General features: G+C 66.2%; 115 protein-coding genes (1 of these 115 running past the window's edge). 71 read left to right on the top strand and 44 right to left on the bottom strand.

The window, feature by feature from the left end; genetic code table 11:
* Positions 1 to 154, bottom strand: partial view of a Kelch repeat-containing protein gene (locus EV560_RS28555; protein ID WP_131859245.1) — the beginning only. It extends 932 nt beyond the left edge of the window; the window shows 154 of its 1086 coding nt (coding positions 1-154); the start codon lies at positions 152 to 154; its stop codon lies off the left edge, out of view.
* Positions 155 to 321: 167 nt separating this feature from the next.
* Between EV560_RS28555 and EV560_RS28560 the strand changes: the two genes are divergently transcribed.
* The 3 genes from EV560_RS28560 (at position 322) to EV560_RS28570 (ending at position 3996) form a co-directional block, all read left to right on the top strand.
* A complete protein-coding gene (locus EV560_RS28560) occupies positions 322 to 1080 on the top strand; it encodes an SDR family oxidoreductase (protein ID WP_131859246.1) in 759 nt (252 codons plus the stop codon).
* 233 nt (positions 1081 to 1313) lie between these two features.
* On the top strand, positions 1314 to 1982 hold the full coding sequence (locus EV560_RS28565) for a cation efflux transmembrane domain-containing protein (RefSeq protein ID WP_131859247.1): 669 nt from the start codon (positions 1314 to 1316) through the stop codon (positions 1980 to 1982).
* A 28-nt stretch (positions 1983 to 2010) separates the two neighbouring features.
* Positions 2011 to 3996, top strand: coding sequence for an acetyl/propionyl/methylcrotonyl-CoA carboxylase subunit alpha (locus tag EV560_RS28570; protein WP_131859248.1), 1986 nt, complete (start codon positions 2011 to 2013; stop codon positions 3994 to 3996).
* A gap of 106 nt (positions 3997 to 4102) precedes the next feature.
* Here EV560_RS28570 and EV560_RS28575 read toward each other — a convergent pair whose 3' ends face one another.
* Together EV560_RS28575 and EV560_RS28580 are read right to left on the bottom strand one after the other, a co-directional pair.
* Positions 4103 to 4933, bottom strand: coding sequence for an aminoglycoside phosphotransferase family protein (locus EV560_RS28575; protein WP_131859249.1), 831 nt, complete (start codon positions 4931 to 4933; stop codon positions 4103 to 4105).
* A gap of 57 nt (positions 4934 to 4990) precedes the next feature.
* On the bottom strand, positions 4991 to 5773 hold the full coding sequence (locus EV560_RS28580) for an SDR family oxidoreductase (protein WP_131859250.1): 783 nt from the start codon (positions 5771 to 5773) through the stop codon (positions 4991 to 4993).
* A 252-nt stretch (positions 5774 to 6025) separates the two neighbouring features.
* Between EV560_RS28580 and EV560_RS28585 the strand changes: the two genes are divergently transcribed.
* On the top strand, positions 6026 to 6463 hold the full coding sequence (locus EV560_RS28585) for a DUF1489 family protein (RefSeq protein ID WP_131859251.1): 438 nt from the start codon (positions 6026 to 6028) through the stop codon (positions 6461 to 6463).
* Between the two features lie 22 nt (positions 6464 to 6485).
* Here EV560_RS28585 and EV560_RS28590 read toward each other — a convergent pair whose 3' ends face one another.
* Positions 6486 to 7058: a TetR/AcrR family transcriptional regulator gene (locus tag EV560_RS28590; RefSeq protein ID WP_131859252.1), complete on the bottom strand. Its 573-nt coding sequence runs from the start codon at positions 7056 to 7058 to the stop codon at positions 6486 to 6488.
* Between the two features lie 149 nt (positions 7059 to 7207).
* Here EV560_RS28590 and EV560_RS28595 point away from each other — a divergent pair, with 149 nt between their 5' ends.
* Positions 7208 to 7960 (top strand): oxygen-binding di-iron domain-containing protein, encoded by a 753-nt coding sequence (locus tag EV560_RS28595; protein ID WP_131859253.1) that lies wholly within the window; start codon positions 7208 to 7210, stop codon positions 7958 to 7960.
* A gap of 50 nt (positions 7961 to 8010) precedes the next feature.
* Here EV560_RS28595 and EV560_RS28600 read toward each other — a convergent pair whose 3' ends face one another.
* Positions 8011 to 8715 (bottom strand): glutathione S-transferase family protein, encoded by a 705-nt coding sequence (locus tag EV560_RS28600; protein WP_131859254.1) that lies wholly within the window; start codon positions 8713 to 8715, stop codon positions 8011 to 8013.
* A 109-nt stretch (positions 8716 to 8824) separates the two neighbouring features.
* Between EV560_RS28600 and EV560_RS28605 the strand changes: the two genes are divergently transcribed.
* Positions 8825 to 9211, top strand: a complete 387-nt coding sequence (locus tag EV560_RS28605) for a winged helix-turn-helix transcriptional regulator (protein ID WP_248312243.1) — start codon at positions 8825 to 8827, stop codon at positions 9209 to 9211.
* A gap of 106 nt (positions 9212 to 9317) precedes the next feature.
* Here the strand turns inward: EV560_RS28605 and EV560_RS28610 are convergent, their stop codons facing one another.
* Positions 9318 to 9695, bottom strand: coding sequence for a YybH family protein (locus EV560_RS28610; protein ID WP_131859255.1), 378 nt, complete (start codon positions 9693 to 9695; stop codon positions 9318 to 9320).
* A gap of 129 nt (positions 9696 to 9824) precedes the next feature.
* The gene (locus tag EV560_RS28615) at positions 9825 to 10805 is read right to left on the bottom strand and encodes a LysR family transcriptional regulator (RefSeq protein ID WP_131859256.1); all 981 of its coding nucleotides are present in this window, start codon (positions 10803 to 10805) and stop codon (positions 9825 to 9827) included.
* Between the two features lie 110 nt (positions 10806 to 10915).
* Between EV560_RS28615 and EV560_RS28620 the strand changes: the two genes are divergently transcribed.
* Positions 10916 to 11311 (top strand): nuclear transport factor 2 family protein, encoded by a 396-nt coding sequence (locus EV560_RS28620; RefSeq protein ID WP_131859257.1) that lies wholly within the window; start codon positions 10916 to 10918, stop codon positions 11309 to 11311.
* A 73-nt stretch (positions 11312 to 11384) separates the two neighbouring features.
* Here EV560_RS28620 and panC read toward each other — a convergent pair whose 3' ends face one another.
* Positions 11385 to 12233 (bottom strand): pantoate--beta-alanine ligase, encoded by an 849-nt coding sequence (gene panC, locus EV560_RS28625; protein WP_131859258.1) that lies wholly within the window; start codon positions 12231 to 12233, stop codon positions 11385 to 11387.
* 96 nt (positions 12234 to 12329) lie between these two features.
* On the opposite strand from panC, the gene EV560_RS28630 reads away from it, so the two are divergent.
* Together EV560_RS28630 and EV560_RS28635 are read left to right on the top strand one after the other, a co-directional pair.
* A complete protein-coding gene (locus tag EV560_RS28630; protein WP_131859259.1) occupies positions 12330 to 13073 on the top strand; it encodes a VWA domain-containing protein in 744 nt (247 codons plus the stop codon).
* Positions 13070 to 13783 (top strand): DnaJ domain-containing protein, encoded by a 714-nt coding sequence (locus tag EV560_RS28635; RefSeq protein WP_131859260.1) that lies wholly within the window; start codon positions 13070 to 13072, stop codon positions 13781 to 13783. The genes EV560_RS28630 and EV560_RS28635 overlap by 4 nt, the downstream gene beginning before the upstream one ends.
* Before the next feature lie 59 nt (positions 13784 to 13842).
* Here the strand turns inward: EV560_RS28635 and EV560_RS28640 are convergent, their stop codons facing one another.
* Positions 13843 to 15459 (bottom strand): serine hydrolase, encoded by a 1617-nt coding sequence (locus EV560_RS28640; protein ID WP_131859261.1) that lies wholly within the window; start codon positions 15457 to 15459, stop codon positions 13843 to 13845.
* A gap of 348 nt (positions 15460 to 15807) precedes the next feature.
* On the opposite strand from EV560_RS28640, the gene EV560_RS28645 reads away from it, so the two are divergent.
* The 9 genes from EV560_RS28645 to EV560_RS28685 all read left to right on the top strand — a co-directional run bounded on the left by EV560_RS28645 (position 15808) and on the right by EV560_RS28685 (position 23178).
* The gene (locus EV560_RS28645) at positions 15808 to 16152 is read left to right on the top strand and encodes a phasin family protein (RefSeq protein WP_131859262.1); all 345 of its coding nucleotides are present in this window, start codon (positions 15808 to 15810) and stop codon (positions 16150 to 16152) included.
* A 213-nt stretch (positions 16153 to 16365) separates the two neighbouring features.
* Complete coding sequence (locus tag EV560_RS28650) at positions 16366 to 16998, top strand: LysE family translocator (protein ID WP_131859263.1); 633 nt, start codon at positions 16366 to 16368, stop codon at positions 16996 to 16998.
* A 300-nt stretch (positions 16999 to 17298) separates the two neighbouring features.
* A complete protein-coding gene (gene clpS / locus EV560_RS28655) occupies positions 17299 to 17643 on the top strand; it encodes an ATP-dependent Clp protease adapter ClpS (protein WP_131859464.1) in 345 nt (114 codons plus the stop codon).
* A gap of 45 nt (positions 17644 to 17688) precedes the next feature.
* Positions 17689 to 20211, top strand: a complete 2523-nt coding sequence (gene clpA, locus EV560_RS28660; RefSeq protein ID WP_131859264.1) for an ATP-dependent Clp protease ATP-binding subunit ClpA — start codon at positions 17689 to 17691, stop codon at positions 20209 to 20211.
* A gap of 4 nt (positions 20212 to 20215) precedes the next feature.
* On the top strand, positions 20216 to 20494 hold the full coding sequence (locus EV560_RS28665; protein ID WP_131859265.1) for a hypothetical protein: 279 nt from the start codon (positions 20216 to 20218) through the stop codon (positions 20492 to 20494).
* Positions 20495 to 20622: 128 nt separating this feature from the next.
* Positions 20623 to 21201, top strand: a complete 579-nt coding sequence (locus tag EV560_RS28670; RefSeq protein ID WP_131859266.1) for a TetR/AcrR family transcriptional regulator — start codon at positions 20623 to 20625, stop codon at positions 21199 to 21201.
* A 139-nt stretch (positions 21202 to 21340) separates the two neighbouring features.
* Positions 21341 to 21838, top strand: coding sequence for a hypothetical protein (locus EV560_RS28675; protein ID WP_131859267.1), 498 nt, complete (start codon positions 21341 to 21343; stop codon positions 21836 to 21838).
* Positions 21839 to 22096: 258 nt separating this feature from the next.
* Positions 22097 to 22825 carry an AzlC family ABC transporter permease gene (locus EV560_RS28680; protein WP_131859268.1) on the top strand — a complete coding sequence of 243 codons (729 nt, stop codon included), beginning with the start codon at positions 22097 to 22099 and terminating at the stop codon, positions 22823 to 22825.
* Positions 22822 to 23178: an AzlD domain-containing protein gene (locus EV560_RS28685; RefSeq protein WP_131859269.1), complete on the top strand. Its 357-nt coding sequence runs from the start codon at positions 22822 to 22824 to the stop codon at positions 23176 to 23178. Before EV560_RS28680 ends, EV560_RS28685 begins: the two co-directional genes overlap by 4 nt.
* Positions 23179 to 23275: 97 nt before the next feature.
* Here EV560_RS28685 and EV560_RS28690 read toward each other — a convergent pair whose 3' ends face one another.
* From EV560_RS28690 to EV560_RS28720, 7 genes are all read right to left on the bottom strand, one after another.
* Positions 23276 to 24151, bottom strand: coding sequence for a sigma-70 family RNA polymerase sigma factor (locus EV560_RS28690; protein ID WP_131859270.1), 876 nt, complete (start codon positions 24149 to 24151; stop codon positions 23276 to 23278).
* Positions 24152 to 24166: 15 nt separating this feature from the next.
* The gene (locus tag EV560_RS28695) at positions 24167 to 24640 is read right to left on the bottom strand and encodes a carboxymuconolactone decarboxylase family protein (protein WP_131859271.1); all 474 of its coding nucleotides are present in this window, start codon (positions 24638 to 24640) and stop codon (positions 24167 to 24169) included.
* A gap of 85 nt (positions 24641 to 24725) precedes the next feature.
* Entirely contained in the window at positions 24726 to 25154 is a 429-nt protein-coding gene (locus tag EV560_RS28700) for an HIT family protein (protein WP_131859272.1), read from the bottom strand.
* Positions 25155 to 25214: 60 nt separating this feature from the next.
* The gene (locus EV560_RS28705; protein ID WP_131859273.1) at positions 25215 to 26012 is read right to left on the bottom strand and encodes a hypothetical protein; all 798 of its coding nucleotides are present in this window, start codon (positions 26010 to 26012) and stop codon (positions 25215 to 25217) included.
* A complete protein-coding gene (locus tag EV560_RS28710) occupies positions 26005 to 27252 on the bottom strand; it encodes a GNAT family N-acetyltransferase (protein ID WP_248312244.1) in 1248 nt (415 codons plus the stop codon). The genes EV560_RS28705 and EV560_RS28710 overlap by 8 nt, the downstream gene beginning before the upstream one ends.
* Positions 27249 to 28013 carry a glycerophosphodiester phosphodiesterase family protein gene (locus tag EV560_RS28715; protein ID WP_131859274.1) on the bottom strand — a complete coding sequence of 255 codons (765 nt, stop codon included), beginning with the start codon at positions 28011 to 28013 and terminating at the stop codon, positions 27249 to 27251. The genes EV560_RS28710 and EV560_RS28715 overlap by 4 nt, the downstream gene beginning before the upstream one ends.
* Entirely contained in the window at positions 28013 to 28486 is a 474-nt protein-coding gene (locus tag EV560_RS28720; protein WP_131859275.1) for a RidA family protein, read from the bottom strand. Before EV560_RS28720 ends, EV560_RS28715 begins: the two co-directional genes overlap by 1 nt.
* 234 nt (positions 28487 to 28720) lie before the next feature.
* On the opposite strand from EV560_RS28720, the gene EV560_RS28725 reads away from it, so the two are divergent.
* Positions 28721 to 29563: a cell envelope integrity EipB family protein gene (locus EV560_RS28725; protein ID WP_165923698.1), complete on the top strand. Its 843-nt coding sequence runs from the start codon at positions 28721 to 28723 to the stop codon at positions 29561 to 29563.
* Here EV560_RS28725 and EV560_RS28730 read toward each other — a convergent pair.
* Together EV560_RS28730 and EV560_RS28735 are read right to left on the bottom strand one after the other, a co-directional pair.
* Positions 29520 to 30878, bottom strand: a complete 1359-nt coding sequence (locus EV560_RS28730) for a DNA polymerase IV (RefSeq protein WP_248312245.1) — start codon at positions 30876 to 30878, stop codon at positions 29520 to 29522. The genes EV560_RS28725 and EV560_RS28730 overlap by 44 nt on opposite strands.
* Entirely contained in the window at positions 30875 to 31165 is a 291-nt protein-coding gene (locus EV560_RS28735; RefSeq protein WP_131859277.1) for a DUF3572 domain-containing protein, read from the bottom strand. Before EV560_RS28735 ends, EV560_RS28730 begins: the two co-directional genes overlap by 4 nt.
* 248 nt (positions 31166 to 31413) lie before the next feature.
* Between EV560_RS28735 and EV560_RS28740 the strand changes: the two genes are divergently transcribed.
* Together EV560_RS28740 and EV560_RS28745 are read left to right on the top strand one after the other, a co-directional pair.
* A complete protein-coding gene (locus EV560_RS28740; protein ID WP_131859278.1) occupies positions 31414 to 31785 on the top strand; it encodes a response regulator in 372 nt (123 codons plus the stop codon).
* Positions 31786 to 31803: 18 nt separating this feature from the next.
* Positions 31804 to 33180 carry a PleD family two-component system response regulator gene (locus EV560_RS28745; RefSeq protein WP_131859279.1) on the top strand — a complete coding sequence of 459 codons (1377 nt, stop codon included), beginning with the start codon at positions 31804 to 31806 and terminating at the stop codon, positions 33178 to 33180.
* Between the two features lie 771 nt (positions 33181 to 33951).
* On the opposite strand, the gene EV560_RS28750 is transcribed toward EV560_RS28745, so the two are convergent.
* On the bottom strand, positions 33952 to 34149 hold the full coding sequence (locus tag EV560_RS28750; RefSeq protein WP_131859280.1) for a hypothetical protein: 198 nt from the start codon (positions 34147 to 34149) through the stop codon (positions 33952 to 33954).
* 406 nt (positions 34150 to 34555) lie between these two features.
* Between EV560_RS28750 and EV560_RS28755 the strand changes: the two genes are divergently transcribed.
* Positions 34556 to 34882, top strand: a complete 327-nt coding sequence (locus tag EV560_RS28755) for a hypothetical protein (RefSeq protein WP_248312246.1) — start codon at positions 34556 to 34558, stop codon at positions 34880 to 34882.
* Between the two features lie 841 nt (positions 34883 to 35723).
* Here EV560_RS28755 and rpmG read toward each other — a convergent pair.
* From rpmG to rnr, 4 genes are all read right to left on the bottom strand, one after another.
* A complete protein-coding gene (gene rpmG / locus EV560_RS28765; protein WP_066716495.1) occupies positions 35724 to 35891 on the bottom strand; it encodes a 50S ribosomal protein L33 in 168 nt (55 codons plus the stop codon).
* A gap of 293 nt (positions 35892 to 36184) precedes the next feature.
* Positions 36185 to 36925 (bottom strand): NUDIX hydrolase, encoded by a 741-nt coding sequence (locus EV560_RS28770; RefSeq protein WP_465247046.1) that lies wholly within the window; start codon positions 36923 to 36925, stop codon positions 36185 to 36187.
* A 51-nt stretch (positions 36926 to 36976) separates the two neighbouring features.
* Positions 36977 to 37417, bottom strand: coding sequence for a DUF983 domain-containing protein (locus EV560_RS28775; RefSeq protein ID WP_131859282.1), 441 nt, complete (start codon positions 37415 to 37417; stop codon positions 36977 to 36979).
* A complete protein-coding gene (gene rnr / locus EV560_RS28780; protein WP_131859283.1) occupies positions 37417 to 39729 on the bottom strand; it encodes a ribonuclease R in 2313 nt (770 codons plus the stop codon). Before rnr ends, EV560_RS28775 begins: the two co-directional genes overlap by 1 nt.
* Before the next feature lie 677 nt (positions 39730 to 40406).
* Here rnr and urtA point away from each other — a divergent pair.
* From urtA to urtE, 5 genes are all read left to right on the top strand, one after another.
* The gene (gene urtA / locus EV560_RS28785) at positions 40407 to 41690 is read left to right on the top strand and encodes an urea ABC transporter substrate-binding protein (protein WP_465247047.1); all 1284 of its coding nucleotides are present in this window, start codon (positions 40407 to 40409) and stop codon (positions 41688 to 41690) included.
* A 230-nt stretch (positions 41691 to 41920) separates the two neighbouring features.
* Entirely contained in the window at positions 41921 to 43519 is a 1599-nt protein-coding gene (gene urtB / locus EV560_RS28790) for an urea ABC transporter permease subunit UrtB (protein ID WP_131859284.1), read from the top strand.
* The gene (gene urtC / locus EV560_RS28795; RefSeq protein WP_131859285.1) at positions 43516 to 44658 is read left to right on the top strand and encodes an urea ABC transporter permease subunit UrtC; all 1143 of its coding nucleotides are present in this window, start codon (positions 43516 to 43518) and stop codon (positions 44656 to 44658) included. Before urtB ends, urtC begins: the two co-directional genes overlap by 4 nt.
* A gap of 4 nt (positions 44659 to 44662) precedes the next feature.
* Positions 44663 to 45433, top strand: a complete 771-nt coding sequence (gene urtD, locus EV560_RS28800; protein WP_131859286.1) for an urea ABC transporter ATP-binding protein UrtD — start codon at positions 44663 to 44665, stop codon at positions 45431 to 45433.
* 166 nt (positions 45434 to 45599) lie between these two features.
* Positions 45600 to 46295: an urea ABC transporter ATP-binding subunit UrtE gene (gene urtE / locus EV560_RS28805; protein ID WP_131859287.1), complete on the top strand. Its 696-nt coding sequence runs from the start codon at positions 45600 to 45602 to the stop codon at positions 46293 to 46295.
* A gap of 158 nt (positions 46296 to 46453) precedes the next feature.
* Here the strand turns inward: urtE and EV560_RS28810 are convergent, their stop codons facing one another.
* On the bottom strand, positions 46454 to 46918 hold the full coding sequence (locus tag EV560_RS28810; RefSeq protein WP_131859288.1) for an Lrp/AsnC family transcriptional regulator: 465 nt from the start codon (positions 46916 to 46918) through the stop codon (positions 46454 to 46456).
* Between the two features lie 158 nt (positions 46919 to 47076).
* Between EV560_RS28810 and EV560_RS28815 the strand changes: the two genes are divergently transcribed.
* Together EV560_RS28815 and EV560_RS28820 are read left to right on the top strand one after the other, a co-directional pair.
* Positions 47077 to 48087: a 1-aminocyclopropane-1-carboxylate deaminase gene (locus EV560_RS28815; RefSeq protein WP_131859289.1), complete on the top strand. Its 1011-nt coding sequence runs from the start codon at positions 47077 to 47079 to the stop codon at positions 48085 to 48087.
* A 6-nt stretch (positions 48088 to 48093) separates the two neighbouring features.
* Complete coding sequence (locus EV560_RS28820) at positions 48094 to 48399, top strand: hypothetical protein (protein WP_131859290.1); 306 nt, start codon at positions 48094 to 48096, stop codon at positions 48397 to 48399.
* Between the two features lie 8 nt (positions 48400 to 48407).
* On the opposite strand, the gene EV560_RS28825 is transcribed toward EV560_RS28820, so the two are convergent.
* Positions 48408 to 48818, bottom strand: coding sequence for a DUF2000 domain-containing protein (locus EV560_RS28825; protein ID WP_131859291.1), 411 nt, complete (start codon positions 48816 to 48818; stop codon positions 48408 to 48410).
* Positions 48819 to 48888: 70 nt separating this feature from the next.
* On the opposite strand from EV560_RS28825, the gene EV560_RS28830 reads away from it, so the two are divergent.
* The 5 genes from EV560_RS28830 to EV560_RS28850 all read left to right on the top strand — a co-directional run bounded on the left by EV560_RS28830 (position 48889) and on the right by EV560_RS28850 (position 53504).
* Positions 48889 to 49695: a helix-turn-helix domain-containing protein gene (locus tag EV560_RS28830; RefSeq protein WP_248312248.1), complete on the top strand. Its 807-nt coding sequence runs from the start codon at positions 48889 to 48891 to the stop codon at positions 49693 to 49695.
* Between the two features lie 84 nt (positions 49696 to 49779).
* On the top strand, positions 49780 to 50763 hold the full coding sequence (gene gnd / locus EV560_RS28835; RefSeq protein WP_131859293.1) for a phosphogluconate dehydrogenase (NAD(+)-dependent, decarboxylating): 984 nt from the start codon (positions 49780 to 49782) through the stop codon (positions 50761 to 50763).
* 18 nt (positions 50764 to 50781) lie between these two features.
* Positions 50782 to 51309, top strand: a complete 528-nt coding sequence (locus EV560_RS28840) for a gluconokinase (protein WP_248312249.1) — start codon at positions 50782 to 50784, stop codon at positions 51307 to 51309.
* A 160-nt stretch (positions 51310 to 51469) separates the two neighbouring features.
* Positions 51470 to 52999 carry a UxaA family hydrolase gene (locus EV560_RS28845; RefSeq protein ID WP_131859294.1) on the top strand — a complete coding sequence of 510 codons (1530 nt, stop codon included), beginning with the start codon at positions 51470 to 51472 and terminating at the stop codon, positions 52997 to 52999.
* A gap of 112 nt (positions 53000 to 53111) precedes the next feature.
* Positions 53112 to 53504, top strand: a complete 393-nt coding sequence (locus EV560_RS28850) for a hypothetical protein (protein WP_131859295.1) — start codon at positions 53112 to 53114, stop codon at positions 53502 to 53504.
* A gap of 4 nt (positions 53505 to 53508) precedes the next feature.
* Here EV560_RS28850 and EV560_RS28855 read toward each other — a convergent pair whose 3' ends face one another.
* Positions 53509 to 54693: an aminotransferase gene (locus EV560_RS28855; RefSeq protein WP_131859296.1), complete on the bottom strand. Its 1185-nt coding sequence runs from the start codon at positions 54691 to 54693 to the stop codon at positions 53509 to 53511.
* Between the two features lie 100 nt (positions 54694 to 54793).
* Here EV560_RS28855 and EV560_RS28860 point away from each other — a divergent pair, with 100 nt between their 5' ends.
* From EV560_RS28860 to EV560_RS28870, 3 genes are all read left to right on the top strand, one after another.
* Positions 54794 to 55552: an SIR2 family NAD-dependent protein deacylase gene (locus tag EV560_RS28860; protein WP_131859297.1), complete on the top strand. Its 759-nt coding sequence runs from the start codon at positions 54794 to 54796 to the stop codon at positions 55550 to 55552.
* Positions 55553 to 55688: 136 nt separating this feature from the next.
* On the top strand, positions 55689 to 56303 hold the full coding sequence (locus EV560_RS28865; RefSeq protein WP_131859298.1) for a cold-shock protein: 615 nt from the start codon (positions 55689 to 55691) through the stop codon (positions 56301 to 56303).
* A gap of 181 nt (positions 56304 to 56484) precedes the next feature.
* Positions 56485 to 57162: an HPP family protein gene (locus tag EV560_RS28870; protein ID WP_131859299.1), complete on the top strand. Its 678-nt coding sequence runs from the start codon at positions 56485 to 56487 to the stop codon at positions 57160 to 57162.
* A gap of 80 nt (positions 57163 to 57242) precedes the next feature.
* Here the strand turns inward: EV560_RS28870 and EV560_RS28875 are convergent, their stop codons facing one another.
* Complete coding sequence (locus tag EV560_RS28875; RefSeq protein WP_131859300.1) at positions 57243 to 57758, bottom strand: TetR/AcrR family transcriptional regulator; 516 nt, start codon at positions 57756 to 57758, stop codon at positions 57243 to 57245.
* A 118-nt stretch (positions 57759 to 57876) separates the two neighbouring features.
* On the opposite strand from EV560_RS28875, the gene EV560_RS28880 reads away from it, so the two are divergent.
* On the top strand, positions 57877 to 58644 hold the full coding sequence (locus EV560_RS28880) for an SDR family NAD(P)-dependent oxidoreductase (protein WP_131859301.1): 768 nt from the start codon (positions 57877 to 57879) through the stop codon (positions 58642 to 58644).
* A gap of 93 nt (positions 58645 to 58737) precedes the next feature.
* Here the strand turns inward: EV560_RS28880 and EV560_RS28885 are convergent, their stop codons facing one another.
* Positions 58738 to 59088: a HesB/IscA family protein gene (locus tag EV560_RS28885; RefSeq protein ID WP_131859302.1), complete on the bottom strand. Its 351-nt coding sequence runs from the start codon at positions 59086 to 59088 to the stop codon at positions 58738 to 58740.
* A gap of 86 nt (positions 59089 to 59174) precedes the next feature.
* Between EV560_RS28885 and EV560_RS28890 the strand changes: the two genes are divergently transcribed.
* From EV560_RS28890 to EV560_RS28970, 17 genes are all read left to right on the top strand, one after another.
* Positions 59175 to 60416, top strand: a complete 1242-nt coding sequence (locus tag EV560_RS28890; RefSeq protein WP_131859303.1) for a deoxyguanosinetriphosphate triphosphohydrolase — start codon at positions 59175 to 59177, stop codon at positions 60414 to 60416.
* Between the two features lie 62 nt (positions 60417 to 60478).
* A complete protein-coding gene (gene argS, locus EV560_RS28895; RefSeq protein WP_131859304.1) occupies positions 60479 to 62245 on the top strand; it encodes an arginine--tRNA ligase in 1767 nt (588 codons plus the stop codon).
* A 101-nt stretch (positions 62246 to 62346) separates the two neighbouring features.
* Positions 62347 to 64005 carry an SPOR domain-containing protein gene (locus tag EV560_RS28900; protein ID WP_165923699.1) on the top strand — a complete coding sequence of 553 codons (1659 nt, stop codon included), beginning with the start codon at positions 62347 to 62349 and terminating at the stop codon, positions 64003 to 64005.
* Between the two features lie 186 nt (positions 64006 to 64191).
* On the top strand, positions 64192 to 65286 hold the full coding sequence (locus EV560_RS28905) for a TRAP transporter substrate-binding protein (RefSeq protein WP_131859306.1): 1095 nt from the start codon (positions 64192 to 64194) through the stop codon (positions 65284 to 65286).
* Between the two features lie 73 nt (positions 65287 to 65359).
* Positions 65360 to 66373, top strand: coding sequence for a beta-N-acetylhexosaminidase (gene nagZ, locus EV560_RS28910; RefSeq protein ID WP_131859307.1), 1014 nt, complete (start codon positions 65360 to 65362; stop codon positions 66371 to 66373).
* A gap of 43 nt (positions 66374 to 66416) precedes the next feature.
* Positions 66417 to 67238: a segregation and condensation protein A gene (locus tag EV560_RS28915; RefSeq protein ID WP_248312250.1), complete on the top strand. Its 822-nt coding sequence runs from the start codon at positions 66417 to 66419 to the stop codon at positions 67236 to 67238.
* A gap of 12 nt (positions 67239 to 67250) precedes the next feature.
* On the top strand, positions 67251 to 67955 hold the full coding sequence (gene scpB, locus EV560_RS28920; RefSeq protein ID WP_131859308.1) for an SMC-Scp complex subunit ScpB: 705 nt from the start codon (positions 67251 to 67253) through the stop codon (positions 67953 to 67955).
* Positions 67956 to 68044: 89 nt separating this feature from the next.
* Positions 68045 to 69085, top strand: coding sequence for an ABC transporter ATP-binding protein (locus tag EV560_RS28925; RefSeq protein ID WP_131859471.1), 1041 nt, complete (start codon positions 68045 to 68047; stop codon positions 69083 to 69085).
* Positions 69086 to 69151: 66 nt separating this feature from the next.
* The gene (locus EV560_RS28930) at positions 69152 to 69394 is read left to right on the top strand and encodes a twin-arginine translocase TatA/TatE family subunit (protein WP_131859309.1); all 243 of its coding nucleotides are present in this window, start codon (positions 69152 to 69154) and stop codon (positions 69392 to 69394) included.
* A gap of 48 nt (positions 69395 to 69442) precedes the next feature.
* Complete coding sequence (gene tatB / locus EV560_RS36135) at positions 69443 to 69964, top strand: Sec-independent protein translocase protein TatB (protein WP_207908140.1); 522 nt, start codon at positions 69443 to 69445, stop codon at positions 69962 to 69964.
* The gene (tatC, locus tag EV560_RS28940) at positions 69961 to 70779 is read left to right on the top strand and encodes a twin-arginine translocase subunit TatC (RefSeq protein WP_131859310.1); all 819 of its coding nucleotides are present in this window, start codon (positions 69961 to 69963) and stop codon (positions 70777 to 70779) included. The genes tatB and tatC overlap by 4 nt, the downstream gene beginning before the upstream one ends.
* A 119-nt stretch (positions 70780 to 70898) precedes the next feature.
* Positions 70899 to 71183, top strand: coding sequence for a GIY-YIG nuclease family protein (locus tag EV560_RS28945; RefSeq protein WP_131859311.1), 285 nt, complete (start codon positions 70899 to 70901; stop codon positions 71181 to 71183).
* A gap of 230 nt (positions 71184 to 71413) precedes the next feature.
* A complete protein-coding gene (serS, locus tag EV560_RS28950; RefSeq protein ID WP_131859312.1) occupies positions 71414 to 72976 on the top strand; it encodes a serine--tRNA ligase in 1563 nt (520 codons plus the stop codon).
* 2 nt (positions 72977 to 72978) lie between these two features.
* A complete protein-coding gene (gene surE, locus EV560_RS28955; protein ID WP_131859313.1) occupies positions 72979 to 73740 on the top strand; it encodes a 5'/3'-nucleotidase SurE in 762 nt (253 codons plus the stop codon).
* Between the two features lie 199 nt (positions 73741 to 73939).
* On the top strand, positions 73940 to 74605 hold the full coding sequence (locus tag EV560_RS28960; protein ID WP_131859314.1) for a protein-L-isoaspartate O-methyltransferase family protein: 666 nt from the start codon (positions 73940 to 73942) through the stop codon (positions 74603 to 74605).
* A 123-nt stretch (positions 74606 to 74728) separates the two neighbouring features.
* Positions 74729 to 76147, top strand: coding sequence for a LysM peptidoglycan-binding domain-containing M23 family metallopeptidase (locus EV560_RS28965; RefSeq protein WP_248312252.1), 1419 nt, complete (start codon positions 74729 to 74731; stop codon positions 76145 to 76147).
* 142 nt (positions 76148 to 76289) lie between these two features.
* Positions 76290 to 76823 (top strand): GNAT family N-acetyltransferase, encoded by a 534-nt coding sequence (locus EV560_RS28970; RefSeq protein ID WP_131859315.1) that lies wholly within the window; start codon positions 76290 to 76292, stop codon positions 76821 to 76823.
* Positions 76824 to 76954: 131 nt separating this feature from the next.
* Here the strand turns inward: EV560_RS28970 and EV560_RS28975 are convergent, their stop codons facing one another.
* Positions 76955 to 77830, bottom strand: coding sequence for an ATP-binding protein (locus tag EV560_RS28975; protein WP_131859316.1), 876 nt, complete (start codon positions 77828 to 77830; stop codon positions 76955 to 76957).
* A 343-nt stretch (positions 77831 to 78173) separates the two neighbouring features.
* Here EV560_RS28975 and yajC point away from each other — a divergent pair, with 343 nt between their 5' ends.
* The 5 genes from yajC to EV560_RS29000 all read left to right on the top strand — a co-directional run bounded on the left by yajC (position 78174) and on the right by EV560_RS29000 (position 82495).
* The gene (yajC, locus tag EV560_RS28980; RefSeq protein WP_131859473.1) at positions 78174 to 78449 is read left to right on the top strand and encodes a preprotein translocase subunit YajC; all 276 of its coding nucleotides are present in this window, start codon (positions 78174 to 78176) and stop codon (positions 78447 to 78449) included.
* A gap of 55 nt (positions 78450 to 78504) precedes the next feature.
* Positions 78505 to 80115: a protein translocase subunit SecD gene (secD, locus tag EV560_RS28985; RefSeq protein WP_131859317.1), complete on the top strand. Its 1611-nt coding sequence runs from the start codon at positions 78505 to 78507 to the stop codon at positions 80113 to 80115.
* Positions 80116 to 80140: 25 nt separating this feature from the next.
* Entirely contained in the window at positions 80141 to 81094 is a 954-nt protein-coding gene (gene secF, locus EV560_RS28990) for a protein translocase subunit SecF (RefSeq protein ID WP_131859318.1), read from the top strand.
* Between the two features lie 19 nt (positions 81095 to 81113).
* Complete coding sequence (locus tag EV560_RS28995; protein ID WP_131859319.1) at positions 81114 to 81491, top strand: Mth938-like domain-containing protein; 378 nt, start codon at positions 81114 to 81116, stop codon at positions 81489 to 81491.
* Between the two features lie 101 nt (positions 81492 to 81592).
* Positions 81593 to 82495, top strand: coding sequence for a phytoene/squalene synthase family protein (locus EV560_RS29000; protein WP_131859320.1), 903 nt, complete (start codon positions 81593 to 81595; stop codon positions 82493 to 82495).
* Between the two features lie 109 nt (positions 82496 to 82604).
* Here the strand turns inward: EV560_RS29000 and trmFO are convergent, their stop codons facing one another.
* Complete coding sequence (gene trmFO, locus EV560_RS29005; RefSeq protein WP_131859321.1) at positions 82605 to 84017, bottom strand: methylenetetrahydrofolate--tRNA-(uracil(54)-C(5))-methyltransferase (FADH(2)-oxidizing) TrmFO; 1413 nt, start codon at positions 84015 to 84017, stop codon at positions 82605 to 82607.
* 226 nt (positions 84018 to 84243) lie between these two features.
* Positions 84244 to 84399 (bottom strand): DUF1127 domain-containing protein, encoded by a 156-nt coding sequence (locus EV560_RS29010; protein WP_131859322.1) that lies wholly within the window; start codon positions 84397 to 84399, stop codon positions 84244 to 84246.
* 468 nt (positions 84400 to 84867) lie between these two features.
* On the opposite strand from EV560_RS29010, the gene EV560_RS29015 reads away from it, so the two are divergent.
* From EV560_RS29015 to EV560_RS29030, 4 genes are all read left to right on the top strand, one after another.
* The gene (locus EV560_RS29015) at positions 84868 to 85515 is read left to right on the top strand and encodes a ceramidase domain-containing protein (protein WP_131859323.1); all 648 of its coding nucleotides are present in this window, start codon (positions 84868 to 84870) and stop codon (positions 85513 to 85515) included.
* Between the two features lie 112 nt (positions 85516 to 85627).
* The gene (locus EV560_RS29020; RefSeq protein ID WP_131859324.1) at positions 85628 to 86524 is read left to right on the top strand and encodes a dienelactone hydrolase family protein; all 897 of its coding nucleotides are present in this window, start codon (positions 85628 to 85630) and stop codon (positions 86522 to 86524) included.
* A gap of 175 nt (positions 86525 to 86699) precedes the next feature.
* Positions 86700 to 87914: an amidohydrolase gene (locus EV560_RS29025; protein ID WP_131859325.1), complete on the top strand. Its 1215-nt coding sequence runs from the start codon at positions 86700 to 86702 to the stop codon at positions 87912 to 87914.
* Between the two features lie 155 nt (positions 87915 to 88069).
* A complete protein-coding gene (locus tag EV560_RS29030; protein ID WP_131859326.1) occupies positions 88070 to 89656 on the top strand; it encodes an EAL domain-containing protein in 1587 nt (528 codons plus the stop codon).
* Position 89657: 1 nt separating this feature from the next.
* On the opposite strand, the gene EV560_RS29035 is transcribed toward EV560_RS29030, so the two are convergent.
* Both EV560_RS29035 and EV560_RS29040 read right to left on the bottom strand, forming a co-directional pair.
* A complete protein-coding gene (locus EV560_RS29035) occupies positions 89658 to 90623 on the bottom strand; it encodes a glycine reductase (protein ID WP_131859327.1) in 966 nt (321 codons plus the stop codon).
* A 39-nt stretch (positions 90624 to 90662) separates the two neighbouring features.
* Entirely contained in the window at positions 90663 to 91295 is a 633-nt protein-coding gene (locus EV560_RS29040; RefSeq protein ID WP_131859328.1) for a pyridoxamine 5'-phosphate oxidase family protein, read from the bottom strand.
* 228 nt (positions 91296 to 91523) lie between these two features.
* Between EV560_RS29040 and EV560_RS29045 the strand changes: the two genes are divergently transcribed.
* A complete protein-coding gene (locus EV560_RS29045) occupies positions 91524 to 92189 on the top strand; it encodes an RraA family protein (protein ID WP_465247048.1) in 666 nt (221 codons plus the stop codon).
* 12 nt (positions 92190 to 92201) lie between these two features.
* Here EV560_RS29045 and EV560_RS29050 read toward each other — a convergent pair whose 3' ends face one another.
* The 8 genes from EV560_RS29050 to EV560_RS29085 form a co-directional block, all read right to left on the bottom strand.
* Entirely contained in the window at positions 92202 to 92423 is a 222-nt protein-coding gene (locus EV560_RS29050) for a hypothetical protein (RefSeq protein ID WP_131859330.1), read from the bottom strand.
* Positions 92424 to 92601: 178 nt separating this feature from the next.
* Positions 92602 to 92826, bottom strand: a complete 225-nt coding sequence (locus EV560_RS29055; RefSeq protein ID WP_131859331.1) for a hypothetical protein — start codon at positions 92824 to 92826, stop codon at positions 92602 to 92604.
* Positions 92827 to 92956: 130 nt separating this feature from the next.
* Positions 92957 to 93673, bottom strand: coding sequence for an MgtC/SapB family protein (locus EV560_RS29060; protein WP_131859332.1), 717 nt, complete (start codon positions 93671 to 93673; stop codon positions 92957 to 92959).
* 97 nt (positions 93674 to 93770) lie between these two features.
* Positions 93771 to 93986 carry a hypothetical protein gene (locus tag EV560_RS29065; RefSeq protein ID WP_131859333.1) on the bottom strand — a complete coding sequence of 72 codons (216 nt, stop codon included), beginning with the start codon at positions 93984 to 93986 and terminating at the stop codon, positions 93771 to 93773.
* Between the two features lie 79 nt (positions 93987 to 94065).
* The gene (locus EV560_RS29070; protein WP_131859334.1) at positions 94066 to 94569 is read right to left on the bottom strand and encodes an invasion associated locus B family protein; all 504 of its coding nucleotides are present in this window, start codon (positions 94567 to 94569) and stop codon (positions 94066 to 94068) included.
* Between the two features lie 105 nt (positions 94570 to 94674).
* Positions 94675 to 95493, bottom strand: coding sequence for an arylamine N-acetyltransferase family protein (locus EV560_RS29075; RefSeq protein ID WP_131859335.1), 819 nt, complete (start codon positions 95491 to 95493; stop codon positions 94675 to 94677).
* A 222-nt stretch (positions 95494 to 95715) separates the two neighbouring features.
* On the bottom strand, positions 95716 to 95844 hold the full coding sequence (locus tag EV560_RS29080) for an SEC-C metal-binding domain-containing protein (protein ID WP_248312254.1): 129 nt from the start codon (positions 95842 to 95844) through the stop codon (positions 95716 to 95718).
* Positions 95845 to 96104: 260 nt separating this feature from the next.
* Complete coding sequence (locus tag EV560_RS29085; protein WP_131859336.1) at positions 96105 to 96407, bottom strand: c-type cytochrome; 303 nt, start codon at positions 96405 to 96407, stop codon at positions 96105 to 96107.
* A gap of 335 nt (positions 96408 to 96742) precedes the next feature.
* Between EV560_RS29085 and EV560_RS29090 the strand changes: the two genes are divergently transcribed.
* Positions 96743 to 98017 carry an RsmB/NOP family class I SAM-dependent RNA methyltransferase gene (locus EV560_RS29090; protein WP_248312255.1) on the top strand — a complete coding sequence of 425 codons (1275 nt, stop codon included), beginning with the start codon at positions 96743 to 96745 and terminating at the stop codon, positions 98015 to 98017.
* 58 nt (positions 98018 to 98075) lie between these two features.
* Here EV560_RS29090 and EV560_RS29095 read toward each other — a convergent pair whose 3' ends face one another.
* Positions 98076 to 100109 carry a YgiQ family radical SAM protein gene (locus EV560_RS29095; protein ID WP_131859338.1) on the bottom strand — a complete coding sequence of 678 codons (2034 nt, stop codon included), beginning with the start codon at positions 100107 to 100109 and terminating at the stop codon, positions 98076 to 98078.
* A gap of 203 nt (positions 100110 to 100312) precedes the next feature.
* On the opposite strand from EV560_RS29095, the gene EV560_RS29100 reads away from it, so the two are divergent.
* Positions 100313 to 100663, top strand: coding sequence for an AraC family ligand binding domain-containing protein (locus EV560_RS29100; RefSeq protein WP_131859339.1), 351 nt, complete (start codon positions 100313 to 100315; stop codon positions 100661 to 100663).
* 49 nt (positions 100664 to 100712) lie between these two features.
* On the opposite strand, the gene uvrA is transcribed toward EV560_RS29100, so the two are convergent.
* Positions 100713 to 103628: an excinuclease ABC subunit UvrA gene (gene uvrA / locus EV560_RS29105; protein WP_131859474.1), complete on the bottom strand. Its 2916-nt coding sequence runs from the start codon at positions 103626 to 103628 to the stop codon at positions 100713 to 100715.
* A gap of 477 nt (positions 103629 to 104105) precedes the next feature.
* Here uvrA and EV560_RS29110 point away from each other — a divergent pair, with 477 nt between their 5' ends.
* The 4 genes from EV560_RS29110 (at position 104106) to EV560_RS29125 (ending at position 108080) form a co-directional block, all read left to right on the top strand.
* Positions 104106 to 104897, top strand: a complete 792-nt coding sequence (locus EV560_RS29110; RefSeq protein WP_131859340.1) for a phytanoyl-CoA dioxygenase family protein — start codon at positions 104106 to 104108, stop codon at positions 104895 to 104897.
* A 209-nt stretch (positions 104898 to 105106) separates the two neighbouring features.
* Positions 105107 to 106378, top strand: a complete 1272-nt coding sequence (locus tag EV560_RS29115; RefSeq protein ID WP_131859341.1) for a 3-phosphoshikimate 1-carboxyvinyltransferase — start codon at positions 105107 to 105109, stop codon at positions 106376 to 106378.
* 161 nt (positions 106379 to 106539) lie between these two features.
* The gene (gene ssb / locus EV560_RS29120) at positions 106540 to 107073 is read left to right on the top strand and encodes a single-stranded DNA-binding protein (RefSeq protein ID WP_131859342.1); all 534 of its coding nucleotides are present in this window, start codon (positions 106540 to 106542) and stop codon (positions 107071 to 107073) included.
* Positions 107074 to 107354: 281 nt separating this feature from the next.
* Positions 107355 to 108080 (top strand): SapC family protein, encoded by a 726-nt coding sequence (locus EV560_RS29125; protein WP_165923700.1) that lies wholly within the window; start codon positions 107355 to 107357, stop codon positions 108078 to 108080.
* 48 nt (positions 108081 to 108128) lie between these two features.
* On the opposite strand, the gene poxB is transcribed toward EV560_RS29125, so the two are convergent.
* Positions 108129 to 109862 carry a ubiquinone-dependent pyruvate dehydrogenase gene (gene poxB, locus EV560_RS29130; RefSeq protein WP_131859344.1) on the bottom strand — a complete coding sequence of 578 codons (1734 nt, stop codon included), beginning with the start codon at positions 109860 to 109862 and terminating at the stop codon, positions 108129 to 108131.
* Positions 109863 to 110000: the final 138 nt, after the last annotated feature.

Below are 110000 nucleotides of genomic sequence, written 5' to 3' on the forward strand. Positions count from 1 at the left end.
TCGTGGCGAGCGCAGGCTTCGGGATGCGTCCCGGCTCGTTGAGACGCTCATAGGCGCCGCCATGGTGCTCATGGCCGGGCTGCTGGGCGAATGCGGGCAGGGCGGCGAGGCCAGCGGCACCGGCGATGAAGCGGCGGCGGTCGAGTGCGGTCATGGCGTTCTCCCCTTGGTTTGCTTCAGCTTATTGTGGCTGCGGATCGTGACAAGCGCTCCGCTTGGCGCGTGCCTTCTGCGCGCTGACTGCTCTTCCGTATGCTGTATACGCTGCTAAGGTCGCGGCCCCTTTCAACATTGGCTTTTCAAGAAATCACGAGGACACGCATGGCTGGGCACAACAAGGTCGCCATCATCACCGGAGCGGGCTCGGGCGTCGGCCGAGCCGTCGCGATCGCCTTCCTGAAGGACGGCTACAAGACCGTCCTCGCTGGCCGCCGGGCCGATGCGCTCGACGAGACGATCAAGCTCTCCGGCGCCCCGGTCGAGCAGGCGCTGGCGGTGCCGACGGATGTGACCAAACCCGACTCGGTCAAGGCGCTGTTCGCCGCCTGCAAGGACAAGTTCGGCCGGCTCGACGTCCTCTTCAACAATGCCGGCGTCAATGCGCCGGGCGTGATGCTGGAGGACCTCTCGCTCGAGCAATGGCAGGCGGTGGTCGACACCAACCTGACCGGCCCGTTCCTGTGCACGCAGGAAGCCTTCAAGCTGATGAAGGACCAGAGCCCGCGCGGTGGCCGCATCATCAATAACGGCTCGATCTCGGCCCATGCGCCGCGGCCGAACTCCGTCGCCTATACCGCGACCAAGCACGCCATCACCGGCCTGACCAAGACCGCCTCGCTCGACGGGCGCAAATACGACATCGCCGTCGGCCAGGTCGATATCGGCAACGCGCTGACCGAGATGGCGCAGCGGATGACGCAAGGGGTGCCGCAGGCGAACGGCAAGATCGAGGTCGAGCAGGTCATGGACGTGAACCATGTCGCGACCTCGGTGCTGCACATGGCGAGCCTGCCAATCGAGGCGAATGTGCTGTTCCTGACGGTGATGGCGAGCAAGATGCCGTTCGTCGGCCGCGGCTAGAGACCGCCTGTGAAATCTACTGGCGTGGCCGTCTGACGCGGCTGACGTCATTGCGAGCGCAGCGAAGCAATCCAGGGCAGCGCGCTACGACCCCTGGATTGCTTCGTCGGCTGCACCTCCTCGCAATGATTGTGGGTGGCTTGCGCCTTGCGCGCTTTGCGTGACAGTGGACGCTTCCTGCCGGGGAGCGTCCTTTTTTGTCGGTGCTTGATTCGTCTCAGTCAGGTGAGGACGTGGATGGTCGCCGCGAGGGCGGCCGTGCCGGCGAGCCTGGCCATGCCGGCTTCGTCGCGGCTTCCGTCGCCCGCGCCTACCGGCTGACGATCTGGGGCATCGCGCTCGGCATCCTGATCTTCGCCGGCAATGTCGTGCTCTGGGCGCTGGCCGTCGGCAATAACCAGCTCTTCAAGGACGGTGTCGACTGGGTCTACGACGTTGCGCTCTATGGCATCGCGGCGGTGGTGTTCGGCCGCGACGAGCGGGCCGAGCGGCTCGCGGCCTTCGCCATCGGCGGCGTCATGACGGTCGCGGGATTTCACACGCTCTACGATCTCTGGGACAAGTTCCAGCGGCCGCGGCCGATCGAGATCTGGGCGCTGGAATTCTCGGCGGCGAGCGCGATCGTCATCGCCATCCTGATCATCGGCGTGCTCTGGCGCTTCCGGCGCGAGGAAAACCCGGTGATCAAGGCGACCTGGCTGTCGAGCCGCAACGATCTGGTCTCGACCACCGGCTTTGCGATCGTCGGACTGGTGGCGCGGGTCTTGCCGGTGCGCTGGCCGGAATACCTGTTCGACCTCGTCGTCGCCGCCATCTGCTTCCAGGCGACCTGGGCGATTTGGAAAGCCGCGCGGCCGGATGCGCGCAACAACACAGCGACAGGCGCCACTGGCCCGCTATAAAGGCGACAACAAGCCGAGGATGCGCCCCATGTCGATCGTCGAAAAGCTGCCCTCCATCCTGATCGCCAATCGCGGCGAGATTGCCTGCCGTGTCATCCGCACCGCCAAGCGGCTTGGCCTGCGCACCATTGCCGTCCATTCCGAGGCCGATGCCGAGGCGCTCTTCGTGCAAATGGCCGATGAGGCCTATCTGATCGGCCCCGCTCCGGCGCGTGAAAGCTATCTTGACGCCGATAAGATCCTGGCCGTCGCGAAACAGGCCGGCGCCGCCTGCATCCATCCGGGCTATGGCTTCCTCTCCGAGAATGCCGAATTCGCCGATGCCTGCGCTGCTGCAGGCATCGTCTTCGTCGGCCCGCCGGCTTCCGCCATCCGCGCCATGGGCCTGAAGGATGCGGCCAAGGCGCTGGTCGAGAAGGCGAATGTCCCGGTCGTGCCTGGCTATCACGGCGCCGAGCAGGATGCGGCCTTCCTGGCGGGAGAGGCCGAGCGCATCGGCTATCCCGTGCTGATCAAGGCGGTCGCCGGCGGTGGCGGCAAGGGCATGAAGCGGGTCGAGAAGCCCGAGGAATTCGCCGACGCGCTCGCCAGCGCCCAGCGCGAGGGCAAGAGCGCCTTCGGCGATGACCGCGTGCTGGTCGAGAAATACGTGCTCTCGCCGCGCCATGTCGAGATCCAGGTCTTTGGCGATAGCCACGGCAATGTCGTGCATCTCTATGAGCGCGACTGTTCCTTGCAGCGCCGGCACCAAAAGGTGATCGAGGAGGCACCGGCTCCGGGCATGACGGCGGAGGTGCGCGCCGCCATGGGCAAGGCCGCGACGGAAGCCGCCAAGGCGGTGGGTTATGTCGGGGCCGGCACGGTCGAGTTCATCGCCGACGGGCGCGAGGGGCTGAAGGCCGACCGCTTCTACTTCATGGAGATGAACACCCGGCTCCAGGTCGAGCACCCCGTCACGGAGGCGATCACCGGGCTCGATCTGGTCGAGCTCCAGCTCAAGGTCGCCGCCGGCGAGCCGCTCGGCTTTACCCAGGGAGATGTCTCGGCGACCGGACATGCGGTCGAGGCGCGGCTCTATGCCGAAGATCCCGAAAAAGGCTTTCTGCCCTCGACCGGCAAGCTCTGGGCGCTGCAGTTTCCGGAAGGCGAGGGCATCCGCATCGATACCGGCGTCGAGGCTGGGGATACGGTGACGCCCTACTACGATCCGATGATCGCCAAGGTCATCGCCCATGGAGCGACGCGCGACGAGGCGCTCGACCGGCTGGCCGGGGCACTGGGCGAGACCACCGTCGCCGGGCCGCGCAGCAATCTCGCCTTCCTGAAGAAGCTCGCCGAGGCGGAGGGTTTCCGGAAGGGGCCGTTCGATACCGGCTTCATCGACCGTAATATCGAGGCGCTCGGTGCGGTGCCGCAGCCGCTCGATGCTGCTGCTGTGGCTGCGGCGGCGCTGCAGCTCGAAGAGGAGCGGCAGGATGCCGGGCTCGTGGCGGCAGCCGAGCGCGATGCGTCCGAGGGTTTTTCGCCCTGGCTCGATGCAGACGCCTTCTCGCTGTTGCCGCGCCCGGTGCTCGGCCTGCCGCTGCTGGTCGATGGCGAAAGGGTGGAGGCGCGGATCGAGTGGCACGCGGAGGGAGCGCGCGTCAGCCTGCCCGGCCATGAGATCGCCGAGGGAGAGCACGAGATTTCATTGGCGCAGGCGGAGCACGGCACCTGGCTCGCGCTGCATCGCGGCCGGCAGACAGCGGTCTCGCTCTATGATCCCTTCGCGGTCGATCTCGACGCGGCCGGAGGCTCGGGCGGCGTGGTGAAGGCGCCGATGCATGGCAAGCTCGTCGCTCTCTTCGTCCAAGCGGGCGAGCAGGTCACCAAGGGGCAGCGCCTCGCCATCGTCGAGGCGATGAAGATGGAGCATGTGCTGACCGCACCGCGCGACGGCACGGTGAGCGAGGTTGCCGGCGTGCCGGGTGCGCAGGTGGCCGAAGGCGCGAAAGTGGTGGTGCTGGGGGAGTGAGCCAGCCGTCATGCTCGGGCTTGACCCGAGCATCTCAGGAAGGAAGGGCGCCCCGCATGAGATTCTCGGGTCCGAGCTTCGCTCCGCCCGAGAATGACGCCGGTCGCTAGGCCGCCTCCAACGCCGCTATTGCCCGCTCCGCGACGGCGAAATTGACGCTGGCCAGCGGGTCGTCGTCGCCGAGGAACCAGGCCGCCGAGAGCCCGCACCAGGCCAGGATCCACGTCAGCAGCCGACGTCGCTCCAGCCCCGATTTCGCCAGCACGATCTCCAGCCGGCGCTCGAAAGTGCCGGGGACGATCGCGACCGGCGGCTCCGGGTCGGCGAGGTCGGGATCGCAGAACAGGATCGTGTACTCGAAGGCGCGGTCGCCGATGACACATTGCGGGTCGATCGCGAGCCAGCCGCGCTCCTCGAAATCGAGAACGTTGTCGTGATGCAGGTCGGCGTGCAGCGGCACGATCTCGCGCTGGCAGGCGAGCATCTCCGTGGCGGCAGCGGCAGAACGCGCGAGGATGCCGCCGCGCTCCGCCGCCATCGGGAAGAGCTCCCGGAACCAGGTTTCGAGCGGGATCAGCCCGAGAGGCGCCGGGCCACGCGGCGTCTGCAGGGCGGCGATCGCATCGCAGAGGATCGCGGTCGCCTCGTCGTCGGCGCCGTCGCGGGCCATGGCCGAAAGCGAGCGCGTTCCCCTCGCGCGCTCGATCAGCATGGCGTCGCCGCTCTCGGAGCGGGCGAGCAGGCGGGCGGCGCCGTCGCCGTTCCAGTATTCGAGCGGCAGGTAACCGAGGCGCTCGTGCTCGCCCGCAGGCAGCTTGAGCATCGCCGGTTCCGCGCCACGCAAGACAGGCAGGAGCTGGCTGCCTCGGGTCAGGATCGGCTCGCCGGCGGGCACGAGGCCCCAGCGGGAGAGATGCGGCTCGAAAACACTGGTCATCTTAACATCGTTAAATATGCATCTTATCGACGTTAAGATCGCTCGATCTCGACGATGTCAAGATATCTGCGCGCGGCTGCGGCCGATGACCGGGAATTGCTCGGCCTCGTAGATCTGGCCGCTAACCGGCGCGCTGTCGTCGGAGAGCCAGAAGGCGGTATGGGCCGCGATCTCCTCAGGCTGCATGATCCGGCCGGTCGGAGCGAAAACCGCAGGCAATTCGTTCTGCCAGCCCGGCTTGCGGCCCTCGCGCTGCTGCGTCGCGTCCTCGTTGGCGGTGAAGGTCCAGCCGACATTGAGCTGGTTGGCGCGGATGCGCTCGGGCCCGAGCGCATCCGCGAGATTGCGCGTCATCGTCATCAGCGCGCCCTTCGACATCGAGTAGACGGTGAGGTCGGCTTGGCCGCACCAGGCGTTGATCGAGCCGACCGTGACGATGGAGCCGCCCGATTTCTGCAGGCGGAAGGCAGCGATTGCGGCCTCCGCGCAGAGCAGCGGGGCGCGGGTGTTGATCGCGAACACATGGTCGAAGAAGGCGGCGGTGGTGGTGCCGATCGAGCCGCGCGGGTAGATGCCGGCATTGTTGACGAGCCCGTCGATGCGGCCAAAGGCCTTCACCGTGGCATCGACGATGGCATGCGCGGTCGCAGGCTCGGCAAGGTCGCCGATGGTGCCGATGGTGGCTGCGCCGAGCTTGGCGACGGCGGCGTCGACCTCGGCCTGGTCGCGGCCATGGATCTGGACCTTGCAGCCCTCGGCGACCAGCCGCTCGGCCATCGCAAATCCAATACCGGTCGAGCTGCCGGTGACGAGAATGGCCTTGCCTGCAAGTCCGCGCATGTTCGCTCCTTCCTGTCGCTGATCCTGACTAGCGTGGGATGCCGCGCGCGTCATCCCGTGGGCGCGGCGGCACGCCGTGCCGCTGGGCACAGATGAGACCGTGTGTAGAAAGGGGCTCCCGCATCTGCGCGGCAGCATTCACATGCTGCGGCGCGTGCGGGATGGCAGCCATGCATGTCTGTAGGGCCCCGCATCTGTGGAGAATCGCCGCGCCATCTGGTTCTGTTCGCGACGCGGCATTAGATTGCCGCCATGCCGCTGCACCTCCTCAAACTCTGCGTCGGGGCCGAGTCGATCCGCGATCTGGAAGAGTGGATCGAGGAGAACATGCTGCTCAAGCGCCGGCTGGGCCGGCCGGAGGAGCAGACGCATACGACCCGCATGGTGCCCAAGCGTATCGAGGAGCTGGTCGATGGCGGCTCGCTCTACTGGGTGATCAAGGGCCAGGTCTCCGCCCGCCAGCGCCTGACCGAGGTGCGGCCCTTCACCGATGCCGACGGGATCGGCCGCTGCCATCTCGTGCTGGAGCCGGTCGTCGTGCCGGTCGAGCCGCGGCCGAGCCGGCCGTTCCAGGGCTGGCGCTATCTGACGGCGAAGGACGCCCCGCGCGATATCGGGCGGGATACGGGCGATCTCGGCGAGATGCCGGAGGAGATGCGGCGCGAGCTTGCCGGGTTGGGCCTGCTGTAGCCGCAGGCTGGCCTGCGAGCCTTCAATTCTTGTTGGTGATTGCCTGAGCCATCGCCGCGACGGCACCTTCCGTCTCCAAGCCACCCTCGCGCACCAGTGAGCGCCAGGTGAAGAAGCTCAGCGCCAGGCCCAGCATGGCTCGCCGCTTCTGGTCCAGCCCGGCACCGAGCACCTCGCCATAGGCGGCCATGCTCGGCCCCTGCTGCAGCGCGACGATTTCGCGGGTCAGCGCATGGTGCTCGGCGTCGCGCAGCACGCAGGCTGAGAGCGCGGCGTTGCGCTCGTACCAGCCATAGAGCGCGTGCAGGCCGGTGCGCAGGCGCTCGTTGGCATCGGCGATTTCGCGCCAGGGCGCGGCATCGGGCATGGGGTCGCGCTCCAGCGCCAGGCCGGAGCAGGCCATGAACAGGCTGCGCTCGTCGGGGAAATGCGCATAGAAGGTGTGGCGCTGAACGCCGGCCAGGGCCGCGATCATGCTGACCGTCGTGAGCGCTGGGCCGATGCTGCTATGCAGGCCAAGCGCCGCCTCGGCGATGCGCTGCCTTGTCTGTGCCTGCTGCTCGGCGCGGCGCTTGAGCGTGTAGCTTCGTGTCATTGGATTTTCATTGCACGTAATTGTGCAATCATTATTGACGTCTGCGGCAAATTTCAATACACAAGATTGTGCCATGAAATATGGCCAGTGCCTACCCGCCGGCGCTGGCCGGCGTGACGAAGCGGATTCTCGATCACGTGGAGGCATTCATGGACACCAAGATCAGCGAGATCGCCGACGGCATCTATCGGCTCTCGACCTATGTGCCTGACATCGCTCCGCCGGCCGGCTTCACCTTCAACCAGTTCCTCGTCCTCGGCGACGAGCCGCTGATGTTCCATACCGGGCTGCGGAAGATGTTCTCCAGCAATCTCGATGCGTTGAAGCGGGTCATTCCGCCCGAGCGCCTGCGCTGGATCGCCTTCGGTCATTTCGAGGCCGATGAATGCGGGGCGATGAACGAATGGCTCGCCGTCGCGCCGCAGGCGACGCCAGCCCACGGCCATACCGGTTGCATGGTCTCGCTCAGCGATTTCGCCGACCGGGCGCCGCGCCAGCTGGGCGATGGGGATGTGATCGATATCGGCGGCAAGCGCGTGCGCTTCATCGACACGCCGCACACGCCGCATGGCTGGGATGCCGGCGTGCTCTTCGAGGAGACGACGGGCACGCTGATGTGCGGCGATCTCTTCACCCAGCTCGGCGACGACCACGCACTGACCGGGGGCGATGTCGTCGGGCCGGCGATCGCGGCCGAAGACATCTTCAAGTACTCCTCGCTGAACCCCGCCATGGGCGCGACGATCCGGCGCCTTTCCGCGCTCGCCCCACGCACCCTCGCACTTATGCATGGTCCGTCCTTTGCGGGCGACGGTGCCTCGGCTCTACGGGCTCTGGCCGACGACTATGACCGGCGCGTCTCGGAGCAGATGCGAGCCGTCTTGTTGGGCGAGGCGGCCTAACTCGTTCCCGGCGGCAAGCTTCGCGCCAATCACGGCGCGAGGCCCAGTCATCAGGCGCCGAAGCGCTCGATCACCTCCGCAAGCGGGACGTGGCCGAGACAGGCGCCCGTTCCCGGACGCATCTCGCCATCCTCCAGTGCGATCGCATGGATGACGGCGGGGTCGGCCTCGAGCCGTTTGCGCAAGGCTGCGAGCTTCGGCCAGCGGCCGATATCGTCGACCTCATGGAATTCGAGCCAGCGCGCCACGCCGACGAGCAGGGCGTCGGCCAGCGACGGCTGGGCGCCGACGAGGTAGCGGCCATCACCGATCATGGCTTCGAGCTTGTCATGGCGCTCGCTCACCCGCTCGCGCCCGAAGGCGCGCAGTAGCGAATGCGTGACGGGGTCGGGGTTTTCCATCTCCAACGCGACCCAGAGCGGAGTGAAGGCGCCGGTGAAGCCGGTATTCACGAAACCCATGAGCTGGTGCATCCGGTCCGCCTCTGCCGAGAGCGGCGCGAAACTGATGCGCCTTTCGCTATCCCTGGCTTCGAGCCAGGCGGCGATCGCCATGGTCTCCGTCAGCACGCGGCCCTGGTCGGTGATCAGGGCAGGGGTCTCGTGCCGCGCGTTGATCCGGCCATAGGCGGGCTCGCGCATCTCACCGAGCATGTCGACGCGGCAGAGGCGATGGGGCTGGCCGAGCCATTCGAGGGCGGCGACGAGGCCCATCGAGCTTCCCGCGGGGAAGCCATAGAGTAATATCGGTTCCAAGCGATCGTTCTCCGTGATTTCTGTCGATCACGCTGCGCAGCGGTGCCGCACCCTCAGCGATCGGCGCGGCCGCGTAAATCACGCACGTTTTGGTAACCATGAGCCGCCGATGAAAGATCTCGTCTCGCGCTGTCCGATCGAGGAAGTCATGCAGGTCCTGAGCGGCCGCTGGCCGACCCTGCTGATCTACTATCTGAAGGACGGCATCAAGCGCTTCAGCGACCTGCGCCGTGACAACCCGACGATCTCGCACAAGATGCTCGCCTTCGAGCTGCGCAAGCTGGAGGAGGCCGGCATCGTCTCGCGGACCGAGTTCGACGGTTATCCACTGCGCGTCGAATACGATCTGACGCCGGCCGGCCATGCGCTGGTGCCGCTGATCGATGCGCTCGGCGATTGGTGGGAGACGGGCGATACCACGCGTCCCGGGGAGGCGGGCGCGGCCAAAAGGGATTCGGAGGCGAGGGGGCTTTCTCAGGCTGGACGAGAGGGCTGATCGGGTAGATTACCGGACCGGATATCGTATCCGGCCCAATAGTCTAACTCTTTGTTTTCGCATCGGCTTTTTCCCAGAGCCGTAGCCCGCTTTTCGGTCCGATGCTTTAGCTCTTAGCTGCCAACAGGTTCGCGTCGCGTGCCAGGCGCCAGCGGCCGTCGGCTTCCCTGCGATACAGCGTCAAGGTGTAGCCGTTGCGCTGCATGGCTTCGCCATTGGGCAGGGTGATGGTCAGGTCGAGCCGGTTGCGGCTGAAGGCCCAGTCGCCGAGCACCTGAAGCTCGACGATCTCGTTGGTCCCATCGATCGTCGGGTCGTTCGACGCACCGGGTTCGAAGGCCTCGCGGCCGAATGGTTCGCGGCCGGGAATCATGAACACCGCGTCATCGGCCATCAGCGAGAGCACGGTTGCGGTGTCGCCCGTCCGGCTGGCCGCCATCCAGGTTGCGACGACCTGCCGGATCGCCCGTTCGTCTTCTGTCATCCCATCCTCCTGCGGCCAGCCGCTACGCTGGCACCGCTGGACCTTAGCCTGATGCCCGGCAAGCGGCGATCGGGATCCGCTTCGACCCATGGCAGACGTCGCAGTTCTCCGATGCCGAAGCGCTCCGTATTACCGGCGTGGGCGGAGTCCTTGAGCGACAGCCGCGCCCTTCGTCGCCGCCGTCTCGCCGCCGTTACGCAGGCGCGGGCCGCTGCGGATGGCGTCGATCACGGCGCGAAGCGGCGGTGCCATCTGCCGCTGGGCCGGATAGCAGAGGTAGTAGCCGGGGAAGGGAGCGGACCAGCTCTCGAGCAGTGCGACAAGGCGGCCCTCAGCGAGGTGGGGGGCGATCAGCTGCTGGCTGGCGAAGGCGATGCCGACCCCGTCGACCGCAGCCCGCACACCGAAATCCTTCATGTTGGAGATCAGTGGGCCGTCGATGGCGACCTCAAACCACTTGCCGTTTTCCATGAACTCCCACTTGTACGGCGTCTTCTGCCCCGGCCAGCGCCAGCCGATGCAGCGATGGGCGAGAAGGTCGCGCGGATGGGCCGGCGTCCCGTACCGGGCGAGATAGTCGGGCGAGGCGACCGCGATCTGACGCAGGTCCGGGCCGAGTTTCACCGCGATGAGGTCCTTGTCGATCACCTCCCCGAGGCGAATGGCGACGTCGTAGCCCTCGGCCACGATGTCCACGACGGTGTCGTCGAGGGTGACATCGAGCACGATCTGCTGATAGGCGTCGTTAAAGCCACGCAGGATCGGCGTCAGGTAGAGGTCCGCCGCCGCCCGGAAGCAGTGCATCCGCACGGTCCCTGCGGGATGGGCGCGGCGCTCGCTGGTCTCGCCCAGCGCCCCCGCCAATTCCTCGACGGCGGGCCGTACCCGTTCGAAGAGCCTGGTCCCCGCCTCGGTCAGGGAGACGCTGCGGGTGGTGCGGTTGAACAGGCTGACCCCGACCCGCTCCTCCAGCGCGCGGACCATCTGGCTCAGCGCCGAGGATGACACACCGAGGTTCTCGGCGGCCCGGCTGAAGTTCAGAGAACCGGCGACCGCCACGAACGCGCGGAGCTGGTTGAAGTCTCCGGCAGACGGAAGGGGAGATTTCATGAGCGCCTTCGATTGCTAAGCCCAGCTTATAAGGCTGATTAGTGCGTGCCGATTAAACATTGCCGTCCGCCCTTATATTCTGCTGAACGCTTGATTTGAAGGGAAACACCATGACAACACAGGACACGTCTTCGGCAGGCAACATAGATGGATTGGTCGCCTTGGCGAAAATCTACTTCGATGCCGCCTACGCGATGGATGCCGACATGTTCGAGACCATCTTCGACCCCACCGCCTCGGTCACCAGGCGCGGCGATGGCTACAGCGTGGTGGTTACCCCTGTCGCCGCCTGGCTCGATGTGGTCCGGAGCCTGACCTCGCCGCGCGATGCCGGCAGCCTGCGCGCCGACCAGATCCTCTCCATCGCCATCACCCGTGACATGGCGCTGCTCAAGCTCCGCCTGCGGATCCCGCCCCGCGAGGTGACCGACCTGCTGTCGTGCTTTTACCTCAACGGGCGCTGGCAGATCGTCCAGAAGGTGTTTGCCGCCGAGACTCTCGCCTGAGAACCTCGCCATCGAGTGCTGTCGGCGAGCAGGCTCGTCAGTTGTCGCCTCTCCACTTCGCGCAGACCACCTCTCACACCGCGATATTGTCGATCAGCCGGGTCGCGCCCAGCCGCGCCGCCAGCAGCAGCCTGATCGGCCCGTCGGCCAGCGAGGTCACCGGTGCCAGAGTCTCGGCATGGCGCGCCTCGAGATAGTCGAGTTCGAAGCCGGCGCTGACGATGTCGGCCTGCGCCTCGGTGACAGCCCGGAAGAGCGGGTCCTCGTTGCGGATGCGCGCGGCCAGGGCCTGCATCGCCTGGTGCAGCACCGGCGCGATCGCGCGCTCCTCCGCCGAGAGGTAGCGGTTGCGCGAGGACATGGCGAGGCCATCGGCTTCGCGGATCGTCGCCAGCGGCACGATCCTGATGCCGAGATCGAGATCGGCCGCCATGCGCGTCACGACCTTGAGCTGCTGATAGTCCTTCTCGCCGAAAACCCCGAAATCGGCGCGCGACTGCGTGAAGAGCTTGCAGCAAACCGTTGCCACGCCTTCGAAATGCGTCGGCCGGAAACGGTCTTCCAACCCGGCCGCGGCGGGGCCGAGCAAGAGCACGCGGGTGGCGTAGCCGGGCGGGTACATCTCCTCGACCTGCGGGAAGAAGATCGCGTCCGCGCCGGCCTCGACCAGCATGGCGCGGTCATTGTCGAAGGTGCGCGGGTATTTCTTGAAATCCTCGTGCGGGGCGAACTGGGTCGGGTTGACGAAGATCGAGATAACCGTCCGGCGCGCGTGTCTCTGGCCTTCCTTGACCAGCGCGATATGGCCCTCGTGCAAGGCACCCATGGTCGGGATCAGCGCGACCTGCTCGCCGGCCGCATGCCAGCCCGCGACAGCGGCACGCAAGGCACCGACCGTCTCCACCACCGCGATATCCGTCATTTATGGCTTCTCCCTGGGGACGCGACGGGTAGCAAATGCCCGGGCGATCGCCAATATCTTCTGGATTCGGATCGCGGTCCGAGATGCGGGAGCCCGATGACGCGAGAGACAGACAAGGCGGTTGGCAAGGCTGTCGAGAGCCTGCCGCAGGCGGGCCGCTCGGCGCCGGGCGAGATCGAGCGTTTTCTCGGTGCGGCGAAGCAACTCGCGCCGCTGGCGACGGGGCAGGCCGGGCGGCTGGTCTTCGCGCTCGACGCCACGATGAGCCGGCAGCCGAGCTGGGATCTCGCCTGTTCGCTGCAAGGGCGGATGTTCGAGGTCGCGGCGCAGAGCGGCGGGCTTGCCGTGCAGCTCGTCTATTATCGCGGCTTTGCCGAGTGCCGCGCTTCCGGTTGGGTCGGCGAGCCGCAGCGGCTGAACGGGTTGATGACGCGCATCGCCTGCGAGGGCGGCCAGACCCAGATCGCGCGCGTGCTGAAACATATCCGCGACGAGTCGAAGCAGGTCCCGATCCGTGCCTTCGTCTTCGTCGGCGATGCGATGGAGGAGGATGTCGATGCGCTCGCGGCGCTGGCGGGAGAGCTCGGTCTGCGCGGCATTCGTGGCTTCCTGTTCCAGGAGGGGCATGAGCCGACGGCAAGCACGGCTTTCGCCACGATGGCTCGGCTGACGGGCGGAGCGCATGCGCGCTTCGACGTCAACGCGCCGAACTCGCTGCTCGAGCTGCTGCGCGGCGCGGCCGCCTATGCTTCCGGCGGGCGCGAGGCGATGCTGAGACTCGCAGGCGCGAGCCCGGCGGTGAAGGGCCTGCTGACGGCCATGGAGGGAGGGCGCCGGTGACGCTGCTCTACGGCCTCGCCACGCTCATTCTGCTCTGGTGGGTCTCGAAACTCTTCACCGGGGCCAACCCGCAGATGCTGGCGCGCGTGATCAAGACGATCGGCGGGGTCGGCTCGCTCGGCATCGCCGCGCTGCTGATGCTGCGCGGGCGGCTCGACATGGCGATCTTCATGGGCGGGATCGGCGCCTGGCTGCTCGGCTGGAGCGCTTATGGACCGGGCGGGATCCGGTTTCCCTGGGGCGCGAGCGAGGAGACGCCGGGGCAGCGCTCGAAAGTCTCCTCGGCACTGCTCGAGATGGAACTCGACCATGATAGCGGCGGCATGAACGGCCGGGTCCGGGCCGGCAGCTTCACGGGGCGCGGGCTCGACGATCTCAGCCTGCCGGAGATCGGCAGGCTGATGGGCGAATGCCTGGCACAGGACCCGGAAGGGGCGCGGCTGCTAGAGGCTTATCTCGACCGCCGGTCGCCCGGCTGGCGTGAACACGCTGATCGTGACCGCGACCCGAGGCAGGGCCGCGCGCCGGGCACGGGCGCGATGACGCAGCAAGAGGCCTACGAGATCCTGGGGCTTCAGCCGGGGGCGGGCGAGGAGGCGATCCGCGAGGCTCATCGAGCCCTGATGAAGCGGATCCATCCCGACGCCGGCGGCACCAGCGGGCTTGCCGCCCGCGTCAATCAGGCCAAGGATACCCTGCTGAAGCAGTGATTTCGGCTGGAAGAGGGAAGGCTGCTGGAACGACATGGCCGAGATCCTTTCCCTCCCGATCAGCCGCGGGTGGCGAAGCAGGCGAAGCCGTCACGCTTGAGCCTGGCGCAGGCGTTCTGGGCGTCCTTCGGATCCTCGAACCCGGTGAAGCGCGCACGGAACAGGGTGGCGCCGCCCTTCTCGACCTTCTCGGTGAAGGCGGAGGCATCGGCGAGCTGGCCGGCCGCCTTGGCCTTGGCGCGGGCCAGGATGTCCTTGGCCTTGGCCTCGTCATCGGTGGCGCCGAGCTGAATGATCCATTTGCCGGCGGTGGCGACTGCCGGGGTCTCCGGCTTGGCATGGGTGATGGCGGGGGCGACCTCGGGATGGCGCAGCTCGATCTTGCGCTCTTCCCTGGGCTGCTCGACCTTGGCCTCGAGCTTCGCCTGCTGGATCACGGCGGGCCTGACCTCTTCAGGCTCGGCGACCTTGGCGATCGAGGAGGTGACGTCGACATTCACCGGCGGCCGCAGGACCTTGGCATCGGCCGGCTGGGCGCCGACCGACCAGCGCATGGCCGAAGGCGTCGTGGTCGCGGTGACCGGGCGAATGCCGGAGAGCTGGATCGGCTGGGCGTTGACGCTGAGCGGACGCGGCGGCGCGACAGGCGTGGTGGTCGCGGCCGTGGCGACATAGGCGCGGGCGGAGGGCGGCAGGGCCGGCTGCTCACGCTCGATCTGCGGACGGGGCACCGGGACTGGCATGGGCTCGCTCGCGGCGGCGACCTGCTGACGCGGACGCTCCTGCGGCTGCGCCTCCGGGGCCTCGGCGACCATCGGGGCCGTCCGGCCGCCGGAGCTGGCGCGCGGCAGGTTGGCCAGCACGAGATCGGTCATGATCGCGTCGCGGGAACCACCGGAGCGGCCGCCGAGCACGATGGAGACGATCTGCTTGCCCTCCGACTTGGCCGAGGTCATCAGGTTGAAGCCCGAGGCGCGGGTATAGCCGGTCTTGATGCCGTCGACGCCCTCGACGCGTCCGAGCAGGCGGTTATGCCCGCGGATGGTGCGCGCGCCGTACTGGAACGAGCGAGTCTGGAAGAGCGGGAAATATTTTGGGAAGCGCTCCTGGATCGCGCGGGCGAGCATGGTGAGATCGCGCGCCGTGGTGAGGTTCGGCGGCGAGTGCGGCAGACCGTGCGGATTGAAGAAGCGCGTGGAGCTCATGCCGAGGGCGCGGGCCTTGCGCGTCATCATCTCGGCGAAGGCATCCTCCGAGCCGGCGATATTCTCGGCGACCACGACGGAGGCGTCGTTGGCGGAGAGCGTGATCATGCTCTTGATCGCGTCCTCGACCTCGATGGTCGAGCCGGGGCGCAGGCCGAGCTTGGTCGGCGGCTGCGAGGCGGCATAGGCCGAGACCTTGAGCTCGGAATCCATGCTGAAGCGGCCGCGCTCGAGCTGCTCGAACAGCAGGTAGAGCGTCATCACCTTGGTGAGGGAGGCCGGGATGCGCGGGGCATCCTCATTGACCGCGTGCAGGGTGCGCCCGCTCTTCACGTCGACGACCATGGCCGCGTAGGGCGGGGTATAGCCGCCGCCGACATGGCGCCGCTTCTTACGGGCGGCCTCGGCAGGCGAGGCCGCGACGCTCAGCGCGAGCGTGACAACACCGATCAGTCCGACAAGCGCACGCATCCGCACGCGTCGGGAACCAACGCTACCAAAACTCATGCAAAAACCCGCCTCAACCCAACATTGTCCGCGGTCGCTTGCCCAGGGCTTGCGCCATTGGACGGCGTGGCGCGAACGACACAGTAGGGGAGGTTAGGAGGACGGGGTTACGGAGCCGTTAAAAGGCTAATAGTTACGGTTGGAACGATCTGCGCGTGACGCATTGCAGCACTCTCTTGACATTCATGTTGCGCTGCACAATATGGCGGAAGTGCCCTGGTGATGAGTGCTTCATCTGACCTCGGGCCGTGAACCCGGGCCCGAACGGCCCTTCCACTGGAGGCAACGCTCAGGCGTTGAAAGGGGTACCTTATGATCCAGCAGTTCGAGACCATCCAGAAGGCTTCCAAAGAGAACGTCGATGCCGCTCTGAAGGCTTTCGGCGCCACCTCGAAGGGCGTGCAGACCATCGCCGTCGAGACCACCGACTATGCCAAGAAGGCCTTCGAGTCCGGCACTGCGACGCTCGAGAAGCTCGCCGGCGTCAAGACTCTCGACAAGGCCATCGAGATCCAGGCCGACTACGTCAAGACCTCGTTCGAGGCCGCTGTCGCCCAGATGACCAAGCTCGGCGAGCTCTACACCGCTCTCGCCAAGGACGCCTACAAGCCGTTCGAAGGCGTTGTCGCCAAGGCTGGCGTTCCGGTCGCCAAGTGAGGCCCGGCGCTGATCTCGGGTCGCTCTCGCGGCGGCCGGCGATCAACTTGATGTGATTTGGGAAAGCCCGGCCTCTGGCCGGGCTTTTTCGTTTGCGACCGGCAAGCCAAGCAGCATCGCTGCCGCGACCTGAAGCGATCGCCTCAAACTGATTGCCATCCACGGACGACTTGCTAAAGGGGAATTCCGGCTCAGGTTCAAAAGGAACTCACTATGCCGGATTTCTCCAGTTTGATTTTGTTTGCTGGCGCGGCGCTGGTGCTGACTGCGACGCCAGGCCCAGACATGCTGCTGATAGCCTCCCGCAGCATCAGCCAGGGGCGCGCGGCCGGATTTCTCACATTCGCCGGAATCGCTGCCGGTACCTATTGTCACGCCCTGGCCGCGGGCCTTGGGCTATCGCAGCTCTTCCTGGCGGTGCCTCTCGCCTATGAAATCCTGCGCTGGGCGGGATGCGCCTATCTTCTGTACCTGGCTTACAGGGCGTTTCGTGCCGAAGGCTCCAGCTTCGCGCCTTCTGCTGCCTATGGGCGGCTTTCCAGCGAGAGGATCCTCACGGAAGGCTTGCTCACGAACCTGCTCAATCCGAAGATGGCGTTGTTCGTCCTGGCGCTTTTTCCGCAGTTCGTAGAGCCGGCGAATGGCTCGCTGCTCCTGCAAATGGTGGTGCTGGCCACGGTGCTGAACGGAATTGGCTTCGTCGTGAACGGCGCCGTGATCGTCCTTGGCGGCAGGATTCAACGCTCGTTCTCGGGATTTCGGAGGTTTCCGCGGCTCCCGCACTATCTCTTGGCGACAGTTTTTGCAGGGCTGGCGGCTCGTCTGGCGCTAGGTGCAAGGAACTGAGCGGCCTCCTGCAATTGGCGTGAGCCGACGCTCCTGCCTGGTCATCGCCTCGGCCTCAGGTGCGAACGCAATCGCCGGGCGCCTTCTTGTCGATGGCATTCTCCTTGCGTGCCATGCTCGTGCCCAATCTGCATGGAACGGACTGGCGAAGCGGGGGCGAGGCCTGTAAATTCATCAGCGACGCACTATCTGCGAGGAAGCGTCAGGACAGATACCGTGAAGACATCAGCAGCGACGAGGAGCGGGGCAGGGGCCGGGCAGTGCGAAGGCGCAGCCGAACCTCGACGCGTGCTCACCGCGATGGCCGACAAGCCGAAGCGCTCCGGGCCGCCGGCCGATGGTGGCGGGCGCGATGGCACAGGCACCGCGGTCCTGACCCGGACGCGGACGCGCAAGCCCAATCTCTACCGTGTCCTGCTGCTGAATGACGACTACACGCCGATGGAATTCGTCGTGCATGTGCTCGAGCGCTTCTTCAACAAGGACCGGGCCGAAGCCACCAGGATCATGATGCACGTGCATCAGAACGGTGTCGGCGAGTGCGGCATTTTTACCTATGAAGTCGCCGAGACGAAGGTGACGTTGGTGATGGACCTCGCACGGAAGCACATGCATCCTCTGCAATGCGTGATGGAGAAGAAGTAATCTTGAATTCGCTGACCCCCTTGGACACGGAATAGGAGCGCATCAGTGCCGAGTTTCTCGCGCAGTCTCGAACAGGCGCTTCACCGGGCCTTGGCGCTCGCCAATGAACGCCACCATGAATACGCTACGCTGGAGCACCTGCTGCTCGCCCTGGTCGATGATCAGGACGCGGCTGCGGTCATGCGTGCCTGCAGCGTCGATCTCGATACGCTTCGGCGCAACCTCGTCGACTATATCGACTCGGAGCTGACCAATCTCGTCACCGACGGTCGCGACGATTCCAAGCCGACCGCCGGCTTCCAGCGCGTGATCCAGCGCGCGGTCATCCACGTGCAGTCCTCGGGCCGCGAGGAGGTGACCGGTGCCAACGTGCTCGTCGCGATGTTCGCGGAGCGCGAGAGCCACGCCGCGTATTTCCTGCAGGAGCAGGACATGACGCGCTACGACGCGGTCAACTACATCAGCCATGGCATCGCCAAGCGCCCCGGCGCCAACGAGAGCCGGCCGGTGCGCGGCTCCGAGGAGGAGCCCGAGCAGCAGCGCGAGGCGCGGGCCGACCAGGGCAATGACGACAAGGACAAGAAGAAGAAGGAAAGCGCGCTCGACGCCTATTGCGTCAACCTCAACCGCAAGGCGCGCGACGGGCGCATCGACCCGCTGATCGGCCGCGAGGCCGAAGTGCAGCGCACGATCCAGATCCTCTGCCGCCGGCAGAAGAACAACCCGCTGCTGGTCGGCGATCCTGGCGTCGGCAAGACCGCCATCGCCGAGGGCCTGGCGCTGAAGATCACCCGCGGCGAGGTGCCGGAGGTGCTCGAGGACGCGACCGTGTTCTCGCTGGACATGGGCACGCTGCTCGCCGGCACGCGCTATCGCGGCGATTTCGAAGAGCGCCTGAAGCAGGTGATGAAGGAGATCGAGGCCCATCCGAAGGCGATCATGTTCATCGACGAGATCCATACGGTGATCGGCGCCGGCGCGACTTCGGGCGGCGCGATGGACGCTTCCAACCTGCTGAAGCCGGCACTCGCGTCCGGCACGCTGCGCTGCATCGGCTCGACCACCTACAAGGAATACCGCCAGTATTTCGAGAAGGATCGGGCGCTGGTTCGCCGCTTCCAGAAGATCGACGTCAACGAGCCGTCGGTTCCCGATACGATCGAGATCCTCAAGGGGCTGAAGCCCTATTTCGAGGAGTTCCACAAGCTGCGCTACACCAACGACGCCATCAAGGCGGCGGTGGAGCTCTCGGCCCGCTACATCCATGACCGCAAGCTGCCGGACAAGGCGATCGACGTAATCGACGAGACCGGCGCCTCGCAAATGCTGGTGCCCGAGAACAAGCGCAAGAAGACGATCGGCGTGAAGGAGATCGAGGCCGCGATCGCGACGATGGCGCGCATCCCGGCCAAGACCGTGTCCAAGGACGATGCCGAGGTGCTGCGCAATCTCGAGCAGACGCTGAAGCGCACCGTCTATGGCCAGGAGAAGGCGATCGAGGCGCTGTCCTCGTCGATCAAGCTGGCCCGTGCCGGCCTGCGCGACGGCGAGAAGCCGATCGGCTGCTACCTCTTCGCCGGCCCGACCGGCGTCGGCAAGACCGAGGTGGCACGCCAGCTCGCCTCCTCGCTCGGCGTCGAGCTGATCCGCTTCGACATGTCCGAGTACATGGAACGCCACACGGTCTCGCGGCTGATCGGCGCGCCCCCCGGCTATGTCGGCTTCGACCAGGGCGGTCTGCTGACCGACCAGATCGACCAGCATCCGCATTCGGTGCTGCTGCTCGACGAGATCGAGAAGGCCCATCCGGACCTGTTCAACATCCTGTTGCAGGTGATGGATCACGGCAAGCTGACCGACAATAACGGCAAGCAGGTCGATTTCAGGAACGTCATCCTGATCATGACGACCAATGCCGGCGCGGCCGACATGGCGCGGGCCGCCTATGGCTTCACCCGCAGCAAGCGCGAGGGCGACGACACGGAGGCGGTCAACCGGCTATTCGCGCCGGAATTCCGCAACCGGCTCGATGCCGTCATCTCCTTCGGCCATCTGCCGAAGACGGTGGTCGCGCGCGTCGTCGACAAGTTCGTGCTCCAGCTCGAGGCCCAGCTCGCCGACCGCAACGTCACGATCGAGCTCTCGGACGAGGCACGCGAGTGGCTGGTCGAGAACGGCTATGACGAGGCGATGGGCGCTCGTCCGATGGCCAGGCTGATCCAGCAGACGATCAAGACGCCGCTCGCCGACGAGGTGCTGTTCGGCCGGCTCAAGGGCGGCGGCGCGGTCAAGGTCGTGGTTGTCCAGTCCGAGACCGGCATCAAGGTGCTCGGCCTCGAATTCCCGGAAGGGCCGATCAAGCCCAAGCCGGAGAAGGACGTCGCGGCCGCCGCCGCCAAGCGGCCATCCAAGCCGCGCGCCAAGGCCGCGGGAAGCACGGTCAAGCCCTCTGGCCTGCGCCGCTTGCCCAAGGGCGGCGGCGATGGCAAGGCTGGTGGCCCGACCGATCCGCCCAAGGCGCAGCGCAGCGTCCGGACGGTGCCCAAGGTTCCGCTGACGAAGGCCTGATCCCGTGTTCTTTCGACGCAAGACCTCCTCCGCCGCCGCTCTCGAGAGCGGCGGCGAAAGCGTTTCAAGACCGCCCAAGGAGAAGCTCTCCTGGCTCGAGAAGCGCGACCGCCGGCGCCGGCGGCGCAAGCTCTTCGAGGAGATCCTCGGCTGGATCCTGGTGCCGGGCTTCGCCTACCTGATCTATCTCGGGGTGAAGTCGATCGGCGGCATCCCGAAGGAGCTGATCGATTTCGGCAACGAGCTGATCGGCATCATCATGAAGGGCGGCGCCTCGCGCTGAGGCCCTTCGTGACGTCTCCTGACGCGGCTGACTGACGCAGCGCCTTTTCCCAACGCTCTCGATGACCTCCTCCGAATGCCGAGTTAGCGTGGATTGACTAACTACCTACTAGTTGGTAGTTTTGGCTCATGGGCAACTTATCCGCCAAGGCTGACGACATCCTTCGCTGCGCGCGCTCGCTGATCATCGCGGGCGGCTATAACGGCTTCAGCTATGCCGACATTTCCAAAGTCGTCGGCATTCGCAATGCGAGCATCCACCACCACTTCCCGAGCAAATCAGACCTCGTCCGCACGCTTGTCGAACTCTATCGGAAGGAGGCCGAGGCAGGGATCGCGGAGCTGGAGCGGAATATCTCCGATCCGCAGGAGCAGCTCCGCGCCTATATCGGCTTCTGGGAGGCCTGCATCGCGGACGCAACCGCCCCGTTCTGCGTGTGCGCCTTGCTCGCAGGTGAGATCCCGGTTCTTCCCGAAGCCGTCGCGCTTGAAGTGCGCGCGCATTTCCGAATGCTCTCGGGCTGGCTCACCTCCGTCCTCGAGCGCGGCGCAACACAGGGCCGCTTCCGCTTGACCGGGACAGCCAAGGCCGAAGCCGAGATGTTCATGGCCACCATCCATGGCGCAATGCTGTCTGCGCGCGCCTACGGCGACGCCGCGACATTCGGCGCAATCGCCCGTCCCCTGCTGCAGCGCATCACCGTTTGAAGCTGGAGTTTCCCCAAACACGCAAAGGCGCGATCTTCTTGCCTACATACTAGTAGGTAGAAATAGTCGTTTCCCGCTGCCTTGTCGGCACCGGCCTGATTGCTCAGCTCCCGACCCTCTCGATGAGAAAGACACGCTCATGTTCGGAATTTCCACGCTTGGCTGGGTCCATACACTCGGCAGCCTGCCGGCCATCCCGGTGGCCTTTTACATGTTTGCCAGGCACGGCCGGATCGTGCCGCGATCCGGGCTGGGCGCGATCTACTTCGCCTCCATGCTGATCGGCGCCGTGACGGTCTTTCTCGTGACGCATCAGCCAGCCGGCTATGTGGTCGGCGCCGTGACGATCCTGCTCGTGCTTGCAGGCTATGGGGTCGAGCGCATTCTGGGCGCCGGGCGCGCAGCCCGCTATATCGAAACCGTCTGCCTGAGCCTCAGCGCGTTTCTCTTGATGCTGCCGACCGTGACCGAGATCCTGCGCCGTGTCCCGGACGGCCACCCCTTCGTCACCGACTTGAGCTCGCCGCTGCTCCGCGCCGCTCAGGGGAGCCTGCTGGTTGCCCTCGTTCTCGGCCTGGCAGCCCAGGTCATCTACCTGATCAGGCAGGACCGGTCTGCCGCGCGGGCTCACTCTTGACGGCCTCTAGAGCCGGATCCGATCGGGTTGCAGCACCTGATCGGTGAATCCGCCTCTCAACTATTGATGCGGACGCGTGTTCCGATCTGATCGCTGCGCGTTCAGATCGGCGCGTGCTCTAAGCTCCATTGCAACTGCTGCAGCCCTGACCGGGCAGTGCTGGCTATCGGTTTCCGGCTCGCCAGCGTCTAGAACGGGCTGCCCGCGCCTCGCCGGGCCATCACCCCGAGTCGAGACTTCAGGCGTGCAGTTTTCTTCATGAAGGTATCGCCCGATTGGGGCTGGCAGCGGGTCCTGCTGGCCGGGATGCGTGATGCGCTGTCGCTGCCGGCCTGGATCGTCTGCCTGTCGCTCGTCGGCGTCGGCTCGTTGGCGCGCGATGTCGGCTATCCGGTCGGAGCGGCCGTGCTCTCGACCGTTCTGGTCTGGGCCGGGCCGTCGCAGGTGATCTTCTTCGCCTCGATCGCCGCCGGCGCCGCCTGGAGCGCCATTGCCTTTGCGATCGCCTTCGCCTCGTTGCGCTTCCTGCCGATGACGGTGGCGCTGCTGCCGCTGGTGCGACGGCCGGGGCAGGGCGTCCTGATGCAGATCGTCATCGCGCATTTCATCGCCGTGACGACCTGGACGGAGGGGCTGCGGCGGCTGCCGGCTCTGGCCCCGCAGCAGCGTGCCAGCTACTTTCTCGGATTCGGCGGCGCCTGTGTGCTGACGAGCTGCTTCGGCACCTTCGCGGGCTATTATCTCGTCGGCGCGCTCCCGGTTCCGCTCGCGGCCGGGCTGCTCTGCCTGACGCCGATCTTCTTCCTGTCCTCGCTGAGCGCAGGCGTGCGCCATGTCAGCGACGCGGTTGCGATCATCCTCGGCTTCTGCCTCGCACCGATCTTCGAGCGCGCGATCGGCGGCGGCTTCGACTTGATCATTTCGGGCGTGCTCGGTGGCAGCCTGGCCTTCGCCTGGCGGCAGCTCTCCCGGAGGCGCAAGGCATGACGCAGCCGATCGCCTGGCTGGACGGCGCCCATTGGCCCTACCTCGCCGTCTTCGCCTTCGCCTTCCTGCCGACAGAGATCTGGCGTTGGCTGGCGGTGCTGTTCGCCCGCCGGATCGATCCCGACTCGCCCGTGCTGGAATGGGTGCGGGCGGTCGCGACCGCGTTGCTCGCCGGCGTCGTTGCCAAGCTGGTCTTCACGCCGCCCGGCGCGCTGGCCGCCCTGCCGCTCTGGCTCAGGCTCGCGGCGCTGGCGACCGGGCTTGCCATCGTCATCTCCGATCGGCGCAGGGTGATGTACGCGGTGCTCGGCGGCGAGATCGTGCTGATCGGCGGTGGCTGGCTGCTGGTTTAGCGCATCGGCCCGAAAAGTGGGTTGCGGCTTTCGGAAAAGCCGATGCGGAAACAAGAAGCTAGATCATCGAGCCGGATGCGATATCCGGTCCGATGACCTAGATGGGCCCTGCCACATGCCGCAGCTTGTCGGGGTTGCGGATCACGTAGACCGCCTGGATCAGCCCGTCGCGAATATCGAGGGCGACGCTCTGCAAGACGCCGTCGGACTCGCGGCTGACATAGCCCGGCAGACCGTTGATGAAGAGCGGTTGGTAGCTGGCGCCTGGCGCGTTCGGCCCGACCTTCATGGCGATCCCGGCATAGAAGAGCGCCACGTTTTCGGCGCCGAAGATCGGGTTGAGGACCGCATTCACCTTGCCGCCGCCATCGGCATGCAGCGCGACATCCTGGGCCAGCAGCTTCTGCAGGGCAGTCGGGTCGGATCGGTGGGCGGCCTCGAAAAAGGCCTTGGCGAAGCGAGCGGCCTCATCGGCCGAGACCTTGTTGCGCGGTGGCGTGTCGAGGCGGACATGCTCGCGCGCCCGCTTGGCCAGTTGCCGGCAGGCGCTTTCGCTGCGGTCGATCGTCCGGGCTATCTCGGCGAAATCCAGCTCGAAGACATCGTGCAGCAGGAAGGCGGCACGCTCCAGCGGCGAAAGCCGCTCCAGCGCCAGCATCAGCGCGATCGGCGCGTCAAGCTCCTCGTCGATCGGCTCGTTGCCGCCCAGGCTCTCGACGAGCGGCTCCGGCAGCCAGCCGCCGACATAGAACTCGCGCCGGCTGCGGGCCGATTTCATCTGGTCGAGGCAGAGGCGGGTGACGATGCGGGCGAGATAGGCCCGCGGATTGTCGATCCCGCCATGCTCCGCCTCGCGCCAGCGCAACCAGGCGTCCTGGACGATATCCTCGGCATCGCTGACCGAGCCGAGCATGCGGTAGGCAAGCCCGGTCAGGAAGCGGCGATGGGTTTCGAAGTGATCGTCGGGGGCCATGCCGCCGCCTCCGTCTCAGCCGGCCGCCTGTTCGGCGGGGCGCCGACGGTCCTGCGGGTGGAGGGTGCGGAAGCCGACATTGAGGCGGTTCCAGACATTGATCGCGCCTATCGCGATCGAGAGGTCGACGCATTCGCGCTCGCTGAAATGCTCACGCAGCTCGGCGAAGGCCTCGTCATCCGGCGCTCCCTCCGACAGCCTGGTCAGGGCCTCGGTCCAGCGCAGCGCGGCGCGCTCGCGCGGGGTGTAGAGCTCCGATTCCTCCCATGCGTCGAGCAGGAAGAGCCGCGCCGGGCTCTCGCCGGCCTTGATGGCGTCGGCCGAATGCATGTGAAGGCAATAGGCGCAGGAATTGATCTGCGAGGCTCGCATCTTCACGAGCTCGATCAGGCTGTGCTCGAGGCCGGACTTGTCGATGTAGTCCTGCAGGCCGAGCAGGGGCTTATAGGCGTCCGGGGCGACCTGGTAGGCATTGAGGCGTTGGGTCATTGTCGTCTCCATCAGGTTTCGATGCAGACAAGACGAGACAGCCTCGCGCCGCGTGACATGGCGTCAGGAAATTTTTTCCAAGCCCTCAGGCGTGCTTCAGCGCCTCGCGGATCTTCTCGGCATTGGTCGCCAGCACCTCGGGCTTCTCCATCGCGCCGGTATGGGGCCTGAGCGCCACGCCCTCGAAGCGCGGCAGGACATGGACATGCAGATGGAAGACGACCTGGCCGCCGGCGGATTCGTTGAACTGCTGGACGGTGACGCCGTCGGCGGCGAAGGCCTTCCTCACCGCATGCGCGAGCTTTTGTGTGGTCTGCGCGACCGCATTCAGCACGTCGGGCGAGGCATCGAAGATGTTGCGGCACGCGGCCTTCGGGATGACCAGCGCATGACCATCGGCACGCGGCATGATGTCCATGATCGCGATGGTCGCTTCATCCTCATAGAGCTTCTGCGAGGGCAGCTCGCCGCGCAGGATCTTGGCGAAGACGTTCGAGGGATCATAGGCGGTCATGGCGGCGTCCGTCGGGTCGCGGAAAGGGTGGCGCAGCCTGTCGTCAGCTCGTGACCGGCGTCAAGGCCGCGATGGTGAGGAGCGCCCGTGCAGATTCTCGCCGAGCGGCAGCCGCTCCGCGATCTCGGCGTCGAGCACGAGGTCGTCGCGCGCGCCGAGCAGCCAGAGTTCGCGCGCCTCGAATCGGAGGAGTGGGGTCTCCCACCAGCGCGCCAGGATGTCGGCGAGCGCCGAGGCCTCGTCAGGATCGAGCTCATCGGTGAGGTTGTAGAGGCCGAGGACATAAAGGTCGGTCGTCGGCCGGCCCATGGCCGCCTGCAGCGTATGGATCGCGTTGGCGCCGGCGCGCCGCTCGGGATAGGCGCGCAGGTAGAGCCGGCCGCAATTGATATTGCCGGAGAAGAGCCCGCGCAGCTCGATGGTGAGCGGGCCGAATTCGGCGAGCGTCCGCCTTTGCTCGGCCGAGATGGCCGGCAATTCGCCGAGGCCGAGCGAGCCGCAGATCGTGGCGTGCAGCTTGCCGGCGCGCTCGGGCAGGATGTCCCAGGCGATCTTGCCAGCGAAGGGGGCGGCCTTGAGCTCGCTTTCCAAGGCGAGGAAGGCGCCTGAGCGGCGCAGCGCCGCGTCTTCGACAGGCAGGACCAGCGAGTAGACCGTGGGATGGCGGCCCATCTCGTAGAATTTTCCGTCCTGGCGCGGAATCACGCCGGGATGGCCGGGAGACACCAGAGGCAGATGCGCCAGCCGATAGGGCTCATCGAGCAGGAACGGGCTGCCTTGAACGAATGCTGTGCGGCTGCGCTGGTAGCCGAGCTCGGCATCGGTGCAGAGATCGAGCCTCGCGCCGCCATCATGCATCGTCGTTGCCCTTGCGGAACGGGCTCTCGGCCGCGAGCGCCTCCTGCGCGCTGGCGATATGGGCGTGCTCGTTGACGAGATAGTTGGCGACGGCGCGCCTCAGGCCACGATCGGCGAGGTAATGGGCCGAGTACGTGATGACGGGGCGATAGCCGCGCGCCAGCTTGTGCTCGCCCTGGGCCCCGGCTTCGACGCGGGCGAGCTTATGTGCGATCGCATAGTCGATGGCCTGGTGATAGCAGAGCTCGAAATGCAGGAAGGGATGATCCTCGATGCAGCCCCAGTTGCGGCCGTAGAGCGTGTTGGCACCGCGGAAATTGATGGCGCCCGCGATATAGCGTCCGGCGCGCCTGGCCATGACCAGCACGATGCGCTCGCCCATCGCCTCGCCGACCGCCGAGAAGAAGCGGCGATTGAGATAGGGCCGTCCCCATTTGCGCGAGCCGGTATCCTGGTAGAAGGCGAAGAAATCGTCCCAGACCTTCTCCGTCAGGTCGGAGCCGGAGAGGACATCGACGGTGATGCCGGCTGACAGCGCCTCGCGTCGCTCGCGCTTCAGCGCCTTGCGCTTGCGCGAGGCGAGAACGCTGAGAAAATCGTCGTAGCTGCCGAAACCCTCGTTCTGCCAGTGGAATTGCAGGTCGCGGCGTTCGAGATAGCCGGCCTCGGTCAGGGCGGCGACATCGGGTCCCTGCGCGAAGGTGACATGGATCGAGGAGGCGTCGGTCTGGTCGCGCAAAGCCTCGAGCCCGGCGATCAGGCCGGCGCGCGCTTCGTCGGCGCGCGGGCCGTCCGCGACGAGCAGGCGCGGGCCGGTCGCGGGGGTGAACGGGGCCGAGACCTGGATCTTCGGGTAATAGCGCCCGCCGGCGCGCTCATAGGCGTCGGCCCAGCTATGGTCGAAGACATATTCGCCCTGGCTGTGGCTTTTCAGGAAGCTCGGCGTCGCCCCGAGCAGCCGGTCATCCGCCGCATCCTCGACCAGGAGATAGGCCGGCGACCAGCCGGATCGGCCACCGATGCAGCCGCTTTCCTCCAGCGCGCGCAGAAAAGCGTGAGATACGAAAGGGTTGTCAGTGTCGAGCTGAGACAGCGAATCAACTGGCTCACAGCTTGATTCAAGCGAGCCGGACGTTCCGGCCCGCGGGTTGGCGCAAGCGTCCCAGGCGCTGGCCGGGATGGCTTTCAGCGAGGTCGCGACCCGGACCCTGAGGTCGCTGCGATCGCGGATCTCGCTCAAGGCCGGAAGCCCTCGAAGACCATCTGGTCGGCATTGAGTTTCGAGCGCTCGCGATCTTCCGGCGTGCGCACGGTCCAGCCTGTCACCGGCAGGCCAAGCCCCTTCTGGCAGAGGAAGGGGGCGGCGCTCGGCAGGTCCGACACTTTCCAGGACAGGAAGTCCGGCCGGCTCTCGTTGAAATGCAGCAGGTTGGCGAGCGCGTGCTTCTGCGTGGCATCGAGGCCGACATAGTCCTGGTAGGAATAGTCGTTCATCGCGACGATGCCGCGCGGCAGCGTCGGCGCCAGCGCCCGCAGCGAGGCGATGATGGCGGGATCGAAGGATTCGAGCACGATCGGCTGGCCGGCCCGCTGCTTGACCAGCTCGACAGTACGACGGGTCAGCGCGAGATCGCCGTTGAAGCTGCTCTTGATCTCGATCACCAGCGGCACGCGGCCGGCGACGCGGTCGAGCAGTTCGGTCAGCGTCGGGATGCGGTCCTTGCCGCCCTTGAGCGTGATGGCGCCAAGCTCGGCCGCCGTCCTTGCATTGAGATTGCCGGTCTCTTCCGTCAGCCGGTCGAGCACGAAATCATGGAAGACCATGGCTTCGCCATCGGCACTGAGCTGCACGTCGCATTCGATGCCGAAGCGGCCGGCAATGGCAGCGTCGGCGGCCGAGAGCGAATTCTCGACCACGCCATTGGCGAGGTCATGCAAGCCGCGATGGGCGATCGGCCGCGCGACGAGCCAGTCGAGCGAGGGCCGGGTGGAGCTCTGCATCAGGCGATCTCGAACATGGCTTCGACCTCGACCGCGGCATCGGCCGGCAATTCGGCGACGCCGACGGTCGAGCGGGCATGGCGGCCGCGCTCGCCGAGGACCTGCACCATCAGGTCGGAGGCGCCATTCATGATCGCGGGCAGGGCGGAGAAATGCGGCGCGGCATTGATGAAGCCGCCGAGGCGGACGCAGCGCTTGATCCGTTCGAGATCGCCGCCGAGCGCCGCCTTGGCCTGCGCGAGCACGTTGATGGCGCAGAGTCGCGCGGCTTCCAGCCCGGCCTCGTTGAAGATTTCGGCGCCGAGCTTGCCCTTGTGGCTGTCGGCGAGCTTGCCGTCGAGCCCGAAGCAGATCTGGCCGGAGATCACCAGGAGATTGCCGGTGATGACATAGGGGACATAATTCGCCACGGCCGCCGGCGGGGTCGGCAAGGTGATGCCCAGGGCGGCGAGATTGGCTTCGATCTGGCTCATCGGGTCGGGCTCCGGGGGCGGGTCGGGATGCTGAAGCCGGTTCGGCTATCGGCGCGGCGATTGCATCTCTTACATGGCCGATGGACCGGTCTGCCGCAAGCGCGGGCAAGGTCTTGGCCGGGTTGCGTGCAATGTGCTTTCGCTCACGTTTCGCTGATGCTGCTTCATGCCATGTTTGCGCCATTGCCGCATTGCACTAGGGTCGTCGAGTGACGCATCAGGACGATGAATCTCATGATCAGAAGCGGTTCCCGCCTTGCCGGTTCGACGAGTGTTGCAATCCTGCTCCTGGCCTCGGGGTTCGGCGCCCGGGCCGAGGACAAGCCGGCCGACCGGGTCGTGCTGGTACCGCACCGGGCGGTCTATGATCTCGTGCTCGACAACAGCAAGGCGGCGAAGAATGTCGAGGCGGCGCGCGGGCGCATCGCCTTCGACTTCACGGGCGATGCCTGCGAGGGCTACGCGCTGTCCTTCCGCCAGGTGACGCAGCTCACCAGCGAGGGCGGGCCGCGCACGATCGATGCGCGCACCACCAGCTTCGAGGCCGGCGACGGCCAGAGCTACCGCTTCAAGACCGAGAGTTCCGCGACCGGTTCGCCGGCCGAGATCGTCGACGGTACTGCGAGCAAGGAAGGCGCGGGCTACGAGATCACGCTCAAGGCGCCGAAGGCCGAGACGCATCGCGAGGCCAAGGACGCGCTCTTCCCGAACGCGCAGATGAAGGGCGTCATCCAGGCGGCGCGCGCCGGGCAGCACACCTACAATGTCCGGCTCTATGACGGCGCCAATAGCGGCAAGGAGGTCTATGACACGCTCTCGGTGATCGGGAAGCGGATCGAGACCCCGCCGACCGAGGAGCCCCTGAAGCGCCCCGAATTCGAGAAGCTGGCGCGCTGGCCGGTCACCATCTCCTATTTCAAGGTCGGCTCCGACCAGGACACGCCGAATTACACGATCTCGTTCGAGCTCTACGAGAACGGCGTCACCGGCGCGGTGAAGATGGACTATGGCAGCTTCGCGCTGCGCGGCACGCTCACGCGTCTGGATCTTCTGCCTCAACAGGCTTGCGCGAAATAGCCGAGGAGGGGCGCTGCGGCGCCCTGAGGCTCAGGCCCCGGCCGATCGCGGCGTCGCCGAACTTGGCGCGCAGCGCATCGAGTGCGCCCTCCATCGCCTTCAGCTTCGGCGTCGCGATATCGGCGAGGTCGCCACGGTCGGCCTCTTCCGGGGCGCTGAAATCGCTGGCGCCGATGCCGATCAGCCGGTAGCGCGGGCCGGTGCATTCGCGCCTCAACAGGTCGCGACCGGCGCCGAACAGCCGTGCGGCGAGTTGCGTCGGCTCCGGCAGGCGGCTGGCTCGCGTGATGATGTGGAAATCGGCGGTCTTGAGCTTCAGGGTGATGGTCCGGCCCGCAAGCTGCTGCGCCTTCAGCCGTTTCGAGGTCTTCTCGCAGAGCCGCCAGAGGATCGGCTCGAGCTCTTCGAAGCTCGAGAGATCGACATCGAGCGTCGTCTCGCTGGAGATGCTCTTGGTCTCGTGGTCCGGCGTCACCTTGCGCTGGTCGATGCCGTTGGCAAGGTCCCTGAGCCGCGGCCCGTCCTTGCCGGCGAGGCGGAACAGCTTCTCGACCGGCGCCTCGCGCAGATCGCCGATCAGCCTGAAGCCCGCCTCGGACAGTTTTGCGGCGCTGACGGCTCCGATGCCGGGGATGAGCGAGATCGGCTTGTCCGCCAGGAAGGCGACGGCCTCGGCCTGGCCGATGATCGAGAAGCCGCGCGGCTTGTCGAGATCGGAGGCGACCTTGGCGAGGAATTTGGCATAGGACAGCCCGACCGAGATGGTGATGCCGATCTCGTCCTCGATCTTCCTGGCAAAGCGCGCCAGCGTCACGGCCGGGCTGGCATGGTGCAGCAGCTGCGTGCCGGTGAGATCGAGGAAAGCCTCGTCGATCGAGAGCGGCTCGACCAGCGGCGTCAGCTCCTGCATCAGCCGGCGGACCTGGCGGCCGACCGCGACATATTTCTGCATGTCGGGCTTGATCACGATCGCATCGGGACAGGCCTTCAGCGCCTTGAACATCGGCATGGCCGAGCGCACGCCATAGGTGCGGGCGATATAGCAGCAGGTCGAGACCACGCCGCGCTTGCCGCCGCCGATGATGACCGGCTTGTCGAGCAAGGACGGGTCGTCGCGCTTCTCGATCGTGGCGTAGAAGGCGTCGCAATCGATATGGGCCAGGCTGAGCGTGTCTCGCTCGGGATGGCTGACCAGCCGTGGCGAGCCGCAGGCGCGGCAGCGCTGTGCCGGCCCGCTTTCGCCGTCATCGTCGGTGAGGCAGTCGCGGCAGAGCGCGCGCCGGCCGAACAGGCGCTGCTGCCGTGATACGCTCACAGGTCATCGCCGGCGGGAGGGCCGGCAAGAGATTCGCGCGCCCGCATCACGATTTCAGGATTCAGGCTTAAATTTCCGGCAAATTCCAGCAGCAGTGATTCGTTGCCGCAAAGATGGTCGAGCACGGCGGCGAGGAAGCCCGGTTCGCTCGCCGCTGCGCGCAACGTGTCGGGCCCGAGCCCGGTTGCGGCCAAAAACGGCTCCAATCGCTCGGGTTCGGCGGCAAGAAAGCCGAGCGCGCGCAGCGCGAGGGTGTCGGGATCGGGGTATGCAGTCGAGCGTGACATGGGCGGCCCAGGCGATAATTCGGTTTGCGTTTCGTCAACAGCTGGCGTGCTAGAGCAGTATACGAAACCGTGGAGCCGGTTCTTCGCAAGAATGCTGCTCCAACATTTGAACGGGAGGCGGCTTCCGATTTCCGACGGCATCGCACGGGATGCCATTCGAAATCATCCGGCGCCCGACATCATCGAACGAGGCTGCCAGCTTGGGAAGCCCGAACCGGCAGCAAGCGTCAGATCGCGGAGGAGGCGGCATGGCGAAGACAGTACTGATCGTCGAGGACAACGAGCTCAACATGAAGCTCTTCAACGATCTGCTCGAAGCGCATGGCTATGCGACGCTGAAGACCGCCGACGGTATCGAGGCGATCGAGCTCGCGCGCACGCATCATCCCGACCTGATCCTGATGGATATCCAGCTGCCCGAAGTTTCGGGCCTGGAGGTCACCAAATGGATCAAGGAGGATGATGCGCTGAAATCGATCCCCGTGATCGCGGTCACCGCCTTCGCGATGAAGGGCGACGAGGAACGGATCCGGGAGGGCGGCTGCGAGGCCTATCTCTCGAAGCCGATCTCGGTAGCCAAATTCCTGGAGACCGTCCGCGCCTATGCCGGCGCAGCCTGAACAGCCGAAAGCCTACCCATGTCCGCGCGCGTCCTGGTCGTCGACGACATCCTGATCAACGTCAAACTGCTCGAAGCGAAGCTGTCGGCCGAGTATTTCGATGTCGTCTCGGCGCTGAACGGGCCCGATGCCCTGGCGATCTGCGAGCGCGGCGAGGCCGATATCGTGCTGCTCGACGTGATGATGCCGGGCATGAACGGGTTCGAGGTCTGCCGCCGTCTGAAGAGCGGCCCAACCACGGCGCATATCCCGGTGGTGATGGTGACGGCGCTCGACCAGCCGAGCGACCGGCTCAAGGGGCTCGATGCCGGCGCCGACGATTTCCTGACCAAGCCACTCGACGACACCGCGCTTTTCGCCCGGGTGCGCAGCCTTGTGCGGCTGAAATCGGTGACCGACGAATTGCGTAATCGCGCGCTCGCCTCACGCCGGCTCGGCATTGCCGATCCGCTGGCGGCGGCGGCGTCCGAGACCGGGTTGAACGGCAAGATCCTGCTGATCGAGGATCGGCCATCAGCCTGCGAGCGGCTGTCGAGCGCGCTGTCGGCCTTCCATTCGGTCGAGGCCGAGGCCGATCCGCATCAGGCTTTGGTCAAGGCGGCCGAGGGCGACTATGAGGCCGTGCTCGTCAGCCTCGACCTGCAGGACCATGACGGGCTCAGGCTGTGCAGCCAGCTGCGCTCGCTGGAGCGCACGCGCGACGTGCCTGTGCTGATGCTGGGCGAAGCCGAAGACCGGGCCCGCATCCTGCGCGGCCTCGAGATCGGTGCGCATGATTTCCTCGTCAGGCCGGTCGACCGCAACGAGTTGCTCGCCCGCGTGCGCACGCAGGTGCGCCGCAAGCGCTTCACCGAGAAGCTGCGCGACAGCGTGCAGTCCTCGATGGAAATGGCCGTGATGGACCAACTCACCGGCCTGCATAACCGGCGCTACCTCGACACGCGCATGGCGGCTCTATTCGAGGAATCCGTGCTGCGGGCGCGCTCGCTGGCACTGCTCGTGCTCGATGTCGATCGCTTCAAGCGGGTCAATGACAGCTGGGGCCATGATGCCGGAGACGAGGTGCTGCGAGAATTCGCCGACCGCGTCCGGGCCTGCACGCGCGGGATCGATCTCGTGGCGCGCATGGGCGGGGAGGAGGTCGTGGTCGTGCTGCCCGACACCACGCTCGAAGCCGCCCACGCGGTTGCCGAGCGCATCCGCGAACGGGTCGAGGCCGAGCCGTTCGGCATCCACCGCAACACGCGCTCGATCTCGGTGACGGTCTCGATCGGTGTCGCCAGCCGCCGTGCCGGCGATGCCTATCCGGCGGAGATGGCCAAGCGCGCGGATGACGCGCTCTACCGGGCCAAGGAGAGCGGACGCAATCGCGTCATCGTCGCCAGCGCGGCTTAAAGCCAGCCACCGACACCCATGGCGGGTGGCTGAAGGCTCACGATGCGGGCGAAGTCACCTTCGCCAAGATCGATGTCGAAGGCTTCGGGCGCGAGGTGATGGAAGGGCTGACAGCTTTATCTCGAATCGGCGTCCGGTCATCGTCATCGAATGGCTGAGCGATGCGGATTTCCCTATTTCAGCGCCTTGCTTTGGCGGCATCATTACCTGAATTAGCTCATCAGTTCTTGCGATGATGGGCGGTGGTAGCAAGTGGGGCCAGCATTCGCTGGCCGCGGCTGGAATCATATTCTTGTGCCGATCGAAAAGAACGCTCAGATCGTGCTCTCATGCCGCAGCTTTTTGTGATCCCTAGCCATCTAACCGCGCCTTACCCTTGGTTACGCGGTAAGGTTAAATTTGGATGAATAATGGTGAATCAGTCCGATTCGATTGATTTCGCCGGGCGGGCTTGTAGGGTCGTTTCCAACGCAGCCCGCAAAAAGTGGGGCTGCCCTAAACGCCCCTCGGGTGCTCAGGTCCGCCGCATCTCCTGGGAAACCGAAGGGCTCGGCCGGTCGGCTTTGGGAATTCTGGCCTCATCAGACCCGGAGTCGGCCGGCCACCCTTTTTCCTTCTCTCGCATTGTCGCGCTGCCGGCCGCTCCCCGGGATGCGGGCTGGAGCGTTTTCGAGCCAAGCGGGCACCGGTTCGCGTGAAGGCAATGCGATAAAACACAAGCCTGGAGAATTTTCGCGATTCGAAGAAACGCGGAATGCTCTTCGGACGCGCTCAGAAGTAGCGCGAGAGCCAGGCCGGCACGGCATAGCCGAGCACGGCGAAGCCGGCGAGCAGGCCTAGCAGCAGCAAGCCCGACTTGATGCGATGCAAGGGGAAGCGCGACGAGTCGAGTTCGACCAGCAGCTTCAGGAAGCCGCGCAACGGACCTTGCGGCGGGGTGCGAGCCCCGGATTCTCTGTCGCCGTTCACACGGCACTCCTTATGTCACAGCCCATGAAGATGGGATCGGCAATCCGGATCCGCCAGTAGGGCAGGCGGTCATGTCCTGCTGCTTTTTTTGGCGCCAGTCCCCATTCGAATCACCAGGTCGGAGCGGACGAAAGGCGTCCACTTGGAACCATGTGCTAAATCCTTGGTTTAGAATCAGTTTGGAGTACCGGGCCGAGGCGGCCTCGTTCTCCGGCTGTCACACGCGCCGCGCGACTTCGGCCCCACGGCGAATGCCCTCCTGATCCGAATTTCGGCAGGCTCATGCTGCAATGCAACATAATCGCGCACCCGTAATCGCGGATCATGATATCCTGATGACGATTCGCATTCGTGCGACAGCGAATGCGAAGAAGCTGGCCTGGCATCCTCAACCGTGGAGCGACTCATGCGTATCATCGCATTTGCGCTCTGCCTGGCGACCATCCCGCTCGGCGGAGGGCCTGTCTACGCGCATAGTTGGTACCCGTATGATTGCTGCAGCGACCGCGACTGTTGGCCGATGGGGCTCGACAGCGACGCGCGCGAACCGGATCCGAGCATCGTTCCGGGCGGCTATCTGACTTACGATGGCGTTTTCGTGCCGGAGAGCTCGACACGCGCCTCGCTGGACGGGCGCTATCACATCTGCCGACGAGGCGGCACCTTGACCGGCACAGTGATCGCGCCGGCGCAGAAGCCGTTCTGCCTGTTCGTGCCGAAGCCGGCCTATTAGCGCATCGGCCCGAAAAGTGGATTGCGGTTTTCGGAAAAGCCGATGCGAAGACAAGTAGCTGGATCATCGGCCTGGAGACGATATCCGCTCCGATGATCCAGCCGCTGGCTGCGGGAACAGAAACGCCGCCCGGCAAGGGGCGGCGTAGCGACCTTGACCTGAGGCAGGACAGGGTCGGATGAGGTTCGGGATGGTCCCGGCGTCAATACCACATGGTCCGGCATACGCGCACGCGACGGCCCCAGCGGTTTCGCCGCCAGCCGCAGACAGTGCGCCTGCGTCGACGACGATACTGGCTGTATTCGAGCGGCATGCCGTCCGGCAATGTCAGGGCTTCGCTCCTCGCGAGCGGGCCCTCTGCCTTCGCGGGCGTGCCTTCTACCGGGGCAAGAGCCGCCGCTTCGGCCCTGCCGGCGATTGCTGCGGCTGTGGAGCCTGCTGAAAGGGCAAACAGGCCCAGCAGGAATGACCGACGTTCCATAGAGTGTTCCTCCTGTGCGTTTCGGTCGACACAGGGTAGGGGGCCGGATTCCCAAGGCCAAGCAGGCTAGGCGCGGGCGACGGTTGCTTTCGTAGAGTTGCCGTAGAAGCAAAAGTATCGTCGCGCAGCATCGGCGCCGTGACTTCCGAACGCGCGTGGGAGCCATAGAGAATAAAGGTCCAGCACTGCTTTCGTCCGGGTGCCGGTGAATTGGCAATGTCCTGGGCGAGCGCCGGCGCGCGAGCGCGCCGATCGTTCTGGCACGGGCTATCCTGCTGTCCCGCACCATTCATTCAAACAAAAAAGCCGCCCGGTCGGAGCGGCTTTCGCAGCAGCAAGGAGCAAGCTAAGCCCGGAGGCTCACTTGATCTTGGTTTCCTTGAACTCGACGTGCTTGCGCGCAATCGGGTCGTACTTCTTCTTCGACATCTTTTCCGTCATCGTGCGGGAGTTCTTCTTCGTCACGTAGAAGAAGCCGGTATCCGCTGTCGACAGCAGCTTGATCTTGATGGTCACGGCCTTGGCCATGGGTTGATCCTCGAGCCTTGGGGCCGCGCTTGAGGCCCTAAAAACAAAACGGCCGGGCAGACCCGGCAAACCGATCCGCGGGAAATGCCGCAAGAGGGCGGCGAAGTCAAGGATTAATGGTCCCCGAAACCGGACTATTCGGTTGGTTCAATGCCAGCGGGCCGCGGCGGCGATCGAGTGGGGGCGCCGGAGCCGGGTCGCTGACGGAAAGCCCGCGAGGGCCGCAGTCATCATCCCAAGGAGCCATTTTGTCGGAAATAGCGTCTTGAGGGGTGCAGGCGGGCGTTGGCGGCTCAGAGCTCTTCGCGAACGAAGCTGCCATTCTTCTCCCAGAAATACGGCACGGGCAGGTGCCGGCCGAAGCCGGCCTCCAGGCGGGCGTCGACCTCCTTGAGGATCGCCTTGGTGATGGTCGGCAGGTCGAGCTGCATGGCCTCGTCGAAATCGACCCAGACCAGTTCGATCAACTCCGAATCGGGGCCGATGACGCCTTCGACCTTGGCCGCGACCGCGTCGTGCTCGATCGCGAAGAAGCGGGTGTCGAAGCGCTTGGGCCGGCGTGGCGGCGTCACCGCGCGGGCGACAAAGGTCAGGGCGCCGAGATCGGGGAAGACGCCCTGGCCGGCGAATTCGCTCCAGCTTCCCGGCGGCGGGCTTTCCGGCGCGCCGAACTCGGTCGAGCCGAAGGCGAGGCCGGTTTCCTCAAAGGTCTCACGGATGGCGGCGAGCGCCAGCGCGCGCGCCTTGCCGGGGCTGGAACGCGGGCTGCGGGCGATCAGCCGATCCTCGCAGATCTGGCTGAGCACGCCGGTCGCGGCCATGCGCCGGTCGGTCGGGTCGATGCGGCCGCCCGGGAAGACGAACTTGCCCGGCATGAATTTGTGGCCGAGATGGCGCTTGCCCATCAGCACGCGCGGCTTCGAGCCGCTGCGGTCGAGAATCAGCATGGTCGCAGCATCGAGCGGGCGCAGGTTGACCGCGACGCGGCTGCGCTCGGCCTGGGTGAGCATGACGGCATTGTCGTTCACGGACATGATCCTGCTGTGAGCCAGTCAGAAAGCCGCGCCGGCGCGACCGGCGAGATCTCAGACAGGTTCAGAATTGCCCGGCTGGCGCTCGGGCTGGTCAGGCGTGCCGCTAAATCCGTGCATGCGCAAGGCCCATTGCAGGCCGATCACCCCGCCCTTGACCGGCTGCATCAGCGCGAGCGCAAGGATGATGGTGAGCGGCACCCAAATGACCATGTGCAGCCAGAGCGGCCAATTGGCGTATTTTTCCGCGAGGACGAGGCCGCCGACGACGATATGGCCGACGATGGTGATGACGATATAGGGCGGCAGATCATCGGCGCGTTGATGGTAGAGCGCCTCGCCGCAGGATTCGCAGATATCGACCGGCTTCAGGAAGGCGCGGAACAACCGGCCCCGGCCGCAGGCCGGGCAGCGGCAGCGCAGGCCGCGGCCGATGGCCGAACGCCATTCGCGCTCGGCCGGCCGGCCGACAGTGTGATGAAATTGAACCGACATTACCGCCTCTTGCCGGGCTTCGCCTTGCCGAAGGGGGCTGCCGCCCGGGCGCGGCCAGACAATGGCGCCCGCGGCGCGCGTTTGCCAAAGCGGCTCGATGTCACACGCCTTCCTTCCGAGAGCAGCTCGAAGCGCAGGGCGCCGGCGACGGGAGCGGCCTCGACCAGCTTGACATGGACGCGGTCGCCAAGGCGCCAGCTCTCGCCGCTGCGCTCGCCGATCAGCGCATGGGCCGCCTCGTCGAAACGATAATAATCGGCACCGAGAGTCGAGGCCGGGATGAAGCCGTCGGCGCCGGTATCGTCGAGCTTCACGAACAAGCCGGCGCGGTTCACGCCACCGATGCGGCCGTCGAAGCTCGCGCCGATCTGGTCGGCAAGGAAATGCGCGATCAGCCGGTCAGTGGTCTCGCGCTCGGCCGCCATGGCGCGGCGCTCGGCCGCGGAGATGCGGGTCGAGACCTCGCGGAGCTCCGCGAGCGTGGTCGATTTCGGCAGGCCGCCATCGCCGAGCTTCAGCGCGGCGATCAGCCCGCGATGCACGACGAGATCGGCATAACGGCGGATCGGCGAGGTGAAATGGGCGTAGCGGCGCAGGTTCAGGCCGAAATGCCCGTAATTCTCAGCGACATACTCGGCCTGGGCCTGGGTGCGCAGGATGACCTCGTTGAGGAAGAGCTCGTTCTCCGAGCCCTTGATCATCGCCAGGATGCGGTTGAACAGCACTGGCCGGAGCGCGCCCTCCTTGGGCAGCTTGATGCCGACCGAGGCCAGCACCTCGCCGAGCGCGCGCATCTTCTCGAGCGAAGGCTCGTCATGGCAGCGATAGATCAGCACGCTGCCGGCCTTCTCCAGCGTCTCGGCGGCGGCGACATTGGCGAGGATCATGAATTCCTCGATCAGCCGGTGCGCGGCGAGGCGCTGCGGCGTGATCACGCGCTCGACCTTGCCCTCGGGGCTGAGCACGAGCTTGCGCTCGGGCAGGTCGAGGTCAAGTGGCTGGCGGGCGTCTCGGGCGCGCGCCGCGATGCCATAGGCCGCCCAGAGCGGCATCAGAATGCTTTCGCGGATCGGGCCGGTGACGTCATCCGGCTTGCCGTCGATGGCGGCCTGCGCCTGCTGGTAGGAGAGCTTGGCGGCCGAGCGCATCAGGATGCGGTGGAAGGAATGGCTCTTCTTCGAACCGTCGGCCTTGAGGACGAGGCGAACCGCGAGAGCCGGCCTGTCCTCGCCGCCGCGCAGCGAGCAAAGGTCGTTCGAGATGCGCTCCGGCAGCATCGGCACGACGCGGTCGGGGAAATAGACCGAGTTGCCGCGCTCCAGCGCCTCGCGATCAAGCGCCGAGCCGGGGAGGACATAGGAGGCGACATCGGCAATGGCGACGGTGACGACGAAGCCGCCCTCATTGCCGGGGTCGTCATCCGGCGCGGCATGGACCGCATCGTCATGGTCCTTGGCGTCGGCCGGATCGATCGTGATCAGCGGCAGCTCGCGCCAGTCCTCGCGGCCGGCGGCCGTTGCTGGGCGCGCCGCCTCCGCCTCGGCGATGGTCGCCGGGCTGAACTCGTTGGGGATGCCATGGGCGTGGATGGCGATCAGCGAGACAGCGCGCTCGGACTTCAACGAGCCCAACCGCTCGCGCACCCGCGCCTCGGGCGGGCCGAAGCGGCTTTCGCGCCGGAGCGAGACCGAGACCAGGTCGCCGTCCTGGGCCTCGCCGGTCAGGCCTTTCGGAATCAGCGCCTCGCGGCCTTGCGCCTTCTTGTCGATCGGCACGAGCCGGCCGGAGCCGTCGGGCAGGGCGCGGAAGATGCCGAGCACCTGCGCCTTGCCCTTGCCCATGATCTTGAGCACACGGCCGGAATAGGCGTAACCGTCGACGCCCTTGAGGCGCGTCAGCTTGAGCAGGGCCTGGTCGCCGACGCCCGGGGCCGGCGCAGCCGCCTTGAAGGTGCGGCGGCCCTCGCGCGGCCGCTCGATCAGGATTTTCGGCGCCGCGCCCTGGTCGGCCTCGTCCCATTCAAGCGGTTGGGCCAGGAGGTCGCCGTCGCGGTCACGCGCCTTGATCTCGCAAAGCATGACCGGGGGCAGAGCGCCGCGCGGATGGACCGGGCGCTCCTTGCCGTCGCCGCTGATCGCCCCTTCCTCGTCGAGCTCCTTGAGCAGGCGCTTCAGCCAGATCTTGCCGCCGGCCGAGAGGCCGAAGGCCTTGGCGATCTCGCGCCGGCCGGTCTCGCGGCCTGCGGCTCGTTCGGATTCGATGAAGTCGAGGATGGCCTCGCGGCTCGGTTCAGGCGCGGCGTGAGGCGGCACGGCCGAGGCTCCGACAGCGAGAGAGAATGAGGTTCAACACTGCGCTTATGTGGCATGCCCGGCGGGCCGGCGCCAGCCGGCAGGCCGCATTGCGGTTGCCCAAAAGGAGAAGGGCCGTCCTTGCGGACAGCCCTTCCATTGTCGACCGCAGCCCAGCGAACCGGGCTTTAAGGTGCGAAAACTCACGCGGAACAAGACCCCCACAGGGAATGAGTCCAGGTCCGCCCGCCTTGCACCAGCGGTTGATGACAATGAGACACTGGATCACCTCCTTTCAGTTGTTACCGACAAGATGAAGGCTAGGGCGATTCTTCCGGGTTCGTAAATGGCTAATTTTCATGATCCTCCGGGAATGCTGAGCACTGAGTAAATCTTTGGCGCGGGTAGTATCGAGCCAACCTGCGATTATGCCTGCTGAAAGGGTGTCTGCGCAAATTATAGGCAAAGATTCTGCCTGCCAAATAATCAGGCGCCGATCTGGCGCAGCATGATTGCGCACAATCGCGCCTGAACCGCACGAAATGTCGACCAAAGCCGCCAAACGAGGCAGTTTTGCAGGTGCGAAAAGCCGCATCGCGATGTTGGCACGTGGCTTGCGAACCTTGCGCCATGGGTCGCAGGGCCCGTCGGTGTTCGAGGGGAGCGCCGTCAAACAGATCCTTCCGGGGGAAAAATCCGTGAACAGCACTCGTCGCGTTATTCTCGGCGCCGCCTTGGCCGGCGCCACTTTCCTGGGGTCCTTCCTGCCAGCGGCGGCGCAGGAGACGATCAAGGTCGGCATCCTCCATTCGCTCTCGGGCACGATGGCCATTTCCGAGACGACGTTGAAGGACGTCATGCTCATGCTTATCGAGGAGCAGAACAAGAAAGGCGGTCTGCTCGGCAAGAAGCTCGAGGCCGTCGTCGTCGATCCCGCTTCGAACTGGCCGCTCTTCGCCGAGAAGGCCCGCGAGCTCATCGCCAAGGACAAGGTCTCGGCCGTGTTCGGCTGCTGGACCTCGGTGTCGCGCAAGTCGGTCCTGCCGGTCTTCAAGGAGCTGAACTCGATCCTGTTCTACCCCGTTCAGTACGAGGGCGAGGAGAGCGAGCGTAACGTGTTCTATACCGGCGCCGCCCCGAACCAGCAGGCGATTCCGGCCGTCGACTATCTCGCCAAGGAAGAGAAGGTCGAGCGCTGGGTGCTCGCCGGCACCGACTACGTCTATCCGCGCACGACCAACAAGATCCTCGAGGCCTATCTCAAGTCCAAGGGCGTGAAGTCCGAGGACATCATGATCAACTATACGCCCTTCGGCCATTCCGACTGGCAGACCATCGTCTCCGACATCAAGAAATTCGGCTCGGCCGGCAAGAAGACCGCCGTGGTCTCGACCATCAACGGCGACGCCAACGTGCCGTTCTACAAGGAGCTCGGCAACCAGGGCATCAAGGCGACTGACATCCCGGTCGTGGCTTTCTCCGTGGGTGAGGAAGAGCTCGCCGGCATCGACACCAAGCCGCTGCTCGGCCATCTCGCCGCCTGGAACTATTTCCAGTCGATCAAGACCCCCGAGAACGACGCCTTCATCAAGCAGTGGCAGGCCTTCACCAAGAATCCCAAGCGCGTCACCAATGACCCGATGGAAGCCCATGTCATTGGCTTCAACATGTGGGTGAAGGCTGTCGAGAAGGCCAAGACCACCGATCCGGACGCCGTCATCGCTGCTTTGCCGGGCACCGAGGCTCCGAACCTGACCGGCGGCGTCTCGAAGATGCTGCCGAACCACCACATCACCAAGCCGGTCTTCATCGGCGAGATCAAGCCGGACGGGCAGTTCGACGTGGTCTGGAAGACCGACGGCCTCGTCCCCGGCGACGCCTGGTCGAAGGAGCTCGACGGCTCCAAGGACCTGGTCGGCGACTGGGTCGAGAAGAAGTGCGGCAACTTCAACGTCAAGACCGGCAAGTGCGGCGGCGCATGAGGTCATGAGGGGGAAGGGCGGCACGGGCTGATAAAACACCCGGCCGCCCTTCATTTTCTGCCGCTACCCAGAATTCCCATAAGTGAGCCCTCATCCCGAGGAGCGATCGCGGATCGCATCCCGAAGGATGGTCCAGAGCGCGCTGGAGGCGTCCTTCGAGAGGCCGTTGCGCGGCTCCTGAGGTCGAGGCTGAGGGGCTGCCCCAAGATCGCCAGATGAGAAGCGAGCCGATGCCCATCCTTTCCCGCCTCTTGCGCGCGTTGACGGTTGCGGTCGCCCTGCTGCTGGCGCCCTCCGCCTTCGCGCAGGGCGCCGACGAGGCCTTCACGCGCCTCGGTGCCGACAGTTTCTCCGACACCTCCCGGGCCATCGACATGCTGGCGACAAGCGGCCATCCGCAGGCGGTCGCGATCATCGAAGCGCTTGGCGATGGCAGGCTGCTCGCCGGCGGCGGAGCGGTGGTGATCAAGACCACGGACGGCAAGCTGATCGACGGCAAGACGGGGCAGCCGCTCGCGGCCGAGCCGGCCGGCGTCAAGCCGGTCCGCCTCAACAACAGCGTCAGGCGTACCGTGCAGGCGGCGCTCGGCGGGCTCGGCCTGCTCAACCCCGACACGGCCAAGCGCATCGCTGCCGCGGAGGCCGTGTTCAAGTCTCGCGATGTCGCGGCCCTGCCGGTGCTTGAGACCGCGATCGGCAAGGAGACCGACGCCAAGGCCAAGGCGGCTTTGCGCCAGGCGCAGGCCGCGATCCTGATCGTCAAGACCGACGCGCCGCCCTTCGACCGGCTCGCCGCCGTCGACGTGCTGCGCGAGCGCGGCGACCAGGAGGCGCTGGCGACCCTGCGCTCGCTGCCGGGCGACGCTTCGCCGTCGCTCAAGGATGCGCAGGCGCGCGCCGTCACCGCGATCGAGAACAATCTCGCCCTTTGGCGCGCCGGGCAGAACCTCTGGTACGGGCTCTCGCTCGGCTCGGTTCTTCTGCTCGCCGCGATCGGCCTCGCCATCACCTTCGGCGTGATGGGCGTTATCAACATGGCCCATGGCGAGATGGTCATGCTCGGCGCATACACCACCTTCGTGGTGCAGGAGCTGATCCGCACCAATGCGCCCGGGCTGTTCGACTATTCGCTGGCGATCGCGGTGCCCGCCGCCTTCATCGTCGCGGGCGCAGTCGGCGTCGCGATCGAGCGCGGCGTGATCCGCTTCCTCTATGGGCGCCCGCTGGAGACGCTGCTCGCGACCTGGGGCATCAGCCTGATCCTGCAGCAGGCGGTGCGCACCGCGTTCGGGCCCACCAACCGCGAGGTCGGCGCGCCGGCCTTCATGTCCGGCGCCTTCGAGCTGGGCGGACTCGCCATCACCTGGAACCGGCTCTGGATCATCGTCTTCACAGCGATGGTCTTCGCCGCCCTGCTGGCGATCCTGAAGCTCACCCCGATGGGCCTGCAGATGCGGGCCGTCACCCAGAACCGGCGCATGGCCTCGGCCATGGGCATCCGCACCGGCCGCATCGACGCGCTGACCTTCGGGCTCGGCTCGGGCGTGGCCGGGCTTGCCGGCGTCGCGCTCTCGCAGATCGACAATGTCAGCCCCAATCTCGGCCAGAGCTACATCATCGACAGTTTCATGGTCGTGGTCTTCGGCGGGGTCGGCAATCTCTGGGGCACGCTGATCAGCGCCATGACGCTCGGTGTCGCCAACAAGTTCCTCGAACCCTATGCGGGCGCCGTGCTCGGCAAGATCGCGCTGCTCGTCTTCATCATCCTGTTCATCCAGAAGCGCCCGCGCGGCCTGTTCGCGCTCAAGGGCAGGGCGGTGGAAGCATGATCACCCGCTTCCTGATCTCCGGTCTCGACAAGCGCGGCCTGATCTTCCTCGCGATCCTGGCCGGGCTCGCCGTGCTGGTGCCGCTGGCGAACCTGCTGATTCCACCGGGCTCGCCGTTCCATATCCCGACCTCGACGATGTCGCTCTGGGGCAAGTATCTCTGCTACGCCCTGCTCGCGCTCTCGCTCGATCTGGTCTGGGGCTATTGCGGCATCCTCTCGCTTGGCCATGGCGCGTTCTTCGCGCTCGGCGGCTACGCGATGGGCATGTATCTGATGCGCCAGATCGGCTCGCGCGGCGTCTACGGTAATCCGATCCTGCCCGATTTCATGGTCTTCCTGAACTGGAGCGAGCTGCCCTGGTACTGGTATGGCTTCTCGTCCTTCCCCTTCGCCATGCTGATGGTGCTGCTGGTTCCCGGCCTGCTCGCCTTCGTCTTCGGCTGGTTCGCCTTCCGCTCGCGCGTCACCGGCGTCTATCTCTCGATCATCACCCAGGCGCTGACCTATGCGCTGCTGCTCGCCTTCTTCCGCAACGACATGGGCTTCGGCGGCAATAACGGCCTGACCGATTTCAAGGACATCCTGGGCTTCAACGTGCAGGCGCAGACGACGCGCGCGGCGCTCTTCGCCATGACCTGCGTGATGCTGATCGCCGGCTTCCTGATCGCGCGCGGCATCGTCGATTCCAAGCTCGGCAAGGTGGTGATCGCGATCCGCGACGCGGAATCGCGGACGCGCTTCCTCGGCTACCGGGTCGATCGCTTCAAGCTCTTCGTCTTCACCGTCTCGGCCTGCATGGCCGGTGTCGCCGGCGCGCTCTACGTGCCGCAGGTCGGCATCATCAACCCCAGCGAATTCGCCCCTGCGAACTCGATCGAGACCGTGATCTGGGTCGCGGTCGGCGGCCGCGGCACGCTCGTCGGCGCGGCTTTGGGTGCGGTCGTCGTCAACTATGCCAAGACGATCTTCACCTCCGGCTTCATGGCGCCCTACTGGCTCTTCGCGCTGGGGGCGCTCTTCGTCCTCGTCACGCTGTTCCTGCCCAAGGGCATCCTGGGAACGGCGCAGGACCTTTGGGCCAAGCGCAGGAAGCCCGAGCCAGCGGCGCCTGTCGCCGAGCCGGCCGCGGCGGAGTGAGACCATGAGCCAGCCAGCCAACCAGAGCCCCGTGTTGACCTCCTCGCTGCTCTATCTCGACGGCGTCAGCGTCTCATTCGACGGGTTCAAGGCCATTCGCGGCCTGTCGCTGACCATCGAGCCCGGCGAGATGCGCGCGATCATCGGCCCCAACGGCGCCGGCAAGACGACGATGATGGATATCATCACCGGCAAGACCAAGCCGGACGAGGGCGTGGTCATGTTCGGCGGCTCGGTCGACCTGACCCGGCTCGACGAGGCGGCGATCGCCAATCTCGGCATTGGCCGCAAGTTCCAGAAGCCGACCGTGTTCGATTTCCACACGATCGAGGACAACATCCTGCTGGCGCTGAAATCGCAGCGCACGGTGGCGAAGACGCTGTTCTGGAAGACCGAGACGCCGCAGCAGAAGCGCATCGACGAGATCCTCGGCATCATCAAGCTCGGAGATGCCCGCAACCGGCTCGCCGGTTCGCTCTCGCATGGCCAGAAGCAGTGGCTCGAGATCGGCATGCTGCTGGCGCAGGATCCGAAGCTTCTTCTCGTCGACGAGCCCGCCGCGGGCATGACCGATGGCGAGACGGCCGAGACCGCGGTGCTGCTCAAGGAGATCGCCAGGGATCATTCGGTCATCGTGGTCGAGCACGACATGGGCTTCATCCGCGAGCTCGGCGTGAAGGTCACGGTGCTGCACGAGGGCTCGGTGCTGGCCGAGGGCCCGCTCGACCAGGTCAGCGCCAATGAGCGCGTGGTCGAAGTGTATCTGGGGCGGTGATGGCGATGATGTTTGTCGGTCACGTCCCCGTCATTGCGAGCGCGGCGAAGCAATCCAGGGGGATTGTCTCGACCGCCTTCGCCCTGCGGCCCCTTGATTGCTTCGTCGCCGGCGCTCCTCGCCATGACGGGAAGGGCAGCGCCCCGATGGCGGGAAGGTTCCTCGCATGCTGAATGTCGAAGCCATCGACCTGCATTACGGCGCCGCCCAGGCGCTCCGGCGCGTCTCGATCACCGCCGAGATCGGCAAGGTGACCTGCGTCATGGGCCGCAACGGCGTCGGCAAGACCACGCTGATGCGCGCCATCGTCGGCCAGCAGCCGATCAGCGGTGGCCGGATCCGTTTCGAGGGGGAGGACATCTCCTCGCTGCGCACCGAGGACCGCGCGCGCGCCGGCATCGGCTTCGTGCCGCAGGGCCGCGAGGTCTTTCCGCTCCTGACCGTCAAGGAGAACCTGGAGACCGGCTTTGCGCCACTGCCGCGCAAGGAGCGCTACATCCAGGACGAACTCTTCAACCTGTTCCCCGTGCTGAAATCCATGCTGGGCCGGCGCGGCGGAGACCTCTCGGGTGGCCAGCAACAGCAACTCGCTATTGCGCGAGCGCTGGTCACCCGACCCAAATTGCTGGTTCTCGACGAGCCGACCGAGGGCATCCAGCCCTCGATCATCAAGGATATCGGCCGCGCCATCGACTATCTGCGCCAGCGCGGCGACATGGCGATCGTACTGGTCGAGCAATATTTCGACTTCGCCCGCGAGCTCGCCGACACGATGTTCGTGATGGATCGCGGCGAGGTCGTGCTGTCCGGGCCGATGGCCGAGCTGGACGGGGCCCAGGTTCAGAGATTGATTCAGGTCTGATCCGTAGGGCGTTGCGCTCGAATCGCTTTTCGTCCTGCGCGTTCGGGCGTCGCGCTCGAGCCTGACCCGCGCATCTCGTGACGGAGAGGCCGGGGAGGCTCATCCAGTGCGAGATTCCGGGTCTGCGCTACGCTGCGCCCGAGCACGACGGCCGCCCGTCAAAAATCCAGCGGCGCGTTGTCGATGACCTCCTTCATCACGAAGAAGGTACGGGTCTGGCGTACGCCGGGCAGTCTCAGCAGCTTCTCGGCATGGAGCTTGTTGAAGTCGGCGAGATCGCGCACGCGGATCTTGAGGAAATAGTCGAAGTCGCCGGCGACGACATGGCAATCGAGCACGACCGGCAGCGCCTTAACCGCGTCCTCGAAGGCCCCGAAGCTCTCCGGTGTCGAGCGATCGAGCACGACGCCGACGATGGCGAGCGTGCCCTTCTCGACCCGCTGCGGCGCGACCAGTGCCCGCACGCCGGTGAGGTAACCCTCGGCGAACAGGCGCTGAGTCCGGCGATGGCAGGTCGCCGCGCTTGTATTCACGCGCTTGGCGATCTCCGCGTTGCCGAGACGGCCATCGGCCTGCAGCAAGCGCAGGATCTTGAGGTCGGTGCGGTCGAGATTCTCCTGCATGAAAGATTCTTCCATTTTTGCGGCCATGGATTGCTCCAGGAATAACTGTTGGTGCGCCGTACTGGAAGATAGGGAGAAATTGGCCCCTCATTTCGAAAGCACCTCTCACTGCCGATTTGCTAGCGTTTCCCTGTCATTTCACAGGGGAAACGGGCACCATGCTCAGCAAGTTCAAGCGCTATCCATTGACCTTCGGTCCGACGCCGATCGAGAAATTGTCGCGGCTTTCGGCCCATCTCGGCGGGATGGTCGAGCTCTTCGCCAAGCGCGAGGATTGCAATTCCGGCCTCGCCTTCGGCGGCAACAAGCTGCGCAAGCTCGAATATATCGTCCCCGATGCGATTGAGAGCGGGGCGGACACGCTCGTCTCGATCGGCGGCGTGCAGTCGAACCATACCCGCATGGTCGCAGCGACGGCGGCCAAGATCGGCATGAAGTGCCGGCTCGTGCAGGAGAGCTGGGTGCCGCACGAGGATGCGGTCTATGACCGGGTCGGCAACATCCTGCTGTCGCGGGTGATGGGCGCAGACGTGCAACTCGTCGACGAGGGCTTCGACATCGGCATTCGGGCGAGCTGGGAAAACGCGCTCGCCGATGTGAAGGCGAAGGGCGGCAAGCCCTATGCGATCCCGGCCGGCGCCTCCGTGCACAAATATGGCGGGCTCGGCTATGTCGGCTTCGCCGAGGAGGTGAGGGCGCAGGAGGCCGAGCTCGGCTTCAGGTTCGATTATATCGTCGTCTGCACGGTGACGGGCTCGACCCATGCCGGCATGGTCGTCGGCTTCGCCCAGGACGGTCGCCAGCGCAAGGTCATCGGCATCGACGCCTCGGCGACGCCGGCCCAGACCAAGGCACAGGTGCTCGACATCGCGCAGAAGACGTCGGCGCTCGTCGGCGGCAAGGACATTACGGGTGAGGATATCGTCCTCAACGAGGACTATGCCTACCCGGTCTATGGCGTGCCCTCGCAGGAGACACTTCAAGCGATCAGGCTCTCGGCCCGGCTCGAAGGCATGATGACCGACCCTGTCTACGAGGGGAAATCCATGCAGGGCATGATCGACCTCGTGAAGAAGGGCTTCTTCCCGGCCGGCTCGAAAGTGCTCTACGCCCATCTCGGCGGCGTGCCGGCGATCAACGGCTACAGCTACACCTTCCGCAATGGCTGACGCGTCATGGAGGCGGTCATCCTGTGCGAGTTCGACAGCCGGGAGGCGGGGCTCCGCGCCGATCTCCTCGGCCGGTTCTCGGTCCATGCGCTCAGGGGCGAGGGCAGGCTCGGCTTCGTCGCGGTCGAGCCCACTGGGCACGGCGATGCCGCGTCCGAGGTCGTGACCTTCGCGTTCACGCGGATGGATAGGGCGCGGGCGGCATTGCGGGGCTGGCGCAGCGATCCCGGCTTTCCGATGGCGGTGCGGACGCGGCTGATGCGGATCGAGCCGATCTGGTCGCTCGAGCCGTTGCCGCTGATGTTCCCGTGAGGCGACGCTCAGCCGTGCAGGGCCAAGCCCTTGACGATCTTGTCGATCTCCTTGCGCTCGGCATGGAGACCCAGGCCAACCAGATCGAGCGCCTCGGTCGGCACGGCGGCGACGGCGGCGCGGTTGTCGACGTCGTTGCCGGTGGCGAATAGCTCGCTGGTATAGAGATGGGCACGCACGCCGCGCCCCTGGGCGCGGCCGAGCACCTGCATGAGTTGCTCACCGCTGGCGGCGAAGACGAGGACCGGCTGACGGATCAGCGGGCCGTAGTAACGCCCCGATCCGTCGCGATAGGTTTCGCCGGCGATGTCCGGTGCGGCGCCGACGAGGCCTCCCGCCAGGAAGCTCGCGACATTGAGTTTCTGCCAGGTCGCGAGATTCTCGCGCACCACGATGGCGATCTTGGTATCGTAACGCATGGATTCAGTGCTAGCCGAAGCCGGAAAGGCGCGTCTTGAACGATCGTGCGGACCGTCGCAGGGCGACTGGATGCGCATGGGCTCGGGCTGCGACGGCATCGAGCGGATGGAAGCCTTCTTCCAGGGCTATGCCTATGATCCGCACCGGCACGACACCTATGCCTTCGGCCTGACGCTGTCGGGCGTGCAGAGCTTCGACTATCGCGGGCAGAGGCGCGACAGCCTCAGCGGCCACGCGATCGTGCTGCATCCGGACGAGGTTCATAACGGCCGCTCCGGCATTCCCGAAGGCTTCGGCTATCGCATGCTCTATGTGGAGCCACGGCTGGTCCGCGCCGCGATGGGTGGGCGCGGCCGGGCGCTGCCCTTTATCTCCACCGCGGTCTCGCAGGATCCGCGGCTCGTCGGGGCGGTGGCGCATGCGATTCGTGATCTCGATGCGCCGCTTGATGCATTCGCGGCCGAGGACCTGCTGCTGCCCCTGGCCGATGCGTTGCTCGCGCTCGACCCTTCGGCAGCGGGGCAGGCCGGGAGGCTGATCGACCTCGCGGCGGTGGACCGTGCCCGCCGGCATCTCGATGCGCATGTCGAGACGATCGTCGATTCCGGCGAGCTGGAAGCCGTCACCGGCCTTGACCGCTTCGCTCTCGCGCGGCAGTTCCGCGCCGCCTACGGCACCAGCCCCTATAACTATCTCGTGATGCGGCGGCTGCAGCGGGCGCGGCAATTGCTGCTGCAGGACGTGCCGCTGGCAGAGGCAGCCATCGATTGCGGCTTTGCCGACCAGAGCCATTTCACGCGGCAATTCCGCCGTGCCTACGGTGTCACGCCCGGGCGCTGGCGTGCCTTGCAGGCCGCAAGCCGCGCCCGGCCATGACGCAAGCCGGCTTGCTCCATCCTGCGCCGCCATGCATGAAGCATCTCCGAAGCCGGATCAGGTTCGTCGGCAGGAGTATGCGCCATGCAGCTGGGAATCATCGGCCTCGGCCGGATGGGAGCCAATATCGCTCGTCGCCTGATGAAGGCCGGGCACGAATGCGTCGTCTATGACCGCGATCCGAAACCCGGCGCCGCATTGGCGGGCGAGGGCGCCATCACCGCGGCCGATCTCCCCGATCTCGTCGCGAAGCTGAAGGCGCCGCGCGCGATCTGGGTGATGCTGCCGGCCGGCGAGATCACCGAGACCACGCTGAAGGACCTCGCCGGACTGGTGCTGCCGGGCGACACGCTGATCGATGGCGGCAACGCCTTCTGGAAGGACGATGTCCGGCGCGGCAAGGAGCTCGCGGAGAAGGGCCTGCACTATCTCGATGTCGGCACCTCCGGCGGCGTGCACGGGCTCGAGCGCGGCTATTGCCTGATGATCGGCGGCGCCAAGGAGGCTTTCGACCGGTTGGAGCCGATCTTCAAGGCGCTGGCACCGGGCCGGGGCGACATTCCCGCGACGAAGCATCGCGAGGGCCGCAATCCGCGCTCGGAGGAGGGCTATCTGCATTGCGGGCCGGTCGGCTCCGGCCATTTCGTCAAGATGGTCCATAACGGCATCGAATACGGCATGATGCAGGCTTTCGCGGAGGGGTTCGACCTGCTGCGCAACGCCTCGGCGAAAGAAGGTCTGCCGGCGGATTACCAGTTCGATTTCGACGTTGCCGAGATCTCCGAGGTCTGGCGGCGCGGCTCGGTGGTCACGTCCTGGCTGCTCGACCTCACCGCCGAGGCGCTCGCCGCCGACGAGGACCTTGCCGCCTATGCCGGCAATGTCTCGGATTCGGGCGAGGGGCGCTGGACCGTCGAGGCCGCGGTCGAGACCGCGACGCCGGCCGAGGTGCTGACCTCCTCGCTCTACACCCGCTTCCGCTCGCGCAAGGACCATACCTTCGCCGAGAAGATCCTGTCCGCCATGCGCGCCGGCTTCGGCGGCCATGTCGAGCCCAAGAAGTCCTGATCAGAAAACCGGTTCAGAATGAAAGATTTTTCGAAGACCGGCGGCCCGTCCGTCATCGTCGTCATGGGGGTGGCGAGCTCGGGCAAGACATCGCTCGGCGAGCGGCTCAGCGAAAGGCTCGGCTGGCCGTTCCGCGACGCGGATTCCTTCCATCCGCCGGAGAATGTCGCGAAGATGTCGAGCGGCATTCCGCTGACCGACGAGGATCGCAAGCCCTGGCTCGCGGCGATCGCGGCCTGGATCGACGAGTTGCGCGCCGCCGGCAAGCATGGCGTCGTGACCTGCTCGGCGCTGAAAAAGGCCTATCGCCGCGTCATCGTCGGCGACCGGCCGGATGTCGCACTGGTCTATCTCAAGGGCTCGCGCGAGCTGATCGGCCAGCGCATGGCGCAGCGGCAGCACCATTTCATGCCGCCCTCGCTGCTCGACAGCCAGTTCGCGACGCTGGAGGAGCCGGGGCCGGACGAGGAGCCGCTGGTCGTCTCCGTCACGGCCTCGAAGGAGGCGGTGGTCGAAGAGGTGCTGCAAGGGCTGCATCTGGGCTGAGCCCTGGCGCGAAGAGCACGGGATCCAGTGGCGCTGTCGCGCCATCCGCCCCCTGCAAAGCGGCTCTACTTTTCAACCAATTGAAAAAGCGAGGCGCAAGGCGCATTGGTAAGGTAATGGCGGTATGGTGGCCGCCACCCTTTCAACCGATGGTCCCTCGATGCTCGACAAGGTTCTGCCGCCGCGTACCCTGAAGCTCAACGCCGCCGACAATGTCGCGGTCGCGGTCGATCCGATCGACCCGGGCGTCACTGCCGCCGGCGTCGAAGCCCTGAAGCGCATCCCGCGCGGCCACAAGATCGCCTTGGCGCCGATCGCCAAGGACGAGCCGATCCGCAAGTTCGGCCAGATCATCGGCTTTGCCACGGTTGACATCCCGCCGGGCGAATGGGTGCACGAGCACAATACCGGCTTCCACGCTTTCGACCGCGATTACGCCTTCTGCGCCGAGGCCAAGCCGGAATTCGTGCTGCCGGTCGAGCAGCAGGCGACCTTCGAGGGCTTTCGTCGCGAGAGCGGCAATGCCGGCACGCGCAACTATGTGGGCGTGCTGACCTCGGTGAACTGCTCGGCTTCGGCCGCGCGCTTCATCGTCGAGGAGATCAAGCGCTCCGGCATCCTCGCCGATTATCCCAATGTCGACGGCGTCATCGCGCTGACCCACGGCACCGGCTGCGGCATCGACTATAATGGCGAGAGCTTCGAGGTGCTGAAGCGTACGACCTGGGGCTATGCCTGCAACCCGAACATGGCGGCGGTGCTGGTCGTCGGCCTCGGCTGCGAAGGCTTCCAGATCAAGCGCATGAAGGAAGCCTATGGCGTCGAGGAGAGCGATATCTTCCGCACGCTGACGATCCAGGAAACCGGCGGCACCAAGAAGAGTGTCGCGGCCGGCGTCGAGGCGCTGAAGACCATGCTGCCGATCGCCAACAAGGCGACGCGCGAGACGGTGCCGGCCTCTGAGCTGTCGCTGGCGCTGCAATGCGGCGGCTCGGACGGCTATTCCGGCATCACCGCCAACCCGGCGCTGGGCGCGGCCGTCGACCTCCTGGTCGAGCATGGCGGCACGGCGATCCTCTCCGAGACGCCCGAGATCTACGGCGCCGAGCACCTGCTGACCCGTCGCGCCGCCACCCGCGAAGTCGGCGAGAAGCTCGTCGGCGTGATCAAGTGGTGGGAGGATTATACCGAGCGCGCCCGGATGAGCATGAACAACAACCCCTCGCCGGGCAACAAGGCGGGCGGTCTCACCACCATCCTGGAGAAGTCGCTCGGCGCCGCCGCCAAGGGCGGCACCAAGACGCTGGCCGCCGTCTATCACTATGCCGAGCCGGTGCGCGAGAAGGGTTTCGTCTACATGGACACGCCCGGTTACGATCCGGTCGCGGCGACCGGCCAGGTCGCCGGCGGCGCCAACATCCTCGCCTTCACCACCGGCCGCGGCTCGGCCTATGGCTGCAAGCCGACGCCCTCGGTCAAGCTCGCCACCAACACGCCGATCTATGAGCGCATGATCGACGACATGGACATCAATTGCGGCGACATCCTCGACGGCGTGACGCTGGAGGAGAAGGGCAAGGAGATCTTCGAGACCTTGCTGCGCGTCGCCTCGGGCGAGCGTTCCAAGTCCGAGCAGCTCGGCTATGGCGATGCCGAGTTCGTGCCCTGGCAGATCGGCGCGACGATGTGATGGCGGTCACAGAGACCGCGGGAAACGGCGGCTAAACGGCCCTATCGATTGACGGACCCCGGAAGCGCGGCGATACAGCCGCGCTTTTATGGTCGGACGCTAGGGACTTGCCTTGACCAATATTCTCTTCGTGACGATTCCGCGCGTGCTGCTCGGCCTGATCTTCCTCGTATCTGCGATTGACGGCTTCTATTTCATCGCGACCGGCAACCGGCTGATCCATCCGCCGACTTCGGCGAGGGGCGAGGCATTCGAGCAGGCGCTGATGAATGCCGGCTTCTTCTGGCCGCTGCTCAAGACCATCAATCTCGTCGGCGGGATCAGCCTGCTCTTCAACGTGATGCCGGCACTGGGCCTTGCCCTGATTGCGCCGGTGATGACGGTGATCGTGCTGTTCCACCTCACCATCAATCCGCCCGGCCTGCCGGTGGCGGGAATCCTGATCGTGACCGGCGCGCTGCTGGTCTACGCTTATCGCGAGCGCTACGCCGCGTTGCTGCGCTGAGCCGTCACGGCCCGAAGCCGCGCAGCCTTTCGCCCAATTCGCCGATCCGGTCTGCGCCGACATTGGCGATGGCGACGCGCAAATGCCGCTCCTGGCCAGGGCCGAAATAGGGGCCGGGCAGGGCGAGCACGCCGCGCTCCTGCACCAGCCGCCGCACGACCTCGGCCGCCGGCAGGTCGGCGAAAGGATGCGCGACATAAGCGAAATACGCCCCCGCCGCGAGCACCTGCCAGCCATTGAGCGGCGCCATCGCCTCGCGGAATGCCTGGGCGCGGGCATTGATCTCAGCCCGATTGGCCTCACGCCAGTCGCGGATGCCGTCAATGCCCCAGGCCACCGCGGCCTGGCCGGCGCGGACGGGGCTGATCTGGACGCAGTCGAGCACCTTGCCGATCTGCGCGATGGTGGCTTCGCCTGCTGTGATCGCGCCCAGACGCCAACCGGGCACGGCATAGGCCTTCGAGAAGCTGTAAAGGCCGATCACCGAATCACGCCAGCTGCTTGTCGCGAAGACCTCATGCGGTCTCGCAGCGCCGGCCGGCAGGAAATCGCGATAGGTCTCGTCCAGCACCAGCCAGAGGCCGCGCCGCGCGCAAAGCTCGGCGAAAGCGGCGATGGTTGCCGGCGGATAGACCGCGCCTGTCGGATTATTCGGCGTCACCAGCACGATGGCGCGGGTCTTCGCATCGATGAGGCTCTCGGCCTGCGCGGCGTCCGGGACGAAGCCGGCAGCCGGATCGCAAGGCAGCGGCCGGGGCTCGATGCCGAGCATGGTCAGCGTCATCTCGTGATTGAAGTACCAGGGCGTCGGCAGGAGCACGTTCTCGCCGGCGCGGGCGAGCGCCATCATCGTGACGACATAGGCCTGGTTGCAGCCGGAGGTGATGGCGATCTCGCCCGGCGTGAAGCGGTCGCCGTAGGTCGCGCTGATCTCGGCGGCATAGGCCTCGCGCAGCGTGAGATCGCCGACGATCGAGCCATAGCGGGTGAATTCCGGTTTGGCGGAAGCCTCGGCGAGCTTCTGCAGCATGACCGCGGGAGGCGGTGAGCCGGGCACAGCCTGCGAGAGGTCGATCAGCGGACCGTTGCCTCCGTCATAGGCGCGCGCCCAGCCCTGCGCTTCGGGGATCGGCGGGGTGCCGGTGTCGACGAGGTCGGGATTCAGCGCGGGGCGGTTGGTCTGGAGCATTGGCCAGCTTTGCGGCGCGGCTCACCTCGCGTCAATCGGCTTGGACGAACGCTCCATTCTCCCTCATATTCGCCCCGGGGGAAGGAGAGCGGACCGGCCGATGCAGCACGACAGCGATGACGACGCGGTCGCCGAACTTCATGCCATGCTCGACTGTGCCAGCGCGATCGTCGGCTTCACCGGGGCCGGCATCTCGACCGAATCCGGCGTGCCGGATTTTCGCTCGCCGGGATCGCCCTGGATGGTCAACAAACCGATCCCCTACGAGGCCTTCATCGCCAGCCACGCGGCGCGGGTCGAGGCCTGGCGGCGCAAGTTCACGATGGACGACCACTTCGCCGGCGCCGGCCCCAATCGCGGCCATCGCGCGCTGGCGCGGCTCGTAAGCGACGGACGCTCGCCCGGCGTCATCACCCAGAATATCGACAACCTGCACCAGGCTTCCGGGATTCCACCGGAAAAGATCGTCGAGCTCCATGGCAACGGCACCTATGCGACCTGCCTGACCTGTGGCTGGCGGCACGAGCTCACGGCGATCCGTCCGGCTTTCGAGGCGAGCGGTGAGCCGCCGAGCTGCATCATGTGCGGCGGGTTGGTGAAATCGGCGACGATCTCCTTCGGCCAGGCAATGCCGCAGGTCGCGATGCAGCGGGCTCATGCGCTGACCATCCAGGCCGATCTCTTCCTGGCGGTCGGGTCGTCGCTCGTGGTCTTTCCCGCCGCGACCTTTCCCGTGATCGCCAAGCGCAACGGCGCCAGGCTCGTCATCATCAACCGCGAGCCGACGGAATTGGACGAGATCGCCGATCTCGTGGTGCGTGCCGAAATCGGCCCCGCGTTGGCGCCTCTCGCCCAATAGGACAGAGTTGCTGCCAGATCAGCTGTGCATTTTTCCCGTCTTGATGTGGATGATGCTGAGGCGGCTGTATCCCGACTTCACAGCAATGGTATTCTCTCAGCACGAATCAAGTAGTTCGCGCGGAGATGAGCGGCACATGTCCGACGATTTCGGTGAGAGTGGGCGACCACCGGTCGGTCCGATCCAATCCCTCAACCGCATTGTGCGCCTCGACGGCCCCGAGGGGCTCGCGCCCGAGACGGGCGTCGAGCTTGTCGGCTATGTCAAATGGTTCGATGTCAGCAAGGGCTATGGCTTCGTGGTGCCGGAGAATGGCGGCGCCGATGTCCTGGTCCATGTCACGATCCTGAAGCGCGATGGTTTCAACGCCATTGCCGAGGGCGCGCGCATCGTGCTCGAGGCGGTCGAGAAACCGCGTGGCCGCCAGGCGATCCGGGTCATGTCGATCGACACCTCGGCGGCGCGCCATCCGGCCGAGCTGCCGCTGGCCCGCACCAATGTCTCGGTGACGCCGACGAGCGGACTCGAGCGCATGGTGGTGAAATGGTTCAACCGCCTGCGCGGCTTCGGCTTCGTCTCGAAGGGCGAGGGCGCGCCGGACATCTTCGTCCATATGGAGACATTGCGGCGCTACGGCATCGTCGAGCTGATTCCTGGCCAGACGGTGCTGGTGCGCTACGGGCCTGGGCCAAAGGGGCTGATGGCGGCCGAGGTGAGGCTGGAACAGGGCGGACCGCCGAGCTCGCATTGAGCTGGGACGATCTGAGAGAGAAAAAGGGCGCCGTCGGGCGCCCTTTTTTGTTCTGCTTCCCAGCTGGCAGGGAGTCAGCGGAGAAAATACTTCTTCTGTCTGTGGATTTTCAAATTTGCCGTTGTCTTGTGCAGAATGCCTACTATAGAAGCAGCCATCCTGACGAAGCGCTGGCTGGCGTGTGAAACTCTTCAATCCCATTCTCGCCGGTGCGACGATCTCGGAGCGCTCGATTGCCTGCCTCGGCGCATTTGCCGGCGTGGCGCTGACCGCTGCGATGGGCTTCCTCTTCCCGATCCACTCGCCATTGGTTGTCGCGCCCATCGGGGCCTCGGCGGTCCTGATCTTCGCGGTTCCGGCGAGCCCGCTGGCGCAGCCCTGGCCAGTCATTGGCGGGAACACCATTTCGGCTTTTGTCGGCCTTTGCGTCGCCTGGGCGATACCCGATGTAACGATCGCGGCGGCCTGTTCGGTCGCTCTCGCGATCGCGGTGATGTCGCTGACACGCTCGCTCCATCCGCCCGGTGGCGCGGTCGCGCTGACGGCCGCAGTCGGCGGCCCGGCCGTGGCAAAATGGGGTGCCTTTTTCCCGATCGTGCCGATCGGCGTGAGTTCGCTGTCGCTGGTCGCGCTCGGCGTGGCGTTCCACGCCCTGTCGCGCCGATCCTATCCGCACAGGGCGCAGCCGGCCCAGGCCAGCAGCGTTCCCCAATATAGTGCCGGGTCGTTCAGTTCGCGGGATATCGATGACGCGCTCGAGCAGATGGGCGAGACCTTCGATATCGCGCGTGAAGATCTCGACCGTCTGCTGCAATTTGCCGAAGCGAGCGCGGCTCGTCGGCAGGCGAGCAATTCCTGAGCTCAAGCCGAGCCGTCGCTCGTGCTCATGTTGAACGGCCTCCGGCGCCTGCCTGATTCCACCCTGATTCCGCTTGCCGTCTATGCCAACGCCTCGGTCGCCTGGTCGAATGTCGCGGGATCACCGAGCGTTCGGGCGAGCAGCATCGCTCCTTCGAGGGTCGCCATCGTTCGCTTCGCGGCTGCTGGCGAAAGGCCTTTGCCAGCGGGAGACTGCGTCAAGTTCTCCAGACCGCGCTCAAAGAAGCGGCGCGCCTCGGCTGCGACTTCGGCGGGCAGGGCGACGACTCCTGCGCCGAGCGCGCCGCACAGGCACATGCGGCCATCTTCCAGCAGGGCTCGCCGAAAGACACGCCGCCAGGCGTCGACCCGGCCGGCGCCGCCGGCTTCCTCGCGCTCAACCGCCTGCTCGAAGCGATCGACATAGCGGCGGGCTACGGCCGTAGCCAAGGCTTCCTTGGTTGGGAAGTGATGGTGGACGCTGGAACTCTTCACCCCGACATCGGCCGCGATCTCACGGAAGCTGAAGCCGTGATAGCCGCCATCGCGGATCCGCACTTCTGCCGCGTCCATGATGGCTTCGGCCCTGTCCGACATCTCGCTCTCCAGTTGTCTATCTTCCGATAGATAGAGCTTGCGCCGACCCTCGGCAACGTCTACTGCATCGCAAATGTCTATCTATCGATAGATAGATAAATTTGAACTGGAGGCTCATATGCGTTTCGCAAGCAAGGTGGTTGCCATCACGGGCGGCGGGTCCGGCATCGGCAAGGAAACCGCAAGACGATTTCTGGCGGAAGGCGCCCTTGTCGCCATCAACGGCCGAAACGAGGCCAAGCTGACGGCGGCGGCGCGCGAGATCGACCCGTCCGGAGAAAAGACGGTCGTCGTGGCCGGCGACATTTCCAGGCCGGCGACGGGCGAAGCGCTCGTCAGCGCCGCGCTCGAGCGCTTCGGCGGCCTCGACGTGCTCGTCAACAATGCCGGCGTCTTCAATCCCAAGCCGTTTCTCGAGCTCGATGAGCACGACTACGACTGGTATCTCGACACGATCCTGAAGGGTAAGTTCTTCACGGCGCAGGCTGCCGCCAGGGCGATGAAGGGCAGCGGCGGGGCGATCGTCCAGACCGGCTCCATGTGGGCGCTCCAGGCCATCGGCGCGACGCCGTCCGCAGCCTATTCCGCCGCCAATGCCGGCGTGCATGCGATGGTGCGCAACCTCGCCATCGAGCTGGCACCGTACAAGATCCGCATCAACGCGGTTGCGCCGGCTGTCGTCGAGACACCTGTCTACAACACGTTCCTGACCGAAGAGCAGGTCCGCGCGACATTGCCCGGCTTCAACGCCTTCCATCCGCTCGGACGGAATGGCCAGCCTGCGGATGTGGCAGAAGCGATCCTGTTCCTCGCTTCGGAACAGGCCTCCTGGATCACCGGAACGGTGCTTCCAGTCGATGGCGGGGTGATGGCCGGGCGCCAGTGAGACGATGTAACCGCGGACCCGTTTGACTGGGGGCCGCATGAAAATGGCCGCAGCAGCGAGTTATCGCCGCGGCGGCCATTCTGGTTTCCGGCGTCAGAGCGCGAAGGATGTCCCGCAGCCGCAGGAGCTGGTCGCGTTCGGATTGGTGATCCGGAAGGACTGGCCGATCAGATCGTCGACGAAATCGATGGTCGAGCCTTCGAGCAGGTCGAGGGAGGTCTCATCGATCAGGACGGTGGCGCCGTCACGCTCGATCACGAGGTCGCCAGGCGCCTTCTCGCGGTCGATATCGAAAATATACTGGAAACCCGAGCAGCCGCCGCCGGCGACGCTGACGCGCAGCATCGAGCCGGGCGGCTCCTGCGCCATCACGGCGACGATTCGATTTGCCGCCTTGTCGGTGACGGCGATACCGTGCGGATTGACCTGAAGACCGGTCGACATAGGCAGATGCTCCTTGCACCTTTGTTGCCCGTGAAGGTAATTGCGGCGCAGCGCCGATACAAGCTTGGGGCGCCGACAGGTCCGCCATGCCGCAGCGACACAGCCTCGTACTCGACCCCAATCGCGAGCCGGGCGAGCGCTGGCGCGCGGTCTATGCCTGCCGCTCATCCCTGAGCCGCGGGCGGCTGATCGAGGAGCCGGGCTCGGCGACTCGCAACCATTTCCAGCGCGATCGCGACCGGATCATCCATTCCACCGCCTTCCGCCGGCTGAAGCACAAGACGCAGGTTTTCGTCTCGCATGAGGGCGACCATTACCGCACCCGCCTGACCCATACGATCGAGGTGGCGCAGATCGCGCGTGCGCTCGCCCGTGCGCTCGGTCTCGACGAGGATCTCGCCGAGGCGCTGGCCTTGGCGCATGATCTTGGCCACACGCCCTTCGGCCATACCGGCGAGGATGCGCTCGATGAATGCATGCGCGCCTATGGCGGCTTCGACCATAACGCCCAAACCTTGCGGATCGTGACCCGGCTGGAGCGGCGCTATGCCGATTTCGACGGGCTCAACCTGAGCTGGGAAGCGCTGGAGGGGCTGGTCAAGCATAACGGCCCGCTGGTCGATGCCGCGGGCAGGCCGACCGAGCGCTATGCGAAGACCGGCATTCCGATGGCGATCGTCGAATATCAGGAGCGCCAGGACCTATGGCTCGACAGCCATGCCTCGGCCGAAGCGCAGGCCGCGGCGCTCGCCGACGATATCGCCTACAATGCCCATGACATCGATGACGGCCTGCGCGCCGGATTGTTCGAACTATCCGATCTGCGCGCCGTGCCTTTCCTCGCCGAGCTGCTCGACGAAATCGAGCGGCTGCATCCGGGGCTGGAGAAGGCGCGGGCGACCAACGAGCTGGTGCGCCGGGTTATCACCCGTTTCGTCGAGGACGTGATCGGCCGTTCGCAGGCGCTGATCGCCGCGCTGGCGCCGGCCGATGCCGATGCCATCCGACGCGCTGGCGCTCCGGTCATCGCCTTCTCGGAGACGAACGCGGAGGCCGACCGCGCGATCAAGGCCTTCCTCTACCCCAACATGTACCGCCACCCGCGCGTCGGGGTGATCCGGCAGCAGGCAGCGGATGTGGTGCGCGACCTGTTCACCCGGTTCAGCGCGGCGCCGCAGGCGATGCCGGAGGATTGGGGCAGCGGCGCCGACGAGCTCGACGAAGCGCGGAAAGCGCGCCGGATCGCCGACTACATCGCCGGCATGACCGACTGGTACGCGCTCGACGAGCACCGGCGCCTGTTTGACGCGACCCCGGCGCTGCGATAGGGCCGGGCGCTCATTTTCTCCCGGCGCATGTCCTCTTGGCGCATGTCCTCTTGGCGATTGCGATGAACCTGTTCGAGATCTTTTCCGCGCGCGTCCTTGGCGCCCTGACGCAACTGACCGATGCGGGCGAGCTTCCCGCGGGCCTGTCCTTCGCCCGCGTCGTGGTCGAGCCGACGCGCGATCCCGCCCATGGCGATCTTGCGACCAATGCGGCGATGGTGCTCGCCAAGGAGGCCGGCACCAATCCGCGCGTTCTTGCCGAGAAGCTCTGTGCCGAGCTGCTGCGCGATCCCGACATCGTCAAGGCCGAGGCGGCGGGGCCGGGCTTCATCAACCTCACGCTGCAACCTGCTGTTTTCACTGATGTTCTCAAGGCCGCGATCGAGGCGGGACTAGACTATGGCCGCGGCGCCGAGAAGCCGCTGCCCAGAATCAATGTCGAATATGTCTCAGCCAACCCGACGGGGCCGATGCATGTCGGCCATGGCCGTGGCGCCGTCTTCGGCGATGCACTCTGCAACCTGCTCGCCTTTGCCGGCCATGCGGTGACGCGCGAATATTACATCAACGATGCCGGCGCGCAGGTCGACGTGCTCGCCCGCTCCGCCTTCCTGCGCTATCGCGAGGCGCTCGGCGAAGAGATCGGCGCGATTCCCGAAGGGCTCTATCCCGGCGATTATCTCAAATCGGTCGGCGAGAGCCTGGCCAAGGCGCATGGCAACGCCTTACGCGATATGCCGGAGGCCGAGTGGCTGCCGCTGGTGCGCAATGCCGCCATCGACGGCATGATGGCGATGATCCGCGACGACCTCGCTGCGCTCGGCGTCGAGCACGACGTGTTCTTCTCGGAGCGCTCGCTGCAGAAGGTCGACGGCAATCTCGACGCGGTGCGGGCGACGATCGAGGAACTGCGCTCGCGCGATCTCGTCTATGAGGGCCGGCTGCCGCCGCCCAAGGGTCAGAAGGACGAGGATTGGGAGGATCGCGAGCAGACACTCTTCCGCGCTACCCAGTTCGGTGACGATGTCGACCGGCCGCTGCTCAAATCGGATGGCAGCTACACCTATTTTGCCAACGACATCGCCTATCATCGCTCGAAATTCACGCGCGGCTTCAGCGAAATGATCGACGTCTGGGGCGCCGATCATGGCGGTTATGTCAAGCGCATGGCGGCGGCAGTGAAGGCCGTGACGGGCGGGGAGGGCACGCTCGACGTCAAGCTCTGCCAGCTGGTGCGGCTGCTGCGCAATGGCGAGCAGGTGCGTATGTCCAAACGCTCCGGCGATTTCGTCACGCTGCGCGAAGTCATCGACGAGGTCGGCCGCGATGCGGTGCGCTTCATGATGATTTTCCGCAAGAACGATGCGACGCTCGACTTCGATCTCGCCAAGGTCGTCGAGCAGTCGAAGGACAATCCGGTCTTCTATGTTCAGTATGCGCATGCACGCTGTTCGTCGATCTTCCGTCAGGCGCGCGAGGCTTTCCCGGATATCGATTTGTCGCCTGCGGCATTGGCGCGAGTTGACCTTGCGCGGCTGACCGACGAATCTGAAATTGGCATCATCAAGATGATCGCCGCCTATCCCAGGATGATCGATGGGGCGGCGGGCGCACATGAGCCGCATCGCGTGGCCTTTTTCGTGCATGAGCTGGCCAGCGCGTTCCACTCTCTATGGAACAAGGGCAAAGACTCGCCGCAATTACGGTTCGTTAATCAAACTGATCGAGAGTCGACCTTGGCAAGATTGGCTTTCGTGCATGCGGTACGGAGCGTCCTTGCTTCCGGTCTGGCGGTCGTCGGTGTTGCGGCGCCGGAAGAAATGCGTTGACGGCGATCCTTTTGCCGGCAGCGCGCACAAGGTCAGATTGACCGCGCGTTAGGTTCGGCGTTCCATTCGGGTGCCGACTGCGCGCTGGAATGGATCATACCATGAGCGAACCAGCTAGAAACCGATTCGCCCTCGACCTGGACGATCTCGAGCGTCAGCTTCGCGGCGCGGCGCAGGCGCCGAAGCCCGGAAGTTCGGTCGACCCCCTGGTCGAGCTGACCAGGATCGTCGAACAGGACGACCCGCTGAAAGAACTTTTCGCAACCCGCCCGGCCCAGGGGCAACCGGCGGCGGCGCCTTCATGGCAGCAGCCGCGGCAGGATCCCTCCTTCGCGCCGGCGGCGGTCCAGCGCGCAGCCGCCGAGGTCTCGGCCCCGCCGGCCGATATCCGCGGCGCGCTCGACGAGTTCGAGGCGCTGCTGAGGCGCACCGAGCCGACACGTCCGGCCCCCGCGCACAGCGAGCCCGAGTCGGAAGCACGGCCGGCGCCTGTTTCGCACGACTATACCGCTCCGGAGCCCTATCGCTATTCGCGGCCGGAGCCCGCTCCGGCGCAGGCCGCGGCCCCCCGTGATCTCGACCAGGATCAGCACAACTTTCAGCCGGATTACGGCTACGATCCGCAGCCTGCCTATGCCGACCAGGCACAGGGCGAGGAGGAATTGCAAGATCTCGAGCGGCCGCGTTCGCGCAAGGGCTTGTGGGCGGCGGCCGCGCTGATCGCTGTCGCGGTGATCGGCGTCGCCGGTGCGATGACGGTCTTCCGCAGCTCGGGCCCGGTGAGCAAGGACGGGCTGCCGCCGGTGATCAGCGCCGATGGCGGGCCGACCAAGGTCGAGCCGGTCAATCCGGGCGGGACCGAGATCCCGAATCAGAACAAGCAGATCTATGAGCGAGCAGGCGATGCCCCGGTCGGCCAGACCAAGGTGGTCAGCCGCGAGGAACAGCCGGTCGATGTACAGCAGGCGGCGCGCTCGATGGCGCCGCGCATCGTGATGCCCGGCCCAGGCACCGGTCCGACCGCCCTGATCCAGGGCAATGGCGCAGCCAATGCCAACCCGCTGGCGCAGGCTCCGGCGGCGGCGCCCGCCAGCACGACACCGGCCGAACCGGCCCTGACGCCGGTTCCGGCGGTTCCCGGCCTTGGCGAACCGCGCAAGGTTCGCACCGTCTCGATCCGGCCTGATGGCGCGCCCGCTCCCTCGCCAAATGGCAGCGCGAGCTATGCCAATGGTGGCATCGCCGGCGCGAATGGCGGTGGCATGCCGCTGGTGACCGGCTCGGCGCCGACCCGCTCGCTGGCCAGCGCTCAGCCGCCGGCTTCGATCAACAATGTGCCGCGTCCACGCCCGGCGACGCCGGCGGCTGCGGCCGAGCCCCCAAAGGCCCAGGAACGGGTCGCGACGCCTGCGCCTGCGACGACCCCGCCTGCCGCTCCGGTCCGTACGGCCAACGCCGCGCCCGCACCGCAGAACACGCCGACGCCCGCCGCCCAGGCGGTCCGGGCCGGCTCCGGCGATTTCGCGGTCCAGCTGGCGGCACCCGGGAGCGAGGCGGAAGCACGCGCCACTTTCGCGGCATTGCAGCGCAAATACCCGGAACAGCTCGGCGGCAAGGCGCCGATCGTCCGCAAGACCGAGCTCGCCGGCGGCAAGACCGTCTACCGCCTCCGCGTCGGCCCCTATTCGCGTGACGATGCCACCACGGTTTGCACGGCGCTCCAGGCGGCCGGCGGTCAGTGCTTCATCGCCAAGAACTGACGATCCAACGCCCGATCATCCGATCGATCATGCCGCCGGCTGCGACCTCGCAGCCGGCGGTTTGCGTTTGGCCGGGGCGTCGATCGCCACGGCCAGCTTGAGCTTCCCACTAGCGCCCGGGGCATGCTGCGGCTATCTCCGCCGGCAAGAGCGTCAAGCTCCAAGATCGCACCAAAGAGGAAACCCATGGACCGTCGCAAGTTCGTCAAGACCGCCGGCGCGGGCGTTGCCGCCAGTGCCGCAATCGCCGCCCCCGCGATCGCCCAGTCCCAGCCGAAGATCAGCTGGCGCCTGACCTCGAGCTATCCGAAGAGCCTGGACACACTGTTCGGCATCTCGACCCAGCTCGCCAAGCGCGTCGCCGAGGCGACCGACGGCAATTTCCAGATCCAGGTCTTCTCCGCCGGCGAGATCGTTCCGGCGCTGAATGCGCTCGATTCGGTGCAGAACGGCACGGTCGAATGCAGCCACACGCTGTCAAGCTTCTATATCGGCAAGGACCCGGCCTTTGCCTTCGAGACGACGCTGCCGTTCGGCATGAACATGCGGCAGCAGAACGCCTGGCTCTATGCCGGCGGCGGCCTCGAGCTCTGCCGCAACTTCATGAAGACCTATAACTGCTACACGATCCCCTCGGGCAATACCGGCGCGCAGATGGGCGGCTGGTATCGCAAGGAGATCAAGTCGCTCGAAGACCTCAAGGGTCTGAAGATGCGCATCGCCGGGCTCGGCGGCACGATCATGGCGCGGCTCGGCGTCATCCCGCAGCAGCTCGCGGGTGGCGATATCTATCCGGCCCTGGAGCGCGGCACGCTCGACGCCGTCGAGTTCTCCGGTCCGTTCGACGACGAGAAGCTCGGCTTCCAGCGCGTCGCCAAGTATTATTACTACCCGGGGTTCTGGGAAGGCTGCGCCAATGTCAGCTTCATCGTGAACCTGGACAAGTGGAACGGCTTGCCCGCCTCCTATCGCGCCATTCTCGAGGCGGCCTGCGCCGAGGCCAACACGCTGTGCATGGCGAAATACGACAACGGCAATCCCGACGCGCTCGTCCGCCTGATCCAGTCCGGCGCCGAGTTGCGCGGCTTCCCGCAGGATGTGATGCGGGCGGCGTTCAAGGAAGCGCAGGAGGTCTATGCCGACTTCGCTGCCAAGAACCCGAACTTCAAGACCTTCTACGATTCCTGGCTGCCCTATTGGAAGAAGGAGCAGCTCTGGTTCCGCATTGCCGAGCTGCCCTTCGACGCGTTCAACGCCCAGATGGTCGGCCAGATGCGCTGAACCCAACCGGGATTCGCACGACATTCGGGCGCCGCGTCTTGACCGACTCGGCGCCCGTTTTTACGCCTGAGACATGAAATCACGCGCCTTCATCGCCGGTTGCCTCGGCACCAGCCTCACGGCCGAGGAGCGCGCGTTCTTCCGCGACGCCCGCCCCTGGGGCTTCATCCTGTTCAAGCGCAACACGCAGGACCCGGCGCAGGTCGCGGCGCTGACAGCGAGCCTGCGCGAGACTGTCGGCTGGCAGGCGCCGATCCTGATCGACCAGGAGGGCGGCCGGGTCCAGCGCATGGGGCAGCCGCATTGGGCGCCTTATCCGCCGGCGCTCGCCTTCCTCGCGATCAACGATCCCGTCCAGCAGCGCGAGATCGTCAGGCTTTCGGCGAGGCTGATGGCGCATGACCTGAAATCGGTCGGCGTCGATGTCGATTGCCTGCCGGTGCTCGACGTGCCGGTCGCCGGCAGCCATGACGTGATCGGCAACCGTGCCTATGCGCATGATCCCGATATCGTCGCGAAGCTCGGCCGCGCTGCTGCCGAGGGCTTGCTGGCCGGCGGCGTTCTGCCGGTGATCAAGCACATGCCCGGCCATGGCCGCGCGCGGGCCGACAGCCATCACGACCTGCCGGTGGTCGAGGCCTCGCTCGACGAGTTGCGCGCCCATGATTTCCGGCCCTTCCGGCATCTCGCCGACATGCCGATGGCGATGACGGCCCATGTCGTCTTCACCGCGCTCGACAAGAAGCATCCCGCCACGGTCTCGCGCCGGATCGTGCGCGACATCATGCGCGGCGAGCTCGGCTATGACGGGCTGGTCATGACCGACGACATCTCGATGAAGGCGCTCTCGGGCTCCTTCGACGAGAAGGCGAGGGCGGCGATCCGTGCCGGCGTCGATGTCGTGCTGCATTGCCACGGCATCATGGCGGAGATGATCGCGATCGCCGGCGCCGTTCCCGAGATGAGCGGCGCGCGTGCGCGCCGCGCCGCCATGGCCTTGTCGCGAATCCGGCACGAGCCGGAGCCGCTTGATGTGGATAGCGCCAGGGCCCAGCTTGCAAGCACCCTTGCCATGAGCAGCCGATAGGCTGATTCTGTCCCCGGGGCTGTCGTAAACCGGGGGCGGGCCATTGGCGGCCGCTGAACTGCCGTTCGAGGATGAGGCGCGGCCGGAGCGCGGCGAGGGCGAACCTGCGCTCGTCGTCGATGTCGACGGCTATGAGGGCCCGCTCGACCTGCTGCTCGATCTCGCCCGGCGGCAGAAGGTCGACCTGCACCGAATCTCGATCCTGGCCCTGGCCGAGCAATATCTCGTCTTCGTCGAGCAGGCGCGGGCGCTCAGGCTGGAGCTTGCCGCCGACTACCTCGTGATGGCGGCCTGGCTCGCCTATCTGAAATCGCGCCTGCTGCTGCCGGAGCCGCCCAAGGGCGAGGAGCCGAGCGCGGCCGATCTCGCGACCGCCCTGGCGCTCAGGTTGCGGCGGCTGGAGCAGATCCGCGAGGCGGCGCGCCGGCTCGCCTCGCGCGAACGGCTGGGACAGGACGTCTTCGCCCGTGGCGAGCCGGAGGCGATCGTCGCCGGCGCAAGGCCGGTCTGGGAGGCGGAGCTCTACGATCTCCTCTCGGCCTATGCACAGCAGCGCCAGCGGCGCGTGCAGAGCCATATCTCCGTCGGCCATCGCGTCGTCTGGTCGCTGGCCGAGGCGCGCGAGGCGCTGCAGCGGCTGGTCGGCGCGGCAAGCGACTGGATGGAGATCGAGCCCTATCTCGCCCGTTATGTGATCGGCCGGGGGGCGCCGGTACAGGCGATGCGCGCCACGGTTCGGGCCTCGGCGCTCTCGGCCATGCTGGAAATGGTCAGGGAAGGGGTGCTTGATCTGCGCCAGGACGGCGCCTTCGCTCCGCTCTATATCCGCCGCCGTTCGGCGCGCCCGCCGACCCTGCCTCTGTGATATGGAACCGGGATGAAAGCGGCGGCGAAAGAGCGGATCGAGGAAGAGGATCACGGCGAGGCGGAAGCCTTCGCCCAGGCGACCCGCATCGTCGAGGCGCTGCTCTTCGCCTCTGCCGCGCCGCTTTCCGAAGAGGAGCTATCGCGCTCGGTGCCGGCAGGCATCTCGACCTTGCAGGTGCTGACGCTGCTGACCGAGATCTACGCGTCGCGCGGGGTCAATCTGCGGCAGGTCGCGGGCAAATGGGCCTTTCGCACCGCGCCCGATCTCGCCTATCTGCTCGCGGCCGAAGCCGAGCAGCCGCGAAAGCTGTCGCGGGCCGCGCTCGAAGTGCTCGCCATCATCGCCTACCACCAGCCGGTGACGCGGGCCGAGATCGAGGAGATTCGCGGCGTCGCCACGGCCAAGGGCACGCTCGACATCCTGCTGGAGGCCGGTTGGGTCAGGCTGCGCGGGCGGCGGCGCTCGCCGGGCCGGCCGGTGACCTATGGCACGACGCCCGGCTTCCTCGACCATTTCGGCCTCGACCGCATCGACGACTTGCCGGGGCTGGACGAGCTGAAGGGCTCCGGCTTCATCGAGGGGCGGCTGTCGAAGGACCTCACCGTGCCCGTTCCCGACGATGGGCCCGACCTGCGTGAGGACGAGGATCCGCTCGGCGATCTCTTCACGCCGCTTGACGACGGCGAGGGCGGGCCCCACACGGCGGAAGAATGACGGTTCCGGAGTGAGTTTTGGCTCGTAGCGAGAGCGTGGCGCGGTGGTTGAGCTGGGGCAGGCGGGGGACGGCGGGCGCCGCGATCCCGATGGCGCTCGGCTTCGAGGGCGTGACGCAGCGCTTCGGCGATGTGACGGCGCTGGAGGATGTCTCGCTCGCGATCGAGCCGGGCGAGATCGTCGCGCTAGTCGGACAGTCCGGCTGCGGCAAGACGACGCTGCTGCGGCTCGCTGCAGGGGTCGAGCGGCCGAGCGCCGGCAAGGTGCTGCTCGAGGGCAGGGAGGTTTCCGCCTCCGACGCTTTCGTCGAGCCGGAGCAGCGCGGGGTCGGGCTGGTCTTCCAGGACTACGCGCTCTTCCCGCATCTGACCGTGCGCGAGAATGTCCGCTTCGGGCTGCGGGGCTATGACGCAGCGTCCGCCGATGCGACCGCGCTGCGCGCCATAGCCCGCGTCGGCCTCGCCGATCTGGCCGAGGCTTATCCCCATATGCTTTCGGGCGGCGAGCAGCAGCGCGTCGCCCTGGCGCGCGCCATCGCGCCGCGGCCCGGCGTGCTGCTGATGGACGAGCCATTCTCCAATCTCGACCGGCGCCTGCGCGATGTCGTGCGCGATGAGACCGCCGCGCTGCTAGAGGAAACCGGCGCGACCTCGATCATCGTGACGCATGATCCCGAGGACGCAATGCGCATCGCCGACCGGATCGTGCTGATGCGCGCCGGCCGAATCGTCCAGATCGGCACGGGCGAGGAGCTCTACCGCAAGCCGATCAGCCTCTTTGCCGCCCGATTCTTCTGCGACTTTAGCGAGATAGCCGGCACGGTCAGGCGCGGGGCGGTCGACACGCCGGTTGGCATGTTCCCGGCTCCTGGATTAAACGACGGCTCGGAGGCCGTCGTTTGCGTCAGGCCGCATGTGATCAGGCTGGTGCCGAAAGGCTACTGCCTGCCGGCGCGGGTCGTGACGCGGCGCTTCCTCGGCGAAGTCGACCATGTGCTGCTCGCGGTCGCGGGGCTGGACAAGCCGCTCGCCGCGCGGGTCTCGCTTCCCGGCTCGATCCGGGAAGGCGAGGAGGTTGGTATCGACATTACGACTGATGAAGTTCTTGTGTTCCCCGCAGGGGACACATAGGTTCCGCCACAAGCACTAGACCTGCCCGAAAGGCAGGTCACAGGGGATTTTCGGAGGAGTTTCGCCATGGGTGGCGTAAGCATCTGGCACTGGATCGTCGTCGGCGTCATCGTGATGCTGCTGTTCGGGCGCGGCAAAGTGTCCGAGCTGATGGGCGACGTGGCCAAGGGCATCAAGTCGTTCAAGAAGGGCATGGCCGAGGATGAGCCGGCTCCGGCACCGCCGGCCGCGACTCCGGCCGACCCGAAGATCATCGACCATGCCCAGACCGCGAATGCGGGCGCGGCCAAGGCCGAAACCAAGGCCTGAGGGCAGGCCGCCCATCGGGCGGCCCACGGATAGTAGGACCGGCCGTCGATGTTCGACATCGCTTGGAGCGAACTGATCCTGATCGGCGCGGTCGCGCTTGTCGCAATTCCGCCCAAGGACCTGCCTGGGGCGATGCGGACGTTTGGCCAGACGGTGGGCAAGATCCGCCGCATGGCCGGAGAGTTCCAGAGCCAGTTCAACGACGCCATGCGCGAGGCCGAGCTCCACGATCTGAAGAAGCAGGTCGAGGAGGTCGGCGGTTCCGTGCAGAGCGCGATGAACCCGGATTTCAAGCCGATCGACCAGATCAATGATTTCGGCGCGCCGAAACCGGCGCAAGACGATCCGGCTGAGAATGACGAGGCCGCACGCAGGGAGGCCGAGGCCAAGCTCGCGGCGCTGCCCGGGCCCGAGCCGCTGCCTGAGATCGTGATCGATCCGGCGCCGGTGGCCGAGCCCGCCCCGGAACCTGAGCCAGAGCCCGAGGTCAAGCCGAAGGCGCCGCGCAAACGGACCGCGAAAGCCAAGGCAGCGGAAGTCACCGAGCCCGGCGAAGGGAGCCCGGCGTGAGCGTCAGCACCAATCTCCGCGACGGCGAAGACGAGATCGAGGCCTCGCGTGCGCCGCTGATCGAGCATCTGATCGAGCTCAGGGGCAGGCTGATCAAGTCGCTGATCGCCTTCCTGATCATGTTCTTCATCTGCTTCGCGTTCTCGACGCAGATCTACAATCTCCTAGTGCTGCCCTATGTCTGGGCGGCGGGCACTGGCGCCAATGCGCAGCTGATCTATACCGGCCCGCTCGAGCTGCTCTTCACCCATATCAAGGTGGCGGCCTTCGGCGCCGGCTTCTTCGCCTTTCCGGTGATCGCGACGCAGGTCTACAAGTTCGTCGCGCCCGGCCTCTACAAGAACGAGAAGCAGGCTTTTGCACCCTATCTGGTGGCGACGCCGGTCTTCTTCCTGCTCGGCGCGCTCCTGGTCTTCTTCTTCGCCATGCCGGTGCTGATGAAGTTCTCGCTCGGCATGCAGCAGGCGGCGAGCGAGGGGCAAGCGGGCATCGCGCTCCTGCCCAAGGTCAGCGAATACCTGTCGCTGATCATGACGCTGATCTTCGCCTTCGGCGTCGCCTTCCAGCTTCCAGTCGTGCTCACGCTGCTCGGCCAGGCCGGCATCATCGATGCGACCTTCCTGAAGGAGAAGCGGCGCTATGCGATCGTCTTCGTCTTTGTGGTCGCCGCGGTATTGACGCCGCCGGACGTGATCTCCCAGCTGATGCTCGCCGTGCCGATGTTGCTGCTCTACGAGCTCTCGATCTTCTCGGTGCGCCGGGTCGAGACCAAGCGCGCGGCTGCGAAAGCGGCCGAGGACGCAGCGGAGTCCTGACTCCGGTAAAGCGTCATCCCGGACAAGCCGCGGAGCGGCGCAGCTCCCGGATCCATCCTAGGGTGCTGCGCTCGTTGATGGATTCCAGCGCCCCGCTTGGCCGAAGGCGTGGAGGCGCGATGTGGGTCTACATCATGGCGAGCGGTTGGAATGGAACGCTCTATACGGGTGTAACCAACAGTCTCTCGCGGCGGGTTGGAGAGCATCGAGATGGCTGCGGCTCCGAGTTCGTCAGGAAATACGGCGTCATTCATCTCGTTTATGCCGAGCACTTCGACCGGGCAGATGAGGCAATTAATCACGAGAAGCGCGTGAAGCGTTGGCGGCGGGAGCGAAAGATCGCCCTCATTGAACAGGCCAACCCCACCTGGCGCGATCTCTATGACACAATCCATCTCGATTGACCTCCGTCGTCATCCTGGCCGGAGCGAAGCGTAGTGCCGGGATCCATCGTAGAGCGCGGCTCTCTACGATGGATCCCGGAGCTGCGCCGCTTCGCGGCTTGTCCGGGATGACGGCGGAGGGCGATGGAGAGGGAAGAAGCATATATTCGTGCCGTTCCCCCGGATGACGGGGGAGTTTTGCTGCGCTACAGGATCAGCCGTCTTTTCCGCAGCGACGACATGGCCTGACGATGTACGACATCAAATGGATTCGCGAGAACGCCGAGGCGTTCGATACCGGCTTGAAGCGGCGTGGGCTGGAGCCGCTCTCGGCCTCGCTGCTCGCGCTCGACGACGTCAGACGCTCCGCCATCGCCAAGGCCCAGGCCTCACAGGAGCGCCGCAATGCGCTCTCCAAGGAAATCGGCAAGGCGATGGGCCAGAAGGATCTCGCCAAGGCCGAGGAGCTGAAGGCCGAGGTCGCTGCACTGAAGGATTCGCAGCCGGGCCTCGAAGCCGAGGAGAAGGCGGCTGTCGCCAAGCTCGAAGGGCAGCTCGCGGCGATCCCGAACATTCCCAATCTCGATGTGCCTGATGGTGCGGATGAGAATGGCAATGTCGAGTATCGCCGGCATGGCGAGCAACCCGAGAAGCAGGGCGGGCGGCTGTTCGGCTTCAACCGGCTCCATGAGCATTTCGAGCTCGGCGAGGCGCTGGGCCAGATGGATTTCGAGACGGCGGCCAAGCTCTCCGGTTCGCGCTTCGTCGTGCTCGACGGCCAGCTGGCGCGGCTCAACCGCGCGATCGGCCAGTTCATGCTCGACGTTCATGTCGAGGAGCACGGCTATACCGAGGTCAATCCGCCGCTGATGGTGCGCGACGAGGTGATGTTCGGCACGGCTCAGCTGCCCAAATTCGAAGGCGACCAGTTCCGCACCGTCGCCTTCGAGATGCCCGAACATCTGAAGCCGCACGGTCCTGCGGCCGAGCTCTGGGAGTCGCTCGCCGAGAGCTGGGCCTCCGAGCAGGGCAAGATGGAGCAGGCAACGTTCAACACGGTCATCCAGGCGCTCTATGATGACAATGTCCGCCGCGACGAGATCGACCAGATCGTCGCCTTCTTCGAGCGGCTGCGGCGTGACCTCGCGGTCGCCCGGCACGGGGCGGCGCGTGGCGAGGAATTCGGCAAGGCCTTCGGCGAGGGCCGCTGGCTGGTGCCGACCGCCGAGGTGCCGCTGACCAATCTCGTGCGCGAATCGATCCTCTCCGAAGAGGAACTGCCGCGCCGCTTCACCGCGCTCACGCCCTGCTTCCGGGCCGAGGCCGGCTCGGCCGGGCGCGACACGCGCGGCATGCTGCGCCAGCACCAGTTCGAGAAGGTCGAGCTGGTCTCGATCACCTTGCCGGAGAAGTCGAAGGAGGAGCATGAACGCATGCTCGCCTCGGCCGAGGCCGTGCTGAAGAAGCTCGACCTGCATTATCGCGTCATGACTCTGTGCACCGGCGACATGGGCTTCGCCAGCCAGAAGACCTGGGACATCGAGGTCTGGCTGCCCGGCCAGAAGACCTATCGTGAGATCTCGTCCTGCTCTGTTTGCGGGGATTTCCAGGCGCGGCGCATGAGCGCGCGCTATCGCCCGGCCGAAGGCGGCGCGCCGCGCTTCGTCCACACCCTCAACGGCTCGGGCACGGCGGTCGGCCGCGCGCTGATCGCGGTGATGGAGAACTACCAGAATGCCGACGGCTCGGTCTCCGTGCCCGACGTGCTGGTGCCCTACATGCGCGGGATCACCCGCATCGAGAAAGCGGCCTGATCATGCGCATCCTTGTGACGAACGATGACGGCATCCATGCCGAGGGCCTTGCCGTACTGGAGCGCATCGCGGCGCAGCTTTCCGACGATGTCTGGGTCGTCGCGCCGGAGACCGACCAGTCGGGCGTGGCGCATTCGCTGTCGCTGAGCAATCCGCTGCGCCTGCGCAAGATCAGCGAGAAGCGCTTCGCCGTTGCCGGCACGCCGACCGATTGCGTGATCATGGCGGCGCGCTCGATCATGATCGAGCACCGCCCTGATCTCGTGCTCTCCGGCGTCAATCGCGGCCAGAACGTCGCCGAGGACGTGACCTATTCGGGCACGATCGCCGCCGCGATGGAAGGCACCTTGCTCGGCATTCCCTCGATCGCGATCAGCCAGGCCTACGGCCCGACCGGGCGCGACCAGATCCACTGGGATTGCGCCGAACATCACGCGCCTGGAGTCATCCGCCGCCTGCTCGACGAAGGCATTCCGGAGGGCGTGCTGTTCAACCTCAATTTCCCGCATGCCGCACCGGGCGACGTCAAAGGCGTCGCGGTCACGGCGCAGGGCAGGCGGGACCAGGAGCTGATGCGGCTGGAGCCACGCCAGGACGGGCGGGGCAATCCCTATTTCTGGATCGCCTTCCAGCGCAGCCGGAAAGAGCCGGCTAACGGAACCGATCTGCGTGCGCTCTCGGAGCAGAAGATCTCGGTGACGCCGCTCGAGCTCGACCTCACGCACGAACCGACCATGACCCGCTTCGCCCAGGTGTTCGCTTGAGATCACAGGTTCGCCTGAGATCAACTGCGAATTCTCCGGCATGGCCGCCTGACTTGGTCGCCTGACTTGGTCGTCGGCGCTTCCGGTGCTCATGTACTGACATGCGCTCCTTTCGGATTCCTGACGGCCCTGCCAGTCGACTCATGCCAGCGAATTCCCGGATGATCCCAAACAGCGATTTGATTCGTCGGGGAGCGCAATGAGCGACGAGGGGCTGAGCAGCGAAGGCGAGCGGACCGTCGCTTTCCTGCTCTCGCTCCGGGCGCGCGGCATCGGCGATCTCTCCGTGCTGCGTGCCATGGAGAGGGTGCCGCGCGAGCGCTTCGCCCCGGCGCGATTTGCCGATCTGGCACGTCAGGACGTCTCCGTGCCCTTGCCCTGCGGCCAGACGATGACGGCGCCGCATACTGTCGCCAATCTCGTCAGCGCGCTCGATATGCAGCCTTCGGCGCGCGTGCTCGAGGTCGGTACCGGTTCCGGCTATGTCGCAGCGCTGCTTGCGGCCATGGGCGGGGAGGTGGTCTCGCTCGAGCGCTACCGCACGCTGGCACTGGCGGCGCATGAGCGAATCAGCGGCAGCGGCTATGCCGAATCAGTTGATTTGCGCCATGCCGACGGCTTCCAGCCTGACCGTTCGCTCGGCCGTTTCGACCGCATCCTCGTCAATGGCGTCGCCAATTCCATGCCTGAGGCGTTGCTGCTGCGGCTTTCGCCCGGCGGCAGGCTGGTCGGGGCGCTCAGGATCGAAGGACTGGCACGGCGCGTCGTGGTGACACGCGCTGCCGACGGCGCCGCCTTCGACCATGCGCTCGGCCCGCTCGTGCGCCTGCCGCCGCTGGCGCCGGGCCTTGCCCAGGCGCTCTGAGCGCGAATCCGATAGATCGCCCGGCTAAAAATTCAAGGAGGGGGCCGGCTCGAAACGCTTTCGTAACCTGAACGAGGTTTTAATCGCCTTCATCGAGTTGCGTCGTTCGCGAGTATTCTGTTCATGCGTAGCCAGCACGGATCGGCCAAGCCCGGCATCGCCCTTCGTCTGTCGTCTGCCTGCGTGCTGGCCCTCAGCGTCAGTGCATGCTCGTCGGACGCGATGCGTTTCACCAGCGACCCCTTCGACAGCCCGTTCAAGACCGCACAGGCCCCGGCCCAGCGCGATCCGGTGACGACGGGCTCGATCAACGCTGCACCGATGCCGAGCGGTTCGGTCGCTTCGGTGCGCTCGCAGCCCTTGCCGCCACCGCAGATGCAGGCAGCGCCGCAGATGCAGGCGCGGCCGCTGCCGCCCCCGCAGTCGGCCGTCGCCTTGCGGAGCGCGCCGCCGGCGCCGGTCGTCGGCAGCGCCAATGGCTGGTCCGCCCAGGGCGGAACCCCGATCGTCGTCGCCCAGGGCGAGACGCTCGATATGATCTCCTCGCGCTATGGCGTGCCACGCTCGGCCCTGATCTCGGCCAACGGCCTTTCCGGCGGCAATCTGGCGCCGGGTTCGCGGCTGGTCATCCCGGTCTACAACGCCGGCGGCGACAGCGCCCCGAGGCAGCAGGCGATGCGCAGCGAGGCTCCGGCCCCCGAGCCGCAGCGCCTCGCCGTCCCGACACCGCGTCCGGCGCCGCCGCCGGTCGCCGAGGCCAAGAGCAAGGCCCAGATCGCCGCGGAAACGAAGGCGAGGGCTGCCGAAGCGCAGGCTCAGGCGAAAGCCCGTGCCGCCGAGGAGCAGGCGCAGGCCAAGTCCAAGGCTGCGGCCGATGCCCAGGCGATGCGCGAATCCCGCGCCAAATTCGCTGCCGAAGCCAAGGCGAAGGCCGAGGCCAAGAAGCTTGCCGCGGCCAAGCCGGTGGTCGAGACCAAGCCGGTGGCCGAAGCCAAGCCCGTCGTCGCCGAGGCGAAGAAGCCGGCTCCGGCCTCTGTGCCCGAGAAGGCCAAGCCCACCGTCGTCGCCAGCGCCCCGCCGGAGCAGAAGCTCACCGCCGTGCCGAAGGCCGCGGCCGAGCCGGCTCCCGAACCCGTGACAACGGCGAGCCTGCCGAAGCAGGAGGAGGCTGCCAGTGCCGACTTCCGCTGGCCGGCCCGCGGTCGGGTTATCGCCGGCTATAGCGGCAAGGGCGCCAATGAGGGCATCAACATCGCCGTGCCGGAAGGCACGCCGGTCAAGGCGGCGGAGGGCGGCGTCGTCGCCTATGCCGGCAGCGAGCTCAAGGGCTACGGCAATCTCGTGCTGATCCGCCATCCGAACGGCTATGTCTCGGCCTATGCCCATAATGGCGAGCTGAGCGTCAAGCGTGGCGAGACGGTGAAGCGCGGCCAGGTCGTCGCCAAGTCGGGTCAGACCGGCAATGTCGCCTCGCCGCAGCTGCATTTCGAGCTGCGCAAGGGTTCGACCCCGGTCGACCCGATGCCCTACCTCAACAACTGATCCCGAATCACCGACGCATTTTCGCCGCGAACCGGGATCAAGCTAACGCTACGAGCTAGGTTTACCTTCGATCAGCCCCCGCGAGACCCCGCTGATCGGAACAAGGCGGGACGGCCCCAGGACTGGCCGTCCCGCCGTTTTTATGTCCGGCATTCCGCCTGAACGAACCGGCTCCCCCGCGATGATCCGCCTGCGAAGCGCCGAAGCCGACGATATCGGGCTTCTCTGGGACTGTCTGGCGATCGCGGCCTACGAGCCGAGCGTCGCGAGCGCCATGAGCGTTCCGCTCGTCGCCGCGCATCTGGATGGCTGGAAGCGCCCCGGCGATTTCGGTGTGATCGCAGAGATCGAGGGCGGCGCTGTCGGCGCGGCCTGGGCGCGCCAGTTCAGGCCCGAGGAGCAGCCATCCTACTATGTCGACGAACTGACGCCCGAGATGTCGATTGGGGTGCGGGAAACGGCCCGCGGCCTCGGCGCCGGGAAAGCCTTGATCGACGCACTCATCACTGAGGCGCGCTCCGCCGGACTGGGCCTTTGCCTCAATGTGCGAGATAGCAATCCGGCCGTTCGCCTTTACGAGCGCGCCGGCTTCCGCCGGGCGCCCGGCTCCGAGGTGAGGAACCGGGCTGGCGGGATTTCATTCGGGATGGTGCTGCCGCGTCATCCGGCGAGCTGAGATTCGAGCTGCGGGGGGCGTGCCTGCCACTAGAGCATTTCCGCGTTTCTTCGAACCGCGAAAATGCTCTATCTATTTGTTTTGACGCATTTTCTTCACGCGAACCGGCATCCACTTCGCTCGAAAATGCTCTAGCTCTCCAGCCGCTTGCCGAGCCGGCCGGCGAGATCCTGGATATATTGCCAGGCGGTGCGGCCGGAGCGCGAGCCGCGCGTCGTCGCCCATTCCAGGGCCTCGCGGCGCAGGTCTTCCGGCGCGATGTCCAGCTTGAAATGGCTGGTGTAACCCTCGATCATCGCGAGATATTCGTCCTGGCTGCACTTGTGGAAGCCGAGCCAGAGGCCGAAGCGATCGGAGAGCGAGACCTTCTCCTCGACCGCCTCGCCGGGATTGATCGCGGTCGAGCGCTCGTTCTCCATCATGTCGCGCGGCAGGAGATGCCGGCGGTTCGAGGTGGCGTAGAACACGACATTGTCGGGCCTGCCCTCGACGCCGCCATCGAGCGCGGCCTTCAGCGACTTGTAGGAGGTGTCCTGGCCGTCGAAGGAGAGATCGTCGCAGAAGACGATGACGCGGTGCCTGTCCTGGCGCAGCAGGCCCATGAGCACCGGCAGGCTCTCGATATCCTCGCGGTGGATCTCGATCAGCTTGAGCGGCAGCGCTTGCCCGGCGAGGCGCTTGTTGGTGTCGGCATGGACCGATTTCACCAGCGAGGACTTGCCCATGCCGCGCGCGCCCCAGAGCAGGACATTGTTGGCCGGCAGGTCGCGGGCGAAGCGCTCGGTATTCTCGGCCAGGATATCGCGTACGCGGTCGACGCCGCGCAGCAGCGACAGCTCGACGCGGTTCACCTTGGCCACGGGAGCGAGCTCGGAGCCGGCCGGGTGCCAGACGAAGGCATCGGCCGCGGTCAGGTCGGCCGCCTTGCGGGCAGGCGGCGCGATGCGCTCCAGCGCGGAGGCGATACGCAGCAGGGTTTCGAGCGTCAGGGCGGCGTTGTCGGTCATCGGGAGCGCGTCCGCATGGAAAAAATAGTACCGAACGGTACGGTACCGGAATAGATCACCCGGGGGCGCGAGACAAGAGCGCAGGCGACAAGAGCCGCGCTCCGCAAGACACAAGACCATTGCGCGAATGCCGGCGAATCCATAGGTGAGGGGCGCGGGCGGACCATTGCCCGTGCCCGCAATTGATTTAACGCTGCCTGTGGCTATAGTCCGCGCGCTTTTTGAGCCTGACTAGCCTGTTGCCGCATTGACGGCCGGCGTGTTCGCGCCGCCGATGTGAAGGAGCCCGTTCGTGATCACCCCCGCTTTCGCCCAGGCCGCTGCTGGCGGCGGTACCAACGACATGCTGATGTCGCTCGTGCCGTTCGTCCTGATCTTCGTGATCATGTGGTTCCTGATCATCCGGCCGCAGCAGAAGCGGGTGAAGAGCCACCAGGAAATGATCAAGAACGTGCGCCGCGGCGATACGGTCGTGACCTCCGGTGGTATCATCGCCAAGGTCTCGAAGGTGATCGACGACGCAGAGATCGAGGCCGAGATCGCCGATGGCGTGCGCGTCCGGCTGGTCAAGAGCATGATCCAGGACGTCCGCTCGAAGAGCGAGCCAGTCAAGAACTGAAGGGCGTTACGGCCCTTTCCCGGGCCGAGACGCGACAACAAGGCTGTTCACGCAGATGCTTCGTCTCCAGGCCCGCAAGGTCATTCTCGTCCTGCTCGTGCTGATCTTCGGTTGCGGGCTCGCCGTGCCGAACCTGTTCTCGCCGGAGACGCGCAAGGCGATCGAGCAGGGCGCTCCGTCCTGGATCCCGCGCTTCCTGCTGCCGATCCACGCCATGACGCTGGGCCTCGACCTGCAGGGCGGCTCGCACGTCCTGCTCGAGATCGATCGCGCCGAGCTGATCCGCACCCAGGTGACGCAGCTGCGTGACGACCTGCGTCGCATCCTGCGCGAGGAGCGCATCGCGATCCAGGGCGGCATCACCACGACGGGACGTGGCGTGCAGGTGCGCGTGCCGGATGCGGGTGACCGGGCCAAGCTGTTGCCTAAGCTGCGCGAGCTCGCCCAGCCGGTCGGCACGCTCGGCGCATTCGGCCCTTCCGGCAACCAGTCTCTGGAGATTTCGGAGCAGCCCGACGGGCTGGTGCAGGCCCAGGTGACCGAGGCGGGAGCCAATGAGCGCATCCGCCGCGCCGTCGAGCAGGCCATGGAAGTGCTGCGCCGGCGCGTCGACGCGCTCGGCACGACCGAGCCGAACATCCAGCGCCAGGGCCTGGACCGCATCCTGGTGCAGGTGCCGGGTCTGCAGAATCCGCAGCGGCTGAAGGAAATCCTCGGCGAGACCGCCAAGCTGGAATTCCGGATGGTCGCCGACCAGAACAGCGGCGATGTCGACATGCTGCCCTCGCAGGATGCCGGCGGCCAGCTCATCCCGGTCAGCCGCCAGGTGATCGTCGAAGGCGCCGATCTGATCGATGCGCAGCCGTCCTTCGACCAGCGCACCGGCCAGCCGATCGTCAATTTCCGCTTCAATATCCGCGGCGCCCAGCGCTTTGGCCAGGCGACGACCGAGAATCTCGGCCGCGCGCTCGCGATCGTGCTCGACAACAAGGTGATCTCGGCGCCGGTCATCCAGTCGCCGATCACCGGCGGCTCAGGCCAGATCTCGGGCAATTTCACGGTCGAGTCGGTCAACAACCTCGCCATCCTGCTGCGCGCCGGCGCCCTGCCGGCCAAGATGACGATCGTCGAGGAGCGCACCGTCGGCCCCGGCCTCGGCCAGGATTCGATCCAGGCCGGCAAGACCGCGACGCTGATCGCGACCGTGCTGGTCATCCTCTACATGATCGGCAATTACGGCCTCTTCGGCATCATCGCGAGCGTGGCGCTGCTGGTCCATGTCTGCCTGATCCTGGGCCTGATGTCGCTGCTAGGCGCGACCATGACCTTGCCCGGCATTGCCGGCATCGTGCTGACCATCGGCACGGCGGTCGATTCGAACGTGCTGATCTACGAGCGCATGCGCGAGGAATCGCATCTCGGTCGATCTCTGGTCTCCGCGCTCGAAGCGGGCTTCCAGCGCGCCTTCGCCACGATCATCGATTCGAACGTGACCATGCTGATCGCCGCCGTGGCGCTGTTCACGCTTGGCTCCGGCCCGGTGCGCGGCTTCGCCGTGGTCTTCATCCTGGGCATCCTGACAACGGTCATCACCGCGGTGACGCTGACCCGGATGCTGATCGCCGTCTGGTATCGCTGGGCCCGGCCCAAGGCGCTGCCGTTCTGACGCTGCCAGATTAGGAGATTTGAGCATGCGTCTGCTTCGCATCGTTCCCGACAATACCCGCTTCAAGATCGTCCGCTTCCGGCGCTTCAGCTACCCGTTCTCGGCTGCCTATTCCGTGCTGGTGGTGGCGCTGTTCCTGACGGTCGGCCTGAATTTCGGCATCGACTTCCGCGGCGGCACGCTGATCGAGATGCAGGCCAAGAGCGGCAAGACCGAGATCGCCACGATCCGCCATTCGGCCACGGCGCTCGGCTTCGGCGAGGTCGAGGTCCAGGAATTCGGCACCGCCGGCGACGTCTCGATGCGTTTTGCGCTCCAGCCCGGCGGCGAGGCCGCGCAGCAGGCGGTCGTCGCCCGTGCCCGCGACGTCTTCACGACGGATTACGAGTTCCGCCGGGTCGAGACTGTCGGCCCGCGCGTCTCGGGCGAGCTGGTCCAGGCCGGCACGCTCGGCGTCGTTCTCGCGATCGTCGGCGTGCTGATCTATCTCTGGTTCCGCTTCGAGATGCCGCTCGCGCTCGGCGCAATCGTCGGCACCTTGCACGACATCGTGCTGACCGTCGGCTTCTTCCTGATCACCCAGCTCGAGTTCAACCTGACCTCGATCGCGGCGATCCTGACCATCGTCGGCTATTCGCTGAACGAGACCGTCGTGGTGTTCGACCGCACGCGCGAATTGCTGCGGCGCTACAAGACCATGCCGATCGAGGAACTGCTCGACCTCTCGGTGAACTCGACCCTGTCGCGCACCGCGATCACCTCGACCACGACGATCCTTTCCTTGCTGGCGCTGGTCCTGTTCGGCGGCACGGCGATCGAGGGCTTCGCGCTGGTCATGCTGGTCGGCGTCGTGGTCTGCACCTATTCGGCGATGTTCATCTCGACGCCGGTGCTGCTCTATCTCGACGTCCGCTCGGGTCGGCACGACCAGGCGGCCGAGGAGAAGCTGCCGGCCGGCGCCAAGCCCAAGGCGAGCTGAGCCGGGGCAGGGTGACAAGATGCCCCGCTTCGACGGTTTCGTTCCGGGCCGCTACCAGATCGACGCCTTCGGTGCGGGGGGCTTCCGCTTCGCCGAGATGAGCCATCGCGGCTCGATCCTGGCGCTGCCCTCCGGCATCAGGATCTGGCCGGTCACCTCCTTCGGCGAGATCACGATCGAGAGCCTGCAGCCCGTGCTCGACGAGGCCGAAGAGATCGATTTCCTGCTGATCGGCACGGGCCAGGACATCAGCTTCGTTCCCGGCGAATGGCGCGAGCGCTTCCGCGAAGCCGGGATCACGATCGAGGGCATGGCGACGGGCGCGGCGGCCAGGACCTATAATGTCCTTGTCGGCGAGGACCGGCGCGTGGCGGCGGCGCTGATCGCCGTCGAGTAAAATGCGCGGTGCTCATGTGCATGAGGCGTAGCCACCATAAGGCCTCTGGCCTAGAGTAGCGGCTTGATCCATGGCCGTCTCCTGTTCGCGGCCGGCGCGGGATGATCCGCATGACGACCGACACTGATGATCGACGGGATATCGTGCCGCAGGCGCTGCCGGCGGCCTATGCCCATTGCGCCGCGCTGGTGCGCGAGGGCGATCATGACCGCTATATCGCGAGCCTCTATGCGCCCGAGCCGCAGCGCCAGGGCCTGTTCGCGCTCTACGCTTTCAGCCACGAGATCGCCCGCGTGCGCGAGCAGGTCAGCGAGCCCCTTCCGGGCGAGGTCAGGCTGCAATGGTGGCGCGACCTGCTGGAGGGCGATGCGCGTGGCGAGGCGCAGGCCCATCCGGTCGCAGCCGCGCTGCTCGATACGGTCCTGCGCTACCGGCTGCCGATCGCGCCGCTGACCGGGCTGATCGAGGCGCGTGTCTTCGATCTCTACGACGATCCGATGCCATCGCTCAGCGATCTCGAAGGCTATGTCGGCGAGACCTCGAGTGCGCTGATCCGGCTCGCCTCGATCATCCTGGCGGAGGGACGCGATCCCGGCGGCGCCGCGGCTTGCGGCCATGCCGGTGTGGCCTATGCGCTGACCGGGCTGATGCGCGCCTTCCCCTGGCACTCGGCGGCGGGACAGGTCTACCTGCCGGGCGATATCCTCAGCCGGAACGGGGTGATCCGCGACGATATCGTGCGCGGGCGCGGCGGGCCGGGCGTGCTCTATACGCTGAAGGAGCTGCGCGGCATCGCGCGCAAGCACCTGAAGAAGCTCGGCGAACTGCGCGAGACGATGCCGCGGGCCATCGCACCGGCTTTTCTGCCGATGGCGCTGGTCGAGCCCTATCTAAGGCGCATGGAGCGCGGTGGCTACGATCCGTTCCGCACGATCATCACGCTGCCGGCCTGGCAGCGGCAATGGATCATCTGGCGGGCGGCGCGGAAGGCGATGCGGGGATAGCGCATCGGTCCGAAAACTGGATCGCGGGTTTTCGGAAAAGCCGATGCGGAAACAAGAAGCTGGATCATCGAACCCGATACGATATCCGGTCCAATGATCTATCTCTTACTCACTCCGCAGCCTGCGCCGCGGCTCCGCCTGCCCAGGCCTCCAGCTCGATCTTCGCCCGCGCCGTCAGCGCCTGCTTGCGGGCGAGGCTCTTGGCCGGGCCTTTCAGTCGCTTGCCGTCCGGGCCGGTCTTGGCCACGCCCTCGATATGCGGGAACAGGCCGAAATTGATATTCATCGGCTGGAACGAGCGCGGCCCCTCGTCGATCGTGACGATATGGCCGCCGGTGATGTGGTTCACCAGGGCGCCGAGCGCCGTCGTCGCCGGCGGAATCTCGAGCGCGGCGCCGAGCCGTTCGGCCGCGGCGAGGCGGCCGGTGAGCAGGCCGATCGCGGCGCTCTCGACATAGCCCTCGCAGCCGGTGATCTGTCCGGCGAAGCGCAGGCGCGGATCGGCCCTCAGCCGCAGCGACGGATCGAGCAGCTTTGGCGAGTTGAGATAGGTGTTGCGGTGGATACCACCGAGCCTGGCGAATTCGGCATTCTGCAGGCCCGGGATCATCCGGAAGATCGCAGCCTGCTCGCCATATTTCAGCTTGGTCTGGAAGCCGGTCATGTTGAACAGCGTGCCGAGCGCATTGTCCTGGCGCAGCTGCACCACGGCATAGGCCTTGACCGTCGGGTTGTGCTTGTTGGTCAGGCCGACCGGTTTCATCGGGCCCCAGCGCAGCGTCTCGCGGCCACGCTCGGCCATGATCTCGATCGGCAGGCAGCCGTCGAAATAGGGCGTGCCCTCCCACTCCTTGAACTCGGTCTTCTCCGCGGCGAGCAGCGCGTCGATGAAGGCCTCGTACTGGTCACGGTCGAGCGGACAGTTGATGTAGTCGGCGCCGGTGCCGCCGGGACCCGCCTTGTCGTAGCGCGACTGGAACCAGGCCTGGTCCATGTCGATCGAATCGAAATGGACGATCGGCGCGATCGCGTCGAAGAAGGCGAGCTCGCTCTCGCCGGTCAGCGACTGGATGCCCTGTGCCAGGGCCGGCGAGGTGAGGGGCCCAGTTGCGATGATGACGCTGTCCCAGTCCGCCGGAGGCAGGCCGGTGATCTCGCCGCGGTCGATGGTGATGTTGGGATGGGCCTCGAGCGCGGCGGTGACGGCCTGCGAGAAGCCATCGCGATCGACCGCGAGCGCGCCGCCGGCCGGGACCTGGTGCGCGTCGCCCTTCGCCATGATCAGCGAGCCGAGCCGGCGCATCTCCCAATGGAGCTGGCCGACCGCGTTGCTGGAGGCATCGTCGGAGCGGAAGGAGTTGGAGCAGACCAGTTCGGCGAGGCCGTCGGTCTTGTGCGCGTCGGTGCCGCGGACCGGCCGCATCTCGTGAAGGATGACCGGAACGCCGGCCTCGGCGATCTGCCAGGCGGCTTCCGAGCCGGCGAGACCGCCGCCAATGACATGGATGGGTTTCAAGCTCATGCCTGCGATGTGTCCGCAGGCGGGGCTCAGGTCAAGGGAAACAGCGTCCAAAACGGCAAAATGCCCGCCTGGGAGGAGGCGGGCATTCGCTCTTCGACCGGATCGAGGGGAGGGCACGATCCAGGAGAAATCGAGACATTTTCAGGCGGGCTCTCGCTCGCGAGGCAAAAATGAAACGATGGTTCGATCAGAGCGCCGTCGCGGCGCTCCGTCGCAAATCAGTCGATCAGGCCGCAGCGTGGCTGCGAGCGACATAGGCGATCTCCGAGCGGGAGAGGCCGAGATCGTCGAGCTCGCGGTCGGTCAGACGGGAGAGCTCGCGAACGGTCTCGCGGTAACGGAGGTAGGCGCGGATCTTGGCAGCGATCATGGTAAGGAACATCGGTTTGTCTCCTGAGTGCCGGGGTCATTTCTGGCCCGACAACGATGAATTCGTTGTGCGCTGCATATAAGGGAGGCGGACTGCCTGTTGCAGGGGCGAAGTCTCAGTTCCGATATGCGTTCTTTGCATGTCGATTTCATATTTCGTCAAGGTTTGCTGATTCTCCGGAGCTGAGCGCTTAACCAATTCGGCGCGATCGCGGCAGCCATGCCCAAATTATGGACCGCTTTCGGCGCGTTCGGCGGGTGTGAGGCTGAATTGCCTGCTCTCTGCCCCGAAATGGCACAAGATCAGTTTCATATGCATCCAATGCAACTCCAGTGGCATGCCAGATGGCTTAATCGAAGCTTAAGGGTGGGCCGTGGCTGCCACTGATGCTGCGATGCAACATGAGCCGGTTTGCGATGCCGATCTTGCGCCGGACAGGCGGCATCTGCTGAACATGGCAGCGGCTGCAAAGGGGGCTCGATGCTGCGATTCGGCTATTGCGAGCGGGTCAGCGCAGATTTCTGGGCCGAACCGCTCAACGCCCTGACCAATGGCGCCTTCATCCTGGCGGCGCTCGCCGGGCTGGCGCTGCTGCTGCGGAGCGGCCGGCGCGACTGGCCGGCGGCCCTGCTGGTCGCGCTGGTCTTCATCATCGGCATCGGCTCCTTCCTGTTCCACACCATGCCGCAGCGCTGGACGCTGCTCGCCGATGTCATTCCGATCCAGCTCTTCGCCTTCTCCTATTTCGGGCTGGCGCTCTGGCGGTTCCTCGGCTTGGGCCCGGCGATCTCCGTCCTCGGCACGCTCGCCTTCCTGGCTGCCTCCTTCGCCCTCTCGGCCGGGCTCGCGCCGCTGCTGCCGGCTGCCGCACGCGGCTCGGCCGGCTATGCCTCCTTCGTCCTGGCCCTGTTCGGCGTTGCCATCGCGCTGTGGCGGAAGGATGAGTCGAGCGCTCGCCTGATCGGGCTCGCCGGGCTCGTCTTCGCGGTGTCGCTGACGTTGCGCGCGCTCGATGGCGCGCTGTGCCAGGCGCTGCCCTTCGGCACGCATTTCCTCTGGCATCTGCTCAACGCCTCCGTGCTCTATCTGCTGCTGCGGGCTGTGGTCACACGTTCGTCGCCGGCTTGACGCAGAGGGCAGCCGCAATCACGCAGCTGTGACCGACCTGCGGCGCTGGCCGCTTGGCAGGCCGGAATGGCTGTCCCACTCTCCCGCCTCCCGACCCCTGTGAGTGCCAGCCATGACCGCATCTGCCTCCGCCAAAGCTGCCAAGCCCGTTCTCGAAGGCCTCGATGGTCTTGTCCGCGAGCCGTTCTCGCGCCGCGGTTTCGTCATGACCGGTCTGATCTCGGGCTTCACCTTGGCGACGACCGTCGTCCATGGCCAGGCGATCACGACCGACAGCACCGGGCTGGTGGCCGGCGACGTGCAGATCCCGACCGCGGACGGTCAGATGCCCGCCTATCGCGCCATGCCGGCCGGCAACGGCCCGTTCCCGATCGTGCTCGTCATCGAGGAGATCTTCGGCGTCCACGAATATATCAAGGACACCTGCCGGCGCCTCGCCAAGCTCGGCTATTGCGCGGTCGCGCCCGAGGTCTATGCGCGCCAGGGCGACCTCACCAAGATGACCGACGTGCAGCAGATCGTCAGCCAGGTCATCTCCAAGAAGCCAGATGCCGAGCTGCTCTCCGATCTCGATGCGACCGCGAAATGGGCCGCCGCCAGCTCGAAGGGCGATGCCAACCGGCTCGGCGTCACCGGCTTCTGCCGTGGCGGGCGGGCGGTCTGGCTCTATGCCGCGCATAATCCGGCGGTGAAGGCCTCCGTCGCCTGGTATGGCCCGCTCGGCGGCAACCGCACCGAGATCCAGCCGAAGACCGCCGCCGATGTCGCCGCCGATATCAAGGCGCCGGTGCTCGGTCTCTATGGCGGCGCCGATACCGGCATCCCCGTCGCCGATGTCGAGAAGCAGCGCGATACCGCCAAGGCTGCGGGCAAGACGGTCGAGATCGTGATCTATCCGGATACGCCGCACGCCTTCCATGCCGATTACCGCCCGAGCTACCGCAAGCAGCCGGCCGAGGACGGCTGGGCCAAGATGCTGGCCTGGTTCAAGACCTACGGCGTGGCCTGAGCGTATCGGCTTAAGGATAATCCGCCGCGCGCCTCCCGCGAGGCGCGGCGGGCTCTTGCCAAAATCGTTGCCGGCTCCTCGAATGGCTGGTCGGCTCCGCGCCTGTCGCGGGCCGCGTCCCGGCAGGCTTCATCATGCCTGCCGGGCGACTGCACAGACAAGGGAACGGACCACCATGACGACGACGCGGCTCGACAGCTGGCTCAGCGAGCACCATGCCGAATTCACGGCAATCCGGCGCGATATCCACGCTCATCCCGAGCTCGGGCTCGAGGAGCACCGCACCGCCGCGCTCGTCGCCGGCAAGCTGCGCGAATGGGGTATCGCGGTCACCGAGGGGGTCGGCGGCACCGGTGTCGTCGGCGTCATCCAGGGCAAACGCCCGGGCCAGGGCGCCATCGGCCTGCGTGCCGACATGGACGCGCTGGCGCTGGTCGAGGAGACGGGGCTGCCCTACGCCTCGCAGAATCAGGGGAAGATGCATGCCTGCGGCCATGACGGCCACACCACCATGCTGCTCGGCGCGGCGCGCTACCTCGCCGAGCACCCGGATTTCTCCGGCGCCGTGAACCTGATCTTCCAGCCGGCGGAGGAGGGGCGCGGCGGCGCCGTCGCCATGCTCGAGGATGGCCTGTTCGAGCGCTTCCCCTGCGACGCGATCTACGGCCTGCACAATTCGCCGGGCATGGCCTCCGGTACGTTCGGCACCTGCGTCGGTCCGATGCTGGCGGCGGCCGATAGCTGGCAGGTGGTCTTCCGCGGCGTCGGCGGCCATGGCGGCTCGCAGGCGCATCTCTCCACCGATATCACCTATGCCCAGGCGCATTTCGTGCTCGGTCTTCAGGGCATCGTCGGCCGCAATGTGCCTTCGCTCGACACCGCGGTGATCAGCGTCGGCTATATCCATGGCGGTTCGACCGAGGCCTCCAACGTCATCCCGGCCGAGCTCGCCATTGGCGGCACGGCCCGCACCTACGCCCCGGAAATCCGTGACCTGATCGAGCGTCGCATTGCCGAGATCGCCACGGCCACCGCCCAGGCCTGGGGCTGTACGGCGGAAGCGAGCTATCGCCGCGGCCCGAGCGCGCTGCTCAACAAGGCGGAGCAGGTCGAGGTCGCGGTGGCCGCTGCTTCGGCTTCGGTCGGCGCCCAGCACGTCAACGGCAAGATCCGCCCCGGCACCGGCGGCGAGGATTTCGCCGAGATGATGAAGATCAAGCCCGGCGCCTTCATGCGGATCGGCAACGGCGTCAAGGAGGACGGCTCCTTCAACGGCCTGCATACGCCGCTCTTCGACTTCAACGACGCGATCATTCCGGACGGGATCCGCTACTGGGTGAACATCGTCAATGAAGAGCTGGGGCAGGACCTGAGGGCGGTCGCGGCCTGAGGGAGCGCACTGACATCGCTCGATTTTTCGGGAAAGGCGGAAGGCCGGATTGTCCGTGGAGTGCGATCGCGCGTGCGGTCGCCCTTTTTCGTGTCATGGTGGTGGGATAGAATCCTTCCAGGGCTTAGGGGCGACGGAGCGACGAAGGCAAAGGGGTGAAACGGTCCCGCATCATCATCGCCGCCGTGCTGCTCGCCCTCATCGGCGCCGCCGTGCCGATGGCCGCGGTCTTCTATGCGTCCTGGCATCTGGCCGTGCGGAGCGAGCAGGAACGGCTCGCTCTCTTCGCCAACAGAGCGATCGTCCGCGCCAACCGCTCGCTCTCGGATGTCCGGTCGGTCCTGGCCGCGATGGATGCCTCCACGCTTGCGCCATGCTCCAGCGAGCATATGGCGCAGATGCGGCGCCTGGCGGTCGACAGCCGCTCGGTCGAGGAGGTCGGCTATTTCGCGGGCGGGCTGCTGAAATGCACCTCCTGGGGCCTGACCGAGACAGAGATACCGCGCGATACCGGAGATTATGTCACGGCCGACGGGATCGACGTCATCGTGCGGATGCAGCCGCTGGTGACCGGGGCGAAGCCGCTGATGGCGCTGCAGCGCGGCGCGTATAATGTGCTGATCGATCCGGTGCGCTTCGTCGATATCATCGCCGATCCCGGCATCAGGTTGGCCATCGCCACCGACAAGAGCGTCCTGATCGGTGAGCTGAACGAGCCGGATCGCGTGTTGCTGAGCAATCTTCTGGCCCGGCCGCATAATGGCATGGACGACCAGCATCTCTTCGCGGTGGCTCATGATGCCGACTGGACGGCGATCGCCAGCGCGCCGCGCGAGACGATCATGCAGAGCCTGAGGCAGCAACAATTGCTGCTGCTGCCGTTTGGCCTGTTCACGGCTGCGGTGATCGTCGGGCTGGTCGTCTGGTTCTCGCGCAAGCGCCTGTCCCCGCTTGGCGAATTGACGCTCGCGGTGCAGAAGCGCGAATTCATCGTGCATTATCAGCCGATCGTCTCGCTCAAGACCGGCATCTGCGTCGGCGCCGAGGCGCTGGTGCGCTGGCAGCGTCCGGACGGCGTGCTCGTCAGGCCCGACTTCTTCATCCCGCTGGCGGAGGAGAGCGGGCTGATCCTGCCGATCACCGATCAGGTGGTCGCGGCGATCATTCGCGACCTTGGCCCCGCTCTCACGGCCGATCGCTCGCTGCATATCGCGGTCAACCTGAGTGCCGGCGACATTGCGACCGGGCGGGTGCTTCCGGTGATCGGAAAGGCGCTGGCGCCGACCGCGATCCGGCCGGAACAGATCTGGCTGGAGGCGACCGAGCGTGGTTTCGTCGATATCGGGGCTGCGCGCGAGACCATCACCGAGGCGCGCCGGCTCGGCCATGCGGTCGCGATCGACGATTTCGGCACCGGCTATTCCAGCCTGCAATATCTGCAAGGGCTGCCGCTCGACGCGCTCAAGATCGACAAGTCGTTCATCGACACGATCGGCCTCAACGCGGCGACGAGCGCGGTGACCGGGCACATCATCGAAATGGCCCAGGAGCTCAACCTCGTTCTCGTCGCCGAAGGCGTGGAGACCGAGGCCCAGCGTGATTACCTGCTCGCACATGCCGTCGATTTCGGGCAGGGCTGGCTCTTTTCGAAGCCGCTGCCGGCGCAGGAATTCCTGGTTTTCCTCCGCAGCAGTCGTGAGCGGCTCGGCTCCGGTCCGGTTCCGATTCGGCGCGCGGCCTGATCTATCTCCTTAGTTTGGCCGCGGATCCGCTCCGGTCGAGGTCGTCGCGCAGGGCTTTGGCCACCGCCTTCTGCCGATCGAACTCGGCGCGCCGGCGGGCGATCTCTTCGGCGGAGAGGCGGTCCGGGTTCTGGTAATCGAGCTTCCAGTCGGGATTTGCGCTCCAGACCAGCGGCGACTGCACGGTGGTGCGCGCCGCTGGCGCCGCCTCCAGCACGGCCAGGGCAAGCTCGAGCGTGGCAGCTTGCGAGGCAGCGTCTTTCGGGCGGCCTGCGGCATTTCCGAGTGGGAAATCCGAAAACAGAAGTCGCGACACGCCGACATATTCGACGATGTCCTTGGCGCAGCCCATCACGATCGTCGCAATTCCATTCGCCTCCAACATGCGCGCGGCAAGGCTGACGCTCTGATGGCAAACCGGACAGTTGGGAACGAGGATCGCCGCATCGACCGCGTCGGCGCGGCAGCGTTCGACGAGCTCGGGGCAGTCCGCGTCGAGCGTCGTCCGGTGGCTGCGATTGGTGGGCAGGCCGTGGAAGCGCGGGGCGAGCGAGCCGATCCGGCCTCGCGCCGCGGCGTGGCGCAATTCAGCCAGCGGGAAATAGCTGCCGGAATCCTCGGCCGTCGTGTGGGTCCGGTCGATGGCGAGGTGCGAAATGCGCAGGTCATGCTCCAGCGACGTATCGCCGGAATAGACCGTGTAGAATTTCGCGGCCGCGTTATAGGGCGCGCCCGGACCCTGGTCGCCCTTGTCCGGCTGGTGAGGCGCGGCCGTGGTCACCAGCGCGACGCGGCATTGCGCCAATGGCTTGCGCAGCTTCTGGAACGGCACGTCCGCGTAATGGGCCCACTCGTAGGGCGCGCCATATCCGAGCGCGAGATAGTAGTCGCGGATACGCTGCATATAGGGGAGCGGCGCGTCATGCGCGGCCGCAAATCCCAATCCTTCGACAGGTCCCCCGGCCATCGGAACATCCCGGTGCGGTCGCCCAGCAATCATACGCTCTCAATAGAGCCGAGAGCGATAGGCCTCTTCCAGATTGGCCTCGGACTCGGCGACGCTGATCGCCTTGGTCTGCTCGGCGATGATGCGGCCAAGCGAGGGGAAGCTGTTGCGCTCGACCTGAGCCGCCGGATCCCACAGCTTCGAGCGGATCAGCGCCTTGCCGCAATGGAAGAACACCTCGTCGATCTCGACGACGAGACCGGTCAAGGCCGGCCGCTCCCGGACCGTCGAGGGCTCGAGCAGGGCGGAATCGCGCGTCACGCTGGCGCGGCCGTTGATCCGCAAGGTCTCGTTGATGCCCGGCACCATGAAGATCAGGCCGATGCCGGGCGCGGCGAGGATATTGCCGAACGTGTCGACGCGGTTATTGCCGCGCCTGTCGGGGATCAGCAGCGTGCTGTCGTCGAGCACGCGGACGAAGCCCGGCGCGTCGCCGCGCGGGCTGGCATCGGCGCCGCCCTGGCCGTCGCTGCTGGCGACGACGAGGAAGGGCGAGAGCGCGATGAAGTCGCGGCAGAACTGGTCGAGCCGCGTCAGCAGCTTGCGCTCGGCGAGCGGGTTGACCGGGCCGAAATGGGCGCGCAGCGCGTCGGCATCGTCGATCAGATCGGTCGGTTCGGTTGTCATCGTCATCGCCCCGCTGCGTTCTGGTGGACCGTAGCGTCTCCTTGCCGGCTACGCCATCTGCGGTTGCGGCAGAGCATTTTCGCGTTTCTCCGGACCGCGAAAATTCTCCATCCATTTGGGTAGACGCATGTTCTTCACGGGAACCGGTGTCCAGTTCGCTCGGAAATGCCCTGGGCTTGACCCGGGATGGAGCGCGCAACAATCTGGCGGCGAGGGGGAACCGCGATGCCAGCCTTGAGCGAAATCTTCGATCTCGACGCCCTGAAGTCCAGGCTCTATTCCGCCGTGCTCTCCGATGTGCTCGACCAGCTCGGCTATCCCAACCAGGCGGTAAAACCCTTCGTGCGGCCGCTGGACGATGCCTCGATCCTGTGCGGCTTCGCCCGGACCGGGCTCTACATGAAGCGCTATCATTTCCCCGAGGGTCACAATCCCTATGCCCTGGAAATGGACCTGATCGACAGCCTGAAGCCCGGTGAGGTCGCCGTGCTGGCCTGCGACGGGCCGACCGACCGGATCGCGCCCTGGGGCGAGTTGCTCACCACCGCCTCGAAGGTGCGCGGCTCGGCCGGCTGCCTGACCGATGGGCTTGTGCGCGACGTGCGCCGCATCCGCGAGCTCGGCTTCCCGGTCTTCCATGGTGGCATCGGCCCGCTCGACACCAAGGGCAGGGCGGAGATGATGGCCTCGGACGAACCTGTCGAGGTCGCGGGCGCCCGCGTTGCGCCCGGCGATTTCGTCTTTGGCGATGTCGATGGCGTCGTCATCGTGCCGCAGGCCATTGCCGTGGAGGCGGTGAAGCTGGCGCTGGCCAAGATCGAGGCCGAGGACACCACGCGTGAGGAATTGCTGGCCGGCGACAGCCTGCGCGCCGTCTTCGAGCGGCATGGGGTTCTCTGAGGCCAGCAGATCCTAGCGGCCCTGATCATAGCCGAGATAGGAACCGAGCTTCATCATCGCCTCGTAGAGGGCGCGGCCGGTCGCATCGTCCATGATCAGGGACTGATCGTTGACCGTCAGGTAGATCAGGTTCTCGTCGCCCCAATAGGACGAGCGGCCGAGCTCGACCTCCATCGGCTCGGACCGGTCCGTGACATCGACGATGACCCGATCGAAATATTGCGTCGTCGTCACGGCTTTCTCCTCATTGGCGCATCGGCCCGAAAAGTGGATTGCGGTTTTCGGAAAAAGCCGATGCAAAAACAAGGATCGAGAGCATTTTCGAGCGAAGCGAACACAGGCTAGCGCGAAGAAAATGCGTCAAAACAAATAGATAGAGAATTTCCGCAGTTCGGGGAAACGCGGAAATGCTCTAGCGCCAGGTGCGGCAGCGCGGCGTCGAGCGCGCGAGATAGCCGAAGGCGAAAGCGATCGCCGAGACGGTGAGGCCGACCGTGATGATGCCGGCCGGCGTGATGCGGGCGCTGCCCTGCAGCGAAATGCTATTTCCGACCCGCAGATTGATGCTCGTCTTCATTTCCTCGGGATGGGTCGGGATGTCCTGGTCGGGCAGCTGGGAGGGAAGCGCGTCCTGCATGGCTGGTCCTGGTCTTCGTGGCCGCGATGCGGCGGAGGCTACCCCGCTGCGTCGCGCGCGGCGATTTCGTCTTCGGCGAGTCGATGGCGTCGTCATCGTGCCACACGGGGTTCTCTGAGGGTCCGGAACGCTATTCGCTCGTGCTGGCCTCCCAGCCGGCATGGCTGACGCCCCTCAACGCGCGCAGGCTGTCGATGGCAGAATTCAATTCGCTGGCGACGACCGAACTGCTGACCAGCGTCGCGACGATCTCGGTCGTGTCCTCGGCGCTGCTGTCGAGATCGATGTCGGCGACGGGATAGTTAACTCGCTTGAGCTCCGCGAAAAGCGCCTTGCGCGCCTCCTCGACATGGCCGTTCTCCGCCACGACGCGCACCTCGTAGATCATCTCCGAAACGCTCTCGTCGATCGGGATGCGGTTGATCCGGTTGACCAGCGGGCGCAGCAGCGTGTTGCAGGCGAGGATCATCAGCGTCGCCAACACGGCCTCGGCGACACGGTCGGTGCCGGCACAGGCGCCAACCGCGGCTGAGGCCCACAAGGTCGCGGCCGTGTTGAGGCCGCGAATATTGATGCCTTCCTTCATGATCACGCCGGCGCCGAGGAAGCCGATGCCGGTCACGACATTGGCGAGGACGCGCACCGCGCCATCGGCGCCATGCAGTCGCATGGCGATGTCGACGAAGACGGCGGCGCCGACGCAGACCAGGACATTGGTGCGCAGGCCGGCGCTGCGCTGGCGATATTGTCGCTCGGCGCCGATGATCGTGCCGAGCACGAAGGCGACGGAGAGGCTGACGACGGTATCGAGGAAATCCCGCAGTTCGAACGCGGCGATGAACTGCACTTTCGCCCCCCGGCATGAGAAAGGCCGCCCTTGCGGCGGCCCGAGATTCGATCAAGCGGATGTCAGTATCGTAACGCTGCGCGGCGCTGGCAACGCCTCAGGAGCGCCACCGCCGCGGGCGGGCGAGATAGCCATAGGTCAGCAGGATCGCGCAGGCAGTGATGCCGGCGGTGACGATGCCGGCCGGCGTGATGCGGGCGCTGCCCTGCAGCGAGATGCTCTTTCCGACCCGCAGGTTGAAGCTCGTCTTCATCTCCTCGGGATGGGTCGGGATGTCCTGGTCGGGAAGCTGGGAGGGAAGTGCGTCCTGCATGGCTGGTCCCCGGTCTGCGTGGCCGCGATGCGGCGGAGGCTACCCCGCCGCGTGCGCCCGGCAAAGCCGGTGGTCGAACTCAGTCGTCGCATTGCTCCAGCACGCGCGCCGCAGCGGTGACGCCATTGAGCGAGAAGACATAGCTTGTGCCGTTGCCGCGGGCCGAGGTTGCGTCCACCGTCATCGAGCTGCCGGCCTTCAGCGCCGCCAGGAACTCGCCCTCGCGCTCGAGACGGCGCAGCCAGGCGCTCTGACCCTGCGTGAACATCTGGAAGCTGTCGTCGCCGATCTTCACCGTGATCATCGAGTCCTTGGCGAAGCTATAGCCGGTCTGGAAGCTGGACTCGGAGTGGGCGTCCTTGTCGTCGCGGCTCTGCACGAAGAAGACCACGTCGCCATGGTTGAGCTGCGGCGGCGACATCGAGGTTGGCCGGCTGGCGATATAGCAACGCGTATCGTCACCCTCGCCATAAGACATGGCATTCCAGCTGCCGAATTTCCCCAGATCTTTCGGTGACGCAGCCTGGGCAGCGCCGCCGAGGGCGAGGATTGCGCAGAACGCAGGGACGATTATCCGTGGCATCGTGTCATCTCCTTTTCGCCAGCAAGGGATGAAACCCCGAAGCCTAACGCAAGGTAAATGAATTCGGTCCGATTGCGTGCGGCCATGCGGCGCAGGCTGGCTGGATCACAGCCCGATGCGCGCGCAGATGCGCTGCCAGATATCGTCAGCCACGGCGATGCCGAAGCGCTCGGCCAGCACCGCGCGCGTGACCTCGGCGCCGTCGATGTCCTGCACCAGCGAGGGTTGGCCGAGCCGGTGCTCGGTCAGCTTGCCTTCGCGCAGGGTGAGCCGGCCGCCCGGCAGCACGCGGGCGACGCCGAGCCTCTGGACGAAATGCGAGTTGGGATGGGTCGCGACATAGTGGTTGGCGACCTCGTAATCGATCGGCCAGGTCGGATCGAGTGTGAAGCGGTAGAGCAGCCGCCAGTCCCCGCCGACGAGGGCGCGCAGCGACCAGATGTTTCCGTCCTGGTCCAGCCTGTAGGGCTCGTGCGGCGTCTCCTGCTCGACATCCGGCACGAGCCGCATGGGCCCGGTGACGACCTGGCCGCCGAAGCCGACATCGCAGATCAGGTCCTCGCCCTCGCAATCGAACCTGAGCAGCATGTGGCTGCGCGGCGTCTGCGCATCCTCCGGGCTGTTGATCAGTACGCGGCCGATCAGCGGGACGGGCGCAAAGCCGAAGGCCTCGAGCACGGCCTTGAACAGGTGGTTATGCTCGAAGCAATAGCCGCCGCGCGGCGAGCGCACGAGCTTATGGAGCAGCGCGGGCAGGTCGAGCTTCGGCGGATTGCCGGAGAGGGGGCCGAGATTCTCGAAGGGGATGGCCTGGACATGGCCGAGTTGCAGCGCGTTCAGCGCCGCGCGCGTCGGCGAGATCGGCCCGTCATAGGCGATGCGGGCGAGATAGGCGAAGAGGTCGTCGGCGGCGAGAGAGGTCATGATCGGGCCTCGGTCTGCTGGCGTCCGGCGCGTGCCGGACCGGGATGGCGGAGGCCGGTTGCGGCCTCCGCCAGCTGGAGCATTTCCGCGCTTCTCCGAATCGCGAAAATTCTCCAACCCTTTGTTTCGACGCATTTTCTTCACGCGAACCGGTGTCCACTTCGCTCGAAAATGCTCTGGCGCCCCTTCAGTCTCTGAAAGTAGTCGTCCCTGTCCGAGCCGTCATAGCGGCCGCTTCCCATGCAGCAGCGCTTGAAATCTGCGCCCGGAGCCGCAAACGCAGAGATCGTTGCGGCCGAGCTTTTCGTGCAGTTCGATATCGCCATGGACGATGCGCACGCCGCGCTTCACGCGCGTCTCGGACGGGTAGGATCTGCGACGCTTGCTCGTGACCTCAAAAGGACGGCTGGTCGGCGAAGTGGCGGGTCTTCCTGGTCATCTCACCCTCCTGCGGGTTGTGGCGGGGGCGCCTTCCTAGAGCATTTCCGCGCTTCTCCGAAGTGCGGAAATGCTCTGTCCGTTTGCATTGACGCATTTTCTTCACGCGAACCGGTAGCCACTTCGCTCGAAAATGCTCTAACCGCGGCGCAAATCCGGGCAAGCCGTCGCGTTCAGCGCGGTGGCAGCGAGGCGTAATAGGCCGCGAGCGCGCCGATCTCCTCGGTCGACATCTGCCGCGCCAGGTAGCGCATCTCCTTGTGCACGCGCTTGCCGGATTTGAAGGCAAGCATCTGGTTGAAGAGATAGCGCTCGTTCTGGCCGGCGAGATGCGGCACCTCGGTGTCGCGCGCGATGCCGTCGGCGCCATGGCAATAGGCGCAGGCCTCGACCGGGGAAGACCGCGGCTCGGCCGAAGCCCCGCCCGCAGCCAGTAGCAATCCAAGGCCGAGAAGGCCCGCAACCCGCCTGATCACCAGCGCCTCCCAGCGTGAATCGGGCCGGAGCTTAGAGAGCGCCCGCGCGTTGCGCCACTCCACTGCTGGCGGGGCGAAAACCCTACCGCGTCATTACGAGTGCAGCGAAGCAAACCAGATTCGTAGCGCTCTACGTCTCCTGGATTGCTTCGTGGAGCCTGTACTCGGGCTTGCCGAAGGCAAGACCCGGGTGCTCGCAATGACGGCTGCCATCGTTCACGGCGGCACACACGAACAATGGTCAGCGCCAGCGCTATCGCCTATGTTGCGGCATCCTCCCGCCTGATCGTCTTTCCGTGTCCCCCGCTATCCATCTGCAAGCTACTCTCGATCTGATGCGTGAAGTCGACAGTGTCGCGCGTCCCGCCGATGCTGTCGTTTCGGCGTGGTTTCGGGCCCGGCGCGATATCCGCGACAGGGATCGCGGTCCAATTCACGATTTGCTCTATGCGCTGCTGCGGCACCACGCACGGCTGGGCTGGTGGCTGGCGAAGCACGGGTGCGAGGATGTGCCGCGCAACCGGCTGCTGGCATGGCTCGCGCTCGATCGGGGCCTGACACGGGACCAGGCCCAGGGCCTGTTCACCGGTGGAAAATTGGCGCCTGCCATCCTCAAGGATCACGAGCGCGCGCTGCTGGTGAAATTGCAGGGCTGCACCATCGATCATCCGGCCATGCCGGATGAGGTGCGCGTCGAATGTCCCTCCTGGGCGCTCGACCCTTTGCGGCGCCGTTTCCCCGAGTCTTTCGAACGCGAGATGGTCGCGCTCCTGACGGCTGCCCCGCTCGATCTGCGCGTCAATCCGATCAAGTCCACGCGCGAGGTCATGTTGCGTGCGTTGCAGGATCTTGGCCTGCAGGCCGAGGCGTCGGCCATGGCGCCCTACGGCATTCGCTTGAACAAGCGCCCGTCATTGTCCAGCCTGCCGATGCTGAAAAGCGGCGAGGTCGAGATCCAGGATGAGGGCTCGCAGCTCGTTGCCATGCTGGTCGATGCGCGGCCGGGTGAGCGCGTCGTCGATTTCTGCGCGGGTGCGGGTGGCAAGACTCTGGCCATCGCCGCGCAGATGGCCAACAAGGGCCATGTCATCGCCTGCGACATCCTGGAAGGCCGGTTGAAGCGCAGCGCCGAGCGCTTCCGGCGGGCGGGCCTGCACAATATCGAGACCCGGCTTCTCGCCAGCGAAACGGATCGCTGGGTGAAACGCCACAAGGGCGGCTTCGATCGCGTGCTGGTGGACGCGCCATGCAGTGGCACGGGCACCTGGCGCCGCAATCCCGATGCACGCTGGCGCGCACCGGAGGAACAGGGCCTGGATGGACTGCTGGCGCTGCAGGCCCGGATCCTGGCGAGTGCGGCGCGGCTGGTGAAGCCCGGCGGGCGGCTGGTCTACGCCACTTGCTCGATGCTATCGGAGGAAAACGAGGACCAGGTGGCCGCTTTCCTCGCTGCGCACCCCGCCTTTCGTGCCGTGCCGCTGCGCGAGGCCGCGCCCCGGCTGACGAATTCGGCCCATCCCGATCATCTGTCGCTAACGCCCGCGCGCCACGATACCGATGGGTTCTTCGCTGCCGTCATGCAGCGCGCCGCCGAGCCACCGCCCGCATAGAGCATTTTCGAGCGAAGTTGGCATCGGCTCTAGGGAGCGTCGCCCCCACGGGGATCGCTCACCGCTTCGGGAAGGGGACGCCCTTCGTCGTGAATTTCAGCGCCCTGCTGTTGGGGCGCACCGGCCGCTTCGTTTCGGCGGCCTTGCCGGTCCCGGGCGGCTGATAGGACGGCACGAGCTGGTCGGGGCGCTGGCCGATCAGGTCGGCGCGGCCCATCTCCTTCAAGGCCTCGCGCAGCAGCGGCCAGTTGTCCGGGTCGTGGTAGCGCAGGAACGCCTTGTGCAGCCGGCGCTGTCTTGTGCCGCGAATGGTCTCGACCTTGTCGCTCGCCCCGCGCCGCACGCCCCGCAGCGTATTGACGCCGGTATGGTACATGGCCGTGGCGGTGGCCATCGGAGAGGGCAGGAAGGTCTGCACCTGGTCGGCGCGGTAGCGATTCTTCTTGAGCCAGAGCGCGAGGTTCATCATGTCCTCGTCGGTCGTACCCGGATGCGCGGCGATGAAATACGGAATCAGGTAGTATTTCTTGCCTGCCTCCTTGGCCGCGGCGTCGAACATCTCCTTGAAGCGATCGTAGGTGCCGATGCCCGGCTTCATCATCTTGTCGAGCGGGCCGCGCTCGCTGTGCTCGGGCGCGATCTTCAGATAGCCGCCGACGTGATGGGTCACCAGCTCCTTGACATATTCCGGGCTCTTCACCGCCAGGTCGTAGCGCACGCCGGAGGCGACCATCACCTTCTTGACGCCCTTCACCTCGCGGACCTTGCGATAGAGCCGGATCAGATCGTCATGCGAGGTATTCAGGTTCGGGCAGATGTCGGGGAAGACGCAGGATGGCAGCCGGCACGCCGCCTCGATCTTCGGATCCTTGCAGGCCATCCGGTACATGTTGGCGGTCGGCCCGCCGATATCCGAGATCACGCCCGTGAAGCCCGGCGTCTTGTCGCGGATCTTCTCGATCTCACGCAGGACCGAGCCCTCGGACCGGTTCTGGATGATACGGCCCTCATGCTCGGTGATGGAGCAGAAGGTGCAGCCACCGAAGCAGCCGCGCATCACCGTCACCGAGAACTTGATCATATCCCAGGCGGGGATCTTCGCATCGCCATAGGAGGGATGCGGCGCACGCGCATAGGGCAGGTCGTAGACCGCATCCATCTCGTCTGAGGTCAGCGGGATGGGCGGCGGGTTCAGCCAGAGGTCGCGGTCGCCATGGCGCTGGACGAGCGGGCGCGCATTGCCGGGATTGGCCTCGCGGTGCAGCACGCGCGAGGCGCGCGCATAGGCCTCGCGGTCCGCTTCGACCTGCTCGAAGGCCGGCAGCCGGATCACGGTGTCGCCGGGGCGGCGGCTCGCTCCCTCGTCGGCCGAGTCGAGATCGTCGGCGTGCAGCTCCGTATAATGCTCGGGCACAGGGCGGAACAGCGCGACGCCGCGGATGGAGTCGAGGTCGCGCGGCGTCTCGCCGGCGGCAAGACGGTTCGCCACCTCGACGACGGCGCGCTCGGCATTGCCATAGATGAGCAGATCCGCCTTGGCATCCGCCAGGATCGAGCGGCGCACCTTGTCTGACCAGTAATCGTAATGCGCGATGCGGCGCAGCGACGCCTCGATGCCGCCGAGCACGATCGGGACGTTCTTGTAGGCCTCGCGGCAGCGCTGCGTATAGACGATCGTGCAGCGGTCCGGCCTCTTGCCGCCCTCGCCACCTGCCGTATAGGCGTCGTCATGGCGCAGCCGGCGGTCCGACGTATAGCGGTTGACCATCGAATCGAGGTTGCCGCCGGTGACGCCGAAGAACAGGGTCGGCTTGCCCAGTGCCTTGAAGGGCTCCGCCGAGTGCCAGTCGGGCTGCGCGATGATCCCGACCCTGAAGCCCTGGGCCTCCAGCAGCCTGCCGATGATCGCCATGCCGAAGCTCGGATGATCGACATAGGCATCGCCCGTCACCAGCACGATGTCGCAGGCATCCCAACCCAGCGCCGCCATCTCGGCGCGGTTCATCGGCAGGAACGGTGCCGCTCCTGCGGAACGCTGCCCGCGGCCGAGCAACGGAGCTATGGCTTTTTGGGCGACGGCTATGGTCTCCATGGCGTCGTCGTATAGGGCGGCGCCACCGCGAATTCAACCAACTCCAAGGAGGAAGACGCCGCCGCAGGCGGCGCTCTTGGCGATGCCCAGAAGCCTCCCGGGAGCGCTTTCCTCTTCCAGGGAACAATCCTTGCCGCCAGCTCGTAGTTCGGGTTCACGCCCGCACCGCCGGGCTCTTCCGCAGGTACGGCATGGAGACGAGAATGAAACTCCGCAAGCTCAGCTTCGCCGACGCGACGCTGGAACGCTCTCCCGGGCAGGATGGCGAGATCTACACCGGCAACCTGGTCGATGAGCGCCATGGCGGGCCGGTCACCATCGGCTACGGCCGCTGGGGCGCCGGCTCCCGGCTGGAGCAGGTGATGGCGGTCGACGACGTCATGATCGTGCTGGAGGGCCGGCTCTCGGTCTCGTCGCAGGACGGCACGGTAACGGCCGGCCCCGGCGAGATCGTCCATATGCCCAAGGGCGAACAGGTGACGATCCGCGCACATGAGCAGGATGCGGTGACGGCGTATGTGACCTATCCGCACTGGCGCGAGGCGGAGGGGTAGGCGTGCGGGACGCGCATGCGCGCCCCGGTCATAAAGGGCAGGGGCAGTTCTACTCCGCCGCCTGCCGGGCTGCCTTCCCCTTCAACGGCCGCCGATCCAGCACCTCCTTGAGGAAGCGTGCGGTATGGCCCTTGCCGATCCGCACCACATCCTCCGGCGTGCCCTGGGCCACGACCTGGCCGCCGCCGTCGCCGCCTTCGGGGCCCATGTCGATGATCCAGTCGGCGGTCTTGATGACCTCCAGATTGTGCTCGATCACCACCACGGTGTTGCCCTGCTCGACCAGCTCGTGCAGGACCTCCATCAGCTTGGCGACATCGTGGAAATGCAGGCCGGTGGTCGGCTCGTCCAGGATATAGAGCGTGCGGCCGGTGGCGCGCTTGGAGAGCTCCTTCGAGAGTTTTACGCGCTGGGCCTCGCCGCCTGACAGGGTCGTCGCCTGCTGGCCGACATGGACATAGTTCAGGCCGACGCGGGCGAGCGTCTCCATCTTCTCGCGGATCGAGGGCACGGCCTTGAACAGGTCCTTGGCTTCCTCGACGGACATGTCGAGCACGTCGGCGATCGACTTGTCGCGGTATTTCACCTCCAGCGTCTCGCGGTCGTAGCGCTTGCCCTTGCAGACGTCGCAGGTGACGTAGACATCCGGCAGGAAGTGCATCTCGATCTTGATGACGCCGTCGCCCTGGCAGGCCTCGCAGCGGCCGCCCTTGACGTTGAACGAGAAGCGGCCGGGCTGGTAGCCGCGGGCCTTCGCCTCCGGCAGGCCGGCGAACCATTCGCGGATCGGCGTGAAGGCGCCGGTATAGGTCGCCGGGTTGGAGCGCGGCGTGCGGCCGATCGGCGACTGGTCGATGTCGATGACCTTGTCGAGCTGCTCCATGCCCTCGATACGATCATGCGGGGCAGGGTGTTCGATCGAGCCGTTGAGCTTGCGCGCCACCGCCTTGTAGAGCGTGTCGATGACCAGGGTCGACTTGCCGCCGCCGGAGACGCCGGTGATGCAGGTGAAGAGCCCGAGCGGGATCTCGACGCTGACATCCTTGAGGTTGTTGCCCTTGGCGCCGACGATCTTGAGCGAGCGGCCCTTGGTCGCCTTGCGGCGCTTGGCCGGAACGGGGACGCTCATCTCGCCGGTGAGGTATTTGCCGGTGAGCGAGTTCGGATCGTCGAGGATCTGCTGCGGCGTGCCCTTGGCGACGATCTCGCCGCCATGGATGCCGGCGCCGGGGCCGACATCGACGACGTAATCGGCGGTCAGGATCGCGTCCTCGTCATGCTCGACGACGATCACGGTGTTGCCGAGATCGCGCAGGCGGCGAAGCGTGCCAAGCAGGCGCTCGTTGTCGCGCTGGTGCAGGCCGATCGAGGGCTCGTCGAGCACGTAGAGCACGCCGGTAAGGCCGGAGCCGATCTGCGAGGCGAGACGGATGCGCTGGCTCTCGCCGCCCGAGAGGGTGCCGGAGGAGCGGGCGAGCGTCAGGTATTCGAGGCCGACATCGAGCAGGAAGGTCAGGCGGTCGCGGATCTCCTTGAGGATCCGGACCGCGATCTCGTTCTGCTTGGCGTTGAGATGGCGCGGCAGATCCTGCACCCAGGCGAGCGCATCCTTGACCGAAAGCCTGGAGACCTCGCCGATATGGCGCATGTCGATCTTGACCGCCAGCGCCTCGGGCTTGAGGCGGAAGCCGTTGCAGGCGGCGCAGGGCGTCTCCGACATGAAGCGGCCGATATCCTCGCGGGCCCAGTCGGATTCGGTCTCCTTCCAGCGCCGCTCCAGATTGGTGATGATGCCCTCGAAGGGTTTCTTCACCTCATAGGCGCGCAGGCCGTCATTATAGGACATGCGCACGGCTTCGGTGCCGGTGCCGAACAGGATCGCGTCTTTGGCCTTCTGCGGCAGGTCGGCCCAGGGCTTCGTCATCGAGAAGCCGAAATGCTTGGCGAGCGCTTCCAGCGTCTGGCCGTAATAGGGCGAGGTCGACTTGGCCCAGGGCGCGATCGCGCCCTTCTTCAGGGTGAGGCTGTCATCCGGCACGATCAGGTTGGGATCGATGCGCATCTCGTGGCCGAGCCCGTCGCAGGCCGGGCAGGCGCCGAACGGGTTGTTGAATGAGAACAGCCGCGGCTCGATCTCGGGAATGGTGAAGCCGGAGACCGGGCAGGCGAATTTCGAGGAGAAGGTGATGCGCCTGGCCTCGCCGCTCTCCTCCTTCTCGTCGGCATATTCGAAGACGGCGATGCCTTCGGCCAGGTCGAGCGCCTGTTCCAGCGAATCCGAGAGGCGGGCGGCGATGTCGGGGCGGATGACGATGCGGTCGACGACCACGTCGATATCGTGCTTGAACTTCTTGTCGAGCGTCGGCGCGTCGGCGATCTCGTAGAACTCGCCGTTGATCTTGACGCGCTGGAAGCCGCGCTTCAGCCACTCGGCCAGTTCCTTGCGATACTCGCCCTTGCGGCCGCGCACGACCGGCGCGAGCAGGTAGCCGCGGGTCTTCTCCGGCAGCTCGAGCAGGCGATCGACCATTTGCGAGACGGTCTGGCTCTCGATTGGCAGGCCGGTCGCGGGCGAATAGGGGATGCCGGCGCGCGCCCAGAGCAGGCGCATGTAGTCATGGATCTCGGTGACAGTGCCGACGGTCGAGCGCGGGTTCTTCGAGGTCGTCTTCTGCTCGATCGAGATCGCCGGCGAGAGCCCGTCGATCTGGTCGACATCGGGCTTCTGCATCATCTCGAGGAACTGGCGGGCATAGGCCGAGAGGCTCTCGACATAACGGCGCTGGCCCTCGGCATAGATCGTGTCGAAGGCGAGCGAGGATTTGCCGGAGCCGGAGAGGCCGGTGAAGACGACGAGCTTGTCGCGCGGAATCGCCAGGTCGACATTCTTGAGATTGTGCTCGCGCGCGCCGCGCACGGAGATAACGCGGCTGTTCGGGTCGGCCGCGCGGTTGCGGTCGAACATGTCTTCGAGCGAGGCGGCTTGCTCGGCGAGAGTCGTCTTGCGGGCCATGGGGCGTCCGTTCGGGGATAAGCCTGACTAGATAGGGCAAAAGCCGCGCCATGCCAGCCTCAGGGCCGGGTGGCGGCCATGAATAGCATGCAGCCGGGCGAAGCTGCTGTCTTTCTGCTGACAGCTTGTGTCAGGAACGGGGCGTCCGATCCGGGACATGGAGCCATCGGCAGAATCGAGCAAAGCGGCCGAGAGCTTCCGCCATTGTCTCGAACAAATCAAGAACAGATCGGCCGCGGCCTATCCAGCGGGCATGCTGCATGCTAACCGAGCGCCATGATGTTCATCCGCACGATCTACTCGACCCCGTTCGAGCTCTGAGGAGCCTGGCCCGCGTCGCGGGCCTCGCATTGGCGCCGAAAGCGCCTCCTCGGATGCAAGGCCGCCTGCCGCATCGGCAGAGAGCGGCCGTCTTTTCGTGAGTTCATCATGCCCGACACCCAAGTCACACGCGCGCTCAGCGACGCGCAGATCACGCATTTCATCGAATCCGGCTTCGTGAAGATCGAAGCCGCCTTTCCGCGGGCGCTGGCGGAAAAATGCCGCGCCATCCTCTGGCGCCAGAGCGGCTGCGACCCGGACGATCCCGCGACCTGGACGAAGCCGGTAATCCGGCTCGGCGAGTATGCCGGCCCCTTCACTGACGCGGCCAACACGCCCGTGCTGCACCTTGCCTATGACCAGCTCGTCGGGGCCGGACGCTGGCTGCCGCGCGGCAGCCTCGGCAGTTTTCCGATCCGCTTTCCGTCCCCAGAGGATCCGGGCGATGCCGGCTGGCATATCGATGTCAGCTTCGGCACCGAGGATCCGGACTTCATGTCCTGGCGGGCCAATGTCGCCTCGAAGGGCAGGGCGCTGCTGATGCTGTTCCTGTTCTCCGATGTCGGCGAGGAGGACGCGCCGACGCGCATCCGCATGGGTTCGCATCGGGCGATGGCGCGGTTGCTCGCTCCGGCCGGCGCGCAGGGGCTGAGCCTGCGGGAGATGGTGGCGAAAGGCTTTGGCTCGGCCGGCGACGAGCTCGAGGCGCTGGCGACGGGCGAGGCCGGAACGGTCTATCTCTGCCATCCCTTCCTGGTGCATGCGGCGCAGCCGCATCGCGGCACGCGGCCGCGCTTCATGGCGCAGCCGGCGCTGCTGCCGGCCGAGCCGTTCAGGCTCGAGCGGCCGGATGGCGCCTATTCGCCGGTGGAGCAGGCGATCAGGCTCGCGCTGGGCTGATCCTGATGCGCGGGGACGCAAGCGCGGACCCGCGCATCACGCGGCGCTCTTGCCGTCGCGGTGCCGCCGACCATCGAAATCGGCGGAGGCTTCATGCGAAAAACCGGTTCCCACTTGTTCCACTCCTGCACTAGGGTCCGCGCGCCGATCGACCCCTCGCAGCGATGGAGGGGAGTGCCCCGAAGACCGAAGCATGAAGCGAGCCCGCGATGAGCGAAACAGAGATCCGGCAACTCACCATCATCCCGCCGGAGGCGCCCCTGCGCGGCCGGGTGCTGCCGCCCGGCTCGAAGTCGATCACCAACCGCGCGCTGCTGGTCGCGGCGCTGGCCAAGGGCACGAGCACGCTGAGCGGGGCGCTGAAGAGCGACGATACGCTCTATATGGCGCAGGCGCTGCGCGCCATGGGCGTCGCGGTCGAGGAGCCGGATGCGACAACCTTCGTCGTCACCGGCGACGGCACCCTGCGCCCGCCGGCCGCGCCGCTCTTCCTCGGCAATGCCGGCACCGCGACGCGCTTCCTGACGGCAGCTGCCGCGCTGGTCGATGGCGAGGTCGTGGTCGATGGCGACGAGCATATGCGCAAGCGGCCGATCGCGCCGCTGGTCACCGCGCTGCGCTCGCTCGGCGTCGAGATCTCCGCCGAGACAGGCTGCCCGCCGGTGACGATCCGGGGGCAGGGTGGCTTCGCCGCCGGGCGGGTCGAGGTCGATGGCGGGCTGTCCAGCCAGTATGTCTCGGCGCTGCTGATGGCGGCGGCCTGCGCGCGCGGGCCGATCGAGGTCGCGCTGACCGGCAAGGAGATCGGCGCGCGCGGCTATATCGACCTGACGCTCGCCGTGATGGCGGCCTTCGGCGCCAAGGTCACGCAGCCGGATCCCGCGACCTGGCGGATCGAGCCGACCGGCTATGGCGCGACCGATTTCATGATCGAGCCCGATGCCTCGGCGGCGACCTATCTCTGGGCGGCGGAGGTGCTGACCGGCGGCGCGATCGATCTCGGCGTGCAGGCCTCGGCCTTCACCCAGCCGGATGCGCGGGCACATGCGCTGATCGCCGCCTTCCCGCATCTCCCGGCCGTGATAGACGGCTCGCAGATGCAGGATGCGATCCCGACCCTGGCCGTGCTCGCGGCCTTCAACGAAAGCCCGGTGCGCTTCACCGGCATCGCCAATCTGCGCGTCAAGGAATGCGACCGGGTCGCGGCGCTGGCGCAGGGGCTGTCGCGGATCAGGCCGGGGCTCGGCATCGAGGAGGGCGACGATCTTCTCGTCGCCTCCGACCCGGCTCTGGCCGGCCAGACCACCCCGGCCGAGATCGACACATTCGCCGACCATCGCATCGCGATGAGCTTTGCGCTGGCCGGTCTGAAGCTGCACGAGGTGACGATCCTCGATCCCGGCTGCGTCGCCAAGACCTATCCCGGCTACTGGCGCGCCCTGGCTTCGCTCGGTGTCGCGCTCGAGGGCGACGTTCCCTAACCAGTCGGAGATGCCGCGGGATCGATCATCCCGCGGCAATTCGGCAGGGGAAAACCTCTTGAACAAAACGGGAACATGGTTGATAGTTGCCCAGCCGAACCCTAGGGTCCGGCTCCGGTCGCCGACCGGTTTTCAGATGTGCGCAGGAAATGGAGCCTTCCATGGCTGGTAGTGTGAACAAGGTCATTCTGGTCGGCAATCTCGGGCGTGATCCCGAGGTGCGCCGTCTCGGCAGCGGCGAGCCCGTGGTCAATCTGCGGATCGCGACCTCCGAGACCTGGCGCGACAAGCAGTCGGGCGAGCGCAAGGAGCGCACCGAGTGGCACTCGGTGGTGATCTTCAACGAGAACCTCGCGAAGGTCGCCGAGCAATACCTGAAGAAGGGCTCGAAGGTTTACATCGAGGGCCAGCTGCAGACCCGCAAATGGCAGGATCAGCAGGGCGTCGAGAAGTACACGACCGAAATCGTGCTGCAGCGTTTCCGTGGCGAGCTGACCATTCTCGACAGCCGCGGCCAGGGCGGTGACGAATATGGCGGCGACAGCGGCGGCATGATGGAGGACCGTTCCGGCGGCGGCTCCTTCGGCCGGTCGAGCCCGATGGGCGGTGGCGGCGGTGGTTCGCGCCAGCCGGCCATGTCGGGCGGCGGCGGTGGCCGCTCGTCGAGCCATCTCGACGACGATATCCCGTTCTAGGTCTTCGGACCGGCGGCCAGGGCGCGGCGCAGATTGTGGAATCTGCGCCGTTTGCTTGTGGGAACGTGACTCTCCGATGCTGAGACGCGTATCCGGCGGGTGTCGTGCGCGGAATGAGAAGACAGCGCACGGCTTCTGAGACAAATCCGGCTTTCCTGGGTTGGCTCTGCCATCCCGCCGGCCCGGTTCGCATGCGCCTCGACCGCCCGGCGCGATGCCGGGCTGTCATTCCACCCCATCTCGCGCCAAAGCATCTGAGCTTCGCCTATCAGGACAGGATCATGGCCCCTCTGCCTCTCTTCTATTCCAGCATCACCGTGCTCGACCGCAACACGCATCGCGAGGCGCGGCTCGCCCCGGCCGGGAAGCCCTATGCCTTCGCCGCGGGCGCCCATGTCCTGCCGGCGCTGATGCAGGAATTCGCGCCGGCCTGCCGCGACACGCCGATCCTGTTCCTGGAAGAGCCGGCCGGCGTCTCGCCGCTCTTCATGGTCGGGATGCGGTCCGGGGAAAATTGCTTCGTCGATGGCGAGGGGCGCTGGCGCGGCCATCACGCTCCGGCCTATCTGCGGCGCTATCCGTTCATCGGCGGCGAGGTTTCGGCGCAGCAGCAGGTCATCTGCGTCGATGGCGGATTCGCCGGGCTGCAAGGCACGGAAGGCGAGCGCCTGTTCAAGGAGGATGGCGAGCCGACCGAGGCGCTGCAGCGCGTCATCGCCTTTGTCGGCGAGTATAGCGAGGCGGCCAAGGCCACCGCCGCCTTCACCGCCGAGCTCAAGGCCCTCGACCTGCTCCAGACGATCAATATCGAGATCCGCTCGCCCGATGGCACGAGCTCGAGCTTCTCCGGTTTCGCCGCCGTCAGCGAAGAGCGCCTCAACGCGCTGCCCGATGCGACGCTGCTCGAGCTCAAGCGCAAGGGCTATCTCGCGCCGATCTATGCGCATCTGATCAGCCTGGCGAATTTCGCCCAGCTCGGCGAGCGGGCAGTCGCGGCGCGCGCCTGAGCCGAGGCGCCGGACGACGCGCGAGCCCGGGCGCTGGCGCCTCCCGGCTCAGCGCGGCAGCAGATTGACCTTGGCGAGGTCGATCACCTCGTCGCCGCGCCCGCTCATCACGGCGCGCAGCAGCCAGAGGCTGAAGCCCTTCACCTGCTCGAGCGCGATGGTCGGCGGCATGGAGAGTTCCTGCGTCGCCGTCACCACATCGAGCACGGCCGGGCCGTCATGGCCGAGCACGTCCGCGACCGCGCCGGGCAGGTCGCCTGGATCCTCGACCCTGACGCCGTGAATACCCATGGCGCGCGCCATCGCGGCGAAATCGGGATTGTCGAGCTCCGTCCCGAGCTCGACCAGACCTGCGGCCTTCATCTCCAGCGCGACGAAGCCGAGCACGCCATTGTTGAAGATCACGATCTTCACCGGCAGCCGCTGCTGCTTCAGCGTGATCAGATCGCCCATCAGCATGGTGAAGCCGCCATCGCCCGATAACGAGATCACCTGGCGGCCGGGCTGGGCCGCCTGGATGCCGATGGCCTGCGGCATGGCATTCGCCATCGAGCCATGCACGAGCGAGCCGATCATCCGGCGCTTGCCGTTCATCTTGAGATAGCGCGCGGCCCAGATCGTCGGCGTGCCGACATCGAAGGTAAAGGCCGCATCCTCTGCCGCAGCGTCGCTGACCAGCTTGGCGAGATATTGCGGGTGGATCGGCTTTCGCCCCGGCGTGCCGCGCGCGAGCGCATCGAGCCCGGCGCGCGACTGCTCGTAACGCGCAAGGCTCTCGTCGAGATGGCGTCGGTCCTGCTTCGGCGAGAGGCGGGGCAGCAGCGCCTCGATCGTCCTGCCGACATCGCCGACGACACCGAGATCGAGCTTGCAGCGCCGGCCGAGATTGGCCGGGCGGATATCGACCTGCGCGATCTTGATGCCGGTCGGCAGGAACTGCTTGTAGGGAAAATCCGTGCCGAGCATCAGCAGCAGGTCGCAGGCATGCATCGCCTCGTAGCCCGAAGCGAAACCTATGAAGCCGGTCATGCCGACATCGTAGGGATTGTCGTATTCGACATGGTCCTTGCCGCCGAGCGCATGGACGATCGGGCTCTTGAGCGCCTCGGCGAGCTGCATGAGCTGCGCATGCGCGCCGGCGCAGCCGCGCCCGCAGAACAGGGTGACGCGCTTGGCCTCGTCGAGCAGATCGGCCAGCGCATCCACCTGCTCTGCGGCTGGCGTCACGACGGGCGAGGGCGGTACGAGGCCTGCGGCCGGTGAGACGGCACGCTCGGGCGCCGGCTTCAGCGCGACATCGCCCGGGATCACCACGACGGCGACGCCGCGCTCGCCGATAGCGGCGCGGATCGCGTTCTCGATCACATAGGGCATCTGGCTGGGGTCGGAGACGAGTTCGCAATAGACGCTGCATTCCTGGAACAGGTTCTGCGGATGCGTCTCCTGGAAATAGCCGCCGCCGATCTCCGCCGATGGGATCTGGGCGGCGATGGCGAGAACCGGCGTCCGGCTGCGCTGGGCATCGTAGAGCCCGTTGATCAAGTGCATGTTGCCGGGGCCGCAGGAGCCGGCGCAGACGGCGAGCTTGCCGGTGACCTGCGACTCGCCGGCCGCGGCGAAGGCCGCGACCTCCTCGTGCCGCACATGGACCCAGTCGATCCGGCCGTTCCGGCGCAGCGCCTCGGTCAGCCCGTTCAGGCTGTCACCGACGATGCCGTAGATGCGCTCGACCCCGACCTGGCCGAGCGTTTCGACGATCAGTTCCGCGACGTTTCGTGACATTGCTGCTTGCTCCGCATGGTTCGCGAGACGCGTCCGGCACGGTTCTGGCCGCGGAAACGTCGAAGGCTGCTGACCGACGGCGGCCTGCGCCGGCCGCCGTCGGGACACAAGGCCTGTCTCCGGTGGAGACCGGCCTCG

The organism is Allobosea sp. BK604, from assembly GCF_004341515.1.
In the GTDB taxonomy this organism is placed as follows: Bacteria; Pseudomonadota; Alphaproteobacteria; order Rhizobiales; family Beijerinckiaceae; genus Allobosea.

What these genes read in the sequence shown, in the direction of transcription:
- EV560_RS28560 (WP_131859246.1), top strand. Translation starts at nt 322, where the DNA reads ATGGCTGGGCACAACAAGGTCGCCATCATCACCGGAGCGGGCTCGGGC.
- EV560_RS28570 (WP_131859248.1), top strand. Translation starts at nt 2,011, where the DNA reads ATGTCGATCGTCGAAAAGCTGCCCTCCATCCTGATCGCCAATCGCGGC.
- EV560_RS28575 (WP_131859249.1), bottom strand. Translation starts at nt 4,933, where the DNA reads ATGACCAGTGTTTTCGAGCCGCATCTCTCCCGCTGGGGCCTCGTGCCC.
- EV560_RS28580 (WP_131859250.1), bottom strand. Translation starts at nt 5,773, where the DNA reads ATGCGCGGACTTGCAGGCAAGGCCATTCTCGTCACCGGCAGCTCGACC.
- EV560_RS28585 (WP_131859251.1), top strand. Translation starts at nt 6,026, where the DNA reads ATGCCGCTGCACCTCCTCAAACTCTGCGTCGGGGCCGAGTCGATCCGC.
- EV560_RS28590 (WP_131859252.1), bottom strand. Translation starts at nt 7,058, where the DNA reads ATGACACGAAGCTACACGCTCAAGCGCCGCGCCGAGCAGCAGGCACAG.
- EV560_RS28595 (WP_131859253.1), top strand. Translation starts at nt 7,208, where the DNA reads ATGGACACCAAGATCAGCGAGATCGCCGACGGCATCTATCGGCTCTCG.
- EV560_RS28605 (WP_248312243.1), top strand. Translation starts at nt 8,825, where the DNA reads ATGAAAGATCTCGTCTCGCGCTGTCCGATCGAGGAAGTCATGCAGGTC.
- EV560_RS28610 (WP_131859255.1), bottom strand. Translation starts at nt 9,695, where the DNA reads ATGACAGAAGACGAACGGGCGATCCGGCAGGTCGTCGCAACCTGGATG.
- EV560_RS28615 (WP_131859256.1), bottom strand. Translation starts at nt 10,805, where the DNA reads ATGAAATCTCCCCTTCCGTCTGCCGGAGACTTCAACCAGCTCCGCGCG.
- EV560_RS28620 (WP_131859257.1), top strand. Translation starts at nt 10,916, where the DNA reads ATGACAACACAGGACACGTCTTCGGCAGGCAACATAGATGGATTGGTC.
- panC (WP_131859258.1), bottom strand. Translation starts at nt 12,233, where the DNA reads ATGACGGATATCGCGGTGGTGGAGACGGTCGGTGCCTTGCGTGCCGCT.
- EV560_RS28630 (WP_131859259.1), top strand. Translation starts at nt 12,330, where the DNA reads ATGACGCGAGAGACAGACAAGGCGGTTGGCAAGGCTGTCGAGAGCCTG.
- EV560_RS28640 (WP_131859261.1), bottom strand. Translation starts at nt 15,459, where the DNA reads ATGCGTGCGCTTGTCGGACTGATCGGTGTTGTCACGCTCGCGCTGAGC.
- EV560_RS28645 (WP_131859262.1), top strand. Translation starts at nt 15,808, where the DNA reads ATGATCCAGCAGTTCGAGACCATCCAGAAGGCTTCCAAAGAGAACGTC.
- EV560_RS28650 (WP_131859263.1), top strand. Translation starts at nt 16,366, where the DNA reads ATGCCGGATTTCTCCAGTTTGATTTTGTTTGCTGGCGCGGCGCTGGTG.
- clpS (WP_131859464.1), top strand. Translation starts at nt 17,299, where the DNA reads ATGGCCGACAAGCCGAAGCGCTCCGGGCCGCCGGCCGATGGTGGCGGG.
- EV560_RS28670 (WP_131859266.1), top strand. Translation starts at nt 20,623, where the DNA reads ATGGGCAACTTATCCGCCAAGGCTGACGACATCCTTCGCTGCGCGCGC.
- EV560_RS28675 (WP_131859267.1), top strand. Translation starts at nt 21,341, where the DNA reads ATGTTCGGAATTTCCACGCTTGGCTGGGTCCATACACTCGGCAGCCTG.
- EV560_RS28680 (WP_131859268.1), top strand. Translation starts at nt 22,097, where the DNA reads ATGAAGGTATCGCCCGATTGGGGCTGGCAGCGGGTCCTGCTGGCCGGG.
- EV560_RS28685 (WP_131859269.1), top strand. Translation starts at nt 22,822, where the DNA reads ATGACGCAGCCGATCGCCTGGCTGGACGGCGCCCATTGGCCCTACCTC.
- EV560_RS28690 (WP_131859270.1), bottom strand. Translation starts at nt 24,151, where the DNA reads ATGGCCCCCGACGATCACTTCGAAACCCATCGCCGCTTCCTGACCGGG.
- EV560_RS28695 (WP_131859271.1), bottom strand. Translation starts at nt 24,640, where the DNA reads ATGACCCAACGCCTCAATGCCTACCAGGTCGCCCCGGACGCCTATAAG.
- EV560_RS28700 (WP_131859272.1), bottom strand. Translation starts at nt 25,154, where the DNA reads ATGACCGCCTATGATCCCTCGAACGTCTTCGCCAAGATCCTGCGCGGC.
- EV560_RS28705 (WP_131859273.1), bottom strand. Translation starts at nt 26,012, where the DNA reads ATGCATGATGGCGGCGCGAGGCTCGATCTCTGCACCGATGCCGAGCTC.
- EV560_RS28715 (WP_131859274.1), bottom strand. Translation starts at nt 28,013, where the DNA reads ATGCAGAGCTCCACCCGGCCCTCGCTCGACTGGCTCGTCGCGCGGCCG.
- EV560_RS28720 (WP_131859275.1), bottom strand. Translation starts at nt 28,486, where the DNA reads ATGAGCCAGATCGAAGCCAATCTCGCCGCCCTGGGCATCACCTTGCCG.
- EV560_RS28725 (WP_165923698.1), top strand. Translation starts at nt 28,721, where the DNA reads ATGATCAGAAGCGGTTCCCGCCTTGCCGGTTCGACGAGTGTTGCAATC.
- EV560_RS28735 (WP_131859277.1), bottom strand. Translation starts at nt 31,165, where the DNA reads ATGTCACGCTCGACTGCATACCCCGATCCCGACACCCTCGCGCTGCGC.
- EV560_RS28740 (WP_131859278.1), top strand. Translation starts at nt 31,414, where the DNA reads ATGGCGAAGACAGTACTGATCGTCGAGGACAACGAGCTCAACATGAAG.
- EV560_RS28745 (WP_131859279.1), top strand. Translation starts at nt 31,804, where the DNA reads ATGTCCGCGCGCGTCCTGGTCGTCGACGACATCCTGATCAACGTCAAA.
- EV560_RS28755 (WP_248312246.1), top strand. Translation starts at nt 34,556, where the DNA reads ATGCGTATCATCGCATTTGCGCTCTGCCTGGCGACCATCCCGCTCGGC.
- rpmG (WP_066716495.1), bottom strand. Translation starts at nt 35,891, where the DNA reads ATGGCCAAGGCCGTGACCATCAAGATCAAGCTGCTGTCGACAGCGGAT.
- EV560_RS28770 (WP_465247046.1), bottom strand. Translation starts at nt 36,925, where the DNA reads ATGTCCGTGAACGACAATGCCGTCATGCTCACCCAGGCCGAGCGCAGC.
- EV560_RS28775 (WP_131859282.1), bottom strand. Translation starts at nt 37,417, where the DNA reads ATGTCGGTTCAATTTCATCACACTGTCGGCCGGCCGGCCGAGCGCGAA.
- urtB (WP_131859284.1), top strand. Translation starts at nt 41,921, where the DNA reads ATGCCCATCCTTTCCCGCCTCTTGCGCGCGTTGACGGTTGCGGTCGCC.
- urtC (WP_131859285.1), top strand. Translation starts at nt 43,516, where the DNA reads ATGATCACCCGCTTCCTGATCTCCGGTCTCGACAAGCGCGGCCTGATC.
- urtD (WP_131859286.1), top strand. Translation starts at nt 44,663, where the DNA reads ATGAGCCAGCCAGCCAACCAGAGCCCCGTGTTGACCTCCTCGCTGCTC.
- urtE (WP_131859287.1), top strand. Translation starts at nt 45,600, where the DNA reads ATGCTGAATGTCGAAGCCATCGACCTGCATTACGGCGCCGCCCAGGCG.
- EV560_RS28810 (WP_131859288.1), bottom strand. Translation starts at nt 46,918, where the DNA reads ATGCAGGAGAATCTCGACCGCACCGACCTCAAGATCCTGCGCTTGCTG.
- EV560_RS28815 (WP_131859289.1), top strand. Translation starts at nt 47,077, where the DNA reads ATGCTCAGCAAGTTCAAGCGCTATCCATTGACCTTCGGTCCGACGCCG.
- EV560_RS28820 (WP_131859290.1), top strand. Translation starts at nt 48,094, where the DNA reads ATGGAGGCGGTCATCCTGTGCGAGTTCGACAGCCGGGAGGCGGGGCTC.
- EV560_RS28825 (WP_131859291.1), bottom strand. Translation starts at nt 48,818, where the DNA reads ATGCGTTACGATACCAAGATCGCCATCGTGGTGCGCGAGAATCTCGCG.
- EV560_RS28830 (WP_248312248.1), top strand. Translation starts at nt 48,889, where the DNA reads ATGCGCATGGGCTCGGGCTGCGACGGCATCGAGCGGATGGAAGCCTTC.
- gnd (WP_131859293.1), top strand. Translation starts at nt 49,780, where the DNA reads ATGCAGCTGGGAATCATCGGCCTCGGCCGGATGGGAGCCAATATCGCT.
- EV560_RS28840 (WP_248312249.1), top strand. Translation starts at nt 50,782, where the DNA reads ATGAAAGATTTTTCGAAGACCGGCGGCCCGTCCGTCATCGTCGTCATG.
- EV560_RS28845 (WP_131859294.1), top strand. Translation starts at nt 51,470, where the DNA reads ATGCTCGACAAGGTTCTGCCGCCGCGTACCCTGAAGCTCAACGCCGCC.
- EV560_RS28855 (WP_131859296.1), bottom strand. Translation starts at nt 54,693, where the DNA reads ATGCTCCAGACCAACCGCCCCGCGCTGAATCCCGACCTCGTCGACACC.
- EV560_RS28860 (WP_131859297.1), top strand. Translation starts at nt 54,794, where the DNA reads ATGCAGCACGACAGCGATGACGACGCGGTCGCCGAACTTCATGCCATG.
- EV560_RS28865 (WP_131859298.1), top strand. Translation starts at nt 55,689, where the DNA reads ATGTCCGACGATTTCGGTGAGAGTGGGCGACCACCGGTCGGTCCGATC.
- EV560_RS28875 (WP_131859300.1), bottom strand. Translation starts at nt 57,758, where the DNA reads ATGTCGGACAGGGCCGAAGCCATCATGGACGCGGCAGAAGTGCGGATC.
- EV560_RS28880 (WP_131859301.1), top strand. Translation starts at nt 57,877, where the DNA reads ATGCGTTTCGCAAGCAAGGTGGTTGCCATCACGGGCGGCGGGTCCGGC.
- EV560_RS28885 (WP_131859302.1), bottom strand. Translation starts at nt 59,088, where the DNA reads ATGTCGACCGGTCTTCAGGTCAATCCGCACGGTATCGCCGTCACCGAC.
- EV560_RS28890 (WP_131859303.1), top strand. Translation starts at nt 59,175, where the DNA reads ATGCCGCAGCGACACAGCCTCGTACTCGACCCCAATCGCGAGCCGGGC.
- argS (WP_131859304.1), top strand. Translation starts at nt 60,479, where the DNA reads ATGAACCTGTTCGAGATCTTTTCCGCGCGCGTCCTTGGCGCCCTGACG.
- EV560_RS28900 (WP_165923699.1), top strand. Translation starts at nt 62,347, where the DNA reads ATGAGCGAACCAGCTAGAAACCGATTCGCCCTCGACCTGGACGATCTC.
- EV560_RS28905 (WP_131859306.1), top strand. Translation starts at nt 64,192, where the DNA reads ATGGACCGTCGCAAGTTCGTCAAGACCGCCGGCGCGGGCGTTGCCGCC.
- nagZ (WP_131859307.1), top strand. Translation starts at nt 65,360, where the DNA reads ATGAAATCACGCGCCTTCATCGCCGGTTGCCTCGGCACCAGCCTCACG.
- scpB (WP_131859308.1), top strand. Translation starts at nt 67,251, where the DNA reads ATGAAAGCGGCGGCGAAAGAGCGGATCGAGGAAGAGGATCACGGCGAG.
- EV560_RS28925 (WP_131859471.1), top strand. Translation starts at nt 68,045, where the DNA reads ATGGCGCTCGGCTTCGAGGGCGTGACGCAGCGCTTCGGCGATGTGACG.
- EV560_RS28930 (WP_131859309.1), top strand. Translation starts at nt 69,152, where the DNA reads ATGGGTGGCGTAAGCATCTGGCACTGGATCGTCGTCGGCGTCATCGTG.
- tatB (WP_207908140.1), top strand. Translation starts at nt 69,443, where the DNA reads ATGTTCGACATCGCTTGGAGCGAACTGATCCTGATCGGCGCGGTCGCG.
- EV560_RS28945 (WP_131859311.1), top strand. Translation starts at nt 70,899, where the DNA reads ATGTGGGTCTACATCATGGCGAGCGGTTGGAATGGAACGCTCTATACG.
- serS (WP_131859312.1), top strand. Translation starts at nt 71,414, where the DNA reads ATGTACGACATCAAATGGATTCGCGAGAACGCCGAGGCGTTCGATACC.
- surE (WP_131859313.1), top strand. Translation starts at nt 72,979, where the DNA reads ATGCGCATCCTTGTGACGAACGATGACGGCATCCATGCCGAGGGCCTT.
- EV560_RS28960 (WP_131859314.1), top strand. Translation starts at nt 73,940, where the DNA reads ATGAGCGACGAGGGGCTGAGCAGCGAAGGCGAGCGGACCGTCGCTTTC.
- EV560_RS28965 (WP_248312252.1), top strand. Translation starts at nt 74,729, where the DNA reads ATGCGTAGCCAGCACGGATCGGCCAAGCCCGGCATCGCCCTTCGTCTG.
- EV560_RS28970 (WP_131859315.1), top strand. Translation starts at nt 76,290, where the DNA reads ATGTCCGGCATTCCGCCTGAACGAACCGGCTCCCCCGCGATGATCCGC.
- EV560_RS28975 (WP_131859316.1), bottom strand. Translation starts at nt 77,830, where the DNA reads ATGACCGACAACGCCGCCCTGACGCTCGAAACCCTGCTGCGTATCGCC.
- yajC (WP_131859473.1), top strand. Translation starts at nt 78,174, where the DNA reads ATGCTGATGTCGCTCGTGCCGTTCGTCCTGATCTTCGTGATCATGTGG.
- secD (WP_131859317.1), top strand. Translation starts at nt 78,505, where the DNA reads ATGCTTCGTCTCCAGGCCCGCAAGGTCATTCTCGTCCTGCTCGTGCTG.
- secF (WP_131859318.1), top strand. Translation starts at nt 80,141, where the DNA reads ATGCGTCTGCTTCGCATCGTTCCCGACAATACCCGCTTCAAGATCGTC.
- EV560_RS28995 (WP_131859319.1), top strand. Translation starts at nt 81,114, where the DNA reads ATGCCCCGCTTCGACGGTTTCGTTCCGGGCCGCTACCAGATCGACGCC.
- EV560_RS29000 (WP_131859320.1), top strand. Translation starts at nt 81,593, where the DNA reads ATGATCCGCATGACGACCGACACTGATGATCGACGGGATATCGTGCCG.
- trmFO (WP_131859321.1), bottom strand. Translation starts at nt 84,017, where the DNA reads ATGAGCTTGAAACCCATCCATGTCATTGGCGGCGGTCTCGCCGGCTCG.
- EV560_RS29010 (WP_131859322.1), bottom strand. Translation starts at nt 84,399, where the DNA reads ATGTTCCTTACCATGATCGCTGCCAAGATCCGCGCCTACCTCCGTTAC.
- EV560_RS29015 (WP_131859323.1), top strand. Translation starts at nt 84,868, where the DNA reads ATGCTGCGATTCGGCTATTGCGAGCGGGTCAGCGCAGATTTCTGGGCC.
- EV560_RS29020 (WP_131859324.1), top strand. Translation starts at nt 85,628, where the DNA reads ATGACCGCATCTGCCTCCGCCAAAGCTGCCAAGCCCGTTCTCGAAGGC.
- EV560_RS29025 (WP_131859325.1), top strand. Translation starts at nt 86,700, where the DNA reads ATGACGACGACGCGGCTCGACAGCTGGCTCAGCGAGCACCATGCCGAA.
- EV560_RS29035 (WP_131859327.1), bottom strand. Translation starts at nt 90,623, where the DNA reads ATGGCCGGGGGACCTGTCGAAGGATTGGGATTTGCGGCCGCGCATGAC.
- EV560_RS29040 (WP_131859328.1), bottom strand. Translation starts at nt 91,295, where the DNA reads ATGACGATGACAACCGAACCGACCGATCTGATCGACGATGCCGACGCG.
- EV560_RS29055 (WP_131859331.1), bottom strand. Translation starts at nt 92,826, where the DNA reads ATGCAGGACGCGCTTCCCTCCCAGCTGCCCGACCAGGACATCCCGACC.
- EV560_RS29065 (WP_131859333.1), bottom strand. Translation starts at nt 93,986, where the DNA reads ATGCAGGACGCACTTCCCTCCCAGCTTCCCGACCAGGACATCCCGACC.
- EV560_RS29070 (WP_131859334.1), bottom strand. Translation starts at nt 94,569, where the DNA reads ATGCCACGGATAATCGTCCCTGCGTTCTGCGCAATCCTCGCCCTCGGC.
- EV560_RS29075 (WP_131859335.1), bottom strand. Translation starts at nt 95,493, where the DNA reads ATGACCTCTCTCGCCGCCGACGACCTCTTCGCCTATCTCGCCCGCATC.
- EV560_RS29090 (WP_248312255.1), top strand. Translation starts at nt 96,743, where the DNA reads ATGCGTGAAGTCGACAGTGTCGCGCGTCCCGCCGATGCTGTCGTTTCG.
- EV560_RS29095 (WP_131859338.1), bottom strand. Translation starts at nt 100,109, where the DNA reads ATGGAGACCATAGCCGTCGCCCAAAAAGCCATAGCTCCGTTGCTCGGC.
- EV560_RS29100 (WP_131859339.1), top strand. Translation starts at nt 100,313, where the DNA reads ATGAAACTCCGCAAGCTCAGCTTCGCCGACGCGACGCTGGAACGCTCT.
- uvrA (WP_131859474.1), bottom strand. Translation starts at nt 103,628, where the DNA reads ATGTTCGACCGCAACCGCGCGGCCGACCCGAACAGCCGCGTTATCTCC.
- EV560_RS29110 (WP_131859340.1), top strand. Translation starts at nt 104,106, where the DNA reads ATGCCCGACACCCAAGTCACACGCGCGCTCAGCGACGCGCAGATCACG.
- EV560_RS29115 (WP_131859341.1), top strand. Translation starts at nt 105,107, where the DNA reads ATGAGCGAAACAGAGATCCGGCAACTCACCATCATCCCGCCGGAGGCG.
- ssb (WP_131859342.1), top strand. Translation starts at nt 106,540, where the DNA reads ATGGCTGGTAGTGTGAACAAGGTCATTCTGGTCGGCAATCTCGGGCGT.
- EV560_RS29125 (WP_165923700.1), top strand. Translation starts at nt 107,355, where the DNA reads ATGGCCCCTCTGCCTCTCTTCTATTCCAGCATCACCGTGCTCGACCGC.
- poxB (WP_131859344.1), bottom strand. Translation starts at nt 109,862, where the DNA reads ATGTCACGAAACGTCGCGGAACTGATCGTCGAAACGCTCGGCCAGGTC.